This window comes from Phyllobacterium sp. 22229 (assembly GCF_052056495.1).
Lineage (GTDB): Bacteria > Pseudomonadota > Alphaproteobacteria > Rhizobiales > Rhizobiaceae > Phyllobacterium > Phyllobacterium myrsinacearum.
This window is the reverse complement of sequence record NZ_JBQEPA010000020.1, coordinates 1-110784: the sequence shown is the minus strand read 5'-3', so window position 1 is coordinate 110784 and position 110784 is coordinate 1. Positions and strand designations below refer to the sequence as shown.

General features: G+C 59.0%; 106 protein-coding genes, 1 other RNA gene and 1 riboswitch. Of the genes, 60 read left to right on the top strand and 47 right to left on the bottom strand.

Translation table 11 applies throughout. The annotated features are described in order from the left end of the window. Window positions 1-46 precede the first annotated feature (46 nt). A complete protein-coding gene (locus tag ACTJJ7_RS21920; RefSeq protein WP_105737798.1) occupies window positions 47-1342 on the top strand; it encodes an MFS transporter in 1296 nt (431 codons plus the stop codon). 5 nt (window positions 1343-1347) lie between these two features. Here ACTJJ7_RS21920 and ACTJJ7_RS21915 read toward each other — a convergent pair whose 3' ends face one another. Further along, window positions 1348-2376: a 2-dehydropantoate 2-reductase gene (locus ACTJJ7_RS21915; protein WP_440968807.1), complete on the bottom strand. Its 1029-nt coding sequence runs from the start codon at window positions 2374-2376 to the stop codon at window positions 1348-1350. Window positions 2377-2477: 101 nt separating this feature from the next. On the opposite strand from ACTJJ7_RS21915, the gene dapE reads away from it, so the two are divergent. Both dapE and ACTJJ7_RS21905 read left to right on the top strand, forming a co-directional pair. After that, a complete protein-coding gene (gene dapE, locus ACTJJ7_RS21910; protein WP_440968806.1) occupies window positions 2478-3665 on the top strand; it encodes a succinyl-diaminopimelate desuccinylase in 1188 nt (395 codons plus the stop codon). A 6-nt stretch (window positions 3666-3671) separates the two neighbouring features. Then, window positions 3672-4283, top strand: a complete 612-nt coding sequence (locus ACTJJ7_RS21905; protein WP_440968805.1) for a hypothetical protein — start codon at window positions 3672-3674, stop codon at window positions 4281-4283. Here the strand turns inward: ACTJJ7_RS21905 and truA are convergent. From truA to def, 4 genes are read right to left on the bottom strand one after another with little or no spacing between them, the layout of a single operon-like run. Then, the gene (gene truA, locus ACTJJ7_RS21900) at window positions 4235-5020 is read right to left on the bottom strand and encodes a tRNA pseudouridine(38-40) synthase TruA (protein ID WP_130268559.1); all 786 of its coding nucleotides are present in this window, start codon (window positions 5018-5020) and stop codon (window positions 4235-4237) included. The two genes, ACTJJ7_RS21905 and truA, sit on opposite strands and share 49 nt — an antisense overlap. Next, window positions 5020-5517 carry a GNAT family N-acetyltransferase gene (locus ACTJJ7_RS21895; RefSeq protein WP_440968804.1) on the bottom strand — a complete coding sequence of 166 codons (498 nt, stop codon included), beginning with the start codon at window positions 5515-5517 and terminating at the stop codon, window positions 5020-5022. The genes truA and ACTJJ7_RS21895 overlap by 1 nt, the downstream gene beginning before the upstream one ends. After that, window positions 5514-6443 (bottom strand): methionyl-tRNA formyltransferase, encoded by a 930-nt coding sequence (fmt, locus tag ACTJJ7_RS21890; RefSeq protein ID WP_440968812.1) that lies wholly within the window; start codon window positions 6441-6443, stop codon window positions 5514-5516. Before fmt ends, ACTJJ7_RS21895 begins: the two co-directional genes overlap by 4 nt. 9 nt (window positions 6444-6452) lie before the next feature. Further along, complete coding sequence (gene def, locus ACTJJ7_RS21885) at window positions 6453-6983, bottom strand: peptide deformylase (protein WP_105737786.1); 531 nt, start codon at window positions 6981-6983, stop codon at window positions 6453-6455. Between the two features lie 134 nt (window positions 6984-7117). On the opposite strand from def, the gene ACTJJ7_RS21880 reads away from it, so the two are divergent. From ACTJJ7_RS21880 to ACTJJ7_RS21775, 22 genes are all read left to right on the top strand, one after another. Further along, a complete protein-coding gene (locus tag ACTJJ7_RS21880) occupies window positions 7118-8353 on the top strand; it encodes a DNA recombination protein RmuC (protein ID WP_440968803.1) in 1236 nt (411 codons plus the stop codon). Between the two features lie 153 nt (window positions 8354-8506). Then, on the top strand, window positions 8507-10522 hold the full coding sequence (locus ACTJJ7_RS21875) for a hydantoinase/oxoprolinase N-terminal domain-containing protein (RefSeq protein ID WP_440968802.1): 2016 nt from the start codon (window positions 8507-8509) through the stop codon (window positions 10520-10522). Window positions 10523-10629: 107 nt separating this feature from the next. Then, window positions 10630-12810 (top strand): malate synthase G, encoded by a 2181-nt coding sequence (locus tag ACTJJ7_RS21870; RefSeq protein ID WP_440968801.1) that lies wholly within the window; start codon window positions 10630-10632, stop codon window positions 12808-12810. Between the two features lie 6 nt (window positions 12811-12816). Next, window positions 12817-13332, top strand: coding sequence for a DUF3859 domain-containing protein (locus ACTJJ7_RS21865; protein WP_440968800.1), 516 nt, complete (start codon window positions 12817-12819; stop codon window positions 13330-13332). Between the two features lie 102 nt (window positions 13333-13434). Then, entirely contained in the window at window positions 13435-13854 is a 420-nt protein-coding gene (locus ACTJJ7_RS21860) for a GNAT family N-acetyltransferase (RefSeq protein ID WP_130268566.1), read from the top strand. A 142-nt stretch (window positions 13855-13996) separates the two neighbouring features. Beyond that, on the top strand, window positions 13997-16039 hold the full coding sequence (locus ACTJJ7_RS21855; RefSeq protein WP_440968799.1) for a GAF domain-containing protein: 2043 nt from the start codon (window positions 13997-13999) through the stop codon (window positions 16037-16039). Between the two features lie 115 nt (window positions 16040-16154). Then, entirely contained in the window at window positions 16155-16355 is a 201-nt protein-coding gene (locus tag ACTJJ7_RS21850) for a type II toxin-antitoxin system VapB family antitoxin (protein WP_130268568.1), read from the top strand. Continuing rightward, window positions 16352-16720, top strand: a complete 369-nt coding sequence (locus ACTJJ7_RS21845; RefSeq protein WP_440968798.1) for a type II toxin-antitoxin system VapC family toxin — start codon at window positions 16352-16354, stop codon at window positions 16718-16720. Before ACTJJ7_RS21850 ends, ACTJJ7_RS21845 begins: the two co-directional genes overlap by 4 nt. A gap of 147 nt (window positions 16721-16867) precedes the next feature. Then, the gene (gene tsaB, locus ACTJJ7_RS21840) at window positions 16868-17557 is read left to right on the top strand and encodes a tRNA (adenosine(37)-N6)-threonylcarbamoyltransferase complex dimerization subunit type 1 TsaB (RefSeq protein ID WP_105737772.1); all 690 of its coding nucleotides are present in this window, start codon (window positions 16868-16870) and stop codon (window positions 17555-17557) included. Then, window positions 17554-18057 carry a GNAT family N-acetyltransferase gene (locus ACTJJ7_RS21835; protein ID WP_105737770.1) on the top strand — a complete coding sequence of 168 codons (504 nt, stop codon included), beginning with the start codon at window positions 17554-17556 and terminating at the stop codon, window positions 18055-18057. Before tsaB ends, ACTJJ7_RS21835 begins: the two co-directional genes overlap by 4 nt. Before the next feature lies 1 nt (window position 18058). Next, window positions 18059-18928 (top strand): lysophospholipid acyltransferase family protein, encoded by an 870-nt coding sequence (locus ACTJJ7_RS21830; RefSeq protein ID WP_440968797.1) that lies wholly within the window; start codon window positions 18059-18061, stop codon window positions 18926-18928. A 9-nt stretch (window positions 18929-18937) separates the two neighbouring features. After that, complete coding sequence (gene miaB / locus ACTJJ7_RS21825; protein WP_440968796.1) at window positions 18938-20377, top strand: tRNA (N6-isopentenyl adenosine(37)-C2)-methylthiotransferase MiaB; 1440 nt, start codon at window positions 18938-18940, stop codon at window positions 20375-20377. Between the two features lie 31 nt (window positions 20378-20408). After that, a complete protein-coding gene (locus ACTJJ7_RS21820; RefSeq protein ID WP_245421245.1) occupies window positions 20409-21428 on the top strand; it encodes a PhoH family protein in 1020 nt (339 codons plus the stop codon). Window positions 21429-21472: 44 nt separating this feature from the next. Then, on the top strand, window positions 21473-21970 hold the full coding sequence (gene ybeY, locus ACTJJ7_RS21815; protein ID WP_130268574.1) for an rRNA maturation RNase YbeY: 498 nt from the start codon (window positions 21473-21475) through the stop codon (window positions 21968-21970). 5 nt (window positions 21971-21975) lie between these two features. Next, a complete protein-coding gene (locus ACTJJ7_RS21810) occupies window positions 21976-23064 on the top strand; it encodes a hemolysin family protein (RefSeq protein WP_440968795.1) in 1089 nt (362 codons plus the stop codon). Window positions 23065-23121: 57 nt separating this feature from the next. After that, the gene (gene lnt, locus ACTJJ7_RS21805) at window positions 23122-24711 is read left to right on the top strand and encodes an apolipoprotein N-acyltransferase (RefSeq protein ID WP_440968794.1); all 1590 of its coding nucleotides are present in this window, start codon (window positions 23122-23124) and stop codon (window positions 24709-24711) included. A 100-nt stretch (window positions 24712-24811) separates the two neighbouring features. Continuing rightward, window positions 24812-25231 (top strand): helix-turn-helix domain-containing protein, encoded by a 420-nt coding sequence (locus tag ACTJJ7_RS21800; RefSeq protein WP_110003306.1) that lies wholly within the window; start codon window positions 24812-24814, stop codon window positions 25229-25231. 164 nt (window positions 25232-25395) lie between these two features. Next, window positions 25396-26661, top strand: coding sequence for a methionine adenosyltransferase (gene metK / locus ACTJJ7_RS21795; RefSeq protein WP_199537979.1), 1266 nt, complete (start codon window positions 25396-25398; stop codon window positions 26659-26661). A 22-nt stretch (window positions 26662-26683) separates the two neighbouring features. Next, a complete protein-coding gene (trmB, locus tag ACTJJ7_RS21790) occupies window positions 26684-27391 on the top strand; it encodes a tRNA (guanine(46)-N(7))-methyltransferase TrmB (protein ID WP_130269424.1) in 708 nt (235 codons plus the stop codon). A gap of 236 nt (window positions 27392-27627) precedes the next feature. Further along, window positions 27628-28578, top strand: coding sequence for a Bug family tripartite tricarboxylate transporter substrate binding protein (locus ACTJJ7_RS21785; protein ID WP_105736722.1), 951 nt, complete (start codon window positions 27628-27630; stop codon window positions 28576-28578). Next, window positions 28575-29057 carry a tripartite tricarboxylate transporter TctB family protein gene (locus ACTJJ7_RS21780; RefSeq protein ID WP_105736720.1) on the top strand — a complete coding sequence of 161 codons (483 nt, stop codon included), beginning with the start codon at window positions 28575-28577 and terminating at the stop codon, window positions 29055-29057. Before ACTJJ7_RS21785 ends, ACTJJ7_RS21780 begins: the two co-directional genes overlap by 4 nt. Before the next feature lie 14 nt (window positions 29058-29071). Then, window positions 29072-30589: a tripartite tricarboxylate transporter permease gene (locus ACTJJ7_RS21775; protein ID WP_440968793.1), complete on the top strand. Its 1518-nt coding sequence runs from the start codon at window positions 29072-29074 to the stop codon at window positions 30587-30589. Between the two features lie 28 nt (window positions 30590-30617). Here the strand turns inward: ACTJJ7_RS21775 and ACTJJ7_RS21770 are convergent, their stop codons facing one another. Next, window positions 30618-30782 carry a hypothetical protein gene (locus ACTJJ7_RS21770; RefSeq protein WP_165401755.1) on the bottom strand — a complete coding sequence of 55 codons (165 nt, stop codon included), beginning with the start codon at window positions 30780-30782 and terminating at the stop codon, window positions 30618-30620. Window positions 30783-31194: 412 nt separating this feature from the next. Here ACTJJ7_RS21770 and rimP point away from each other — a divergent pair, with 412 nt between their 5' ends. The 6 genes from rimP (at window position 31195) to truB (ending at window position 38503) form a co-directional block, all read left to right on the top strand. Next, a complete protein-coding gene (gene rimP / locus ACTJJ7_RS21765; RefSeq protein WP_105736714.1) occupies window positions 31195-31857 on the top strand; it encodes a ribosome maturation factor RimP in 663 nt (220 codons plus the stop codon). A 63-nt stretch (window positions 31858-31920) separates the two neighbouring features. Then, a complete protein-coding gene (nusA, locus tag ACTJJ7_RS21760) occupies window positions 31921-33522 on the top strand; it encodes a transcription termination factor NusA (RefSeq protein WP_105736712.1) in 1602 nt (533 codons plus the stop codon). A gap of 31 nt (window positions 33523-33553) precedes the next feature. Further along, entirely contained in the window at window positions 33554-34195 is a 642-nt protein-coding gene (locus tag ACTJJ7_RS21755; RefSeq protein WP_105736710.1) for an RNA-binding protein, read from the top strand. Further along, window positions 34192-36963 (top strand): translation initiation factor IF-2, encoded by a 2772-nt coding sequence (gene infB, locus ACTJJ7_RS21750; protein ID WP_440968792.1) that lies wholly within the window; start codon window positions 34192-34194, stop codon window positions 36961-36963. Before ACTJJ7_RS21755 ends, infB begins: the two co-directional genes overlap by 4 nt. Before the next feature lie 94 nt (window positions 36964-37057). Further along, a complete protein-coding gene (rbfA, locus tag ACTJJ7_RS21745) occupies window positions 37058-37528 on the top strand; it encodes a 30S ribosome-binding factor RbfA (RefSeq protein ID WP_105736706.1) in 471 nt (156 codons plus the stop codon). Further along, window positions 37529-38503 carry a tRNA pseudouridine(55) synthase TruB gene (truB, locus tag ACTJJ7_RS21740; RefSeq protein ID WP_440968791.1) on the top strand — a complete coding sequence of 325 codons (975 nt, stop codon included), beginning with the start codon at window positions 37529-37531 and terminating at the stop codon, window positions 38501-38503. Here the strand turns inward: truB and ACTJJ7_RS21735 are convergent. Both ACTJJ7_RS21735 and ACTJJ7_RS21730 read right to left on the bottom strand, forming a co-directional pair. Then, a complete protein-coding gene (locus ACTJJ7_RS21735; protein WP_440968790.1) occupies window positions 38500-38847 on the bottom strand; it encodes a gamma-glutamylcyclotransferase family protein in 348 nt (115 codons plus the stop codon). The two genes, truB and ACTJJ7_RS21735, sit on opposite strands and share 4 nt — an antisense overlap. A gap of 38 nt (window positions 38848-38885) precedes the next feature. Next, window positions 38886-39653 (bottom strand): class I SAM-dependent methyltransferase, encoded by a 768-nt coding sequence (locus ACTJJ7_RS21730; RefSeq protein WP_440968789.1) that lies wholly within the window; start codon window positions 39651-39653, stop codon window positions 38886-38888. A 306-nt stretch (window positions 39654-39959) separates the two neighbouring features. On the opposite strand from ACTJJ7_RS21730, the gene rpsO reads away from it, so the two are divergent. From rpsO to ACTJJ7_RS21715, 3 genes are all read left to right on the top strand, one after another. Next, window positions 39960-40229 (top strand): 30S ribosomal protein S15, encoded by a 270-nt coding sequence (gene rpsO / locus ACTJJ7_RS21725; RefSeq protein WP_105736700.1) that lies wholly within the window; start codon window positions 39960-39962, stop codon window positions 40227-40229. A gap of 215 nt (window positions 40230-40444) precedes the next feature. After that, entirely contained in the window at window positions 40445-42589 is a 2145-nt protein-coding gene (gene pnp / locus ACTJJ7_RS21720) for a polyribonucleotide nucleotidyltransferase (RefSeq protein WP_440968788.1), read from the top strand. Between the two features lie 132 nt (window positions 42590-42721). Further along, on the top strand, window positions 42722-43741 hold the full coding sequence (locus ACTJJ7_RS21715; protein ID WP_440968787.1) for a class I SAM-dependent methyltransferase: 1020 nt from the start codon (window positions 42722-42724) through the stop codon (window positions 43739-43741). On the opposite strand, the gene ACTJJ7_RS21710 is transcribed toward ACTJJ7_RS21715, so the two are convergent. The 4 genes from ACTJJ7_RS21710 to fabA all read right to left on the bottom strand — a co-directional run bounded on the left by ACTJJ7_RS21710 (window position 43742) and on the right by fabA (window position 46813). After that, complete coding sequence (locus ACTJJ7_RS21710) at window positions 43742-44095, bottom strand: NIPSNAP family protein (protein ID WP_105736695.1); 354 nt, start codon at window positions 44093-44095, stop codon at window positions 43742-43744. A 108-nt stretch (window positions 44096-44203) separates the two neighbouring features. Then, a complete protein-coding gene (fabI, locus tag ACTJJ7_RS21705) occupies window positions 44204-45019 on the bottom strand; it encodes an enoyl-ACP reductase FabI (protein ID WP_105736693.1) in 816 nt (271 codons plus the stop codon). Window positions 45020-45030: 11 nt separating this feature from the next. Beyond that, a complete protein-coding gene (gene fabB, locus ACTJJ7_RS21700) occupies window positions 45031-46260 on the bottom strand; it encodes a beta-ketoacyl-ACP synthase I (RefSeq protein ID WP_105736691.1) in 1230 nt (409 codons plus the stop codon). Between the two features lie 37 nt (window positions 46261-46297). Then, a complete protein-coding gene (gene fabA, locus ACTJJ7_RS21695) occupies window positions 46298-46813 on the bottom strand; it encodes a 3-hydroxyacyl-[acyl-carrier-protein] dehydratase FabA (protein WP_105736690.1) in 516 nt (171 codons plus the stop codon). 223 nt (window positions 46814-47036) lie between these two features. Between fabA and irrA the strand changes: the two genes are divergently transcribed. Beyond that, a complete protein-coding gene (irrA, locus tag ACTJJ7_RS21690) occupies window positions 47037-47468 on the top strand; it encodes an iron response transcriptional regulator IrrA (protein ID WP_105736688.1) in 432 nt (143 codons plus the stop codon). A gap of 75 nt (window positions 47469-47543) precedes the next feature. Here irrA and ACTJJ7_RS21685 read toward each other — a convergent pair whose 3' ends face one another. Then, window positions 47544-48101, bottom strand: a complete 558-nt coding sequence (locus ACTJJ7_RS21685) for an SH3 domain-containing protein (RefSeq protein WP_425350503.1) — start codon at window positions 48099-48101, stop codon at window positions 47544-47546. A gap of 185 nt (window positions 48102-48286) precedes the next feature. Here ACTJJ7_RS21685 and ACTJJ7_RS21680 point away from each other — a divergent pair, with 185 nt between their 5' ends. Then, complete coding sequence (locus tag ACTJJ7_RS21680) at window positions 48287-49288, top strand: 2-hydroxyacid dehydrogenase (RefSeq protein ID WP_105736798.1); 1002 nt, start codon at window positions 48287-48289, stop codon at window positions 49286-49288. Between the two features lie 26 nt (window positions 49289-49314). Here the strand turns inward: ACTJJ7_RS21680 and ACTJJ7_RS21675 are convergent, their stop codons facing one another. From ACTJJ7_RS21675 to ACTJJ7_RS21605, 15 genes are all read right to left on the bottom strand, one after another. After that, window positions 49315-49728 carry an aconitase X swivel domain-containing protein gene (locus ACTJJ7_RS21675; RefSeq protein ID WP_440968786.1) on the bottom strand — a complete coding sequence of 138 codons (414 nt, stop codon included), beginning with the start codon at window positions 49726-49728 and terminating at the stop codon, window positions 49315-49317. Further along, window positions 49725-50981, bottom strand: coding sequence for an aconitase X (locus ACTJJ7_RS21670; protein WP_440968785.1), 1257 nt, complete (start codon window positions 50979-50981; stop codon window positions 49725-49727). Before ACTJJ7_RS21670 ends, ACTJJ7_RS21675 begins: the two co-directional genes overlap by 4 nt. Window positions 50982-51002: 21 nt before the next feature. Continuing rightward, a complete protein-coding gene (locus ACTJJ7_RS21665) occupies window positions 51003-51785 on the bottom strand; it encodes a molybdopterin-synthase adenylyltransferase MoeB (RefSeq protein ID WP_130268586.1) in 783 nt (260 codons plus the stop codon). A gap of 49 nt (window positions 51786-51834) precedes the next feature. Further along, window positions 51835-52149, bottom strand: a complete 315-nt coding sequence (sugE, locus tag ACTJJ7_RS21660) for a quaternary ammonium compound efflux SMR transporter SugE (protein WP_105736796.1) — start codon at window positions 52147-52149, stop codon at window positions 51835-51837. A 280-nt stretch (window positions 52150-52429) separates the two neighbouring features. Next, a complete protein-coding gene (locus ACTJJ7_RS21655) occupies window positions 52430-53134 on the bottom strand; it encodes a glutathione S-transferase N-terminal domain-containing protein (protein WP_440968784.1) in 705 nt (234 codons plus the stop codon). A 140-nt stretch (window positions 53135-53274) separates the two neighbouring features. Continuing rightward, window positions 53275-54438: a DNA replication/repair protein RecF gene (gene recF / locus ACTJJ7_RS21650; RefSeq protein WP_105736794.1), complete on the bottom strand. Its 1164-nt coding sequence runs from the start codon at window positions 54436-54438 to the stop codon at window positions 53275-53277. Window positions 54439-54458: 20 nt separating this feature from the next. Then, complete coding sequence (dnaN, locus tag ACTJJ7_RS21645; protein WP_130268588.1) at window positions 54459-55577, bottom strand: DNA polymerase III subunit beta; 1119 nt, start codon at window positions 55575-55577, stop codon at window positions 54459-54461. A gap of 185 nt (window positions 55578-55762) precedes the next feature. After that, entirely contained in the window at window positions 55763-57313 is a 1551-nt protein-coding gene (dnaA, locus tag ACTJJ7_RS21640) for a chromosomal replication initiator protein DnaA (protein WP_440968811.1), read from the bottom strand. 865 nt (window positions 57314-58178) lie between these two features. After that, entirely contained in the window at window positions 58179-58445 is a 267-nt protein-coding gene (gene rpsT, locus ACTJJ7_RS21635) for a 30S ribosomal protein S20 (RefSeq protein ID WP_105736677.1), read from the bottom strand. 156 nt (window positions 58446-58601) lie between these two features. Further along, window positions 58602-59375 carry an enoyl-CoA hydratase gene (locus tag ACTJJ7_RS21630; protein ID WP_440968783.1) on the bottom strand — a complete coding sequence of 258 codons (774 nt, stop codon included), beginning with the start codon at window positions 59373-59375 and terminating at the stop codon, window positions 58602-58604. A gap of 13 nt (window positions 59376-59388) precedes the next feature. Next, window positions 59389-60282, bottom strand: coding sequence for a bifunctional DNA-formamidopyrimidine glycosylase/DNA-(apurinic or apyrimidinic site) lyase (mutM, locus tag ACTJJ7_RS21625; RefSeq protein ID WP_440968782.1), 894 nt, complete (start codon window positions 60280-60282; stop codon window positions 59389-59391). Beyond that, window positions 60275-61510, bottom strand: a complete 1236-nt coding sequence (locus tag ACTJJ7_RS21620; RefSeq protein WP_440968781.1) for a phosphopentomutase — start codon at window positions 61508-61510, stop codon at window positions 60275-60277. The genes mutM and ACTJJ7_RS21620 overlap by 8 nt, the downstream gene beginning before the upstream one ends. Window positions 61511-61609: 99 nt before the next feature. Beyond that, a complete protein-coding gene (locus ACTJJ7_RS21615; RefSeq protein ID WP_158531259.1) occupies window positions 61610-62197 on the bottom strand; it encodes a TadE/TadG family type IV pilus assembly protein in 588 nt (195 codons plus the stop codon). An 80-nt stretch (window positions 62198-62277) separates the two neighbouring features. Further along, the gene (locus ACTJJ7_RS21610) at window positions 62278-62877 is read right to left on the bottom strand and encodes a TadE/TadG family type IV pilus assembly protein (protein ID WP_440968780.1); all 600 of its coding nucleotides are present in this window, start codon (window positions 62875-62877) and stop codon (window positions 62278-62280) included. A 139-nt stretch (window positions 62878-63016) separates the two neighbouring features. Continuing rightward, entirely contained in the window at window positions 63017-63409 is a 393-nt protein-coding gene (locus tag ACTJJ7_RS21605; protein WP_105736665.1) for a pilus assembly protein N-terminal domain-containing protein, read from the bottom strand. Window positions 63410-63728: 319 nt separating this feature from the next. On the opposite strand from ACTJJ7_RS21605, the gene ACTJJ7_RS21600 reads away from it, so the two are divergent. From ACTJJ7_RS21600 to ACTJJ7_RS21560, 9 genes are all read left to right on the top strand, one after another. Next, window positions 63729-63938 (top strand): Flp family type IVb pilin, encoded by a 210-nt coding sequence (locus tag ACTJJ7_RS21600; RefSeq protein WP_245421200.1) that lies wholly within the window; start codon window positions 63729-63731, stop codon window positions 63936-63938. 61 nt (window positions 63939-63999) lie between these two features. Beyond that, window positions 64000-64524, top strand: a complete 525-nt coding sequence (locus tag ACTJJ7_RS21595) for an A24 family peptidase (protein ID WP_440968779.1) — start codon at window positions 64000-64002, stop codon at window positions 64522-64524. 189 nt (window positions 64525-64713) lie between these two features. Next, entirely contained in the window at window positions 64714-65514 is an 801-nt protein-coding gene (gene cpaB, locus ACTJJ7_RS21590; RefSeq protein WP_105736659.1) for a Flp pilus assembly protein CpaB, read from the top strand. A 25-nt stretch (window positions 65515-65539) separates the two neighbouring features. Continuing rightward, window positions 65540-67075 (top strand): type II and III secretion system protein family protein, encoded by a 1536-nt coding sequence (locus ACTJJ7_RS21585; RefSeq protein ID WP_105736790.1) that lies wholly within the window; start codon window positions 65540-65542, stop codon window positions 67073-67075. Further along, the gene (locus tag ACTJJ7_RS21580; protein ID WP_245421199.1) at window positions 67072-67770 is read left to right on the top strand and encodes a CpaD family pilus assembly protein; all 699 of its coding nucleotides are present in this window, start codon (window positions 67072-67074) and stop codon (window positions 67768-67770) included. Before ACTJJ7_RS21585 ends, ACTJJ7_RS21580 begins: the two co-directional genes overlap by 4 nt. 40 nt (window positions 67771-67810) lie before the next feature. Further along, complete coding sequence (locus tag ACTJJ7_RS21575; RefSeq protein WP_440968778.1) at window positions 67811-69094, top strand: AAA family ATPase; 1284 nt, start codon at window positions 67811-67813, stop codon at window positions 69092-69094. A gap of 18 nt (window positions 69095-69112) precedes the next feature. Continuing rightward, on the top strand, window positions 69113-70588 hold the full coding sequence (locus ACTJJ7_RS21570) for a CpaF family protein (RefSeq protein WP_440968777.1): 1476 nt from the start codon (window positions 69113-69115) through the stop codon (window positions 70586-70588). Between the two features lie 27 nt (window positions 70589-70615). Beyond that, the gene (locus tag ACTJJ7_RS21565) at window positions 70616-71629 is read left to right on the top strand and encodes a type II secretion system F family protein (protein WP_440968776.1); all 1014 of its coding nucleotides are present in this window, start codon (window positions 70616-70618) and stop codon (window positions 71627-71629) included. Window positions 71630-71643: 14 nt separating this feature from the next. Beyond that, entirely contained in the window at window positions 71644-72672 is a 1029-nt protein-coding gene (locus ACTJJ7_RS21560) for a type II secretion system F family protein (RefSeq protein WP_245421198.1), read from the top strand. Window positions 72673-72735: 63 nt separating this feature from the next. Here the strand turns inward: ACTJJ7_RS21560 and ACTJJ7_RS21555 are convergent, their stop codons facing one another. Next, on the bottom strand, window positions 72736-73563 hold the full coding sequence (locus ACTJJ7_RS21555) for a tetratricopeptide repeat protein (RefSeq protein WP_440968775.1): 828 nt from the start codon (window positions 73561-73563) through the stop codon (window positions 72736-72738). Window positions 73564-73709: 146 nt separating this feature from the next. Here ACTJJ7_RS21555 and ACTJJ7_RS21550 point away from each other — a divergent pair, with 146 nt between their 5' ends. The 3 genes from ACTJJ7_RS21550 to ACTJJ7_RS21540 all read left to right on the top strand — a co-directional run bounded on the left by ACTJJ7_RS21550 (window position 73710) and on the right by ACTJJ7_RS21540 (window position 76402). Further along, window positions 73710-75083 (top strand): leucyl aminopeptidase family protein, encoded by a 1374-nt coding sequence (locus tag ACTJJ7_RS21550; RefSeq protein ID WP_440968774.1) that lies wholly within the window; start codon window positions 73710-73712, stop codon window positions 75081-75083. A 114-nt stretch (window positions 75084-75197) separates the two neighbouring features. Then, window positions 75198-75548 carry a MarR family transcriptional regulator gene (locus ACTJJ7_RS21545; RefSeq protein WP_105736645.1) on the top strand — a complete coding sequence of 117 codons (351 nt, stop codon included), beginning with the start codon at window positions 75198-75200 and terminating at the stop codon, window positions 75546-75548. After that, window positions 75536-76402, top strand: a complete 867-nt coding sequence (locus ACTJJ7_RS21540; protein ID WP_440968810.1) for a C40 family peptidase — start codon at window positions 75536-75538, stop codon at window positions 76400-76402. The genes ACTJJ7_RS21545 and ACTJJ7_RS21540 overlap by 13 nt, the downstream gene beginning before the upstream one ends. 60 nt (window positions 76403-76462) lie before the next feature. Here ACTJJ7_RS21540 and ACTJJ7_RS21535 read toward each other — a convergent pair whose 3' ends face one another. The 8 genes from ACTJJ7_RS21535 to ACTJJ7_RS21500 all read right to left on the bottom strand — a co-directional run bounded on the left by ACTJJ7_RS21535 (window position 76463) and on the right by ACTJJ7_RS21500 (window position 86648). Further along, a complete protein-coding gene (locus ACTJJ7_RS21535; RefSeq protein WP_440968773.1) occupies window positions 76463-76954 on the bottom strand; it encodes a 6,7-dimethyl-8-ribityllumazine synthase in 492 nt (163 codons plus the stop codon). An 81-nt stretch (window positions 76955-77035) separates the two neighbouring features. After that, window positions 77036-77198: riboswitch (FMN riboswitch) on the bottom strand. A 48-nt stretch (window positions 77199-77246) separates the two neighbouring features. Further along, window positions 77247-78203, bottom strand: a complete 957-nt coding sequence (locus ACTJJ7_RS21530; protein ID WP_440968772.1) for a 2-hydroxyacid dehydrogenase — start codon at window positions 78201-78203, stop codon at window positions 77247-77249. After that, entirely contained in the window at window positions 78200-79831 is a 1632-nt protein-coding gene (locus tag ACTJJ7_RS21525) for an ABC transporter ATP-binding protein (protein ID WP_440968771.1), read from the bottom strand. The genes ACTJJ7_RS21530 and ACTJJ7_RS21525 overlap by 4 nt, the downstream gene beginning before the upstream one ends. Then, on the bottom strand, window positions 79828-80973 hold the full coding sequence (locus ACTJJ7_RS21520) for an ABC transporter permease (protein ID WP_440968770.1): 1146 nt from the start codon (window positions 80971-80973) through the stop codon (window positions 79828-79830). Before ACTJJ7_RS21520 ends, ACTJJ7_RS21525 begins: the two co-directional genes overlap by 4 nt. Continuing rightward, window positions 80973-82076 (bottom strand): microcin C ABC transporter permease YejB, encoded by a 1104-nt coding sequence (locus ACTJJ7_RS21515; protein WP_440968769.1) that lies wholly within the window; start codon window positions 82074-82076, stop codon window positions 80973-80975. The genes ACTJJ7_RS21520 and ACTJJ7_RS21515 overlap by 1 nt, the downstream gene beginning before the upstream one ends. Before the next feature lie 27 nt (window positions 82077-82103). Continuing rightward, window positions 82104-83981 (bottom strand): extracellular solute-binding protein, encoded by a 1878-nt coding sequence (locus ACTJJ7_RS21510; RefSeq protein ID WP_440968768.1) that lies wholly within the window; start codon window positions 83979-83981, stop codon window positions 82104-82106. Beyond that, window positions 83978-85819 carry an extracellular solute-binding protein gene (locus ACTJJ7_RS21505; RefSeq protein ID WP_440968809.1) on the bottom strand — a complete coding sequence of 614 codons (1842 nt, stop codon included), beginning with the start codon at window positions 85817-85819 and terminating at the stop codon, window positions 83978-83980. The genes ACTJJ7_RS21510 and ACTJJ7_RS21505 overlap by 4 nt, the downstream gene beginning before the upstream one ends. Window positions 85820-86009: 190 nt before the next feature. Then, window positions 86010-86648 (bottom strand): c-type cytochrome, encoded by a 639-nt coding sequence (locus ACTJJ7_RS21500; protein ID WP_440968767.1) that lies wholly within the window; start codon window positions 86646-86648, stop codon window positions 86010-86012. A 165-nt stretch (window positions 86649-86813) separates the two neighbouring features. Here ACTJJ7_RS21500 and ACTJJ7_RS21495 point away from each other — a divergent pair, with 165 nt between their 5' ends. Both ACTJJ7_RS21495 and ACTJJ7_RS21490 read left to right on the top strand, forming a co-directional pair. Continuing rightward, window positions 86814-87566 carry a 3-deoxy-manno-octulosonate cytidylyltransferase gene (locus ACTJJ7_RS21495; RefSeq protein WP_440968766.1) on the top strand — a complete coding sequence of 251 codons (753 nt, stop codon included), beginning with the start codon at window positions 86814-86816 and terminating at the stop codon, window positions 87564-87566. A 2-nt stretch (window positions 87567-87568) separates the two neighbouring features. After that, entirely contained in the window at window positions 87569-88432 is an 864-nt protein-coding gene (locus ACTJJ7_RS21490; RefSeq protein WP_199537980.1) for a prephenate dehydratase, read from the top strand. A 3-nt stretch (window positions 88433-88435) separates the two neighbouring features. Here ACTJJ7_RS21490 and nudC read toward each other — a convergent pair whose 3' ends face one another. Next, complete coding sequence (gene nudC / locus ACTJJ7_RS21485; RefSeq protein WP_440968765.1) at window positions 88436-89380, bottom strand: NAD(+) diphosphatase; 945 nt, start codon at window positions 89378-89380, stop codon at window positions 88436-88438. 49 nt (window positions 89381-89429) lie between these two features. Continuing rightward, window positions 89430-89834 carry an HIT domain-containing protein gene (locus tag ACTJJ7_RS21480; RefSeq protein WP_130269428.1) on the bottom strand — a complete coding sequence of 135 codons (405 nt, stop codon included), beginning with the start codon at window positions 89832-89834 and terminating at the stop codon, window positions 89430-89432. Window positions 89835-89903: 69 nt separating this feature from the next. Between ACTJJ7_RS21480 and ffs the strand changes: the two genes are divergently transcribed. From ffs to ACTJJ7_RS21455, 5 genes are all read left to right on the top strand, one after another. Beyond that, an RNA gene (gene ffs, locus ACTJJ7_RS21475) (signal recognition particle sRNA small type) lies at window positions 89904-90000 on the top strand. Window positions 90001-90143: 143 nt separating this feature from the next. Beyond that, the gene (locus tag ACTJJ7_RS21470; RefSeq protein ID WP_105736620.1) at window positions 90144-92006 is read left to right on the top strand and encodes a DNA polymerase III subunit gamma/tau; all 1863 of its coding nucleotides are present in this window, start codon (window positions 90144-90146) and stop codon (window positions 92004-92006) included. Between the two features lie 18 nt (window positions 92007-92024). Then, on the top strand, window positions 92025-92348 hold the full coding sequence (locus ACTJJ7_RS21465; RefSeq protein WP_091878585.1) for a YbaB/EbfC family nucleoid-associated protein: 324 nt from the start codon (window positions 92025-92027) through the stop codon (window positions 92346-92348). Between the two features lie 439 nt (window positions 92349-92787). Next, complete coding sequence (recR, locus tag ACTJJ7_RS21460; RefSeq protein WP_105736618.1) at window positions 92788-93393, top strand: recombination mediator RecR; 606 nt, start codon at window positions 92788-92790, stop codon at window positions 93391-93393. 26 nt (window positions 93394-93419) lie between these two features. Continuing rightward, the gene (locus ACTJJ7_RS21455) at window positions 93420-94655 is read left to right on the top strand and encodes a lytic murein transglycosylase (RefSeq protein WP_440968764.1); all 1236 of its coding nucleotides are present in this window, start codon (window positions 93420-93422) and stop codon (window positions 94653-94655) included. Here the strand turns inward: ACTJJ7_RS21455 and ACTJJ7_RS21450 are convergent. Beyond that, the gene (locus ACTJJ7_RS21450; RefSeq protein WP_440968763.1) at window positions 94639-95550 is read right to left on the bottom strand and encodes a LysR family transcriptional regulator; all 912 of its coding nucleotides are present in this window, start codon (window positions 95548-95550) and stop codon (window positions 94639-94641) included. The two genes, ACTJJ7_RS21455 and ACTJJ7_RS21450, sit on opposite strands and share 17 nt — an antisense overlap. Window positions 95551-95674: 124 nt before the next feature. Here ACTJJ7_RS21450 and ilvD point away from each other — a divergent pair, with 124 nt between their 5' ends. From ilvD to ACTJJ7_RS21430, 4 genes are all read left to right on the top strand, one after another. Further along, window positions 95675-97348 carry a dihydroxy-acid dehydratase gene (ilvD, locus tag ACTJJ7_RS21445; protein ID WP_440968762.1) on the top strand — a complete coding sequence of 558 codons (1674 nt, stop codon included), beginning with the start codon at window positions 95675-95677 and terminating at the stop codon, window positions 97346-97348. Window positions 97349-97465: 117 nt separating this feature from the next. Continuing rightward, window positions 97466-98464, top strand: coding sequence for a glutathione S-transferase family protein (locus ACTJJ7_RS21440; protein ID WP_440968761.1), 999 nt, complete (start codon window positions 97466-97468; stop codon window positions 98462-98464). A 166-nt stretch (window positions 98465-98630) separates the two neighbouring features. After that, the gene (locus ACTJJ7_RS21435; RefSeq protein ID WP_440968760.1) at window positions 98631-99788 is read left to right on the top strand and encodes a CaiB/BaiF CoA transferase family protein; all 1158 of its coding nucleotides are present in this window, start codon (window positions 98631-98633) and stop codon (window positions 99786-99788) included. Between the two features lie 20 nt (window positions 99789-99808). Next, window positions 99809-100921 (top strand): extracellular solute-binding protein, encoded by a 1113-nt coding sequence (locus ACTJJ7_RS21430; protein ID WP_440968808.1) that lies wholly within the window; start codon window positions 99809-99811, stop codon window positions 100919-100921. Window positions 100922-100923: 2 nt separating this feature from the next. Here ACTJJ7_RS21430 and ACTJJ7_RS21425 read toward each other — a convergent pair whose 3' ends face one another. The 3 genes from ACTJJ7_RS21425 to ACTJJ7_RS21415 form a co-directional block, all read right to left on the bottom strand. Continuing rightward, window positions 100924-101112, bottom strand: a complete 189-nt coding sequence (locus ACTJJ7_RS21425; RefSeq protein WP_105736604.1) for a hypothetical protein — start codon at window positions 101110-101112, stop codon at window positions 100924-100926. Window positions 101113-101202: 90 nt separating this feature from the next. Further along, window positions 101203-101469 carry a hypothetical protein gene (locus ACTJJ7_RS21420; protein WP_440968759.1) on the bottom strand — a complete coding sequence of 89 codons (267 nt, stop codon included), beginning with the start codon at window positions 101467-101469 and terminating at the stop codon, window positions 101203-101205. A 210-nt stretch (window positions 101470-101679) separates the two neighbouring features. Further along, the gene (locus tag ACTJJ7_RS21415) at window positions 101680-102606 is read right to left on the bottom strand and encodes a transglutaminase-like domain-containing protein (RefSeq protein ID WP_440968758.1); all 927 of its coding nucleotides are present in this window, start codon (window positions 102604-102606) and stop codon (window positions 101680-101682) included. A 276-nt stretch (window positions 102607-102882) separates the two neighbouring features. Here ACTJJ7_RS21415 and ACTJJ7_RS21410 point away from each other — a divergent pair, with 276 nt between their 5' ends. Next, the gene (locus tag ACTJJ7_RS21410; RefSeq protein ID WP_130268615.1) at window positions 102883-103065 is read left to right on the top strand and encodes a hypothetical protein; all 183 of its coding nucleotides are present in this window, start codon (window positions 102883-102885) and stop codon (window positions 103063-103065) included. Window positions 103066-103082: 17 nt separating this feature from the next. On the opposite strand, the gene ACTJJ7_RS21405 is transcribed toward ACTJJ7_RS21410, so the two are convergent. From ACTJJ7_RS21405 to ACTJJ7_RS21390, 4 genes are all read right to left on the bottom strand, one after another. Further along, window positions 103083-103232 (bottom strand): hypothetical protein, encoded by a 150-nt coding sequence (locus ACTJJ7_RS21405; protein WP_158531260.1) that lies wholly within the window; start codon window positions 103230-103232, stop codon window positions 103083-103085. 96 nt (window positions 103233-103328) lie between these two features. Further along, window positions 103329-106472 (bottom strand): efflux RND transporter permease subunit, encoded by a 3144-nt coding sequence (locus tag ACTJJ7_RS21400; protein WP_440968757.1) that lies wholly within the window; start codon window positions 106470-106472, stop codon window positions 103329-103331. Continuing rightward, a complete protein-coding gene (locus tag ACTJJ7_RS21395) occupies window positions 106469-109579 on the bottom strand; it encodes an efflux RND transporter permease subunit (RefSeq protein WP_440968756.1) in 3111 nt (1036 codons plus the stop codon). The genes ACTJJ7_RS21400 and ACTJJ7_RS21395 overlap by 4 nt, the downstream gene beginning before the upstream one ends. Next, a partial coding sequence (locus ACTJJ7_RS21390; protein ID WP_440968755.1) for an efflux RND transporter periplasmic adaptor subunit occupies window positions 109576-110784 on the bottom strand: 1209 nt, incomplete at its 5' end. The genes ACTJJ7_RS21390 and ACTJJ7_RS21395, both read right to left, overlap by 4 nt.

Genomic DNA, 110784 nt, shown 5'->3' with positions numbered 1-110784 from the left:
CAGAAGCTGGTACCCAAGCCGATTCCATTTCCGCTGAGGTACCAGTATGACTGTGCAGGCTTCCCCTCTGACCAGCGATTATGACGCCAAGCGGCGCCACGCCATTGCCGCCGCCACGATCGGCAATGGCCTCGAATGGTTTGATTTTACCGTCTACGGTTTCTTCACGCCGATCATCGCACGCTTGTTCTTTCCCGCGATCAACGACCTGACCTCGATCCTGCTCACAGTCGGCACCTATGGTGTCGGCTTTTTCATGCGTCCGGTCGGGGCTGTGGTTCTCGGTGTCTACGCTGACCGGAAGGGGCGCAAGGCGGCGCTGACGCTGACAATCCTGATGATGGCGTTCGGCACGGCACTTCTCGGCTTTGCGCCGACCTATGCCCAGGCCGGGATCATCGGACCGCTCGTCATCGTTCTGGCGCGGCTGATCCAGGGCTTTTCTGCCGGCGGAGAGATTGGCGGCGCAACAGCCTTTCTCATCGAATACGCGCCGCCGGAAAAACGCGGGTTTTATGCCAGCTGGCAACAGACGAGCCAGGCGCTGGCCGTCGTCCTCGGCGGCATCTGCGGCACCATCGTCACCCATGCGCTTGACCCGGCAGCCATCGACAGCTGGGGCTGGCGCGTGCCTTTCCTCCTGGGCCTGCTCATCGGACCGGTCGGGTTCTATATCCGCGCCCGTGTCGACGAGACGCCGGTCTTTACCGACAGCCACACGCAGAAGAGCGAGTCGCCATTGCGTGACGCCCTCAGGGATCATCCGCGCGGCATTGCCTCCGGCTTTGGCGTCACTATTCTCTGGACGGTATGCACCTATGTGCTGCTGTTCTACATGACGACCTACGCGGTCAAGCAGCTCAACATTCCGCTCGCCGATGCATTCGTTGCCACAACCATTGGCGGATTGGTGCTGATGCTGGGCTGCCCCGTCGCCGGGGCCTTGTCGGACCGGGTGGGGCGCAAGCGGCTGCTGCTGGCAGCAGCCATTGCCATCGGTGTGCTGATCTATCCGCTGTTTGCCTGGGTCAACGCCTCGCCCGATCTGATGACTCTTGCCATTGTCCAGGGCATTCTCGGGCTGCTTCTCGCCGCATTCACCGGACCGGCACCAGCACTGCTGGCCGAGCAGTTTCCTGCAGGCTTGCGCTCCACCGGGCTGTCGCTGGCCTATAATTTCGCCGTGACCATTTTCGGCGGCTTTGCCGCCGTCATCGTCACGCTGCTGATCGAGGCAACGGGTACGAAACTGGCTCCGAGTTTTTACGTGATGGCGGCAGCACTGGTGAGTGCGCTGACACTTCTGACCATGCAGGACAAGACGGGAAAACCGATCGACTGAGCGGATTAGGCGACGAATTTCTGCCGGATCTCGGCCACCGCATGGCAGCGGACCGGTTGTCCCTCGGCTTGTTTGACGCATGCGATGACCTTTTGCGCCAGGGGCGTGGAAATGCCCTTTTCCCTTGCCAGTTTGACAATGACACCCTGGAGATAATCGATCTCGGTGGTCCTGCCGCGCGAAAAATCCTCCCACATGGATGAGCGCGCGCGCGGATCGATGGCCAGCATCCTGCGGGCAACACGCCGGAACAGAAAATCGGGCAGTCGCAGAATCCATGGCAGTATCGCTGGTGAGACGCCCTGGACCGGCGCTGCAACGATGCCATGGGCTTTCATGACCTTGAGGCCTTCGCCCATCTGATCGGCAAGCAGAACGCGCCAGTCGCGGTCGGCAAGCTGTGTGGCAAGCGGCAGGTTTGACAGGGCGTTGAGCGCATTGTTGAGGTTCATCATCAGCTTGCCCCAGAGAATGCCTTGCATATTGTCGTGCGGGCTGACCGGAAGGTCTGGTGTCGACAGGGCTGCGGCCAGGCCCTCGGCGTTGTTTTCAACAAGGATCGTGCCCTGTGTGGTGCGGCGTACACTCAGCGGCAGCGCGCCTGCATCTGATTGGACGACGTTGAAAGGCACCATTCCGGCAACCACGGTCATGCTCTCCGGAAGGTTTTCTCGGAGAACACCGGCATTGCCGATACCGTTCTGCAGACTGACGACGATACAGTCAGCGGGTGCATGGCTGGCAATCACCTCCGCCATCTCTTGCGTCGCACCGCTCTTGACAGCCACGAGAATGATCCGCGCCTTGTTGAAGGCTGCGGCGGGGTCCTGCGTGAGGGAAAGCCGGTCCGGCGATAGAAGCCGCTCCGTGCCGTCGAGATTGATAATTTTCAGGCCGGCGCGCCGGATTTCGTCCGCCACGCGGGGCCGGGCCAGGAACGTGACGGCCTTTCCGGCGGCGGCAAGCTGGCCGCCGACATAGCAGCCGATGGAGCCGGCGCCTGCGACAACAATACGGCCATTGTTTTCAGTCATCGGCGAGCCCCGGTTTGACGCAATCGTCAGCCATTAAAACAGATGCACGCATTGCGATCCAGTGCGTGACAGGATGCTGCTTTTGGATTATCGCTTTGCACATGACATCCTCGACAGATCCCGTAAACAACCTCGCCCAACTCATTGCTTGTCCATCGGTTACACCGGCGGAGGGCGGTGCTCTCACCACGCTCGAAGCCATGCTGGCGCCGCTGGGCTTTTCCGTTGAGCGCCCCACCTTCAGCGAAGACGGGACGCCTGATGTTGAAAATCTCTACGCCAGACGTTCGGGCAATGGGCCGCATCTGATGTTTGCCGGTCATACCGACGTTGTTCCCGTCGGCGACGCGGCGGCCTGGACCTACCCGCCATTTTCGGCGGCGATCCACAAGGGCGAGATGTATGGCCGCGGTGCGGTTGACATGAAGGGCGGCATTGCCTGTTTTGCCGCCGCCGTTGCCCGCCACATCGCGAAGAATGGCGCTTTGAAGGGCTCGATTTCCTTCCTGATCACCGGCGATGAGGAAGGCCCGTCGATCAACGGTACCGGCAAGCTGCTGGAATGGGCCAAGGCCAGGGGTGAAACCTGGGATGCAGCCATCGTCGGCGAACCAACCAATCCCGACAAGCTGGGCGACATGATCAAGATCGGCCGGCGCGGTTCGCTCTCGGGAACGGTCACCGTTCATGGCGTTCAGGGGCACGCGGCCTATCCGCATCTGGCCGACAGCCCGGTTCGCGGACTGGTGACGTTGGTGGACAGCCTGCTTTATCCGGCTTTCGACAAGGGGACGAAGAACTTTCAGGCGACCAATCTGGAAGTCACGACGATCGATGTTGGAAATCCTGCTGTTAATGTCATCCCGGCCAAGGCAACCGCGACATTCAATATCCGTTTCAACGACACATGGACCGATGAGACGCTGATGGCGGAAATCCATAACCGTCTCGACAAGGCATCCGGGCGGCGCAAACTGCGGCCAGGCCGGAAAACGCCTGTTAATTACGAGCTTGTCTGGCGCGACCGGCCGAGCCATGTCTTTCTCACCCATGATGAAAAGCTTATCGGCACGCTGACCGCTTCGGTTGAGGCCGTGACCGGCAAGCGGCCGCAGCTGTCCACCTCGGGTGGTACATCCGATGCGCGCTTTATCAAGGATTACTGCCCGGTGGTCGAGTTCGGGCTCGTCGGGCAGACCATGCACATGGTGGATGAGCGTGTGGCGGTCGCCGACCTGGAAACGTTGACACAAATTTACGAGCGGTTCATTGCCGACTTTTTTGCCTGAGCGACCATGCTGAATTTTGAAGACATCCAGCGTTATTTCTGGGGCTCATGGCGGATCATGAACGGCCATGCCGACGGTCTGGAATTCTTCGATCTGTCCGAAGACGGCTTCTGGCAATCATTCCATGCGATCACGGTATCGCTGCCGCCTTTGATATTGAGCTGGATTGTTTTTGCCAATGATGTGGTGGCCTTCCGGCCTGAAACGGGAACCCGGCTTTCCCTGATCGGCCGGATCGCCTTTGTCGATTTGACCGCATGGGTCCTGCCATTGGCGGTGCTGCTTTTCGTGGCCCCGCGCATTGGCCTGCGCAGCCGCTTCAGTGTCTATGTGATCACCAGCAACTGGGGCTCCGCATTGGTGAACTGGCTGGTTGTGCCTGCCACGCTGATTCATATTTTCATGCCGACGCGGCCGCAGTTCTCGCTGGGTGTCGACCTCGTGCTCAACGCCGCCGCGCTCGTTTTGACCTATCGATTGACGCATGTGGCGTTGAAGAAAACCTATGCCTATACGACGGCCTTCTTCGCCATTCTGGTTACCGGATATATTATTCTGGTGGTCGTTCTTCAGAGCGTGCTGGGAATTGCCATGCCGGAGCCGATCACACTCGGGTAATCCACACCGACGAGGTAGAGGCCATAGGGCGGCGCGACAGGACCGCAGGCCTTGCGGTCCCGGGCGGCAAGCGCATCGCTGACATCGTCGGCCGTCCAGCGGCCGCAACCCACTTCGTTCAACGTTCCCGCAAATGACCTGATCTGGTTGTGCAGGAACGAGCGCGCGGATGCCCTGATCTCGATGATTTCCCCGTTGCGTATAACGCTGAGGTGATCGAGCGATTTGACCGGGCTTTTTGCCTGGCACTGGGTGGCGCGAAAGGTGGTGAAATCGTGGGTTCCGACCAGCCGTTGTGCCGCCTCGTGCATTGCCTGTGCATCAAGCGGTTTCTTCACCCACCATGCGCGGAATGCTTCCAGTGGCGCGGGTGGACGGCGATTGATGATGCGGTAGAGATAATGCCGGCCCGTGGCGGAAAAACGCGCATCGAAATTCTCGCTCATCCGCTCGACATTGATGATCCCAACGGTTTCTCCGGCCACGACCAGATGGGCGTTGAGCGCCTCGCGCACCTTGGCGCTGCTCCAGTCCTTGGTCAGATCCACATGGGCAATCTGGGCAATCGCATGCACGCCCGAATCGGTGCGGCCCGCGGCGCCAAGGGAGATGGTTTCGCCGCAGAACTTGAAGATGGCCTGCTCGATGGCTGCCTGAACGGTATGGCCGTTTTCCTGCCGCTGCCAGCCCGCATAGGGGGTGCCGTCATATTCGATGGTGAGCTTGTAGCGCGGCATCAAAGGCCCTCGAACGCTCTGGAGTAGACAAGCGTTCCCGACAGAGGTGCATCGCTGAAAGCCAGCGCCTGCAGATACGCGCCCTGATATTGGCTGGTAAAACCCGATGCCCGCGCATGGGTGTAGCCGAAGCGGCCGTAATAGCCGGGGTCGCCGAGGACAACGGAAAGGGTTTCGCCCATGAGCGCCAGCTGTTCGTGTGCAGCCTTGATCAGTGCGGACCCGATGCCTTTGCCCTGATGGGCGGAGGCGACACTGAGCGGTGCCAGCGCAACCGCGTCAAAGCTGGTTCCATTCTCAACGCGCAGCCTTGAAAACAGGATATGGCCCGCCAGCGCGCCATCGAACTCCGCAACCAGTTCGAGAACGACATCGCCATTGCCGCTGAGTTGCGCGACCAGCTTTGCTTCATCCGGCCCGTCAAAGGCCTCTTCGAGGATAGCTGAGATCAACGCGCGGTCCGCGGGCTGTACGCGACGAATGGCGATGCTGCTCATGGCAGCTTGGCCCCTTGCGCAATCTTGGCGCCACGCTGGAATTCCTGCCCATCCATGGCCTTGCCACCCGCCCGCTGTAGCGCGCGCAGACGCACCGCGCCTTCTCCGCAGGCAATGCGCAGATCGTCGTCGAGCACGGTGCCCGGCACGCCGGCACCGGTTGCAAGCAGCGAGCGCAGCAACTTGACGCGTTCGAGGCCGTCACCGATTTCCATCTCGCACCAGGCGCCGGGAAACGGTGCCAGACCGCGAATGCGGTTATGGATGTCAATGGCTGGCAGGGTCCAGTCAATGCGGGTTTCAACCTTGGTGATCTTCGACGCGTAGGTGACGCCGTCTTCCGGTTGCGGGGTCAGGGTGAGGCTGTCCCGTTCCAGCGCAGCCATGGCGCGCACCATCAGGTCTGCCCCGATCATGCTGAGCTGGTCGTGCAACTCGCCCGCTGTCGTGTCGGGTGTGATCTTGACCTTTTCGGCCATGGCGACCGGGCCCGTATCCAGCCCTTCATCCATTTTCATGATCATCATGCCGGTTTCGCTGTCACCCGCCATGATGGCCCGCTGGATCGGCGCGGCGCCGCGCCAGCGCGGAAGAAGCGAGGCATGGCCGTTGTAGCAGCCAAGGCGCGTGCCTTCGAGAATGGCGGTCGGCAGGATCAGGCCATAGGCCACGACGATGGCAACATCCGCATTGAGGTCACGGAACGCCTGCTGTTCCTCGGGATTGCGCAGGCTTTTGGGCGTGCGCACTTCAATGCCGAATTCCTCGGCATTGCGATGAACGGGGGAGGGAGTTAGCTCCAGTCCGCGCCGCCCGGCAGGACGCGGCGGCTGGCTGTAGACAGCGACGATCTCATGGCCCTGGCCAATGAGCGCGTTGAGAACCGGTACGGAGAATTCCGGGGTTCCCATGAAGACGATGCGCAGGCTCATGGCTTACACCGCCAGCCGACTCGGAACGCGATCCTTGGCAAGCTTCTTGAACTTCTTCATCACCATTTCACGCTTGAGGCGCGAGATGTAGTCGATGAACAGAACGCCGTTGAGGTGGTCAATCTCATGTTGAAGGCAGGTCGCCAGCAAGCCGTCAGCCTCGATCTCGTGCTTCTTGCCTTCGATGTCAAAATAGGCAACGCGCACTTTTGCCGGGCGTTCCACTTCCGCATAGTAATCCGGAATGGACAGGCAGCCCTCTTCATAGACATTGCGCTCGGTGCTGGAAGACAAAATCTCGGGGTTGATGAAAACCTGCGGTGCCTTCGGTTCGTCTTCTTTGGCAAGGTCGATCACCAGCATGCGCAGCGGTTCCGCCACCTGAATGGCGGCCAGGCCGATGCCCGGCGCGTCATACATGGTGTCGAGCATATCGTTGGAGAATTTGCGCAAATCAGCGTCAAAGCGCTCCACGGGTTTGGAAACCTGGCGCAACAGCGGATCGGGAAGAATGACAAGCGGTTTGATAGACATGTGCATCACCTAATATCTCGGCTTTCAACCGTCAATCCGACACAAACGGCATTTGTGCCGGCATGACCATCATTTGTAAAAATGTTCTTGTTTTGATCTCACATTTGCCATCCGAATCGGTTAGTCTGCTTGCCATGGAAACATCACATTCACTCGACCAGCCATTGTTTCAGCTTGGTGCCAGTTCAATATCGGTCGGCACCGCGCTGATGACCGCGGCTGTCATCGTTGCCCTTGCCATCGTCCTGTGCGGGATTGCGCTCTGGCGTTCGGCGCGGATACGGCTGATCGCGGAAGTACAGGCGGAAGACCGTGCGCGCGATGCGGAAGTGCGGATGGCTGAGATCCTGAAGAGCCAGTCCGAGATGCAGGGCCGCATGCAGACCATGGCCGAACTTTTCGGCTCCCGCCAGGCTGAACTCAACCAGTCGATCCGCGAGCGCCTTGACGGAATGACCAGCCGCATCGGCCAGACTATGACCGAACAGACGCAGTCGACTCATGAAAATCTGGCCAAATTGCAGGAGCGGCTGGCGGTCATCGATACCGCACAGAACAATATCCAGTCGCTGGCCGGACAGGTTGTCCAGCTGCAGGCGATCCTCGCCAACAAGCAGACGCGCGGCGCTTTCGGCCAGGCGCGCATGGAAACCATCATTGCCGATGGCCTGCCGCAGGGGGCCTATGAGTTTCAGGCCACGCTCTCCAATGGAAGCCGGCCGGATTGCATCGTTCGCATGCCGAATGGCGCTCCCAATCTGGTCATCGACGCCAAATTTCCGCTGGAAGCGTGGAATGCCATCCGCGAGTCCGAAACGCCGGACACGAAGAAGCTGGCGCTTGCCCAGTTCCGCCGGGATATCGAAATCCATATTCGCGATGTGTCGGAAAAATACCTGATCAATGGCGAAACCCAGGATACGGCGTTTCTCTTTGTGCCGTCGGAATCCATCTTTGCCGAGATTCACGAGAATTTCGAAGGCATTGTGCAGAAGGCCCATCGTTCGCGCATCGTCATCGTTTCGCCATCGCTGCTGATGCTGTCCATTCAGGTCATTCAGGCGGTGCTCAAGGATGTGCGCATGCGCGAGCAGGCGCATCTCATCCAGGGCGAGGTGATCCGCCTGATGGAAGATGTCGGGCGTCTGGATGACCGGGTCCGGCGGCTGCAGACGCATTTCGGTCAGGCCAGCAAGGATATTGACGATATTCTCGTCTCGTCCGGCAAGGTGACAAAGCGCGGCCAGAAGATCGAGGCGCTCGAATTTGTCGATCCGGCGGCCGGCGAACCTGCAAAGGGACCGGATGCCAGCCGTTCGGCAGCATCGGCAACGGGCCAACTGCGCCTGCGCGTGGTGGACGAGGATTAACGGTCATCCCAGCCGTGACGTAACGGGCCGTCACGTAACAAGATTCGAATAGTTCCGGCACTGTTGTGCCGTTGCGGCGGCAAATGTCAGAATCAGACCACTGGTCGTCTGCGCCGTCATGGGATAACCCTGCCACAAACGGCGCAGGGCATCATGGCTGATTCACAGATAGAGAACGCGATTTTCCTCGGTATTGATACGGGCGGCACCTATACGGATGCGGTTCTCTGGTCGGAGGCGCGCGGCGTCATCGCCAAGGCCAAGGCTCTGACCACGCGCCACGATCTGAGTGTCGGCATCTCCGGGGCGGTCGAACGCATTGTCGAAGAGGCTCGCATTGATCCGGGCCATATCCGCCTTGTCTCCATGTCGACCACACTGGCCACCAATGCCCTTGTCGAAGGGCAGGGCGGGCGGATCGCCCTTGTCATGGTCGGGTTCTCGCCAGCCGATCTGGAGAAGGCGGACCTTGGGTCTGCCCTTGGCTCCGATCCCGTTGTCTTCCTGCCGGGTGGCCACGATGTCTATGGCCGTCCGCAGCCCTTCGATGTCTCGGCGCTGCAGGAGGCCTTGCCGCGCCTCAAGGATGAGGTGACGGGCTTTGCCGTCTGCGCCTATTTTGCCGTACGCAACCCCGAACATGAGATTGCCGTTCGCGATCTTGTAAGGGCGCAGACGGGTCTGCCTGTCACATGCAGTCACGAGCTTTCGGCCAAGCTGAACGGTCCGCGCCGTGCCCTGACGACCGTCCTCAACGCCCGGCTCATCGCGATGATTGACCGTCTCGTGGCGGCGACGGAGGGATTTCTCGACCGGCGCGGCATTCATGCGCCGCTCATGGTGGTGCGCGGCGATGGCGCGCTGGTCTCGGCGGCATTTGCGCGGCACCGCCCGATTGAAACGATTCTGTCGGGACCGGCTGCCAGCCTTGTCGGCGCACGCCATATGACGGGCCTCGACAATGCCATCGTGTCCGACATTGGCGGAACAACCACGGACGTTGCTGTTCTCGACAATGGCCGTCCCCGACTCGATCCCAACGGCGCCACCGTCGGCGGTTTCCGCACCATGGTCGAGGCGGTGGCCATGCGCACATTCGGACTGGGGGGCGATTCCGAAGTGTCGCTGGACGACAATGCCATGGCACCGCGCATCATGCTTGGACCAAGGCGCCTGGTACCGCTCTCCCTGCTTGCAGCCAATCACGGCGCAACGGTCATCGATCATCTGGCGCGGCAGGTGAAGACGGCCAATCCTGGACGTCTGGACGGGCGTTTCGTGCTGCGGACCGGCGTGCCCGAACAAATGGCTTCGGGATTGAGCAAGGGCGAAGCCGAGCTTTACGTGCGGATCACCGGTGAACCGCAGCCGCTCGACCGGCTTTTGAATTCCGTTTCCCAGACCGCGACGATCAACCGGCTGGTGGCGCGCGGGCTCGTTCATCTCTCGGGTTTCACGCCGTCCGATGCCTGCCATGTCCTCCACCTGCAGAACAATTGGAACGGCGAGGCGGCGCGCTACGGCGCCATTCTCTATGCCCGGCGCAAGGATGGGGCGGGCCGCCCTTTGTGTGATACGCCGGAAGAGATTTCGCGCCGCACCTATGACGCACTCATCCGCCGCTCGTCGGAAGTGGTGCTGGAAACCGTCTTTGCCGAGGATGGATTGGATGGTCCTGACATGGTGGCCAGCCCACTGACCCAAAGGGCGCTTTCCGGCGAAGGCGGCATTGCCGGCATCAAACTTGATATCGACCGGCCGCTGATCGGCCTGGGTGCTTCCGCTCCCGTCTATTATCCCGCTGTCGGAACCATGCTGGGCGCCCCGAGCATTGTTCCCGTCGACACCGATGTCGCCAATGCGCTGGGAGCTGTCGTCGGACAGGTGCGCGTGTCGGTCGAGGCCTACATCAGCCAGCCCGTTGAAGGGATTTTCCGCGTGGCGGCGGGAGAGGCTGTGAAGGATTTTCAGGAGGAAGAACTGGCGATTGCCTTTGCCGAGGAAACACTGCAGGAGCAGGTTCGCAGTTTTGCGCTGGAAGCCGGTACCGATGAAGCACAGGTAACGATTGCCCGAAACATCAGCGCGGCAACGGTTGAGGATCAGCGAAAATTTATCGAAGCGGTGCTGGTTGCAACCGCCACGGGCAGGCCCCGCATCGCCCACTGATTGATTATTTCCATTATGGCATAAATCATGTTCATTTAGGATGAATTGACGGGGAATGCTTTGGTGTGTTCAAGGATACGCTAACAGAAAATCTGAAGGAGTATGGTATGAGCGAGCGGGTCGAGATCAATGGTCTGAAGGTGGCGAAAGAGCTCTACGACTTCGTGGCACATGAAGCGGTCACCGGAACGCCGGTCAATGCCGATGCCTTCTTCCAGGGACTGGCCGCCATCGTCGATGACCTGTCGCCGAAGAACCGGGCCCTGCTCGCCAAGCGCGATGCATTTCAGGAAAAGCTTGACGCGTTCTATCGCGAAAAGCGCGAGACGGGATACACACCGGAGCAATATGAAGCGTTCCTGCGCGAAATCGGCTATCTGCTGCCCGAGGGCGGAACATTCTCGGTTTCTACCGACAATGTCGATCCGGAAATCGCGGTAACGGCTGGACCGCAGCTGGTTGTGCCTGTCATGAACGCCCGCTACGCGCTCAACGCGGCCAATGCGCGCTGGGGTTCGCTTTACGATGCGCTCTACGGCACCGATGCCATTCCGGAAACCGGTGGCGCGGAAAAAGGCAAGGCATTCAATCCGCTGCGCGGCGCCAAGGTTATCGCCTGGGCCAAGGCCTTTCTCGACGACAGTGCGCCGCTCGATGGTGCACGCTGGGCCGATGTGACCGGTCTTTCCATCGATCACGGCGCCCTTGTGCTCAGGACTGCCAATGGGGTTGCCCCGTCGCTGAAGGATCCGGCGCAGTTCGTCGGCTATAAGGGCGATGCGTCCAGTCCATCCTCCGTTCTCCTGGTGAAGAACGGCATGCATGTGGAGATCGTCATCAATGCCGGTCATCCCATCGGGAAAACCGATCCTGCCAATATTGCCGATGTGGTGCTGGAATCGGCACTCACGACCATTCAGGACTGCGAGGATTCCGTTGCTGCCGTCGATGCGCAAGACAAGGTTGTCGTCTATCGCAACTGGCTCGGCCTGATGAACGGCGACTTGCAGGATACATTTGAAAAGGGCGGCAAATCAGTCACGCGCAAGCTCAATCCCGACCGCGACTATACAGGGAAAGACGGCAAGCCGCTGACACTGCCCGGCCGTTCGCTCATGCTGGTGCGCAATGTCGGTCACCTCATGACCAATCCGGCTATCCTCGACAAGGATGGCAATGAGGTGCCGGAAGGCATCATGGATGCGGCAATCACCGGTCTGATTGCCCTGCACGACGTCGGCCCCAAGGGCCGCCGCATGAATTCGCGTGCCGGTTCGATGTATGTCGTCAAGCCGAAAATGCACGGCCCGGAAGAAGTCGCCTTTGCCTCGGAGCTGTTCGGACGCGTTGAAGCGCTGCTCGGCATGCAGCCCAACACGATGAAGATGGGCATTATGGACGAGGAGCGCCGCACGACGGTCAACCTCAAGGAAGCCATCCGCGCGGCAAAGGAACGGGTTGTTTTCATCAATACCGGCTTCCTCGACCGCACCGGCGACGAGATCCACACCTCCATGGAGGCGGGTCCGATGATCCGCAAGGGTGACATGAAGCAGGCATCCTGGATCGGCGCCTATGAAAACTGGAATGTCGATGTCGGGCTTGAATGCGGCCTTTCCGGCCATGCGCAGATCGGCAAGGGCATGTGGGCCATGCCGGACCTCATGGCAGCCATGCTCGAACAGAAGATTGCCCATCCGAAGGCCGGTGCCAACACTGCATGGGTGCCGTCGCCGACGGCCGCCACGCTGCATGCCACCCACTATCACAAGGTTGATGTGGCCGAGGTACAGGCAAAGCTGAAGACGCGCGGCCGCGCCAAACTCGGCGATATCCTGTCGGTGCCGGTCGCTTCGCGGCCGAACTGGACACCGGACGATATTCAGCGCGAACTCGATAACAATACCCAGGGCATTCTGGGTTATGTCGTGCGCTGGGTGGATCAGGGCGTCGGCTGCTCCAAGGTGCCTGACATCAACAATGTCGGCCTGATGGAAGACCGCGCCACCTTACGCATTTCCGCCCAGCACATCGCCAACTGGCTGCATCATGGCGTCGCCGGCGAGGCGCAGGTTCTGGAAACGCTGAAGCGCATGGCCGGTGTCGTCGACAAGCAGAATGAAGGCGATCCGCACTACCAGCCGATGGCTGCGGATTTCGATGCCTCGGTGGCGTTTCAGGCGGCTTGCGATCTGGTGTTCAAGGGGCGGGCGCAGCCGAACGGCTATACCGAGCCGGTCCTGCACCGCCGCAGGCTGGAACTGAAAGCCAAGCGCGCGGCTGCCTAGCAGCCAATGCGCGCTCTTCGCCTCCTGGCTCTGGTGCTGCCGGCATTGCTGGCGGGGCCGGGGCCTGCGAGGACGCAGGGTGCAGAACCCGCCATTGAAATCCTCAGCTGGGGGCTGACGCGGGCGAAGGATGTCGGCACTGAAGCGGCACCGGATACGCCGACCGGCTATAACCGGCTTGTTGACGGGCCGGTGGACGTTGTCAGGGCCGACAAAATCATCGCCTGCCTCGGGACCAGTTTCGGCGTGATGTATGCCGCTTTCAACATCCCCGATTTTCAGGTCGTGCCGGTCATGATCATTGTCCGGCATCCGGTGATTCACACGCCCGATGGCCGCAGCATGCAGCGCAGCAGCTGGCCCGACGGCGCCATCCGGCAGCAGCGCTATGCGGGATGGGTGTTCGAGAAAAGCTACGAACTGGTTTCCGGTGTCTGGACCTTTTCACTGCAAGACACGCACGGGCGCGAATTTGCAGCCAAGAGTTTCGATGTGACCGCCGGAAGCTGCCCCATATCCTGACGGATGCCCGATGCTTTTCCGATCAGGAGCATTGCCATCATCTTGTTATCCCAGCCGGATAGTCCTAACCATCCTTGCCCGGATGCAATCGGAGGTCTGACCATGTTGACGATAACCCGCGAAGCGGAACCTGATGAGGCAACGCAGCTGGCCATCGAGGCGGGACTTGAGGGTTTCAATACATCGAAGGCCGGACCGGAAAATGCCGAGGACTTCTGGATTATTGCGCGCGATGCGGACGGCAAGGTACAGGGCGGCGTCAAGGGATGGTCATCCTTCTCCTGGCTGTTCGTCGACTGGCTCTGGGTGTCCGCCGATGGGCGAAAGGGCGGGACGGGCTCGCGCTTGCTCGGCGAAGCGGAAGAGGTTGGCCGGGCGCGCGGATGTGTTGGTGTCTATCTTGAAACATTTACCTTTCAGGCGCCGGAGTTTTACCGGAAACACGGTTATGTGGAATTCGGCAGACTGGAAGGCATGCCACCGGGCCATGACTGCATCTGGTTGAAGAAGGCGTTGGACTAGCGCGGCCGCAAGCGCATGTCTCCCTGCAGACACGCGGATCGTAGGAATTCGCAAATAGCAATTGTCACGGTGCAGAATTAGACTATTTGATAATCACGAAAACTCCTGTGTCTCTCACATAATTTGGCGATTGGGTTTATCCATGAGCGATTTGCCCCATTCAGTTCTGCAGGACGCTCATCGGCTAGCTGCCCTTGCCGAATATGATGTCCTCGATACACCGCCGGAGCCGGCGTTCGATAACATTGTTTCTCTTGCCAAACAGATTTGCGAGACGCCGGTTGCTTTGATCAGCCTGGTTGCTGGCGACCGGCAATGGTTCAAGGCGCGGTCCGGGTTTGAGACCTGCGAAACACCCCTCGAGCAATCGGTTTGCGCACATGCGCTGCCAACGGGTTCCGTGCTGATCATTCCGGATCTCACGCTGGACGAGCGAACCCGAAACAACACGCTGGTGACGGGAGAACCCCATATCCGGTTCTACGCCGGAGCAGTTCTCAATACACCGAGCGGTGAGGCGATCGGAACCCTATGCGTGATCGACAGCGTGCCGCGCCCCGGCGGACTGACCGACGCACAAACCGAGGCCCTTCAGGACCTTGCCGAGCAGGTCATCACCATTCTCGAGTTGCGCCGCGTGCTGGAAGACCGCAACGATGTTGTTCTGCAGCAGCGGCGGTCGATTCGCTCCAGCCTGAAACGGGCTCTGTCGAGCGAGGCGGCGCGCAACAAGCAGTACAGGGTCGATGGATGGCTCGGTCCCGCGCAGCAGGCGGGCGGCATCGGGGCATTCGAACTTGATCTCAAAACCAACATTGCCCGTGTCACCCCCGAAATGTGCCGGCTGTACGGGCTGGCGGAAAGCGAGCAGTATTCCGCTCCCACGTTCGAGGCGCTGACCTATGAGGACGACAGGCATCTGGTCTCCGATCAATCGTCGCGCCTTGATGGGAACGTCATGCTTGACATCGAATACCGGATCCGCCGTGTCGATGACGGGTCGTTACGCTGGCTGAGCCGCCGTGGCGAGCTCGTCCATGACGACGCCGGCCAGCCCGCGTTTTTTCGCGGCACGGTCCAGGATGTCACCAAGCGCAAGCAGGCAGAAATCCGCCAGGCTGCCCTTCTCGAACTCGGCGACAGCATTCGCGACGCCCATACAACCGATGAAGCTGCGGAAATTGCCTCGAGGATTTTAGGTGAGAATCTGGGCGCTGGACGTGCGGGTTTTGCCATCATCGATCTGACGGCGGATCTTTTCAATGTCGAGCGTGATTGGAGCGGGGCCGCGCTGAAGTCCATGGCGGGCCGCCACTCCCTGGTCAATTTCAAGGCAACGATCAAGAACTCGCAGATCGGCATTCCAATTGCCGTCTCCGACATACCGGGTACGGACTGGCTGACACAGGACTATGACGGCTATGCCGCCCTTCAGGCCCGGTCGTTCATCAATGTTCCGCTGATGCATGCCGGTGAACTCGTGGGGCTGATGTTCGTTCACGATGAAAATCCAAGGGATTGGCAGACCGACGAGATTCAGTTTGTCGTCAGCATTGCCGACCGGACCTATGCGGCGATTGCCAAGCTGCAGGCTGAACATGAGCAGGGCATTCTCAATCAGGAATTGAGTCATCGCCTGAAAAACACGCTGACCATGGTCCAGGCCATTGCCACGCAGACATTGCGCGATGCGCCGCAGGATGCGGTCGAGGCATTCAAGCAGCGCCTGATGGCACTCAGCTCAGCGCACAATGTGCTGTTGCATCAGAACTGGTCGGCGGCGCGTATCCGCTCGGTGCTGGAGAGCGTTCTGGCATTGCATGGTGAAACATCGCAATTCATCCTGCGCGGTCCCAATCTCAATCTGGGACCAAAGGCCGTTCTGTCCCTGTCATTGTTGCTGCATGAGCTTGCCACGAACGCTTTGAAATATGGCTCGCTGTCCAACAGGCAGGGCACTGTGGAGATCAGTTGGGAAATTCAACGTGCCCAATCACAGATGGAGTTTGCGCTGACATGGCGCGAGAGCGGCGGTCCGGCGACAACCGCCCCTGACAAGAAAGGGTTTGGCTCACGCCTGATCCGTTTCGGTCTGTCGGGCACCGGGGATGCCGATATCCAATATGAGAAAGAAGGGCTTGTCGCGCGGTTCAGGGCGCCGCTGGCGCTGATCATGGATAATTGATCAGGACCTTCGGCCGTGCCTTGCCGGACGGCCGGCGGCGCGCAGGTGAACTTTAGTATGCATTGTTTGCCGCATTATTCGATGCTAAAATCGTGCCTGAACCAGGAAGCCGGACATGCGTACCACACTTGCTCTTGACGACGACCTTATTGCCAAAGCACAGGATTTCACGGGATTGCATGAAAAGTCTGCTCTCATTCGCGAAGCCCTCAAGGCTTTGATCGAACGTGAGAGCGCACGCCGGTTGGCGCTTCTTGGGGGAAGTGAACCCGGTTTGAGCACAATACCCCGCCGCCGCATCGGATCGGATGCGTGATCCTTGCCGATACGTCGATATGGATTGATCATTTGCGTGTTGGCGATGCCGAATTAAAACTGCGTCTCAACACCAATCAGATCATGGTTCATCCGTTTATTGTCGGAGAAATCGCTTTAGGCGTCCTACGGCAACGTGACCTCATCCTGGCTGCCCTTCGCGATCTGCCGCAGGTGAAAGTAGCCAATGAAGAGGAGGTTCTGCATTTTATCGATGCCGAAGCGCTGTTCGGTCTTGGTATCGGCTATGTCGACGCGCACCTGCTGGCGGCAATACGGCTAACACCGGGCACGCGCGTGTGGAGCAGAGACAAGAGGCTGGCTGCCGCTGCCGCTCGCTTGCAACTCGGCGTTGACTTTCCGTGATGGAGACGGGGCACTGGATTCGGCCTTCCCGATCAAGGCGATAATCGGCATTCGGGTCGAAAAGCCTTCTGCAATTTTGACCAGATTAATGAATGCCACCCCGAACACTACTTGTTTGCTGGCTGATTCTTGTTTACGCGATTGGCCATGAAACTGCTTGCGCTTGATACGGCCTCCACTCGTTGCTCCGTTGCTGTTCTCGATGTCGAAACCGGGACTGTGCTGGCGGCAACAAGCGAAGATATTGGCAAGGGACATGCTGAACGTTTAATGGCCTTCATTGAGCAGACATTGAAACACGCAGCGGTATCGATCAGTGCCATCGGCAAGATTGCGGTCAGCATCGGCCCCGGATCGTTTACGGGCGTGCGCGTCGGCGTTTCCACGGCGCGCGGCTTTGGACTTGCCTTGCAATGCCCGGTCGCGGGTGTCAGCACACTTGAAGCATTGGCTTTTGATGCACGGCGTGCATTTCCGGGGCGTCCCGTCCTGGCGATTATCGATGCGCGGCGCGATGAGATCTATGCGCAGTTCTTTGCGCCGGATGGGTCCGCGGATTCGGCGCCCGGTGTGACAACCCTGCCGGAGGTGTTCTCTGCCTTGTCGGAACGGCCGGGCGATCTGGTCCTGTCCGGTTCGGGTGCGGCGCTCGTCAATGACGGCATGGAACACAAGCTTGATGTGGCCGTGACCACGTCGACGGGAACGATCGAAGCCTTTGCCCGCCTGGGCGCTCTGCGCGCGGTTGATGGCGAAGCGCCAAAACCCCTCTATCTGCGCGGGCTCGATGTCAAGCCGCAGCAGGGTTTTGTCCTGCGAAGGAAGGTCTCGGAATGATGGGCTTTCCCCTCGGTAATCTGCGCAACCGTCCCTTTGTCGTCGAACCGTTGGTGAACGCGGATTCGATCCACCTGGCAAAGCTGCATGCCCTGACATTCAGCCAGCCGTGGAGCGATGAGGAATTCCTGGCGCTGATGATGCAAGGCAATGTTTTCGGCTTCATCGCGCGGGAAGAGGGCAAGCGGTCCGCTCCCCCCGGCGGCTTCGTGCTGGCGAGGCTGGTTGTCGATGAAGCAGAAATCCTGACCATTGCGGTCGCGCCATCTGAACAACGCCGTGGTCTTGGCCACGCCCTGATGGACGCGACTTTACGTCATCTGCACAATGCCCGGGCGGAAATGCTGTTCCTCGAGGTGGATGAGACAAATATGCCGGCCCTGACACTCTACCGCCGTCTTGGCTTCAAGCAGGTGGGCAAACGTCCCGGTTATTATGAAACTGCGGGCGGACGCTCAGCGGCCCTGACCATGCGCCGTGATCTGAAGCGGGCGCGCTGACATGATGTCCTGGGTTCGGTTCACCGTCACGGCAACGGCTTTTGCGCTGGTCACCCTGATCTCGGTGCCATTGCAATATTTTTTCCTCAAGGCCGGCTGGGGTTTGCGCAAGAGATTTCCGATTTTCTATCACCGCATCGTTGCCAGGTTGCTTGGCCTGCGTATCCACATGCATGGGGACATGGCAACGCAGCGCCCGTTGCTGCTGGCGGCCAATCACGCATCGTGGACCGATATTGTGGTGCTGGGCGCCCTCAAGGAATTGTCGTTCATCGCCAAGATCGAAGTTGCCAGCTGGCCGCTGTTCGGCATGCTCTCCAAATTGCAGCGCTCCGTCTTCGTGGAGCGGGAAAAGCGCGGCAAGACCCATGATCAGGCGAGCGAGATTGCAACCCGTCTGGCCGCCGGTGACGTCATGGTGCTGTTTGCCGAGGGGACGACCTCCGATGGCAATCGTGTCCTGCCCTTCAAGACGTCATTGTTTGGTGCCGCCCAGGTGGCCATTCGCGAAACCAGCGTGGAAACAGTGACGGTGCAACCCGTTGCCATCGCCTATACGCGCGTACACGGCATGCCGATGGGCCGCTTCCATCGCCCGATCATTTCGTGGCCGGGCGACGTGCCGCTGGGGCCCAGTCTGATCGGGCTTTTGAAGGATGGCGCCATCGATGTCGATGTCTGGTTTGGCGAGCCGATGACGATCGACAGCAAGACAAACCGCAAGACCCTGGCCCGGCTGATGGAGAAGCGGGTAAGGGAGATGATGCTGTCGTCGCTTCTCGGGCGGGATCTTGTCGCGCCGGCAGATGAAACGCCGGAGTCAGCCGCTCCCGTCGACTCAGCTATTCTCAAAGAGCGCAAAAAGCTTTAGAAGCCTCGCATGGACGATATCAGCACCCCGCATAAACCGGACGAGACATCCGGAACCCGACCCATTTCGCCAGCACTTGCGAACACGCGCAAGGTCTATGTGAAGACCTATGGCTGTCAGATGAATGTCTATGACAGCCAGCGTATGACCGACAGTCTGGCGGCGGAAGGCTATAGCCCCACCGATACGGCCGATGATGCCGATCTGGTGCTGATCAATACCTGCCATATCCGCGAGAAGGCCTCGGAAAAGCTCTATTCCGCGCTTGGCCGCCTGCGCAAGATGAAGGATGCCCGCGCGCGAGAAGGCCGTGAACTCACGGTCGGCGTCGCCGGTTGCGTGGCGCAGGCGGAAGGTGACGAGATCACCCGCCGTGCGCCGGTGGTAGACTTGGTGGTTGGTCCGCAGACCTATCATCGTCTGCCGCAGGCGCTTGCCCGCGTCCGGCGGGGCGAGCGGGTCGTGGAAACCGAATATGCCATTGAAGACAAGTTCGAGCATTTGCCCGTTCCGCAAAAGGAGCAGACGAGAAGCCGCGGTGTGACCGCATTTCTCACCGTTCAGGAAGGGTGCGACAAGTTCTGCACGTTCTGCGTGGTGCCCTATACCCGTGGCTCGGAAGTCTCGCGGCCGGTCGCGCAGATCCTGAAGGAAGCCGAAAAGCTGGCGGATGCCGGTGTGCGCGAACTGACCCTGCTTGGCCAGAACGTCAATGCCTGGCATGGCGAAGGCGCCGACGGGCGCGAGTGGGGATTGGGCGAATTGCTGTACCGGCTGGCGGAGATACCCGGCATTGTGCGCCTGCGCTACGTGACCAGCCATCCGCGCGATATGGATGACACGCTGATCCATGCCCACCGCGACCTGCCGATGCTCATGCCCTATCTGCACCTGCCGGTTCAATCGGGGTCGGACCGCATCCTCAAGGCCATGAACCGCAAACATACGGCTGTGGATTATGTGCGGCTCATTGACCGGATTCGCGAGGCACGCTCGGACATTGCCCTTTCCGGTGATTTCATTGTCGGCTTTCCCGGTGAGACAGACGAAGATTTCGAGGCGACGCTGCAGATCGTGCGCGATGTCACCTATGCCGCGGCCTATTCGTTCAAATACTCGCCGCGTCCCGGTACGCCAGGCGCTGATATGGAGGACCATGTCCCCGAAGCCGTGAAGGACGAAAGGTTGCAGCGCCTGCAGGCATTGCTGTCGGAACAGCAATATGCGTTCCAGCGCAGCCTGACCGGCAAGACCATGGACGTGCTGATCGAAAAGGCCGGGCGGGAACCCGGACAGATGGTCGGCCGATCTCCTTGGTTACAACCTGTAATTATCGATGTACATGGCGGGGAAATCGGCGACATAATCAGGGTACGAATCATCGGCACGGGAACCAACAGCCTGATTGGGGTTCGTGAGATGGAAACGACGAGCGACGGGACTATATAAGCACTGAACACCTTTTGGTAAGGAGAGCCGATTGACCGCCACCGAAAAGCTGAAACCCGCTCCGTCAGGGGCCTCGGATCTGGCGCATATCGTACTGACATTCGACAACAACCGGCTGGCAAGCGCATTGTTCGGCCAGTTCGACGAGAACCTCGCCCGCATCGAGCAGAAATTGGGTGTCGATGTCCGCTCCAAGGGAAACCAGCTTGCGATCCGCGGCGAACCGGGCGCGACCGAACAGGCCCGCAGGGCTCTCGATCAGCTCTATGAGCAGTTGCAGAAGGGCCACGACATCTCGGCGTCCGATGTGGATGGTGCGTTGCGCATGGCAATTGCCGCCGACGATCAATTGACGCTTCCCACCATGGAAAACAAGAGCAAGATGGCTGCTGCCCAGATATCGACCCGCAAGAAGACGATTTTTGCCCGCACACCCACGCAGGACGCCTATATGCGGGCGCTCGACCGCTCGGAAATGGTGTTCGGCGTCGGCCCCGCCGGTACCGGCAAGACCTATCTGGCCGTTGCCCATGCCGCCATGCTTCTGGAGCGCGGCCTGGTGGACCGGATCATTCTGTCGCGCCCGGCCGTGGAGGCCGGCGAGCGCCTGGGATTCCTGCCCGGCGACATGAAGGAAAAAGTCGATCCTTACCTGCGGCCGCTATATGACGCGCTGTATGACATGATGCCTGCCGACAAGGTGGAGCGGGCCATCGCGGCCGGTGTGATCGAAATCGCGCCGCTGGCTTTCATGCGCGGGCGCACGCTCGCCCATTCGGCGATCATTCTCGATGAAGCGCAGAACACGACATCGATGCAGATGAAAATGTTCCTGACGCGTCTGGGTGAAAATGCCCGCATGATCATCACCGGCGATCCAAGCCAGATCGACCTGCCCAGCGGGCAGAAGTCCGGATTGGTCGAAGCCTTGAAGATTCTCGACGGCGTCAGCGGTATCGTCACGGTTCGCTTTACCGATGTCGATGTTGTCAGGCACCCGCTGGTTGCGGCCATTGTCCGTGCCTACGACAAGGAAGGCGCCAAGCCCTGACGTATCTTTGATCATCAAAGATATCCAACATGTGATGGTACATTTTGATCGATATCGATATTCTCGTTGAAACCGGCGGCTGGCCCGACGAGGCTGCATTACGGGCGCTTGCCGAAAAGGCTATTGCTGCAGCATGGCAGATATTGGATGGCGGGGAACAACCGGAGAGTGAACTAAGCCTCGTCTTCACCGGCGACGCGGCGATCCGGGAACTGAACAATGACTGGCGCGACAAGGACAAGCCAACCAATGTCCTGTCCTTTCCGGCCTTTCCGGTCAAGCCCGGCCAGAAACCCGGCCCCATGCTCGGCGACATCGTCATCGCGCGGGAAACGGTCGAGCGCGAGGCGGCGGACGAACAGAAATCTTTCGACCATCATTTGACGCATCTGATCGTGCACGGCTTTCTGCATCTGCTGGGCCATGATCATATTATCGAGAGCGAGGCGGAAGAGATGGAAGATCTGGAGCGTAAAATTCTCGCGCATCTTGCCATTCCCGACCCATATGCGCTATCGGTCACTGACGATCAATCCGATTGAGGACCATGTCTGACACGTCGCACCAGAACGATCCTGCCGCGCCCGCCAAGGGCATAACCGGGCAGGAGAGTGACGCCGAGGGGCAAAGTAGCACCAGAGCGCCCGCAACCGAAAAGCGCTCGCTTCTCACTGCAATTTTTCCATTTCTGCGCGCTCGCCCGGGCACATCCTTGCGAGAGGATATCGATGCGGCGCTGGCAGGTACGGATAATGGCGATACGGCGTTTTCGCCGGAAGAACGCGCCATGCTTCACAACATCCTGCGCCTGCGCGAATTGCGCGTGGAGGACGTGATGATCCCCCGCGCCGATATCGAGGCGGTTGATATCACCACGACACTTGGCGATCTGCTCGAGGTTTTCGAAAAATCCGGGCATTCGCGCATGCCGGTTTTCGCCGAAACCCTGGATGATCCCCGCGGCATGGTGCATATCCGCGACGTGGTCAATTACATCACCAAGATTTCCAGGGTGAAGACCCAGCGCCGAACTTCGGCGAAGGCACCCAAGGCACCGGCGGCTGCCAAGTTTGATCTGGGCAATGTTGAGCTGACCAAGACCATTGCGGAACTCAGCCTCATGCGGCCGATCCTTTTCGTGCCGCCGTCGATGCTTGCCAATGATCTGATGGGCCGCATGCAGGCACAACGCATTCAGATCGCGCTGGTTATCGACGAGTATGGCGGGACCGACGGCCTGGTATCGCTGGAAGATATCGTCGAAATGGTCGTCGGCAATATTGAAGATGAGCACGACGACGACGAAGTGATGATCATGGAAGAGCCGGAAGGCGTCTTCATTGCCGATGCGCGCGCCGATCTTGAAGAGGTTGCCGGAAAGATCGGGCCCGGCTTTGTCGTTGGCGAACATGGCGAAGATGTCGATACGGTCGGCGGCCTCATTTTTTCGATTCTCGGGCGTATCCCCGTGCGCGGCGAGATGGTCCAGGCGGTTCCGGGCTACGAGTTCCATGTGCTGGAAGCCGATCCCCGCCGTATCCGCAAGGTCCGCATCGTGCCGCTGCGCCATGCCGAGCGCCGCCCGCGTTCTCCGCGTCCGGGTGCGGCGGATGAACCCGCTGAAATGGACGAATGATTGGCGCAAGTCTCACCCGCTAATATTGACGAAAAATCACCAAGGGTGGGGCATGGCATGATCCAGCGTCTGGCCGGAAAAATCATCCTGCTGTGGGGATGGAAGCGTGTTGCGCTGGCATTTCTCATGGGCGCGCTGGCCAGTTTCGCGCTGCCGCCCTATGATTTTTTTGCCGTTTGCTTCATCTCCTTTCCGGTTCTTGTCTGGCTGATCGACGGTGCCGTCGACAATGCGGGCGCCGGGCCTTTGCGCCGGCTTTGGCCGGCTGCCATGATTGGCTGGTGGTTTGGTTTCGGCTATTTCGTCTTCGGCCTCTGGTGGCTGGGGAATGCGCTGCTGGTGGATGCTGCCGATTTTGCCTGGGCCATCCCGCTTGCCGTGCTCGGGCTACCGGCCTTTCTCGCCATTTTCTATGCCTTTGCCACAGCGCTGGCGCGGCTGTTCTGGAGCGAGGGGCTGGGCCGCATTCTGTCGCTGGCCTTTGCCTTCGGCATCACGGAGTGGCTGCGATCCTTTGTGCTGACCGGCTTTCCCTGGAATGCGATCGGTTACGCGGCAATGCCGGTGCCCGTTCTCATGCAGTCATCGGTCTTTGTCGGTCTCCTGGGCATGAATGCGCTGGCTGTTCTGGTGTTTTCCATACCCGCATTGCTTGCGGGCCGCCGGGATATCAGAACAGGCCTGGTTGTCGCGTTGATCCTGATATGCGCCCATGCGGGGTACGGGGTTTACAGGTTGCAGACAGCAAGCCTCGTCACGAAGGGCCCCAATGTGCGCATCGTACAGCCGTCAATTGCGCAGGACCTGAAGTTCGATGTCGAAGCGCGCCGCGATATTCTGGATAAGTATCTGGCCATGAGCGGCAGGCCTGCCCGATCCGGCGCTCCCGAACCTGAAGTGATTGTCTGGCCGGAAACTGCCGTGCCCTATATCCTGACAAAAACCCCCGACGCGCTGCAGGCGATTGCCGGGATGCTGAAAGAGGGACAGGTGCTGCTGGCCGGGGCCGTGCGGATGGAAGAGCCGGGAGGCAATCAGCCGCCGCTGTACTACAACACGATCTACAGCATCAATGACACCGGTGAGATTACGGGCGCCGCGGACAAGGTGCACCTGGTTCCGTTCGGGGAATATCTGCCGCTCGAAGGCATCCTGCGCAGCCTGGGGATGAGCGAGGTTGTAGAAATGCCCGGCGGCTTTACCGCAGGCTCCTCCAAGCAGTCGCTCAAGGTGAAAGACAATCTCACCGCTTTGCCGCTCATCTGCTATGAAGCGATTTTCCCGGCTGAAATGGGGTATCAGGGCGCGGCGGCCGATGCGATCATCAACGTTACCAATGATGCGTGGTACGGCGATACGCCCGGCCCGTACCAGCACTTCCGCCAGGCGCAATTGCGTGCGGTCGAGCAGGGCATGCCGCTTGTCCGGGCCGCCAACAATGGACTATCAGCGGTTGTCGATCCCTATGGTCGAATCATTGATGCCCTGGCGCTGAATGCAGTGGGTGTGGTCGATGCGGCGCTTCCCGGTAAGGTTCAACTACCATTAAGTGAAGGCTTACGCAGATTTCAATTTCTGATTGTAATCGGTCTGCTTTTTGCCGCCGTACTGGCGTATTTTTATCGGGACAGAAGGCGTCTCGGTTGACTTTTTCACCTTTGCCCTGTCGAATACCGTTATATTTGGTCTGTTGATACATTGATGATAAAATTAGTTTTCAGCCCCATTTCATACGAATGAGATTTTCATGCCCGATAATAAAAAGCGACCGAACCCAGTTGACGTCCACGTGGGCGCCCGAATCCGTCTGCGCCGGAATATGGTTGGCCTCAGTCAGGAACGACTAGGCGATAGCCTGGGAATTACATTTCAGCAAATTCAAAAATACGAGAAGGGTGTCAACCGGGTCGGTGCCAGCCGTCTGCAAGCGATTGGTAACGTTCTCAATGTTCCCGTCACGTTTTTCTTTGACGATATGCCTGATCAACCGGAGAAGGTGCCGGGGTTTGAGGAAGAAAGCGACAACACCTATGTTGTGGGTTTTCTCAACAGCTCCGAGGGAATTCAGCTTGCACGCGCCTTCGCCAAAATCGGCGATCCGAAGATCCGCCGCAAGATTCTCGATCTGGTCAGGACATTGAGCCACGAGGAAGATCCCGAAGGCTGAATTCTGCCGGACTGCCGGTCTTTCCGCTCAAACAGCAGAAAAATTCTCCCAATGCTGTTTGTTTGAAAACGAAAGCAATTGACTGAATCCTTGGACCTTGGCAAACACTACGCAGGCTCATTTCCCGTGGAATGAGTGCACGTTTGTTTCAAGAGGGGTTTCCCGTGACACGCAGTTCCTATCTTTTTACCAGTGAGTCTGTATCGGAAGGTCATCCAGATAAGGTTTGCGACCGCATTTCCGATGAAATCGTCGACATGATTTATAAGGAAGCAAAGAAAACGGGCGTTGACCCGTGGACGGTGCGTATTGCTTGCGAAACCTTGGCAACGACCAACCGGGTCGTTATTGCCGGTGAGGTGCGTGTCCCCGACACGCTGCTCAAGAAAGACAAGAACGGCGCCGTGGTTCACGACGCCAAGGGTCATCCGGTCATCAATCCCTCACGCTTCCGCGCTGCCGCACGCCGCGCGATCCGCGATATTGGGTATGAGCAGGACGGGTTCAGCTGGAAGACAGCGAAAATCGATGTGCTGTTGCATCCGCAATCAGCCGACATCGCACAGGGCGTCGACAATGCGTCTGACCGTCAGGGCGAAGAAGGCGCGGGCGACCAGGGCATCATGTTCGGTTATGCCTGCCGCGAAACACCGGACCTGATGCCGGCTCCGATCTATTATTCGCACAAGATCCTTGAACTTCTCGCGGCTGCCCGCCACAAGGGCGAAGGCGAGGCCGGACGGCTTGGCCCGGATGCCAAGAGCCAGGTGACGGTTCGTTACGTCGATGGTGTTGCGGCGGAAGCAACCCAGATCGTTCTTTCCACACAGCATCTGGATGCCAGCTGGGATTCCAAGAAGGTTCGCAAGGTCGTTGAACCCTACATCCGTGAAGCGCTGGGCGATCTCAAGATTGCCGACAATTGTGTCTGGTACATCAACCCGACCGGCAAGTTTGTTATCGGCGGACCGGATGGTGACGCAGGCCTGACAGGCCGCAAGATCATCGTGGACACCTATGGTGGCGCGGCTCCCCATGGCGGCGGTGCGTTCTCCGGCAAGGACACCACCAAGGTTGACCGCTCGGCTGCCTATGCGGCGCGCTACCTCGCCAAGAATGTTGTTGCGGCCGGCTTTGCCGATCGTTGCACGATCCAGCTGTCCTATGCCATCGGCGTAGCCCAGCCATTGTCTGTCTATGTTGACCTGCACGGGACAGGCAAGGTGAATGAAGATGCCGTGGAAGCTGCCCTGCGCAAGGTCATGGACCTTTCGCCGACGGGTATCCGCAAGCATCTTGACCTGAACAAGCCAATCTACGCCAAGACCTCCGCCTATGGCCATTTTGGCCGCAAGCCCGGTCGTGACGGCTCGTTCTCCTGGGAAAAGACCGATTTGGCCAAGCAGTTGAAGAGTGCGCTGGCTGCGTAAGCGGCCAGTGTGATTGATGATGATGACAGATACAGAAGAGCCCAGGCGCGAGCGTTCAACGGAAGCTTTTTTCGGCAGACGCAATGGCAAGACGCTGCGGCCCCTGCAACGCTCAATCCGTGACGAGTTGCTGCCGCTGCTGAAACTGGATCTGTCGGAACCTGCACCCAGCGACCTTCGCAGTCTTTTTACTGCGGAGGTCGACAAGGTCCGGCTGGAAATCGGCTTTGGCGGCGGCGAACATCTGCTGCATGAAGCTGCCCGGTTTCCCAAATCCGGTTTTATCGGCGTCGAGCCCTTCGTCAACAGCATGGCAAAGCTCGTCGTCGACCTGCATGAAAATCCCCTGAAGAACATCCGCCTGTATGACGATGACGCAACGCAGGTCCTGGACTGGCTGCCGGACGCATCGCTTGATGGTATCGATCTGTTTTATCCGGACCCTTGGCCGAAAAAGAAACATTGGAAGCGCCGTTTCGTCAGCCAGAAGAACCTGGACCGTTTTGCCCGTGTGCTGAAGCCGGGCAGCCCGTTCCGTTTTGCATCGGATATCGATACTTACGTCAACTGGACATTGCAGCATTGCCGCGCTCATGGCGCGTTCGCCTGGCAGGCTGAAACATCCGCCGACTGGCATACGCCCTATGAGGCCTGGCCCGGCACCCGCTATGAGCAGAAAGCGCATCGCGAAGGGCGTGTCGGCGCTTACCTGACTTTTTCACGCTGCTGATGCGCCAATCCGGCTGATATTGGCTGGTCTTCCCCGATACGTGACAGCTTCCAGACAGTTTTCTCCTGTCAATCTGAGCATGAGGAGACCGCTGGGAGGCTGTCCTATAGTTTATGGGTATACGTTGAATTGCGCGCTTGGCGTCAATTCATGGCTTTGACTGTTGCCGCCTCCCGGCTTCTTCAAAGATCCAGCAAAAACAGACGGCGGAATGCTGTCACGGGAGGATTTCTACAATGCGTAAAATGTTGCTTGCTTTCGCTGCTGCCGGCGCGATGATTGTGTCGGGTTCGGCCTTTGCTGCCGATTACAAGATCATGGCACCTGCCGCTCCCGGCGGCGGCTGGGATCAGACCGCCCGCACCATCCAGTCCGTGCTGCAGGATGAGAAGATTTCCGGAAGCGTTCAGGTGGTCAATGTTCCCGGCGCTGGCGGCACCATTGGTCTTGCCCAGTTTGCCAATTCGGCGAAAGGCGATCCGGCGCAGCTGATCGTCGGCGGTTACGTCATGGTCGGCGCCATCCTGACCAACGCGTCGCCGGTCAATCTTAGCCAGGTTACCCCCATTGCCCGCCTGACCGGTGAGTTCGAAGCGCTGGTTGTCCCCGCCTCGTCGCCGATCAAGAGCATGGCCGATCTCGTGGAAAAGCTGAAGTCCGATCCGGGTTCCGTATCCTGGGGCGGTGGCTCGGCTGGCGGGACGGATCACATCACCGCCGGCCTGATTGCCAAGGCGGCGGGGGTTGATCCGACCAAGGTCAATTACATCGCTTTCTCCGGCGGTGGCGAAGCGCTGGCTGCCATTCTCGGCAATCAGGTGACGGTCGGGATTTCCGGTTACGGTGAATTCGAATCGCAGATCAAGGCTGGCACGCTGCGTATCATCGGTATTTCCAGCGATGCGAAGGTCGAAGGCGTTGATGCGCCGACATTCAAGGAAGGCGGCGTTGACGTAGCGATCCAGAACTGGCGCATGGTTGCTGCGGCTCCCGGCATTTCCAAGGAGCAGGAAGCTGCCATCAGCGCCGATGTCGAGAAGATGGTGAAGTCGAAGGCGTGGCAGGATCAGCTTGCCACCAAGGGTTGGGCCGATACCTATCTTGCCGGTGATGCGTTCAAGACGCAGCTGGCGAAGGATACCGAAGCAACATCGGCAATCCTGAAAGATATCGGCCTGGTAAAATGACAAACACCGTGTCTACATCCGCAACGCGCCGCCCTGACAGGGCGGCGCTTGTCATAGCCGTCGTTCTCGCTCTGGTTGCAGCTGTTATCGTCTACAGCACTGCGACTGCCCACGGTGGAAGCACCACGCGCATCGGCCCCGGCGCGTTTCCCTACGCCATATCCGGCTGTCTTTTCGTGTTGTCCGTCTGGACCGGCATTGAAGCCTGGCGCGGGGATTTCCCCGAGCGCGAAGCGCAGGAATTTGGCCCTGTCATCTGGATTGTCGGCGGGCTTGCCGCACAGATGCTGCTCCTGAACACGGTCGGCTTTTCCATCGCAACCGGCATATTGTTTGCAGCGACAGCCCGCGGTTTTGGCAAAAGGCCGCTGTGGATGACCATTCCAATCGGGATCGTCCTGTCTTTCGTCGTCTGGATCATTTTCGCCAAGGGGCTGCAACTGTCGCTTCCTGCCGGGCCGCTTGAGCACCTCATTTAAAAGGCATCACAGCCATGGATACATTTACACTCCTCGCCCACGGCTTTCTGGTCGCGTTGGAGCCGATGAACCTGTTTTATGCGCTCGTCGGCGTCACGCTCGGTACCGCTGTCGGCGTTCTGCCCGGCATCGGGCCGGCGCTGACGGTGGCGCTGCTTTTGCCGGTCACCTACAAGCTTGACCCGGCGGGTTCACTCATCGTGTTTGCCGGTATTTACTATGGCGGCATGTATGGGGGCTCGACCACGTCGATCCTTTTGAACACGCCGGGGGAAAGCGCTTCCATCGTCACGGCGCTGGAAGGCAACAAGATGGCCCGGGCCGGGCGCGGAGGGCCCGCGTTGGCAACGGCCGCCATCGGTTCCTTTGTTGCCGGTCTGATTGCAACGCTTGGGCTCGCGCTGATTGCGCCGACAATCGTCAAATTTGCGCTGTCGTTCGGCCCGGCCGAGTATTTTGCCCTGATGATCCTGGCATTCATGACAGTATCTGCCGCCTTCGGCGATTCAACCCTGCGCGGGCTGACGGCGCTCTTTCTCGGCCTTGCCCTCGGATTGGTTGGCATCGACCTGCAGACGGGGCAGGCGCGGCTGGCGTTCGGTATTCCCGACCTGCTGGATGGCGTGGAGGTCACCACTCTTGCCGTTGCCCTGTTTGCAATCGGCGAGACTCTCAGTGTCGCGGCTGCCCGTTACGGCGGGGATGAAAAGATCGAGCCGGTCAAGGGATCGGTGTGGATGAACAGGGAAGACTGGTCGCGGTCATGGAAACCATGGCTGCGCGGCACAATCATCGGTTTTCCCATCGGCGCCATGCCGGCGGGCGGCGCCGAGATCGGCACATTCCTGTCCTATTCGGTGGAGAAGCAGCTGGCGAAGAAACCGGAGGAATTCGGCCATGGCGCCATTGAAGGTGTTGCAGGTCCGGAAGCTGCCAACAATGCGTCGGCCGCCGGAACGCTGGTTCCGCTTCTGACGCTTGGGCTGCCGACCACGGCAACCGCAGCCATCATGCTGGCCGGTTTCCAGCAATTCGGGTTGCAGCCCGGACCGTTGCTGTTTGCCACGAACCCGCAGATTGTGTGGGGGCTCATAGCCAGCCTTCTCGTTGCCAATTTCATGCTGCTGGTGCTGAACCTGCCGATGATCGGGCTCTGGGTGCGCTTGCTGTCCATTCCGAGGCACTGGCTCTATGCCGGGATTCTCGTGTTCGCCACGCTTGGCACCATCGGCGCCAACCCGTCGACATTCGAGCTTGGCATGCTGCTGGCATTCGGTGTCATGGGGTATATTCTGCGCCGGTTCGGTTATCCGATTGCGCCGGTTGTGGTCGGCCTGATCCTTGGGCCGATGGCCGAGCAGCAATTGCGCCGTGCGCTGGCTATCAGCCAGGGCGACGTTACCGTGCTGGTCGGGTCGCCCATTGCGATCATTCTGCTTGTTTTGGCGGTCTGTGCCGTGGTCGTGCCACTGATCTTGCGGGCACGGGGCAAAGGCAAGGTGCTGTCGCAGCTTGCCGCAAACGAAGACTGATCAGCGATCGGCCCAGTCCACCGGGATATTAATTCCGGTGGATCGTGCTGAACTGAACAGGGTCAATGCCGAGATTGCGCAGATCCGACGGGACCGGCTGATGACCGAGGCGTGTTGCAGAAGCAACAGCAACGGCACTGCCGAATACGTTGAGAAAGCGGCTGATCTTGTAAGGCATATGTCTCTTGGTCATGGCTCATTCCTTTCGCAGTTATGTTGCGATGCAGCATAGATAGGCGAGTTAACTCGAAAGGGTTAGGTCCTGCAGCGCACGGCAGCCATGCGAAAATGCATTGCGGCAGCATGAATTCGGCATTTTCGGCCCTTATAAAAGCCTGAATCCATTTGTCTGGATGATTTTTGGCCAGCAGGGCACATTGCGGTTTGAACGGCCGGCCCTTGCCAGGCGGGAAGCGGTATGTGCGGCTGCATGCGGCGCTAAAATCGCAGAACGGCTGCAGACGCGCAGAAATTCGTCACAGAGCTTGAAACTCTCCCCTCATTTCGATATATAGAAGTCATATTCTTGGTCGATAGAACAGGGGTGGGTCCACACAGGTCCCGCTCTTTTTTGTTTCTTGGGGCCGAAACAGGGAAAATTCTGCGTGACAGACGGCACCAAAACAGAACACCAGGCGGTTGAAACAACCGCGCATGAAGAGCGCATTATCACCGAGACGGGCGTCGATGCCCGTATTGCCGGTATTATCGAGCCAGTGCTGGAATCCATTGGTTTCCGCCTTGTGCGTGTTCGGCTTTCCGGACTGAACGGCCTGACCTTGCAGATCATGACCGAACGCTTCGATGGCACCATGACCGTCGAGGATTGCGAACTGGTCAGCCGGACGATGTCGCCTGTTCTCGATGTGGAAGACCCCATCGACCGTCACTATCATCTGGAAGTATCATCGCCGGGTATCGATCGCCCGCTGGTGCGCAAGTCGGATTTCAACACGTGGTCCGGTCATATCGTCAAAGTGGATACCTCTGCCGTTTTGAACGGACGCAAGAAATTTCGCGGCCGCATCGCTGCCGTTACCGATGACAGTGTCACGATAGAAAGCGATCAGGCGAGTTATGGTGATGAGCCTGTGATTGAGGTGCCATTCGAGTTGATCTCGGATGCACGGCTCATTTTGACGGACGATCTTATTCGCGATGCTTTGCGCCGCGACAAGGACTTACGCGAAGGACGGATTCCCGAGGAGGGCGCTGCATCGCCTGACGACACCGAATCCGCTGAGCGGGAACAGACAAAACAGGACTGATCTTCATACGCCGCGGGAGAAGCGGTGCGATGAACCCTCAAGGGGAATTTCAAGGAGAAAGACATGGCAGTCAGTGCAAACAGGCTAGAACTTCTGCAGATCGCCGATGCGGTGGCCCGCGAGAAGTCGATTGACCGCGAGATCGTGATTGCGGCAATGGCCGATGCCATTCAGAAAGCCGCGCGTTCGCGTTACGGTCAGGAAACCAATATCCGCGCCGATATCAATGCCAAGACAGGCGAGATCAAGCTGCAGCGCCTGCTGGAAGTCGTCGAAGATGTCGAAGACCCGGTGACGCAGATCAGCATGGATGCCGCGCGCGACCGCAATCCCGATGCGCAGCCCGGCGATTTCCTTGCCGATCAGCTGCCGCCGATGGATTTCGGCCGTATTGCCGCCCAGTCCGCCAAGCAGGTTATCGTGCAGAAGGTGCGTGAAGCCGAGCGTGACCGCCAGTATGACGAATACAAGGACCGTGTCGGTGAAATCATCAACGGCAGCGTCAAGCGCGTTGAATACGGCAATGTGATCGTTGATCTCGGCCGTGGCGAGGCGATTGTCCGTCGTGACGAACTGATCCCGCGCGAGACATTCCGCTACGGTGACCGCGTTCGGGCCTATGTCTATGACGTGCGCCGTGAACAGCGCGGCCCGCAGATTTTCCTGAGCCGCACCCATCCGCAGTTCATGGCGAAGCTGTTCACCATGGAAGTGCCTGAGATTTACGACGGCATCATTGAAATCAAGTCGGTTGCCCGTGATCCGGGTTCCCGCGCCAAGATTGCCGTGATTTCGCGTGATTCCTCGATCGATCCTGTCGGTGCCTGCGTTGGTATGCGCGGTTCACGCGTTCAGGCGGTTGTCGGCGAACTCCAGGGTGAAAAGATCGACATTATTCCGTGGTCGCCGGAACCGGCGTCCTTCATCGTCAATGCGCTGCAGCCGGCGGAAGTCGCCAAGGTTGTGCTTGATGAAGATGCGGAACGTATTGAAGTTGTGGTTCCGGATGACCAGCTATCCCTGGCAATCGGCCGCCGCGGCCAGAATGTGCGCCTCGCGTCGCAGCTGACGGGCTGGGATATCGATATCCTCACCGAACAGGAAGAATCCGAGCGCCGTCAGAAGGAATTCGTCGAACGCTCCAACCTGTTCATGGAAGCGCTTGATGTCGACGAGATGGTCGGTCAGGTTCTTGCATCGGAAGGTTTTGCCAGCGTCGAGGAAATCGCCTATGTGGATGGCGATGAAATTTCCTCCATCGATGGTTTCGATGAGGAGACGGCGAGCGAAATCCAGCAGCGCGCCCAGGAATATCTCGGCCGCATCGAAGCTGAACGCGATGCCCGCCGCAAGGAACTGGGTGTTTCGGATGAGCTGCGCGATCTGCCTGGCATGACGAATGCCATTCTGGTTGCCGTTGGCGAAGACGGTGTCAAGACGGTTGAAGATTTCGCCGGTTATGCGGTGGATGAACTGACCGGCTGGCGTGAGCGCAAGGATGGTGAGACAATCAACCATTCCGGCATTCTCTCGGCCTTCGAAGTCAGCCGTACCGATGCGGAGCAGATGGTTCTGACCGCGCGTCTCAAGGCCGGCTGGATCACCGAAGACGATCTGGTTGCCGTTGAAACGGATGAAGTGCCGGACGAAGAGGTCGCTGGCTGAGAGCGAGAGACCTTTGTACGTGGAACCGGAAATGAATGACAGGACATGCATTGTCACGCGCGAAGGCGGTTCTGTCGATGACATGATCCGGTTCGTCGCAAGCCCGGACGGGGCGGTTGTCGCTGATTTGAAGCGCAATCTTCCCGGGCGGGGGTGTTGGGTGAAGGCCCAGCGGCGTTATATTGATGAAGCGGTCAAGCGAAAGCTCTTTCCGCGTGCATTGAAAACCAATGTGACTGTCCCGGATGATTTCGGGTTGGTTGTCGATCAGATGCTGGTAAAATTCGCGCTTGGCAGTTTTGGGTTGGCGCGCAAGGCCGGTGTTGTGGTAACAGGGGCCGCAAAAGTGGACTCAGCTATCCGCAACGGCACCGCAGCGCTGGTTCTTCATGCCCGTGAAGCCGCCGAAGATGGCGTCCGCAAGCTTGACCAGGCCCGCCGTTCGGTAGTTTATGCCGGCGGACCGGAAATTCCCGCCCTTTCATTGTTCGAAAGCAGTGAAATGGATTTGGCATTAGGCGGGGTAAATGTGATACATGCTGCCGTACTCAAGGGGAAGGCAGCTGCCGGGTTCGTCGAGCGAGCTTGGCTGCTACAGCATTTTCGCGATGGCCGTACGGATCTGGCCGACGCTAAAGCGGCATCTGCCGCGAAGGAAACGGAAACGGAATGAGCGATACAAAATCGACAGACGACAAGACGCTTGGCGTCAATAAAAAGACCCTGACCCTGAAGCGGCCTGGCGTTGAACAGAGTACTGTGCGTCAGAATTTCAGTCATGGCCGCACGAAGTCTGTTGTCGTTGAAACCAAGAAGCGCAAGTTTAGCCTTCCGGATCAGAAGCCGGAGGTAACGCCTCCTGCTGCGCCTGCACCGGCAACACCGGCGCCAGCATCTGCGGCACCTGCTCCTTCTGCACCGGTTGTGCGCCCGGCGGCTCCCCAGCCGGCCCCTGCACCCGTACAGGCGGCAACACCAAGTGCTGCGCCTGCGCCAGCGCCGCGTCCGGCGGCTCCTGCGCAAGGTGCATCGGCTGGTTCTGCGTCCGCGAGCGCGCGTCCCGCTGCTCCGGCGCATTCGCAGCGGCCTGCCCAGCAGCCTTACCGTTCATCGCGTCCGAACGACCGTTCGGGCATGGTGCTGAACACATTGTCGTCAGCCGAGCTTGAAGCCCGCCGCAAGGCACTTGAGGGTTCAAAAGTTCGTGATGCGGAAGATCGTGCGCGTGCGGCTGTCGAAGCTGCGCGCCGTGCAGAGGAAGATGCTTTGCGTGCCAAGGAGCGCGAAGAATCCGCCCGCCGCCAGGCCGAAGAAGAAGAGCGCCTGCGCAAGGAAGCTGAAGCCAAGCAGCGTTCGGAAGAAGAAGCCCGCAAGCGCCAGCCTGAAACCGCGAAAGCGGCCGAAGAAACCACTGCGCCGAAGGGTCCGGTGCGCAAGGCTGCCGCTGACGAAGAAGAAGAACGTCGTGGTCCTGCAGGTGCCCGCCGTGGCAGCAGCGCTGCTCCGGTCAAGCCGGAAGTGCGCACGCCCAAGGTCGTCAAAGGGGAAGATGAGCGCCGTCGCGGCAAGCTCACCCTGGGCACGGCATTGAACGATGAAGGCCGCAGCCGTTCGCTGTCCGCGATGCGCCGCCGCCAGGAAAAGTTCAAGCGCGGCATGCAGCAGGATACCCGCGAGAAAATCGCACGCGAAGTCATCCTGCCGGAGACCATCACCATTCAGGAACTTGCACAGCGTATGGCCGAGCGTTCGGTCGACGTCATCAAGTTCCTGATGAAGGAAGGCCAGATGATGAAGCCCGGCGATCTGATCGACGCCGATACGGCTCAGCTGATTGCCGAAGAATTCGGTCATACGGTTCGCCGCGTTGCGGAATCCGACGTTGAAGAAGGTATCTTCAACGTGCAGGACGACGAAGGCGCGTTCGAATCCCGTCCGCCTGTTGTCACGATCATGGGTCACGTCGATCACGGCAAGACATCGCTGCTCGACGCCATCCGCAAGGCCAACGTTGTGTCCGGTGAAGCCGGTGGCATCACCCAGCATATTGGCGCCTACCAGGTCGAGCAGAATGGTCACAAGATCACCTTCATCGATACGCCGGGTCACGCCGCCTTTACGGCGATGCGCGCCCGCGGTGCACAGGCAACGGATATCGCTATCCTTGTCGTTGCCGCCGATGACAGCGTGATGCCGCAGACCATTGAATCGATCAACCATGCCAAGGCAGCGGGTGTTCCGATCATCGTGGCGATCAACAAGATCGACAAGCCATCTGCCGATCCGCAAAAGGTCCGCAATGGCCTGTTGCAGCACGAAGTCTTCGTGGAATCGATGGGCGGTGAAACGCTCGACGTGGAAGTGTCGGCGAAAACCGGCGCCGGTCTCGACAAGCTGCTCGAAACCATTCTGCTCCAGGCGGAAATTCTCGACCTGAAGGCCGATCCTTCGCGGACGGCCGAAGGCGTGGTTATCGAAGCCAAGCTCGACCGGGGCCGCGGTTCGGTTGCAACCGTTCTCGTCCAGAAGGGCACATTGCGTCCGGGTGACATCATCGTTGCCGGCAGCGAATGGGGCCGTGTCCGCGCCCTCGTCAATGATCGCGGCGAAACGGTCAAGGAAGTCGGTCCGGCAACGCCGGTCGAGGTTCTGGGTCTCCAGGGCCCGCCACAGGCTGGCGATCGCTTTGCCGTGGTGGAAAACGAAGCCAAGGCCCGCGAGATTTCCGAGTACCGCACGCGTCTTGCCCGTGAAAAGGCAGTGGCCCGTCAGGCTGGATCGCGCGGCTCGCTCGAACAGATGATGAGCCAGCTGCAGGTCACCGGCCTGAAGGAATTCCCGCTGCTCATCAAGGGCGACGTGCAGGGTTCCATCGAAGCCATTGCCGGCGCGCTGGACAAGCTTGGAACCGACGAAGTCCGGGCACGCATCATCCATTCGGGTGCTGGCGGCATCACCGAGAGCGATATTGCTCTTGCCGAAGCCTCCAATGCTGCGATCATCGGCTTCAACGTGCGTGCCAACAAGCAGGCGCGTGACCTGGCCGAGCGTGAAGGCATCGAGATCCGCTACTACAACATCATCTACGATCTGGTGGATGACGTGAAGGCAGCCATGTCCGGCCTGCTGTCGCCGGAACGCCGCGAAACCTTCCTCGGCAATGCGGAGATCCTCGAAGTCTTCAACATTACCAAGGTCGGCAAGGTTGCAGGTTGCCGCGTCACGGAAGGCAAGGTCGAACGTGGTGCGGGCGTGCGCCTCATCCGCGACAACGTTGTCATTCACGAAGGCAAGCTCAAGACGCTCAAGCGCTTCAAGGACGAAGTGTCCGAAGTGCCTGCGGGTCAGGAATGCGGTATGGCGTTCGAGAACTATGACGATATTCGCGCAGGCGATACGATCGAAGCGTTCCGCGTCGAACACATTACCCGCACACTTTGATGCCAAGCCCTTGCGAGGGCAGCATTTAGATCATCGATAACAGGATCGCCGGACCCAAAACCGGCGATCTCCTGTATCTTGGGATACGATAAATATGTCTCGTTTTGCCTCATCGTCCGGCCCTTCACAACGCCAGTTGCGCGTCAGTGAGCAGGTGCGTCACGCCGTTTCTCAGGTGCTTCAGCGCGGTGACGTGCGTGATGACACGCTGGAGAACGCCGTTGTCGCCATTTCTGAAGTGCGCATGTCGCCGGACCTCAAGATTGCCACCTGCTTTGTTTCGCCCATCGGCGCGAAAGACAGCGATGCGGTGATTGCGGCCCTGAACCAGCATGCAAAATTCATCCGCGGCCGGGCAGCAGCCTATCTGAAGCAGATGAAATACATGCCGGAATTCCGGTTCCGCATCGACTCGAGCTTTGACAACTACGCCAAGATCGATGCGCTGCTGCGCAAGCCAGAGGTGACCCGCGATCTCGATGATCATCACGATCATGATGATCATGACGATCCCAACCCCGGCGATGTGCCGGGCCATGGCCCCGACGGCAACGGAAACAATTGAATGTCGAGACAGCGCAAGAAAAAAGGCCGGCCCGTATCCGGCTGGCTGATCTTTGACAAGCCGAAGGGCATGGGCTCGACCGAAGCCGTCTCCAAGATCAAGTGGCTGTTCAAGGCCGAAAAAGCCGGACATGCCGGCACGCTTGATCCGCTCGCATCCGGCATGCTGCCGATCGCGCTGGGCGAAGCGACGAAGACCGTGCCCTATGTCATGGACGGCACCAAGATCTACCGCTTCACCGTCACCTGGGGGGCTGAACGCACCACCGACGACATGGAAGGCGAGATCACCGTCACATCGGAGCAACGCCCGGACGAGGCATCGATCAAGGCCATTCTTGCCAGATATACCGGTGTGATTCAGCAGATTCCGCCAAAATTCTCCGCCATCAAGATTGCCGGCGAGCGCGCCTATGATCTGGCGCGCGGCGGCGAAGAGGTTGATATTCCTGCACGGGAAGTCGAGATCGACCGTCTCGAACTGATTGGGCAGCCTGACGCATCCACCGCGATTTTCGAAGTCGAATGCGGCAAGGGCACCTATGTCCGCTCACTCGCCCGGGACATGGGGCGGGATCTCGGCTGCTACGGTCACATCTCCGATCTGCGCCGCATTGAAGTTGCGCCCTTTGACGAACAGGATTTCGTCACGCTGGAGGAATTGGAAGCGGCCCACCCACCGGCCCCTGCCGAGGGTGAGGAAGGCGAGGACCGCTCCTACGAAGCCATCGAGGCGCGTTTCTCGGTGATGGATGCATTCCTGATCGATACCGGCGCCGCGCTGGAAAGCCTGCCGCAGGTCGCCCTCTCCGACGATCAGGCGCACCGCATCCGCATGGGCAACCCGGTCATCCTGCGTGGCCGCGACGCGCCGGTTGAGGCTGACGAAGCCTGCGTGACGAGCAAGGGCAAACTTCTCGCCATCGGCTTCATCGAACAGGGTCAGTTCAAGCCCAAGCGCGTTTTCACCGCTTAAGCTTTCACGTAAACCCAGGCATCGATTCCCGATTTCAACCGCACTTCGATGCGTTTGTAATCGGACACTTCGTAGGCGTCCGCTGCGGCGAGTTCACTCGCCGTGATCTTGAAGACGGTTCCCGCGACCTCGTCGCCGGAATCGCCGCTTGGCACGACGATGGGATGGAAATTGCTGCCGCTGGCACGGATGACATCGGGATCGGTGATTTCGATCACCGATTTCCTGAAACCTGGCATCGCATCCGGCGTGCCTTGCAAAAGGCGGCCGAAGGAAGACAGCTGGACACCCTCCTGCTGCAGGGTTCCATAGGAAAACAGATGGATCGCCGGTGTGTCATTCATGCTGAGCTCCTCTGGCGCTTCGTCCTTGGTGGCAAATATCATTCCTTGATGCAACTGTAGGCCGCCGTGTCGTAGGGCAGGGTGACCTCCGCTCTGCCGGCGAGCGTCGGTTCGTTTGCGATAAGGGCGCGAACAGCGGCGGCAACCTGTTCCTGTTTTTCCGGCGGCAGGGCGGCGATGAAGCTGGTCGACAGCACGCGGTTGACGATGACATCTTCCGGCGCACCGGTATGGTTGTTGGAAAAATGATGCTCTCTCAGTGCGCTGAAGCCATTGAACGGAAACGGTTTTTTCCAATCGCCGGTATGGTGCCGCGGCGTGTCGCCTTCATAGGGTGCAAAGATATCCGCCAGTTTTGCCACCCAGGGAATGCGTGCATCCCGCGTGTTCCACACCAGCCCGAGGCTGCCGCCCGGCTTGAGGACACGGTGAATTTCCGTGAGTGCGGCCCCGGTGGCAAACCAGTGGAATGCCTGCGCACAGACGACCGCGTCCACGGACGCGTCGGGAAGAGGGATCGATTCCGCGGTGCCTGATTTGGCCGAAATCTCGGGATATTCACCGGTGAGTTTTTGCAGCATTTCGGCAACGGGTTCAACGGCGATGACCGCAGCGCCCGTTGTCATGAGCCGGCGCGTAAACTTGCCGGTTCCGGCGCCAAGATCGACAACGGTCTTACCGGGTTCCAGATCCAGTTCATCGCGCAACCATGCATCGAGTGCCGGCGGGTAGTCCGGACGGCCAAGGACATAATTGTCGGCCTTCGCGGCAAAGCCCGCGGCAGCGGCGTGATGAATGGTGTTCATGATTTCACTCCGGATCATTGGCCCCAAACCAGTATGGAAAGGCGGATTGGCGGAATAGAGGCGGGCAGGGGCATGCCACGCTCGTGCCGCAGTTCATTTCTAAGGTAAGATGGCAAAATGAATATGACCGCTTTGCCCCGGGTTCGACAACTGAAAAGCGAGCGAATCATTTGCGGCTGGTAATTTGTCACATTTTCGACTATACGGCCCGCAGCGATAGGCTTTCCCTAACGCTTTAACCGGCCCCCGCTGGACGACATCCCGGCCGTGGGCATCCCGTTTTCCCTTCAAAAGAAAGGACATACGATGTCGATTACCGCTGAACGCAAGCAGGCACTGATCTCTGAATACGCAACGAAGCCAGGCGACACCGGTTCCCCGGAAGTCCAGGTTGCTGTTCTGACAGAGCGCATTGTCAACCTGACCGAGCACTTCAAGGACCACAAGAAGGATAACCATTCCCGCCGTGGTCTTCTCAAGCTCGTCTCGACGCGCCGCAGTCTCCTTGACTACCTCAAGGGTGTAGACGAGGGCCGCTACCAGACGCTGATCGAAAAGCTCGGCCTGCGCCGCTAACGGATTGGACCGGCGGGTGCGCTCAGTCGCCCCGCCGGTCTCTGTTTATCCCGACAGGGATGAACGCTACCATGAGGCAGGTCATGGGGCAGGATTGCAGGCAGCTCGGCCATACGAGTTGCACGTTGTCTTGCCCGTGATTGGTCTGAAACGAAACGGGCGAAACATGCTGCTATCCAAAGGGATGCGCGTATTTCCCCACTGAAGGACAAGATATGTTTAATCAACACAAAGTTGAAATCGAATGGGGCGGCCGTCCGCTCATTCTGGAAACGGGCAAGATTGCCCGCCAGGCCGATGGCGCAGTTCTCGCCACCTACGGCGAAACCGTGGTTCTCGCCACCGTTGTTTCCGCCAAGGAACCAAAGCCAGGTCAGGATTTCTTTCCGCTGACCGTAAACTACCAGGAAAAGACCTACGCAGCCGGCAAGATCCCAGGTGGCTACTTCAAGCGTGAAGGCCGTCCGAGCGAAAACGAAACACTGGTTTCGCGCCTGATCGACCGTCCGATCCGCCCGCTCTTTGCCGATGGCTACAAGAACGACACACAGGTTGTTCTGACAGTTATCCAGCACGACCTCGAAAACAACCCGGACATCGTTTCGCTCATCGGTGCTTCCGCAGCGCTGACGCTCTCCGGTGTTCCGTTCATGGGTCCGATCGGCGGCGCACGCGTCGGCTATATCGGCGGCGAATACAAGCTGAACCCGACCATCGATGAAATGGTTGAGTCGAGCCTCGACCTCGTTGTTGCCGGTACCGGCGAAGCCGTTCTGATGGTTGAATCGGAAGCCAAGGAATTGGCTGAAGACGTCATGCTCGGCGCCGTGATGTTTGGTCACAAGAGCTTCCAGCCGGTTATCGACGCGATCATCAAGCTCGCTGAAGTTGCTGCAAAAGAGCCGCGCGACTTCCAGGCAGAAGATCTTTCTGCTGTTGAAGCTGCGGTTCTCAAGGTTTGCGAAGCCGATCTGCGCGCTGCCTACAAGATCACCGACAAGCAGCAGCGTTATGCCGCTGTTGATGCGGCCAAGGCAAAGGTCAAGGCACACTTCTTCCCGGAAGGTGTTGAAGAGCCGGAATTCTCCGCCGAACAGATCGCGACGGTGTTCAAGTCGGTTCAGGCGAAGATCGTTCGCTGGAACATCCTCGACACGGGCGGCCGTATCGATGGCCGCGACCTCTCGACGGTTCGTCCGATCGTATCGGAAGTCGGCCTTCTGCCGCGCACCCACGGTTCGGCTCTGTTCACCCGCGGTGAAACACAGGCCATCGTTGTTGCAACGCTCGGCACCGGCGAAGACGAACAGTACGTCGACTCGCTGACCGGCATGTACAAAGAAACCTTCATGCTTCACTACAATTTCCCGCCCTATTCGGTCGGTGAAACAGGCCGTATGGGTTCGCCCGGCCGTCGTGAAATCGGTCATGGCAAGCTCGCCTGGCGCGCCATCCATCCGGTTCTGCCTGCCAAGGAACAGTTCCCCTACACGCTGCGTACGGTTTCGGAAATCACCGAATCCAACGGCTCGTCCTCAATGGCGACCGTTTGCGGCACATCGCTTGCGCTGATGGATGCCGGTGTTCCGCTGCTCCGTCCGGTTGCAGGTATCGCCATGGGTCTGATCAAGGAAGATGAGCGCTTTGCTGTTCTGTCCGACATCCTCGGCGATGAAGATCATCTCGGCGACATGGATTTCAAGGTTGCCGGTACTGAAAGCGGTATCACTGCCCTGCAGATGGACATCAAGATCGACGGTATCACCGAAGAGATCATGAAGGTTGCTCTGGGTCAGGCCAAGGACGGCCGTCTGCACATCCTCGGCGAAATGGCCAAGGCCATCACCGAAGGCCGTTCGGAACTCGGCGAATTTGCGCCGCGTATCGAAGTCATGAACATCCCGACCGACAAGATCCGTGACGTTATCGGTTCTGGCGGCAAGGTCATTCGTGAAATCGTCGAAAAGACCGGTGCGAAGATCAACATCGAAGATGATGGCACGGTCAAGATCGCGTCCTCCTCTGCCAAGGAAATCGAAGCCGCCCGCAAGTGGATTCATTCGATCGTTGCCGAGCCTGAAGTTGGTGAAATCTACGAAGGCACGGTCGTCAAGACCGCCGACTTCGGCGCATTCGTCAATTTCTTCGGCCCGCGCGATGGTCTGGTCCATATTTCCCAGCTCGCTTCCGAGCGCGTTGCCAAGACCTCCGATGTGGTCAAGGAAGGCCAGAAGGTCTGGGTCAAGCTCATGGGCTTTGACGAGCGCGGCAAGGTTCGCCTGTCGATGAAGGTTGTCGACCAGGAAACCGGCAAGGAAATCGTTCAGGAAAAGAAGCAGGCTGAAGAAGACGCTGAATAAGCCTCCTGCTTTGACGTGATGAAAGCGCGCCCCCGTGGCGCGCTTTTTTCTTGGCGGGGTTCGATTGGCATGGAAGCTTGCCATTCCAGTCGGTCCCGTTTCAGACAGACCTATTGATGGATGGACATTGCCATGGCCAACGGCGCACTCAAGACGCTCTTTCTGCCCTTTGAAGACGGGATATTGCCGGTTCCAGACGCGGGCAGCGCATGGCTGTTCCTCGGCGCCGAGGTGGAGCGCGATATAGATCCCGCATGGAAAGGTGTGCTGACAGCGCTCCAGCCGTTCCGGCCGGATTACAACGCCTTGCAAAAAGCAGGTTTCCAGGCTGTTTCCCGGCTTGAGGGCGGGGAAAGCTTCAAGGGCGCGCTGATCCTTCTTGGCAAGCATCGTGGGCGCAATGAGGCATGGTTGGCGCAGGCCTTGCGTCACGTCGAAGCCGGCGGGCAGATTGTAGTGGGCGGGGACAAGAAACTGGGTATCGACAGTTTCCGCAAGACGGTCGAACGATTTGCGCCGATTACCGACCGCTTGTCCAAGCACCATGCGGTGGCTTTCTGGTTTACCAGGCCCGAGGCTGTCGATGAAGCGCAAGCAGAAGCGCTTGTGGCCGAACCGACGCTGGTCGACGCGCGCTTTACCACTGCCCCCGGCATGTTTTCGCACACGGCCATCGACAAGGGATCGGCGCTGCTGGTGAAGCATTTTTCCGGCCGCATCAGCGGCCATGTCGCCGATTTCGGGGCCGGTTGGGGTTATCTTGCCAGCGAAGTGCTGAAACATCCCGACAAGCTCAAATCACTGGCGCTCTATGAGGCGGATTTTGAAGCACTCGAAGCGGCAAAGCTGAACCTTGCCGGTGCAACCGAACTGCCATTGTCATTTCACTGGCACGATGTGAATGGCGAAGCCATCGCCGAGATCTACGATACCATCGTCATGAATCCGCCGTTCCATGCGGGGCGCAGTGCCGACCCGACCATGGGGCAGGGGTTCATTGCCGCCGCCGCCAAGCGCCTGAAGCCGGGCGGCAGGCTGCTGCTGGTCGCCAACCGCCAGATGCCCTATGAGGCGGGCCTGAAAGCACTGTTCCGCTCCGTCCTGCCGATCGAGGATACTGCCGGTTACAAGATCATCGAAGCGAAAAAATAGTCAGTTCAACCGCCGCCGCCGGATACCGCACAACCGGGTTTCTTCGATGGCCGCCTCGCTCATCCATGCCATGGATTTGAGGCTGACCACGATCCGCTGCAAAATGGCGGGACGTGGACCCCTGCGCCAGATATCGCTGGTATAAAGCGCTTCCTGCGAAGCGTTGAGGTGATCGAGATTGTCATAGGCGCGCACGAGGAAATAGGCATCGGGGTGATGTTCCGATTGGCCGAAGTCGACCACGTCCATATCGATGGACTGGTGTATGGGCAGGCTTTCCTCGCACACCAGTCTGTGGAACTCGGCTCCTGTTCCCGGGCTCAGGCTGTAGATAAGCGTTTCAACGAGGCGCATGGTGGGTCTCCTGACATTCCTGACGAAAAAGGGAGGCCCACTTTCAACAAAAATCCCGCAAAACCAAGCCTGGTCTCACGGGACTGCTGTCAATTCCGGCAGGAGGATTTATTCCTTGCCGTCGTCGGATTTCTTCAGTTCTTCAAGCGTTGGCATCGATACGATGTTGTAGCCGGAATCCACATAATGGATTTCGCCGGTCACACCGCTCGACAGATCCGAGAGAAGATAGAGCGCCGAGCGGCCGACATCTTCAATATCAACGGTGCGGCGCAGCGGCGCATTGCGCTTCTGATAGGAGAACATGGCGCGCGCATCGCCAATGCCGGCGCCAGCCAGCGTGCGGACCGGACCCGCCGAGATCGCGTTGACGCGGATGCTTTCCGGGCCGTAATCGGCGGCGAGATAGCGCACCATGGCTTCAAGGGCAGCCTTGGCCACGCCCATGACGTTGTAGTTCGGCATGACGCGGGTCGAGCCGCCATAGGTCAGCGTCAGGATGGAGCCGCCGTCCTTCATCAATTTTGATGCGCGCTGCGCCACTTCCGTGAAGGAATAGGCTGATATCACCATGGTGCGGCTGAAATTGTCGCGCGTGGTCACATCGGCATAGCGGCCCTTGAGCTGCGACTTGTCTGAAAAGCCAATGGCATGCACGACGAAATCAATCGTGCCCCATTCTTTTTCGAGGGTCTCGAACACCGCATCGACCGTTGTGATATCCTCGACATCACAGGGAAGCAGCAGCTTGGAGCCGAGCTGTTCCGCGAGCGGCGCAACGCGCTTGCCGAAGGCATCGCCCTGATAGGTGAAGGCGAGTTCAGCGCCGTTGTCGGCCAGTTCCTTGGCAATACCCCAGGCAATGGAATGGCTGTTCGCGACCCCCATAATGAGACCGCGTTTGCCTTTCATCAGTTCACCCATATTCTTCCCTCTCAACCCTGGAAACGCTGGAACACCAGCGTTGCATTGGTGCCACCAAATCCGAAGGAATTGGTCAGCACCGTATCCAGTTTGGCATTGTCGATCCGCTTGCGCACAATAGGCATGTCCTCGAATGCCGGATCGAGTTCTTCAATATTGGCGCTTTCGGCGATGAAATTGTGGTTCATCATCAAAAGCGAATAGATTGATTCGTGCACGCCGGTGGCACCCTGTGAGTGCCCGGTCAGTGACTTTGTCGCCGAGATTGGCGGGCAGCCGGCCTCAGCCGTGCCGAACACCTCGCGAATGGCCTCGATCTCCTTGAGATCGCCGACCGGTGTCGAGGTGGCGTGCGGGTTGATGTAATCCACTTTGCCCTTCACGTTCTCGATTGCCATCCGCATGCAGCGGGCGGCACCTTCACCGCTTGGCGCAACCATGTCGGCACCGTCCGATGTCACGCCGTAACCGACGATTTCACCGTAAATCTTGGCGCCGCGTGCCTTGGCATGTTCCAGCTCTTCCAGAACCAGCACGCCGGCACCGCCGGAGATGACGAAACCGTCGCGGTTCTTGTCATAGGCGCGCGATGCAACCGAAGGCCGGTCATTGAACTTGGAGGACATGGCGCCCATGCCGTCGAAAAGCACGGACAGCGTCCAGTCGAGATCTTCGCAGCCGCCGGCAAACATCATGTCCTGCTTGCCGTACTGGATCATCTCGAAGGCATTGCCGACGCAGTGATTGGAGGTCGCGCAGGCCGATGAAATGGAATAGTTGACGCCCTTGATCTTGAACCAGGTGGCAAGCGTTGCTGATGCGGTCGAAGACATGGCTTTCGGCACGGCAAACGGGCCGACCTTCTTGGATGAGCCCGATTCGCGGGTTTTGTCGGCAGCTTCGACAATTGTGCGGGTGGATGAGCCGCCGGAACCCATGATGATGCCGGTGCGCTCGTTGGAAATCTGGCTTTCATCGAGACCGGCATCGGCGATGGCCTGGTCCATGGCCACGTGATTCCATGCGGTTCCCCCGCCATGGAAGCGCATGGCGCGCCGGTCGACCAGCGTTGCCGGATCAAGCGTGGGAGCGCCGTGCACCTGACTGCGGAAACCGTATTTTGCATAGTCTTCGGCGAAGACGATGCCCGATTTCGCTGCACGCAGGGATTCCAGCACCTCCTGCACATTATTACCGATAGAGGATACGATACCCATCCCCGTCACAACCACTCGCCGCATTGCGATCTCCTTGAAGGTGCTGCGCTGACCGATAGGGTCAGGCAGCGCTTTCCTTGAATAGGCCAACCCGCAGGTCGGTTGCCTTATAGATAGTTTCGCCGTCGGCTTTTAGCCAGCCGTCCGCAATGCCCAGCACCAGACGACCGCGCATGACGCGCTTGAAGTCGATGCCATATTCGACGATCTTGGTCTTCGGGGTAACCATGCCGGTGAACTTGACCTCGCCGGTCGACAGGGCGCGGCCCTTGCCGGGCTCGCCGAGCCAGCCCAGATAAAAGCCGGTCAGCTGCCACATGGCATCAAGGCCAAGGCAGCCCGGCATGACGGGATCGCCAATGAAGTGACATGGGAAGAACCACAGGTCCGGCTTGATGTCGAATTCGGCGCGGATATAGCCCTTGCCGTTTTCGCCGCCGGTCTCGGAAATCTCTGTAATGCGATCAAACATCAGCATGGGTGGCGCGGGCAACTGGGCATTGCCCTGACCGAACATCTCTCCGCGGGCGCAAGCAAGGAGCTCTTCATACCCGTAGCTTGATTTCTGTTCTGGCATTCTGTCTCCCATCAATTGCTTCAATGCTGGCGCTTTTGCGCGGGCGGACCCTATCACAGAGTGTTTCTCGCTGAAAACGGTCTGTTGGCTTATCCCTAACGGAATGGCTGAATTGCGGCCTATTGATCGATTTCGCAAGACGGCATATATCAATGATGTAACACGATAGACAACAGTCTATGGTGAGACTTTTGATATCATTTAACGGAGTGGCAGACGGGCCATGCATATTTCTTATGAGATTGATGCCGACGTACCCTTGCAAGAGCGCCTGCGCTTCGCGGGTTTGCGTCCCACCCGTCAGCGTGTAGCGCTTGCCAGTCTGATCTTTGCCAAGGGCGATCGTCATCTTTCGGCGGAAGAACTGCATGAAGAAGCGCTTGGCGCCAATGTGCCTGTCTCGCTTGCAACGGTCTACAATACCCTGCACCAGTTCACCCAGGCAGGCATGCTGCGTATCCTTGCGGTTGAAGGCGCGAAAACCTATTTCGACACGAATGTTTCCGACCATCATCACTTTTTCGTCGAAGGCGAGAACCAGGTGATCGACATTCCGGATGGCTCGGCCATGGTCGGCCATCTTCCGCCGGTGCCGGAAGGCATGGAAATCGTCAACGTGGACATCATCATCCGCCTGCGCAAAAAACGCGGCTGATCCAATCGCATATCAATGATGACGGATTGTGCAGTCTGACGGGCATGTGAGGCTAGCCCGCCCGGATTCTATGGATCAATCAAACTTCTCGCCGGGATAGGCACCCCAGATATCCGATTGGCGCATCCAGCCGCTGGCGCCGCTGAATATCAGCCGGCACCAATCGCCATTGCACATCTTGAGGGTTGCAAGGACGCCGGGCTGCACCTGCGCCACGATGCCTGCCTTGTCGTCGGCACTGCGATAGACATTCAGCATGACATTGTCCTTGTCGCGCTGCCACGGGGCGGTCATCGCGGTGCGCTTGCCGGAGAGAAGCGACTGATAGACCCAGCCTTCGGTTCCCTCGGAATCGCGGATGCGCCGCCAGTTGTCATATTCCTGGACGATTTCGACCGGCAGGCCCGATTTCAGAAACAGCCATGTCACGGCGTAATCGCGCCCCGGTCCGACGCGCAAATTGACGCGGCCGGGTTTCAGGCTGACAAAACGCGGCAACGGCAGGCCGCTGGGGCCAACCTGTTGGGCGGCATGAGCCGTGGCAATGCCGGGAATCGCCGCGGGAACGGCCAGAGAAAGGGCCGACGCAATACCGGCGGTCAGTGCGAAAGAACGAATAAATGAGATGCCCAACAAAATCAGTCCTTCATCGTTCTGAGCTCTTTTCCGGCAATTATGCGGTTGAACAAGGAACGATCCCTATTTTTCTTTGTCTTTGATGCGCCGCCTTGATAGACAAGTATCGGAGCTCAAGAGCGATTGCAGTTTGCAATGACTTGGTTAAAGAGGTCTCAATATCACCGGAAAAAGGGAGGGGAATATTGGTTAACAAAAAGCCTCTGGTCGTCATCACCCGAAAACTGCCCGATTCCGTTGAGACGCGCATGCGTGAACTCTTCGAAGCACGGTTGAATGTCGATGACCGGCGGCTGTCCAAGGCGGAACTGATCGAAGCCGTCCAGCATGCCAATGTTCTGGTACCCACGGTCACCGACCGTATCGATGAAGAGATCATCAATGCAGCCGGTCCCAACCTCAAGCTTATCGCCAATTTCGGCAACGGTGTCGATAACATCGACGTTCCAGCCGCTGCCAAACGCGGCATCACCGTCACCAATACCCCCAATGTCCTGAGCGAAGATACGGCCGACATGACCATGGCCCTGATGCTGGCCGTGCCGCGGCGATTGGTGGAAGGCGCATCCATTCTTCTCGATGACGGCAAATGGGAGGGCTGGGGCCCGACCTGGATGCTGGGGCGGCGCATCTGGGGCAAGCGCCTCGGCATTGTCGGCATGGGCCGTATCGGTACCGCCGTTGCCCGCCGCGCCAAGGCTTTTGGCCTGTCGATCCATTATCACAACCGCAAGCCGGTCAGCCCCAGGACGGAAGCCGAGCTGGAAGCAACCTATTGGGATAGTCTCGATCAGATGCTGGCCCGCATGGACATCATCTCGGTCAACTGCCCGTCCACTCCCGCCACGTTCCATTTGCTCTCGGCGCGGCGGCTGGCGCTGATGCAGCCTTCCGCCTTCATCGTCAATACGGCGCGCGGCCAGATCATCGATGAGCAGGCGCTGATCGCGCAGCTGGAAACCGGAAAACTCTCCGGCGCGGCGCTTGATGTCTTCGAACATGAGCCGGCGGTCAATTCAAAGCTGCGCAAGCTGGCCAAGGCGGGCAAGGTCGTCATCCTGCCGCATATGGGGTCGGCGACGCTGGAAGGCCGCATCGACATGGGCGAAAAGGTCATCATCAACATCCGCACCTTCATTGACGGGCATCGCCCGCCGGACCGGGTTTTGCCCAACCTCGTTTAGGCTGGTGTCGCCGCCGGCGACGCGAATTATTGAACGCTGACCATTCCAGTGCCGTCAATCGCCAGCCGTTGGTCAACCAGCCGGGGAAATTCCTTGCGGTCAAGTTTGACAGCCATGGGCGTTGCATGGCCCATCTCTTGCGCAACAATCAAGCCCAGGAGGAGAATGGCGTCGGGTTCGTGCAGGATGAGGGCAGCGGGTGCAAGACCTGCAGAAACGAGTTCCAGAAGCACAGCCGCCGCCGATGACGACCCGATGGTTCCCGGCAGGCACAGAACCTTTCCGCTGATGGTGACACCGTGCTGCGGATGGCGCACATCGGCAATCCGTCCCGTCCTGGGATTAACGCCGCCCCAGAAACTGATGGGGGCTGTCAAAACCAAGGCGTCCGCCAGAGCTGGCTGACCCTCCACAAGGATTTCAGCTTGCAACCGGCTCATTCGGCGGCTCCAAACACCGGATGCCCGGTAACGGCACTTTCCACGCATTCGGCCATGGAACCGTAAATAACGCCATAACCCGTATTCCCCGGCGCATAATGGGCAAACTTTCCCGAATTGGTCATCAGCACGGCATTGTCGATATCGGGCAGGATGGGCGTGACGACGACACAGGTATCGGCGACGATAATGACGCCGCTCTGTTCCAGTATCAGGCGCTTGCCGCTGCTTTCGAGCGCGGCGAGGGCATGGCGGCCTGTGCAGGCATAGAGCGGAACATGGAGACGACGTCCGGCGATCAGCCGCTCCAGGCGATCAAACTCGGCGCTGGAAAGATGCGGGCTGCCGATAGCCACGGCATGGATGGATTCGGCACCGGCCGCTGTCGACAGCCTGCGGCGCGAATCCGTGATCATGTCGGAGGTGACCTTGATCACCGTTTCCGGCGCCTGATGCTGCAGGGCCGCGGCGAGGTCCGGCGCTTCGGGCGTAACGCCCGCCACGTGGAAAAGCCCGACAGCACCGGCAGAAGCCGCCGCTGCACCAAAAGCTTTCAGCGCATCTTCTCCGGGATGACGCTTGATACCGGCGACAACACCCACGGCATCCCCCATTTCCCGCCCGTAAAGACTGCCAAGGATCGGCCAGGCGGTCTCGGATGCCAGGAACTCCGCGTCCAGCGCCGATACGTCGAAGACGATTTTGGCCCGGCGGTTTTCCGGGCGATGAAATCCGTAGTACGGGGCGCAGCCCGCAATCGCGCAGGCGATATCGAGAAAGTCGCCATAGCGGTTGGTCCGTGCACCGAAGACGGAATTGCAGAAGACCACCGCATTGGATTCGCCCCAGGCGACGTCGCTGCCATAGGCGGGGCGGTGTCCGGCCTGATAGGGCGCGCATGTCCATGTCGGTTCGCAGCCGAGCGTCCGGTAGGCATCCATCATCCGCCGGGCCATGCCGCGCTCATGCGGCTCCAGCCGGTTCTTCGAACAGCCGGTCAGGTCAAGTGAGCCGACATTGAGCGTGGCTCTCACGGCAACCCTTGCCCCGCCTTCAACCAGCTTCTCCGCAAACAGCGTGCCGGAATCCCCGTGATAGAGTGCGCCGTCGATATGGGCTGACGCGATGGGAATGAGCGATGGCGCGCCCATCAGGCGGGCTGTCGCCGCGACAATGCGCAGAGCCATCGCCGCACCCTCGCCGCGTGCACCATTGGCGATCGCCCTTTGCTCCGCAGTCAGCTCAAGCGGCATGATGAAAGGCCTTGTCTGCGCTCACGCTGCGGCTCCGGCAGTGTTTGCCTTGTATTTGATCGTCTCGAAGCGCGAGCTCAATGCATCGTAAAGCAGCAGCCTGCCGATCAGCGGCTCGCCGATGCCGGTGATCAGCTTGATGACCTCTGTCGCCTGCAGGCTGCCGATAACACCCGGGAGAACGCCCAGAACACCGGCTTCCGCACAGGCTGGAACCAGACCCGGCGGTGGCGCGGAAGGAAAGAGATCCCGATAGGACGGGTTTTGCTCGCCCTTGCCGTTCCGTTCATAGGGTTTGAGTGTCGTCAAAGAACCGTCGAACCGTCCGAGCGCTGCGGAAACCAGCGGGCGTTTTCCCGCAGCGCAGGTATCGGCGAGCAGATAGCGTGTGTCGAAATTGTCCGAACCGTCAACGACGATATGGTAACGGCTGACGAGATCGGCGGCATTATCGGGCGCGATGCGCGTTTCGTGGGCTTCAACCGTGACATGCGGATTGATCGCGGCAATGGCGCGGACGGCGCTTTCGACCTTGGGCGAACCAACGAGGTCGGTGTCGTGAATGACCTGCCGCTGCAGGTTGGACAGAGAAACCCGGTCATCATCGACAATGCCAAGCGTACCGACGCCTGCCGCTGCCAGATATTGCAGCACCGGCGCGCCCAGCCCGCCTGCGCCCACGACGAGTACGCGGGCGCGCTTGAGCTTCTGCTGACCGGGGCCGCCGATCTCCGCCAGGATGATATGGCGGGCATAGCGTTCGAGCTCGGCGGGGGTAAAAGCGGGTTTTTCAGGGTCGGTCATGGCTCTACATTAGAACAAGATGGAACCCGAATGCAGCATCCGATTTGTCTCAGGCAAGAAATTTCAACCCGGCAATACCGGAGACGATCAGGCCGATGCAAACGAGACGGATAACCGTTGCCGGCTCTCCGAAAAGATACATGCCGAGCAGGGCGGTACCGACGGTGCCAATGCCGGTCCAGACCGCATAGGCGCTGCCCACCGGCAGTTCACGCAGGGCAAGGCCCAGCACGAGAACGCTGATGACCATGCTGGCACCGGTCAGTACCGACGGCGTCAGCCGGGTAAAGCCATCGGTATATTTGAGCCCGATGGCCCAGCCGATTTCAAAGAGTCCTGCAACGACGAGATAAATCCAGGCCATGACGACCATCCTTTTCCATGCGCGGGCCGTCCCGGCTTGTGTTCAGACGCAGCCTCTTGCGGCGGCGTGGAGGTCGTCCTCCAGAGCCCTATCTAGGCTGGCGGAAATGCCGGGGCAAGTTTTCGGCCGCTGAGTAATTTTGGTGTTTAACATCAAGCGGAATGAAGGAGGATCACCTCCAGGAGCACCAGAGATATCGCCGCGCAAACGGGTGCAGGCAAACGCCGCCAAACCGGCGGCGTTCAGAGTTTAGCCACGGGGAATCGAAAGAACCGGGGCTTTATGGGCGCTGGGGTATATCGAGACCGCGCTGCACCGCCGGGCGTGCAAGCCCGCGTTCGAGCCATGCCGGGACGTTCTTCAGGCTGGCATAGTCGACCAGATCACCTGCCCCATAGAAACCGATCAGGTTGCGCACCCAGCCAAGCGTGGCGATATCGGCGATCGTATACTCGTCATCCATGATCCATTGACGGCCTGCAAGATGGCTCTCGAGCACGCCGAGCAGACGTTTCGATTCGTTGACATACCGCTCAAGCGGCCGTTTGTCCTCATACTCGCGGCCGGCAAACTTATGGAAGAAGCCGACCTGACCGAACATCGGGCCAATGGCAGCCATCTGGAAGAACACCCACTGGATGGTCTCGTAGCGCCGTGCCGGATCGGTTGGCAGGAATTTGCCGCTTTTCTCGGCGAGATAGAGCAGGATCGCGCCGGATTCAAACAGCGGCAGCGGCTTGCCGCCCGGACCATCCGGATCGATCATCGCGGGAATCTTGCCATTGGGGTTCAATGACAGGAATTCCGGCGTCCAGCTTTCGTTCTTGCCGATATCAACGAGATGGGTCTCGTATGGCAGCCCGATCTCCTCCAGCATGATGGATACCTTCACGCCATTGGGCGTCGGCAACGAATAGAGCTGAAGACGGTCGGGGTGCTGTGCCGGCCAACGTTTGGTAATGGGAAAGGCAGAAAGATCAGACATAGGGGTTCCTTTGTTGGATCAAGGCACCGGGCGACAACAGCCCTGTGTCCATGGAGGCCTTATTTCATGGGAGTGTTGCAGAAAGAATTCGATTCTCCGGCATGCTAACACGGCCGCAGGCGGGCTCGCCATCACCCGCTTTACCGGGCGTGCACTTCTCCGTGCGACACATCAAAAAACTGCGCGCGGCCGGCTAGGCTGGAAAACAGCGAGCGGTCTGTACCCGTCATGAAGGCCTGCCCGCCAAGGTCTTCGATGATGTCAAAAAGTGCGGCGCGGCGGCCTTCATCAAGATGCGCGGCGATTTCATCGAGGAGCAGGATGGGTGCCATACCAGCCAATTCTCCCGTGAGGCGCGCATGGGAGAGAATGAGGCCGATAAGCAGTGCCTTCTGCTCGCCAGTCGAGCAGAGTTCGGCAGGCATGGCCTTGGGCCGGTGGCGTACCAGAAGGTCGGAGCGGTGGGGACCGTCCAATGTGCGTCCCGCGGCCCTGTCACGGCTGCGCCCATCATGCAGTGCCCGGCGAAAGGCCTCCTCAACGTCAGTTGCCGATTCGATGCCGATGCGCGCTTCCAACGCGCCGTCGAGCATGCAGTCGGCCTTGGGGAAGGGGCTATCGTCCGGCAGCCGCTCGATCATGCCGTTGATCAGGCGCATGAGTTCGGCCCTTGCGGCGGCGATTGCGATGCCGAGCTCTGCCATGGGGGTTTCAATGGCATCGAGCCAGGCGCCGTTGCTGCGCTCTTCTGTCAGCAGGCGGTTGCGGCTGCGCATGGCCTTCTCATAGTCAAGCACACGGCGGCCATGCGCGGGATCGATGGCCAGCACCATCCGGTCGAGAAAACGGCGCCGGTCCCCGGCTGCGCCGGTAAAGAGGCCGTCCATCGAAGGCACCAGCCAGAGGATACGGGAATATTCCAGAAGATCGTCGGCACTGGATGCGGTGACACCGTTGATGCGCACCCGCCGCGCGGTATCGCCCGGTGCATTGCCGGCAAGTCCGGTACCGACATCCACGGAGCCTTCCCCGGTTTCGATGGCGGCATGGATGGCAAAGCCGTCGGGCGCGTCATTGCGGGTGACATCCGTATAGGTGGCGCGGCGCAAACCGCGGCCGGGAGAAAGAAACGAGACGGCTTCGAGCAGATTGGTCTTGCCCGATCCGTTCTCACCGGTCAGCACCACATGCGACGGGCCGAGCCGCAGTGACAGGTTTTCATAATTGCGGAACTGTGCAAGCTTCAACCGGCTGATCGAAACGCGGGCCGGTTTGCCCGCGTCCGTTCTGGGATCATCGGTCACAGCGGGATTGTCCGTTTGCGTCAAACCCGCATCGGCATGAGCACGTAGAGCGCATTCGCATCGCCCGTATCCCGTACCAGTGTCGGCGAGCCGGCGTCGGCCAGCATGAAGATGGCTTCGGAGCCGGAAAGCTGAGCCGTTATATCGAGAAGATATTTGGCATTGAAGCCGATCTCGATCGGATCAGAATCATAATCAGCCGCGAGTTCATCCGTGGCGCTGCCCGAATCGGGATTGTTGACCGTCAATGTCAGCTGACCATCGGCAATCGTCAGTTTGACGGCACGGCCGCGCTCGCTCGAAATCGTCGAGACGCGGTCAACGGCAGAGGCGAAACTCTGGCGGTCGATGGTCAGTTTCTTGTCATTGCCGGATGGAATGACGCGCTGGTAGTCCGGGAAAGTGCCGTCAATCAGCTTGGAGGTCAGAACCACCGAGCCGATGGTGAAGCGGATCTTTGTGTCGGACAATTCGATGGTCACGGCAATATCGGGATCGTCGACAAGCTTCTGCAGCTCGGCAACGGTCTTGCGCGGGATGATGATGCCAGGCATGCCTTCGGCACCGGCAGGTGCTTCCAGCTCAGCACGGGCCAGACGATGCCCGTCCGTGGCCACAGCACGCAGCTTCAGCGAGCCCTCGCTCTCGATGGCATGGAAATAAATGCCGTTGAGGTAATAGCGGGTTTCTTCCGTGGAGATGGCGAATTGCGTCCGTTCGATCAGGCTCTTCAATGCCGTGGATGTCATACGGAACGTGTGCGTGAACGACCCGGCGGTCAATTCGGGGAAATCCGATTGCGGCAGGCATTGCAGGCGGAAATTCGACCGGCCCGAGGTCACGGTCATGGAATTGCCGTCGGCATTGGTTGCCAGCATCACTTCCGCCCCGTCAGGAAGTTTGCGGACGATATCATAGAGCAGATGCGCCGGGACGGTGGTTGCACCGGACTGCTCGATTTGCGCGGCAGTGGCTTCGGTGACTTCAAGGTCAAGGTCCGTGGCCTTGAGGGCAAGGCTTGCGCCCTCGGCTTGCAGAAGAACGTTCGAAAGAATCGGAATGGTGTTGCGCCGTTCGACCACGCGATGGACATGGTTGAGCGACTTCAGAAGATTGGAACGTTCAAGAGTTACACGCATGATAAACCGGTCTCACTGTCTTTTTCGACCCAAAGCCCCTGAGGGCCTGCGGCGCTTTTCTGGCGAGAGGGCGAAGTTCCCCCAAGGTCAAGCAAATTGGCAGAAAGTCACCCTAAAAAGCAAGCCTGCGGCTGGTTGCAACGCACCATACCGCAGGCTTTCTGTTGATAAGTGGCGAAGTGCCCTTATTGGGCCTGATCGTTGATCAGGCGCTTCAGGAGCTCGAGTTCCTGCGACAGTTTCTGGTCCTTGCCGACAATATCTTCGATCTTGCGCACCGCATGCAGAACGGTTGTGTGGTCACGTCCGCCGAAGCGCCGGCCAATTTCCGGCAGCGAGCGGGGTGTGAGCATTTTGGCAAGATACATGGCGATCTGGCGCGGCTTGACGATGGTGCGCGTGCGGCGGTTGGACAGAAGATCCTGCTTGGAGACGTTGTAATGGCGCGCAACGATGCGCTGGATTTCTTCGATGCGGATGCGCTTGGCTTCCCCGCCGCGCATCAGATGGCTGAGCAGTTCATCGACCCGGTCGACCGACAGGTTCGGCTCGAACGTCTGGCGGAACAGCAACTGGTTGAAAGCGCCTTCCAGCTCACGGCCGCTTCCGGTGACGGATTGGGCGACGTGATCGAGAATCTCCGGCGAAATATCCAGCGACTGGTCTTCCTGCTGGGCGGCAACCAGGCGGCGCTTGAGAATCTCCAGGCGCATCGCATAGTCCGGTGAAATCATTTCAAGGGCAACGCCGCCCTGCAGGCGCGAACGCACGCGCGCATCCAGCGATTCCAGCTCTGACGGCGGACGGTCTGCGGCCACAACCACCTGCTTGGCGCTGTCGAGCAGCGTGTTGATCAGATGGCAGAATTCGTGCTGGATCGATTTGCCCTGCAGGAACTGCATATCATCGATGATCAGGAGATCGATATCGCGCAGCTGTTCCTTGAATGAAAGCGCGTTGTTGTCGCGAATGGCCGTTGCAAAGCGCCACATGAAATATTCGGCGGTCAGGTAAACGACGCGGGCGCGCTCCGAGCGTTTCAGGGCGTCGGCGGCGATGGCCTGCAGGAGATGCGTCTTGCCGAGGCCGACAGAGGCGTGAATGAACAGCGGATTGAAGCGAACGGCACTGGCACCCGCATCGGCAATGGTGCGCGCGGCGGCGAGCGCCACCCGGTTCGGCGTGCCGTCAACAAAGGTCTCGAAGGTGTAGCGCGGGTCCAGCGGCGAGCCGAACACGGAGTTCTGTCCGGGGCGATCAGTGGCACGGTCGGCAAAATGCGCCGGTGCCTTCTTGTCCTGGGACGTATTGCCGACGGGAAAAACCGGCTTGTCGCGCGAAATCGCCCGCTGGTCGACCCGCAGGGCAGGCTCTGCCTCAAGCGAGGGGCGGCTGGCGCGGCTGGCGCTGCGGAAGACAATCTCCACCTTCAGAACCTGCTCGTCCTCTTCACGCCACAGCGTGTTGATCATGTCCGAGTAGTGGTTGTTGATCCAGGAACGAAGAAATGCGGTCGGCACGGAAAGGCGAACAATACTCTTGGAGGTTTCATCCAGTTTCAAACGGCCGAACCAGCTGGAGTAAACTTCATTTCCGAGTTTGGCCTTGAGTTTGGTCTTGACCCTCTCGAAAATCGTCTCGCCCTGGCTGCCGGCCGATACCATACTTTTCCCTTCGTCCATATGGAGCGGGACCATGGCTGCATTCGTGCCGTTTTCCATTATTCCGCTGGTCATTGTCATTGCCTCATCCTGATATTTATCTGTTCGAGCTTGATAGTGCTCGTGTTCGCATGCGTGCCGGTCCATGACCGGCTTCAGTCTTCAAGAGCCGGTCACCCCTATGGCCGGCCTTCAATCTCCTGGAGCTAATTGTTGGATAAGGTTAGGGACGCATAATACAGGTCTGAACAATCTCGCACCGAAATTCTAAAAACCGCCACGTCCATATCCCTTTCAACTTTGGCGCAAAAAGACTCACGCCCGGCTGATGCCAGCGCCGCCAACTTGCTTCTTTTCTGAAACGATCCAGGTTCGTACAACCCGGATACCCGACAAAAACTTACTCGTTACGCAAACAAAAAATCTGCGTCCGAACCCACTAATTTGATAAGCCTGTTAAATGGGTTTTTGCCCACCCCTTCGATGTCTGGACCTTACAAAAACCTTTGCGGGGAGGGCAAGGGCAGGCGCGCCGCTTTTTTAGTGAATTAAAGGTTAACGCTTTTGCGTTTTTTTTAACTACCTCCGGTTGGACGGGGAAAAAGCCTTCGGATTCAAAGCCTTTTTTGGAATGCCGATTTTGCTGCACTGCGGAGTCACGCGATCAAAAAAAAATATTAAATTATCGCTTGACATAGGCTGGGGTGACAGATTCTTCCGGCTGGGGTCTGGCGATTATGGCTACCTGCCGTAAGTTATTGAAATTAAATGAGAAATGATGGTTGTCGCTTTTTGTATGAAACTATTTATGACCGGCATATGTCAGGGTTTTGATATGCCACAATCTTTTTCATCGGAAACGAATTTGTGCCCAAAAAAATGGCAAATAAAAAACCCGGCTAAGGACCAGCCGGGTTTAAAATAGACTATTTTTGTCTGATTAGGCAGACATGCCCTTAAGGCGCTGTGCGAGACGGGAAACCTTCCGGGATGCCGTATTCTTGTGCACGACACCCTTTGTGGCAGCGCGCATCATTTCCGGTTCAACAGCCTTGAAGGCTACGGAAGCGGCTGCCTGATCCCCGCTTGCCACCGCATCTTCGAACTTGCGAAGGAAGGTGCGCACGCGCGAGCGGCGGGATTTGTTTACTTCGGTGCGGGCTTCGATCTTACGCGCCGCTTTCTTGGCCGAAGGAGTGTTGGCCATGATGCCTCTCTTTTCTGTCAGCTACTCGGCAGCTTCAACGCGGCCGTCACAAAATAATAGGGTGGCCGAGGGGCCACCAAACGTTGTCGGGCTTATAGATGACGTTTCCGATTGCGTCAACGTGGAATCGTCGCCTTGCCGGTGGATATTTCAGCCTCAGCGATTCTTGAAATTCGGCGGGCGTTTTTCGGCAAAGGCCGTCATCCCCTCCTTCTGGTCTTCCAGCGCGAACATCGAATGGAAGACGCGCCGTTCAAATCTCAACCCTTCTGACAGGGTGGTTTCATAGGCCCTGTTGACGGTTTCCTTGGTCATCATGGCGACAGGCAGCGAGAAGGAGGCAATCTTCCCGGCAGCCTTCAACGCTTCCGCTACAAGCTCGCCCGCAGGGACGACGCGCGCGACAAGGCCGCAACGCTCCGCTTCTGCCGCATCCATCATGCGCCCGGTCAGGCACAGGTCCATCGCCTTGGATTTGCCGACGGAGCGTGTGAGCCGCTGTGAGCCGCCCATGCCTGGCATGACACCCAGCGTAATCTCCGGCTGGCCGAATTTGGCGGTATCCGCCGCAATGATGAAATCGCACATCATGGCGAGTTCGCAGCCACCGCCCAGCGCATAACCGGCGACGGCCGCAATCAGCGGCTTGCGCAGGCGCGTGACCCGCTCCCACTCGCTGAAATAATCGCCGAGATAGGCGTCGGCGAAATCCAGCGTCTGCATCTCCTTGATGTCGGCGCCGGCGGCAAAGGCTTTCTCCGAGCCGGTAATGACGATGGCGCCGATGCCGTTGTCCTTGTCAAACGCCTCAAGAGCAGTGCTCAGCTCGGCAAGCAGGGCAGAGTTGAGAGCATTGAGCGCCTGCGGGCGGTGAAGCTGGATGAACCCAACTTTCTCACGCGTTTCCACAATGATGTTTTCGTAGGCCATCCGGATATTCCTCCTAATGCTGGCAGATCGGGCAGAAAAACGTCGAGCGCCCGCTTTGGACGATGCGGGCTATCGTGCCATCACAGGCAGGACGCGGGCAAGGCTCACCTTCACGGTCGTAGACAGAAAATGAATGCTGGAAATAGCCGAGTTCCCCATCGGCCTGCCGGTAGTCCTTCAGGCTGGAGCCGCCTGCCGCGATGGCGTCTGCTATGACGGAGCGAATGGACGTCGCAAGCCGGTCCGCCATGGGCGTGGGGTCGCCGTTCTCTTCAGCGATCGTGCCGGCCGCCCGCAGGGGCGATAGTCCGGCCCGCCAGAGCGCTTCGCAGACATAGATGTTGCCAAGACCGGCAATCAGCTTCTGGTCCAGCAATGCCGCTTTCAGCGGCGCGTTCCTGGCGGCGAAGAGCGTGGCCAGCAGCGTGCCGTCCAACCGGTTGCCCGTCGGTTCGATGCCAAGATCCCGTATCAGTTTGTGGGTATTGAGCCCGCCCGGTTCGGCAAACAGCATGAAGCCGAAACGGCGCGGATCATTATAGATGATCCGGCTTCTGATCCGGTCCACCGATTCCACATGGATCACCACATGGTCATGGGTCGTGTTGCGTGACCGGTCATGGTGGAAGACCCCGGGCACCGTGTCCGCGTTGTCCTGTTCAATGCGGTAGGAACCGGACATGCCCAGATGGCTGATCAGGCCCAGCCCGTCATCCATATGCATGATGAGGTATTTGGCGCGGCGCTCCAGTGATGCGATCGTGCGACCGGTCAGCCGTTCGGCAAACCGGTCCGGAAAGGGAAAGCGCAGATCCGCGCGGCGCTGTTCGACCCGCGCAATGGTTGCGCCCTCCATGAAAGGCTGCAATCCGCGGCGGACGGTTTCGACTTCGGGAAGCTCAGGCATGGGATGCCGTGCCCCGCAGGAAACTTTTCCCGTGCAGGCCAGGCGCAATGCCGAGATGGGCTGCGACTGTCTCACCGATATCGGCAAAGGTGGTCCGGATACCGAGCGACCCATGCGGCAGGTCGGGTCCGAAGCAGAGTACCGGAACGCGTTCACGCGTGTGGTCGGTTCCCTTGAAGGTCGGGTCGCAGCCATGATCGGCTGTCAGGATCAGAAGATCGCCCGTCCGCAATTTCGCCATGGCTTCCGGCAGCCTCCGGTCGAAAGCCTCGAGCGCGGCGGCATAGCCGGGCACATCCCTGCGATGCCCGTAGAGCATGTCGAAATCCACGAAGTTGGTGAAGACCAGATCGCCGTCCTGCGCATCGTCCATGGCAATCAGTGTTTCATCGAACAAGGCCATATTGCCGTTAGCCTTACGCACCTGAGACACGCCTTTGTGCGCGTAGATATCACCAATCTTGCCAATTGCGATCACAGTCCGGCCCGCGTCCGTAAGCCTGTCAAGCAAGGTCGCTTCGGGTGGCGGTACAGAATAGTCGCGCCGGTTGCCGGTGCGCTCGAAGGTCTGCCGGGTTTCCCCGACAAACGGGCGGGCAATGACCCGGCCGATGTTCAGGGGGTCGACCAGTTCACGGACAAGCGTGCACAGAGCATAGAGGCGGTCCAATCCGAAATGCTGTTCGTGCGCGGCGATCTGGATGACGGAGTCGGTGGACGTGTAGAAGATCGGCTTGCCGCTGCGAATATGCTCTTCGCCATATTCCTCGATGACCTCGGTGCCCGAGGCATGCTTATTGCCCAGAATACCCGGAAGGCTGGCGCGCCGTACCGCGTCGGCAATCAATGTCTCCGGAAATGTCGGGATCGTCCTGGGGAAATAGCCCCAATTGAAGGTGACCGGCACACCGGCAATTTCCCAGTGCCCGGACGGCGTGTCCTTGCCATTCGAAACTTCCTCGGCAGCGCCCCACAACCCGATGGGAGCGGCGACTGACGGCGGGATTTTGACGCCGGAGGCAAGATTGGCCGCGTGCACAAGACCCAGCGACGTCAAATGCGGGAGAGTAAGCGGACCGGAACGCAGGCCGTCCTTGTCACCGCGCCCGTCGGCACAGGCGTCGATGATGTGACCGAACGTCGTCGCACCTGCATCGCCGAAAGCGGCAGCATCCGGCGCGCCGCCTATGCCAAAAGAATCGAGCACAAAAAGAAAAGCGCGGGACATGCCTCACTCCATCAGAACCAGAATCCACAGATAGGTGAAACTGACGCTGATGACAAACATCATGTGCGCGGGGCGGCTGTTAAGGCTGGCACCGATGTTTCAGCAGTTGGTGCAAGCCACCGCATCTCCCTGGCGGATCCGGCCATAGATCATCTTACCCATGGCGATACCCGGACCGCTGGTGCCTATTGAAGTTTTCACGGTGTCTTTCATTGTCCAGGCAATGAGCGGGATATAGGCGATGCTGGTTTCAACGCGAACAAAGTTTGACGTGGGAATCTTCAGGTTGGGATCGATGGTGATGGCGCTGCCCTTGGTATAGGGCGTTGAGATGGCCTGACCCTGTTTGCGCTGCGACCAGGCAACCGTGGCGTTACCGTTCGCGTCGACAGTGATGGACGCAATGGTGATGGTCGGCAGGTCGCGGCGATAGGGCAAGAGGATGGAGGTTCCGATTTCCATGATATCGGCGATCTTTTCCTTGGTGATGGATTGTTGCTGCGTGACCAGATCGCCCACCATCGCTCCGGCCCGCGCCAGCTTCTTGTTCACGTCGAAACCGTTGGTGATTTCAATGCTCCCCAGAAGAAGCATGATCATCACCGGCGCGATCAACGCAAATTCCAGCGCGGCAATACCCCGGCGGTCCTTGCCGAACGCAACCAGGTTACGCGTGGAAGCAGCCATTTTTTCACGTATTTTTTTGAATGCCGGCATGGCGGAAGCCTTCGCGGAAGAAAACAGATGATCGGTTGCTTGGCGGCGCATCAGAGGTAAGGCTCATTTTGCCAGGTGACGGTGGAGAACAGCAGGGTTTTGCCCTGACTCTGTATGCTTGCGATACGCGTTTTCATCAAATCGGTCAGAATGGGCCAGCGGTAGAAAATCCGCAGCTGATTGATCGTGCCAGCACCGCCCGGATTGACTTTCAAGGCGCTGACATCGACGTCATTGTCCGATTTGAGCGGGATTGTCGTGGGTACGGTTTTGAACGTCGCATAGGTCTGCAGATCAACCTCCAGATCAGGGCAGGGCGTGGCGGCCATGAACAATTGGGGGCAAATCCGCGCTTTCAGTTTTGTGGCGTCGCTGACATCCGTTGTCTTCAATTGCCCGGTGCGCAGCTGGCGCGAAATATCGTCAACGGCGTTGGACATGACCTGTTCGGCGGTGAAGCTGAGGGTGACTTCGACAACGGCAAAGATCAGGAGAAAGAAGGGAAGGGCGATCATAGCAAATTCAATGGCGACGCTGCCGCGATTGTGTTTGCAGAACCGCGCGAGCAGCGAGCCTTTTCCGGCGGGACGCCTGCTTTCCGGCAAATCGGAATTTCCGCGTGGTTCATCCCTGACTGCTGCCTTCATCATCACTGGACCTTCTCCGTCTCCCCGCAACGGACACAGCTCTATCAGGCAGATATTAGAATCTCGTGTGAAGGAAAGTGCAAATTGTGATGCCTGAATTCACGCTTTCTCAACCGTGATGCAAGCGGTCACGACAAGCCGGTCAGTTCCCGCCGATTTCCGTGTCGGATTTCTTTTCCGCATTCGTCTTCTGGGATATCTCGCAGAAGGGAGAGCAGGAGAGTGTTTGCACATAGGCGCGCCGGTAAACGCGCACGGTATTGGCAACACTGCGGCTGACCAGAACCTGATCGTCAACGATCGCCCCGCCTTCAGCGTCCATGATCACGATATTGGTCATGCCAAATCCCTTTCCCGTCAGCACGACGGTTCGGGAATCCTTGACAACGGCATCCGCTATTTCAGGATCGCCGACCACGACCGTATCGGCGGGACGGGCAAGTTTCAGCACGGTTGCCTGGTTCATGACCACGTGAATGCCCGTATCGGCCTGCGCCCTCCCGGACAGGACGGCCGCGAGCATGAGTGCGATCATTGTTGCATGCCGACCGAAACGTCGTTGGCCGTTGTATCGAACCATGGGAGTGCCCTTCGCAAATCGTTGGATGAACGATGCCGATGATTGGTGAAAGAAGGCTTAACCCCGTGAACTTATCGTTAAGTATAATTGCCTCGTGGGCACCATCCGTGGCGGCGGAGCGGACGGGCATGGCGAAACGCGGGATTTTACGGTTCGCCTTCATCTTTTCCTAACGGTCTTTCTTAAGCTGAAAGCAATGCGCAGCGGATATTGTCGAGGACATCACGTTACGAAGTCAGCCACTGTCCAGGACAGCAGGCATGCGGGGGAGATCATGATGTTCAATGCAAGGCGCCTCGCTCCGTCAGATGGCAATGTATTCACGGATTTTCCCCGGAACCGGTCGGGTGCGACAGCCATAGAATATGCGTTGATTGCCGGCATCATTTCCCTTGGCATCGTCGCCGGCGCGGGTGCGCTCGGGACCGCAGTACAGACAACCTATGATGGCGTTGCGACAACCGTAGGCAATGCGAGCAAATGAGTGTCTTGGGTGGTGTTGATATGTGGAACGCTTCCGCCACCCGGTTTGATGGAACGGCGCGATGATTGAAGCTGCGATATTGATCGTTTTCCCCTTCGCCATGGCTTTTGCGGGGATATCGGATCTTTTGTCGATGACGATCCAAAATCGTGTATCGCTTATACTCCTTGCCGCCTTTGCCGTTCTGGCGCCCATGACCGGAATGCCCTGGGATATTTATGGACTGCATTTTGCCGCCGGAGCCGTGGTGCTTGCCGTCACGTTCCTGCTGTTTGCAATGGGAACGATGGGCGGCGGCGATGCCAAGCTCATGACCGCCACGGCGGTCTGGATGGGCTGGAATGTGGAATTGGCCGGCTATCTGCTTTTCATGTCGCTGCTCGGTGGCGCGCTTACCCTGGCCATCCTCAAATATCGCAGCTCGCATTTCGCTATCGCATATGCCGGCCGCTTCAACTTCATGCACCGGCTGGCACAGAAGAACGAAGGTGTTCCCTACGGTGTTGCCCTTGGCGCTGCCGGCCTCATCATGTTTCCGTCCTCACCCCTGTGCGTCTGGGTGATAGAACGGTTGGCCCATGCCTGACGGCGGGCCTTCCCCGTTCACCGATCGATTTACCGTGAAAACAGTGCAGCTTCCCTGCAGGCGGCACAACCGAATGCCGGCGAGCGTCGTTTTTTGTCCTTTTAAGTAAACTGTTAACCATAATTACACGATTGCCAAGTCAAGGTGCAACCCTGGGTAAATTAGACAAAAGTCTATTGGGGTTCATCGATGCAAAAGGCACGCGTTGTTATTCTCATCGTGGCGATTTCGGCCGCCGGTGCGGCTGGCTATATCGCGACGAATATGAAGCCCGATGTGCCGGTCGTCGTGCAAACGGTTCCGCTACCTCAGATTGAATTACAGGACGTGCTGGTTGCCACGGACGGGCTTGGTGTCGGCGCCGAAATGCGAAACCAGATGCGCTGGCAACCCTGGCCGGTATCTGCCCTGGCCGATGGCTACATCAAGCGCGCGGACCGGCCCAATGCCGAGGAAGAATTGCGCGGCTCCACCGTGCGGTTGCAGATATTTCCGGGAGAACCCATTCGGGAAGCCAAGCTGATCGGCAAGGGCCAGAGTTTCATGTCCGCGCAGTTGCCATCCGGGATGCGCGCCGTGGCCACGCAGATTGCTGCGGATACGTCGGCGGGTGGCTTCATCCTGCCCAATGATTATGTCGATGTGATCATGATCCGGCAGATCGAAGGCGAACAGAAGCAGTTCGCCACCGAGACCATTTTGAGCAATGTCCGGGTTCTCGCCATCGACCAGACTATCCAGGAAGACGAAACAGGCCAGAAGAACAAGGTCGGATCCACGGCAACGCTCGAGCTGACGCCACAGCAGGCGGAGATACTGGCAGTGGCCCAGCAGATGGCCAGCCGCATGACATTGGTGCTGCGCTCCCTGCAGGATGCACAGGAGCCGACGGGGCCGGGTGCGGAATATCTCGTCAATTCACCCGGCCGGGCCGGGAACGTCAAGCTGATCAAATCCGGGACTGTCACTGAAATATTGGGGCGCAAATAAAATGGGTTTCGGAGCAATGTTCACAATGGGGCAACCTGGCCATCGCGCACACCGGTATTGGAAAGCCGGACTTGTCGCTGTTGGCTGCAGCATTGCTTCCTTGCCGATTCAGACAGCGGCCGTGGCGCAAAGCAACATCGTCAAGTTGAACCAGGGGCAGGGCGCGACAAAGCGGATCAATCTTGCGCTCAACAAATCCCTGGTGGTCGATCTTCCGGCGGATGCTTACGATATCCTTGTCGCCAATCCGACCGTGGCCGATGCAGTGACCCGGACGGCGCGCCGCATCTATCTCTTCGGCAAACAGGTCGGCCAGACCAATGTTTTCGTCTTTGGGCCGAACGGCGAACAGCTGGCCAGTTTCGATCTGGTGATCGAACGCGATGTCGCCGGCCTTGAGGGCAGCCTGAAAAAATATATCCCGGATTCCGATATCAAGGTCGAACTGTTGAACGACAATGTGATCCTGACCGGAACGGTGCAGACGCCGCTTGACGCCAAGCGGGCCACGGATCTTGCGACCCTCCTGGTCACCGGCGGTGAAGCGACCACGGGCCAGTATCAGCAGAATGCGGCTGGCGGCGGCAACGGCAATACCAGCGTTGTCATTGGTGACCCGAATGAGGCGCGGCAGAAGAGCAAGATCGTCAATCTGATCCAGATCGCCGGCGAAGATCAGGTGACGCTGAAGGTCACGGTTGCGGAAGTCAGCCGTTCCGTGATGAAACAGCTCGGCGTCAACATGGTTGGATCCACGAAATCCGACGGCATCCTGTTCGGCTCGGAAAATTTGGCCTCCCTTGTCGGGAAGGGCCTGAGCAGTTCCGGTGCAAGCATTCCCATTTCGATCGGCAGTGCCACGATCGACTCCTATATCAATGCCATGGAACTGGCTGGCGTGATGAAAACGCTGGCGGAACCGACGCTGACGGCGATCTCGGGGGAAAAAGCCACGTTCCGTGTCGGCGGCGAATACAACATGATCAATGGCTCGGATGTCGATGACAAGGGAAAAGTCACCTACAACATCGGCAAGATCGACTACGGCATTGGCCTTGAATTTGTTCCCGTGGTTCTATCGCCGGGACGGATCAGTCTCAAGGTGCGTACATCTGTTTCCGAACCGACACTGGAAGGATCGGCATCCCTGAGCGTTGGGCAACGAAAACCTTCGACCAACGTCATATCCATCCGCAAGCGCCTGGCGGACACGACTGTGGAGCTTCCCTCCGGCGGATCCATGATGATTGCCGGCTTGATGCGGGATGATGCGCGGCAGGCTATCTCAGGCCTTCCCGGTCTGTCCAAAATACCGGTCCTCGGCACGCTGTTCCGCAGCCGCGAATTCGTGCGCAACGAGACGGAACTCGTCATCATCATCACACCCTATCTGGTACGGCCGGTTGCCCGGACCGCCCTTGCCCGGCCTGATGATAATCTCAATCTTGCCAGCGATGCGGCCGGCATGTTCCTCGGTAAAGTCAACCGGGTTTATGGAACGAAAGCGGCCACCCCGCCGGCCGGCCGGTATGAGGGCGTTGTCGGATACATCTACAAATGAGCAAGGACCCCGCCATGTCAGCCCTCAGGAAATCCAAGCCGGTGAAACCGGTGCTTGCCCTTCTCGCTGTCGCTCTGCTTGCGGGATGTGCAGACCGCAGCACAACCGTCGGGAGCATCCCCGACGACTATCGGACCAACCATCCCATTGTCATCTCTGAAAAAGAGCAGGTTGCCGACATCCCGGTGGGTCATGCCGACAACAGGTTGTCGATCACCCAGCGCAGCATCGTGCAGAATGTTCTGACCAATTATCATGCCAACGGTTCGGGCGTTATTCACATACTGCTGCCGTCGGGCACGCCAAACGAGCACGCTGCGGGCCGCCTGCGCGAGGACATTGTTGCCGTGTTGCGCCGGAGCGGGGTCAAGCCGTTCAATATCTCCAGTGAGCGGTATCGGGCTGCCTCGGATGAATCGGCGCCTATCCGTTTGTCCTACTCGGCCATGACGGCCTCGACCGGGCCGTGCGGCCAGTGGCCCAAGGATCTGCTCGATACGGCGGAGAACAAGCACTATGCCAATTTTGGTTGCGCCAGCCAGAACAATCTGGCGGCGCAGATAGCCAACCCCGCGGATCTCCTCGGGCCAAGGGCGACAACGACGATCGATGCGGAGCGTCGCGGCAAAGTGATCGATGCCTACAGAAATGCCACGCCTCCCACCCCGATCATCAGGCAGGAAGTCCAGTACTAATTGCTGAAAGAGACCTTTCGACAAAACACGGAATTCTACGATGAGCCAGTTGGCCTTTGAAACAGACAATCAATTCGGGGATGGCGAGGGCCGGCCGACTGGTGCTGGCCTGCACGCTTTCCGGCCAATTCCCCGAATTTCAATACAGGCATTTTGCGAGAGCGATGCTGTTGCACAGCAGATATCGCATGCAAGCGAAGACCGCCGCATGGCGAAGACGCATGCACAGCTTCACATGGGTGGAATAGCGACAGCAGTTGAACTCTTTCAGACGGTGCCGACACCCAATCTGATTGTTCTGGAATCATCGGCTGCCCCGCGCGACATGCTGGAACAGCTCACCGCCCTGTCCGAAGTTTGCGATCCAAGCACCAAAGTGGTGGTCATCGGGCATTACAATGACGTTTGGCTTTACCGCGAACTGATGCGCAATGGCATTTCGGAATATATGGTCGCACCGGTCAATCTGGCCGATATCATTGGCGTGATCGGCGGTCTTTTTGTCGACCCCGACGCAAAGCCGCTGGGAAGCTCCATTGCGTTTATCGGCGCAAAGGGCGGCGTCGGCGCTTCGACGATGGCGCACAACATCGCATGGTGCATCTCTTCGCTTTTCAAGAACGAGGTGGTCATTGCCGATATGGATCTGCCCTATGGCACTGCCAACATCAATTTCGACCAGGATCCGCCGCAAGGCATAGCGGAAGCAGTATTTTCACCCGAACGCATCGATGACGTTTACCTGGACCGGCTGCTGGCGCAATGCGCTGAAAACCTGTCACTGCTGGCAGCGCCATCAACCCTGGACCGCGTGTTCGATTTCCGCGAGGACTCCTTTGCCCATCTGATCGACGTGGCTCAAAGGTCCGTGCCGCATGTCATTCTGGATATTCCCCACACCTGGAACGGCTGGACCCGCACAACCCTGGCGCGTGCAGATGAGATCGTGATCGTCGCATCGCCGGAATTGGCGAATCTGCGCAACACTAAAAACCTGCTGGACACCTTGAAACAGCTGCGCCCGAACGATGGACCGCCGCGTCTCATTCTCAATCAGGTCGGAATTCCCAAACGGCCGGAGATCGCGCCTGCCGATTTCTGCAGTCCGCTGGGGATCATGCCGATCGGCGTCATTCCTTTCGAGCCTGCATTGTTCGGGAACGCGGCAAACAACGGACGGATGCTCGCCGAGACCGACTCCGCCAATGCGATTGTCCAGAACATCAATGAGATTGCCCACATCCTGACGGGACGGCTGGAGCTGAAGGCCAAGCGGAAGCCGGTGCTTTCCGCGGTTTTGTCCAAGCTGAAGCGCAAGAAATGACGATGAAGGAATAGAGCCATGTTCGGCAAACGCGGCAGTACGGGCGAAGGGCGCCCGGTCCAGGAGTTCCGGGCGCTTGCGCTTGAGACAGCGTTGCCCGTGGGTCATGCTCCGCTTGCTGCGGAAACGGCAAAGCCGCGGGATATAGCCGAGGTAAAGCGTCTGGCGGTCGTCGACCAGGCGCCCAAGCCGGTCGCACCGCAGCGTGAAAAGAACGAGAGCTACTACGACACAAAATCGCAGGTTTTTACGGCCCTGATCGACACGATCGATCTCTCTCAGCTGTCCAAACTTGATCCGGATGTGGCGCGCGAGGAAATTCGCGATATCGTCAACGATATCATTGCCATCAAGAATTTTGCCATGTCGATTGCCGAGCAGGAGGAATTGCTCGACGATATCTGCAATGATGTGCTCGGCTATGGTCCGCTGGAGCCTTTGCTCGCCCGTGACGATATCGCCGACATCATGGTCAACGGTGCGCGCAAAACCTATATTGAAGTGCTTGGCAAGGTCCAGGAATCGGGCGTCCGCTTCCGCGACAACCAGCAGCTTCTGAACATCTGCCAGCGCATTGTCAGCCAGGTTGGCCGCCGCGTCGATGAATCCAGTCCCATATGCGATGCGCGCCTTCCCGATGGCTCGCGTGTAAATGTCATCGCGCCGCCTCTTGCGCTCGATGGGCCGGTGCTCACCATCCGCAAGTTCAAGAAAGACAAATTGACCCTTGATCAGCTTGTCCGCCTTGGGGCGATTTCGCCGCCGGGTGCCGAGCTGCTTCAGATCATCGGACGCGTGCGCTGCAACATCGTCATCTCCGGCGGCACCGGTTCGGGCAAGACCACGCTCCTGAACTGCCTGACGAATTATATCGACCGGGATGAGCGCATCATCACCTGCGAGGATTCGGCCGAACTTCAGCTGCAGCAGCCGCATGTGGTGCGCCTTGAAACCCGTCCTGCCAATCTGGAGGGTGAGGGTGAGATCACCATGCGTGACCTGGTCAAGAACTGCCTGCGCATGCGTCCCGAGCGGATCATCGTCGGCGAAGTCCGCGGACCGGAGGTGTTTGATCTTCTGTCGGCCATGAACACCGGTCATGACGGGTCGATGGGCACCATCCACGCCAACAGCCCGCGCGAATGTCTCAGCCGCATGGAATCCATGATCGCCATGGGCGGGTTTGCGCTGCCGCAGCGAACGGTGCGGGAGATCATCGTTGGTTCTGTCGATGTGATCATTCAGGCCGCCCGTTTGCGCGACGGCACGCGCCGCATCACGCATGTGACCGAAATTGTTGGCATGGAAGGGGATGTCATCATCACCCAGGACCTCATGCTTTACGACATCGACGGCGAAGATGCGAATGGCCGGCTGATTGGAAAACATGTCTCAACCGGCATAAGCCGGCCGAAATTCTGGGATCGCGCCCGCTATTACAATGAGGAACACAGATTGGCCAAAGCCATCGATGCGATGGAATTGCAATCATGATCCATATGGCACGGCGGGAGAGCAATCATGTTCGGGCTTGATCTTGAACAACTCGCCTTCGTGCTGTTGGCAACGATTGCCGTTGCCGCGCTTGCCTACTTCTTTGTTTTTGACAGCATCGAACAGCAGAAAAAGTCGGATGACCGGTTGAAATCGGTCAAGCTGGCCACGACGGACGGTTTGACCAAGTCAACCGCCAGGGACAAGCAGGCTGAAGCGACAAGACGCCGCAAATCGGTCCAGGATACGCTGAACGATATCGATCAGCGACAGAAACTGCGCGACAAGAACATCAAGTCACCGCCGCTGAAAATGCTGTTGCAGCAGGCAGGCATGAAAGTGACCGTGAAGCGCTTCTACATTTATTCCGGTGTTGTTGGCCTGGTTCTGGTGTTGCTGCGCACCTTCTTCGGTGCACCGCTTTATCTGGCTCCGGGCTTTTTCCTGATTGGTGCGCTGGGGCTGCCGCGCGCCTTCGTCTATTTCCGGCGCCGGCGGCGGGTGGCGGCATTCCTCCACGAATTTCCCAATTCCATCGATGTCATTGTGCGCGCCATCCGATCCGGTCTGCCGCTCAATGACGGTATCCGGCTGATCGCGCAGGAAGCGCAGGAACCGGTTCGTACCGAGTTTCGCCGGATCGTTGACATGCAGCAGGTTGGGGTGAGCATTCCGGAGGCGGCCATGCGGATGTCGGAATACATGCCCTGTCCGGAAGCAAGCTTCTTTGGCATCGTCATTCAGATTCAATCGCAAGCAGGCGGCAATTTGTCGGAAGCCCTTGGCAATCTTTCCCGCGTGCTGCGCGACCGGAAAAAGATGAAAGCGAAGGTTCAGGCCCTGTCGATGGAAGCCAAGGCCTCCGCCTATATCATCGGCGCCTTGCCGTTCGTCGTTGCGGGCCTCGTCTACCTGTCCAGCCCGCAATACATCATGGTTCTGTTCACAACCGATATGGGCAAGATGATCATGGTGTGTTCCGGCATATGGATGTCCATTGGCATCGCCGTGATGCGCAAAATGATCAACTTCAAGTTCTGAGCGGAGTAAGCGCGGTGTTCTCTTCCCTTCTCAAAGCCGTGCAGGACAATCCGGATACAGTCCGGACGGTCCTTGTCGCAATCTCAGCGTTTGCAACGGTGGTAACGGTTTTCCTGCCGAAGCTTCGTACCTCCGTGCTGAAGACGCGGATGAAATCCGTGGCGCTGGAGCGTGATCAGCTGCGTGCCAAGGACCGGACCCGCCTCGCCACGGAAAGCATCAGCCGTCACAAGGCTGCGTCGCAGGGTAGTCTGCGCATGGTGCAGAGGCAGGGTGTTCGCCAGTTCGTGGAAAAGCTGGATCTGCAGCGGGCGCTGGCCGATGAGAAAACACTGGCCTCTCTGCGCACCGCCGGATTTCGCGGGCAGAATGCCTTGAATTTGTTTCTGGCGGCACGCTTCGGTCTGCCGTTCCTGACGCTCAGCCTGACCGCCTTCTGGGTGTTCGGCATGAATGGTCTGATACAATACCCGACAATGGTCCGAATACTCGTCTGTCTCATCGGCGGCTATGTGGGCTTCTACGCGCCCAATCTCTATGTGAGCAACGCAGGCAGCAAGCGCAAACATTCGATCCAGATGGCGTGGCCGGACTCACTTGATCTCATGCTGATCTGCGTTGAATCCGGAATGTCCATCGAAGCTGCCTTCAAGAAGGTCTCCGAGGAGATCGGGGTCCAGTCGACGGCTTTGGCGGAAGAGTTCGTCCTGACGAATGCGGAATTGTCCTTTCTGCCCGAGCGGCGGCAAGCCTATGAAAATCTAGCCACGCGAACCGGACTTGAATCGGTGAAGGCCGTGGTCCAGGCACTGACGCAGTCGGAGCGCTATGGTACGTCCATTGGCGGCGCATTGCGTGTCTTGTCCGATGAAAGCCGTGAAGCCCGGTTGAACGCGGCGGAAAAAAAGGCCGCGGCCCTGCCGCCCAAATTGACGGTTCCTATGATCTTGTTTCTCTTGCCCGTGCTTTTTGCCGTCATTCTGGGCCCGGCTGTGATTCAGGTCTCGGCGCAGGGCGGGCTATTCGGGACAGCCCTCAAATAGGATCCAGACCCGCACATAGTTCCAGAAAATGGCTGCCAGATCAGAGCGGCCTTTTTCGTTTTATCAGCTGTTGGGCTTCTTCTTGTCCTTCAGCATCGTCCAGGAGTTTTGCTGGGCGAGCATGGAGCGCAGATATTTGACGTTGGCTTCCGCCTGTTGCGGCGCGAGCTCCTGTTTGGCAATCGTTTCGGCTTCCGAAAACCGTCCCTGAAGTCCCACCACGAGCGCCAGGTTCTGCCGGACCCGGCTGTCGGCTCCCTGCGCGCTGGCTGCCCTGCGCATGTAGGTTTCGGCCGTATTCAGTTCGCCCGACAGCACATAGGACATCCCGAGATTGGAAAGAAGCGATGCTTCGTTCGGGTTGAGATCCATAGCTTGCTTGTAGATGTCACGGGCCTCGCCGGTTTTGCCCAGCTGATCGAGAATCGCGGCTTCGGCGGAAAGCAGCTTCCAGTCCGGATATTCGGGCGTCTGGGCACGGCGAATTGCGCCAAGCGCCGCTTCGAACTCACCGCTGCTCGCCAAGGCCTTGCCATAGGCGGCCAGAACCTCACGGTCCTTCGGATAGGCGATGGCAAGGCTGCGCATGACTGCCAGCGCCTGATCATTCCGCCCCATCATGCGCAATACTCCGGCAAAATTCATTGCGGTGGTTTTGTCCTTCGGATTGCTCTGGTACCGGGCGCCGAGGTTGGTGGAGGCCTGCGCCAGCTGCTGCGCATTCATCTGGTCAAAATTGCCGGTGGGAACCGCTGTCGAAGCGGCGGGCGCAATGGAGCCGGTGGTTGTCTTATCGGTGGTGGCGCAGCCGGAAATGCCGCTTGCAACGGCAACCATGGCCACGGAAAAAATGAGCCGGCGGTTACGTTGAATAATCCCTGCGCTTGTCATAATTTGCCCCGTCCGATCCCGCCGCACATCATTGGTGCGTTAACCAATCCCATGTGAAAGAAATATTCTGTTAACCCTAACGGACCGTTAATGACGCCGCCTTCGCTGGCGCAAAAGCAGAAAATTGACCCGAGGAGCAAACGACCATGCCAGCCGAAATCACCAAGCAGAAATCATCGGACAGCAAGCCTGTCTGGTTTGTACCGAAGGGCGGGCTGGAGGCGCTTGGACTCGATCCGGCAGCGCTTGCCTGGGCTGAGGCAAACGGGTTCGAGGGGCAGGCCGGCCGATTGCTCATAATTCCCAGCGAAAAGGGCGGGATCGCTGGCGCATTGCTCGGGATCGGCAAGGACGACAATCCCCTTGCGACAGGCAAACTGGCGCAGGCTTTGCCGAAAGGCGCCTGGCATCTGGCAGGCCCCGTCAGTGCCCCCGATCTGGCTGCTCTCGGTTTCCTGCTCGGCGGCTACAAGTTTACCCGCTATACGAAGAAGGACGACGCAAACGTCACGCTGACGTTGCCGGAAGGTGCTGACAAAGCCGACGTGAAGCGCCAGGCGAGGGCGGTTACGCTTGCGCGCGACCTCATCAATACACCTACCAACGATATGGGCCCCGAGGCGTTGGAAGCGGCCGTGCGCGCGCTGGGCGATGAGCACAAGGCGGCTGTGTCGGTGATCAAGGGCGATGCGCTGCTCAAGAAGAATTTTCCGATGATCCATGCCGTCGGCCGCGCTGGAAGCGAGGAGCCGAGGCTGATCGATCTGCAATGGGGCAAGAACGATGCTCCCAAGGTAACCCTGGTGGGCAAGGGCGTCTGCTTCGATACGGGCGGCCTTGATATCAAGCCTGCCAGCAGCATGCTTCTGATGAAGAAGGACATGGGCGGTGCCGCCAACGTGCTGGCACTTGCGGGCATCATCATGGACGCAAAACTGCCGGTCCGTTTGCGCGTCCTCATACCTGCGGTGGAGAATTCCATCTCGGCCAATGCTTTCCGTCCGAGCGATATTCTGACCAGCCGCAAGGGAATTACGGTCGAGATTGGCAACACTGACGCGGAAGGCCGCCTTGTCCTCGCCGATGCGCTGGCATTGGCCGATGAGGAAGAGCCGGAAATCCTGATTGACATGGCAACGCTGACGGGCGCAGCGCGTGTTGCGCTTGGCCCGGATGTGCCGCCCTTTTACTCGACGGATGACAGCTTCGCGGCTGATGTGGCCAAGGCGTCCGAAGCCGTGGCCGATCCGGTCTGGCGCATGCCGTTGTGGCAGCCCTACGAAGCAAGGCTTTCATCCCGCGTGGCCGACATCAACAATGTGACGACCGACGGCTTTGCCGGGTCGGTCACAGCGGCACTGTTCCTGAAGCGCTTTGTCGAGAAGACCAGGGTCTGGGGGCATTTCGATATCTATGGCTGGAACCCGGTGGAGAAGCCGCATTCTCCCGTTGGCGGGGAAGCGCAGGCCATCAGGGCACTCTATCACGTATTGAAGATGCGCTTCCCGGCCGGGAAGTAACGGGGATTCGTCAATCTGTGTCCGGCCGGAAGTTGCAGACCGGTTATGACCGCTTGCACTTCAGGCTGCGAGGAATAAAATGATACGGAACCGAAATGATCTCGGAAGCCGTTCATGCAGATTGAGTTGAAGCCGTTTCAGGCGCTGACATTGTGGAAGGAAATTGCGGTCTCCGAAGTGCGGGATGACGCGCATGACCTGACGATGCGGCAATTGGCCGTGCTGCTGACGGTTTATCTGGAGCCGCCGCCCCACACAATCCGTGGTATGGCTGCCAAGCTGAAGGTGACCAAGCCAGTGATCACCCGCGCGCTGGATACAATGGGTGGTTATGGTTTGGTCGACCGGCACCGTGACGAAAAAGACAAGCGCAATGTTCTCGTCAAAAGAACGGTAAAAGGTGCGCTCTATGTTGAAAAGCTCGGCGATCTCGTCATCGCCAAGGCAAGAGGATTACCCCTGTGACATTGGATAAACGGTTGAATGCATTCCGCCCCGATCTGGCGGACGAAAGCCTGCGCGGACAGGTGGAAGCGGAGCACTTCGTGCAAGGCAAGCCCATGCGCATTGCCGATCCGGTCGTTGATGTTCGTGGCGCAGCACGCGGCGATGCTGGCGTAACCACACAGTTCCTGTTCGGGGATGACGTCCTCGTGTTCGAAGACAGCAATGGCTGGTGCTGGGTCCAGAACGAACGGGATGGATATGTCGGCTATGTCGTCGATACGGCGCTGGACAAGCGTTATGATGAGCCCACGCATATCGTCATCGCGCCGCGCACATTTGTCTATCCCGGATCTGATCTGAAGTTTCCCCCGACCAATGCACTGTCCATGGGATCGCTCGTCACGATAAAGGGTGGCGAGGAACGCCGTGGAACGCTCTACGGCATCCTGCCAAGCGGCGAGGCCATCATTGCCAAGCATCTCGTTCCTATTGATGAAGTCACCGATGATCACGTGGCGGTTGCCGAGACCCTGATGCACACGCCCTATCTGTGGGGTGGTGTGTCCGGTTTCGGAATTGATTGCTCCGGTCTCGTCCAGTTGTCCCTGCTGATGACCGGTCAGTCCGTCTTGCGCGACTCCGACATGCAGGCTGATACAATCGGTGATGCGATCGAGCCGGACGCACATTACAACAATCTGAAACGCGGTGATTTTGTCTTCTGGAAGGGGCATGCCGCGATGATGGCCAGCTACTCCATGCTGCTGCATGCAAGCGGTCACACGATGAGCGTGACGCTTGAGCCTCTGCACGATGCCATCGAGCGTATTGCCTATCTCTACGGCAAGCCGACAGCGGTGCGGCGGCTCTAGTCGGATAGCCCCTCTGTTGGTTGAAACAGAGGGGCTATCATTTTCTTTACCTGTTCAGGTTCAGGCGGCCGATAGTTCAGCCACTTGCTGGAATGTGCGGATGATCTGCAGGCAGGCGCGCGCCGCCTCCTGTCCCTTGATCAGGAAGTGTTTGGTGAAGAAGTCGATGTGTTGGGCGGTTTCCTGGAAATGATGCGGCGTCAGCACGGCTGACAGCATGGGAACGCCGGTCTCCATCTGGGCGGTAAGAAGCGCATTCACCACCGTACCGGCGACGAAATCGTGCCGGTAGATCCCGCCATCGACGACGAGACCGGTGGCGACAATCGCGTCGTACTGGCCGGTCTCGGCGAGTTTCTTGGCCAGCAGCGGAATGTCGAACGATCCCGGCACGTCATAGACGTCAAACCGTCCGGCAGTGACACCCTGGCTTTTGAGTTCGCCCTCAAAGCCGATACGGCACTGATCGACGATTTCCGCATGCCATCGCGCCTGAATGAAGGCGATGCGCGGGGCGAAATGTGAGGTATTGTTATTCTGGAACTGATCCATGTCGGTCTCCTCAAGAGTTGACGTGAATCAGGGCACAACCAAAAACGGTCAGGGACTGCCGGAAAGGCAGCCCTTGCTTTCAGTTGTTCTCTTTCATCCGGACTATACCGTCGGCTTCGGAATTGCACCGAAATCTGCTGACCTTTCCGGCAAACCGGAAAGCGCTCGCGGGCTCGCACCTGACATCTTTCGATACCCAGTGATTACCGCCGGTGGGGAATTGCACCCCGCCCTGAGAACACTTGCGCGGGCAATCTATCCGAAGGTTTCCGGCCGTCAAAGCCAAATTTTTCTAATACTGGGCTTTCCGGTCGACAATATTTTTAAGCGGCTCGCCGCGCTCGAAGGATTCGATCTGGGCGACGATCTCCGGAACCAGCGCAGACGGGCTGGAGCTTGCGGCCGCATGCGGTGTGATGATGACCTGCGGATGCGTCCATAGCGGGCTGTCCTTCGGCAGGGGTTCCCTGTTGAACACATCAAGCGTGACAGCCGACAGCATGCCGCGTTCCAGCGCGGCCAGGATATCCGCCTCGTTCTGCAGCCCGCCGCGCCCGGCATTGATGAGAATCGGTGCGCCGAGCGGCCCGTCGGCCTTCATCTGGGCAAAAAGGCTCATCGACAGGATGCCCTTGGTCTCCGGTGTCAGCGGCAGCAAGGAAACGATGATATCCGCATCCTTCAGGAAGTCCTTCAACCCATCATTGCCGTGATGGCTGGTCACGCCTTCGACGTTCTGGGGACGGCGGCTCCAGCCGCTGACCTTGAAACCCAGCATGCGCAGCTTCAAGGCCGCGTCACGGCCGAGCACGCCCATGCCGAGTATACCGACATTCACCTCATGGGCTGCCGGCTGGCGCCGGTCCTCATGCCAGACCTTGCCGGCCTGCTGCTGCCGGTAGCGCAGGCCGAGGCGATGGTGGTCCAGCACCTGCCAGACCACATATTCCGTCATGCGCATCGTCAGATCAGGGGATACGATGCGCACGATGGGCACATCGGGAATCCGGTCATCATGGAAGACGTGGTCCACACCGGCGCCCAATGAGAAAATGACTTCGAGGTTCGGCAGGTCCGCGAGGGAACCGGGGCGCTGTTTCCAGACCAGCGCGTAGCGAACCTTTTCCTTGTCCGTATCGGTGTTCAGGACAAGTTTGCGCTGCGGGGCGTTCTTGGCAAACTCCGATAGCCAGACCTCCGGGTCCCATCCCGTTACAGCCAGAAAAATCGTGTCGCTTGTCCCGGTCATTCGCTTACTGCTCCCTGTTCCGCCGTTTCTATCCTGAAGGCAGCTGCCATCAGTGCTTTTGTATAATCGCTCTTCGGATTGGCGAAGATTTCCTCCGACGGGCCATATTCAACCGCTTTGCCATTGCGCATGACAAGCACGTCATTGGCCAGCGCTTTCACCACCTTGAGATCGTGGCTGATGAAAAGATAGGCCAGATTGTGCTTTTGCTGCAATCCGCGCAAGAGGTCGACCACCTGCGCCTGCACGCTCATGTCGAGCGCCGACGTCGGCTCGTCCAGCATGACGAAGCGCGGGTTGAGCACCATGGCTCGGGCAATGGCGATGCGTTGGCGCTGACCACCGGAAAATTCATGCGGATAGCGGAAGCGGTTCTCCGGGTCGAGATTGACCTCCTTGAGTGCAGCAACGACACGTGCATCGCGCTCATCAGCCGACAGTTTCGGCTCATGTACGGCAAGGCCCTCGGCCACGATATCGGCAATTGACATGCGTGGCGACAGCGACCCGAACGGGTCCTGAAACACGATCTGCAGCTCGCGCCGCAGCGGCCGCATTTGCTTGAAAGAAAACTGGTTGATGTCCTTTTCGCCGAAACGGATGACCCCTTGAGATGAAATCATGCGCGACAGCGCAAGCCCGAGCGTGGTTTTGCCCGAGCCGGATTCGCCGACAACCCCAAGCGTCTGTCCGGCACGGATGGTCACATCGATACCATCGACCGCCTTCACATGATCGACGGTGCGCCGCAGGAAACCCTGCTTGATCGGGAACCAGACCTTCACCTGCTCACCGCGCATGACGGGCGCGGCGGACAGATCAGCGGAGGGGGGATTGCCCTTGGGTTCGGCGGCAAGCAGATGCCGCGTATACTCATGCTGCGGATTGTCGAAGATCTGCCTGGTGGGACCGGTCTCGACGATTTTGCCCTTGGTCATGACGCAGACGCGATCGGCAATCTTGCGGACGATGCCAAGGTCATGCGTGATGAACAGCATGGACATGCCCTGTGCCTTCTTGAGGTCGGCAAGCAGTTGCAGGATCTGCGCCTGCACCGTTACGTCAAGCGCCGTGGTCGGCTCATCGGCGATCAGCAGCTTCGGCTTGTTGGCGAGCGCCATGGCAATCATCACACGCTGACGCTGACCGCCGGAGAGCTGGTGCGGATAGGCATCGAGGCGCTTTTCCGGCTCGCGGATGCCCACTTCATGCAGAAGCGCCAGTGTGCGTTGCCTCGCTGGTTTGTCAGCCATGCCCTGGTGCAGCTTGAGGACTTCGACAATCTGCTTCTCGATCGTATGCAGCGGATTGAGCGAAGTCATCGGCTCCTGGAAGATCATGGTGATGTCGTTGCCGCGCACACGCCGCAGATCATTCTCGTTGCTGTCCAGAAGATCCTGCCCGTTGAACAGGATCTGGCCGGAGGGGTGCGAGGCCGGTGGGTAGGGCAGAAGCTTCAGGATCGATAGGGCCGAGACCGACTTCCCGGAGCCGGATTCACCGACAAGCGCGACGGTTTCTCCCTGGGCGATGTCGAACGAGACATGATCGACGGCAATCGACTGCCGCCCGTTCTGGGTGAAGGCAACCGAAAGGTCGCGGACGGAAAGAAGGGGGGACGCACTCATTTGAAAGCCTTGCGCGGATCGAACGCGTCACGGGTCGCTTCGCCGACAAAGATCAGAAGCGACAGCATCAGCGAGATGACGATGAAACCGGTCAGGCCGAGCCATGGCGCCTGCAGGTTGTTCTTGCCTTGCGCCAGAAGCTCGCCAAGCGAGGCGGAGCCCGGCGGCAGGCCGAAACCCAGGAAATCGAGCGAGGTGAGCGTCGTGATCGATCCGTTGAGGATGAAGGGCAGGAAGGTGAGCGTCGTCACCATGGCGTTGGGCAGGAGATGGCGGAACATGATTGTCCGGTCACGCACGCCGAGCGCCCGCGCGGCATTCACATACTCGAAATTGCGGGCCCGCAGGAATTCGGCGCGGACGATGCCGACAAAATGCACCCATGAGAACAGCAGCATGATGGAGAGCAGGATCCAGAAGCCGGGCGGCAGGATCGAAGCCATGATCAGGAGGAGGTAGAGGGTTGGCACCGAAGACCAGATTTCGATGAAGCGTTGCGCCAGAAGATCGAGCCAGCCGCCGAAATAGCCTTGCATGGCGCCGGCCGTCACCCCGATCACCGCTGACGCCGCGGTCAGGATCAGTCCGAACAGCACGGAAATGCGGAAACCATAGAGCGCCCGGGCAAACACGTCACGCGCCTGATCATCCGTGCCCAGAATGTTCATGTTGCCGAACGTGCAGTTGGCGTCGTTCACACCCTGCGGATAGCGGGCACAACGCTCCTCCGGCGTATAGAGCCAGAATGGTTTTGACGGCGCCGTATCGGGAAGCTCGTTGTTGACGGTGCGGTAGGAATAGCGGATCGGCGGCCAGATGGCCCAGCCATTGGCATTGATCTCGTCCTGAATCACCGGATCGCGATAATCGGTCACCGCATAAAAGCCGTTGAACTTCTCTTCCGGATAATCGACGAGAACGGGAAAGAGAATCTCGCCCTTGTAGGAAACAAGGATCGGCCGGTCATTGGCAATGAATTCGCCGAACAGCGAAGCAATGAACAGGAACAGGAACAGCCACAGGGCCCACCAGCCGCGGCGGTTGGCCTTGAAGTTCTGCCAGCGGCGGGCATTGAGCGGTGACAACCGCGGACGGCGAACAGCAACGGGGGCGGGCTGCGTGCCAATGCTTGTATCGGTCATCAGACATCCCTCCGCTCGAAATCAATGCGCGGGTCGATCCATGTGTAGAGGAGATCGGACAGGAGGCTGACGATGACGCCGACAAGGGCGAAAATATAGACCGTGGCAATCACCACCGGATAATCGCGGTTGATGATCGATTCATAGCCAAGCAATCCAAGCCCATCGAGCGAGAAAATCGCCTCGATCAGCAACTGGCCGGTGAAGAAAATTGAAATGAAGGCGCTGGGAAAACCGGCAATGACGATTAGCATGGCGTTGCGGAAGACGTGCCCATAGAGAATTTTGCGCTCGGTCAGACCCTTTGCCCGCGCCGTGGTGACATATTGCTTGCGGATTTCATCGAGGAACGAATTCTTGGTCAGAAGGGTTGTCGTGGCGAAGGCCGACAGCAGCATGGCTGTCAACGGCAGGGCAATGTGCCAGGCATAGTCGACGATCTTGCCGAAGAACGAGAGCTCGGCGAAATTGTTGGACGTCAAGCCGCGCAGCGGGAACCAGTCGAAGAATGAGCCGCCGGCAAAAAATACGATCAGCATGATGCCGAAGAGAAATCCCGGTATCGCATAGCCAACCACGACAACGGCACTGGTCCACACGTCGAAGGCAGAACCGTCCTTGATGGCTTTGCGAATGCCGAGCGGGATGGAGATGGCATAGGATATCAGTGTCATCCATAGGCCAAGCGATATCGAAACCGGCAGTTTCTCCTTGATGAGCTGCACCGCGCTGATGTCGCGGAAATAGCTGTTGCCGAAATCAAACCGCAGATAGTTCCACACCAGGATACGGAAACGCTCGAGCGGCGGCTTGTCCAGCCCGAACTGCTTTTCGAGGCTGGCTATGAACGCGGGGTCAAGACCCTGGGCGCCGCGATATTTCGAATTGGCCGTGCCGAGGCCAAGCGATTCGTTGCCGTGGCCAAAATCAGCGCCGCCACCGCCGATGCGGTCAAGCGCGTTGCCGCCCTGTCCAGTGAGCTGGCCGATAATGCGCTGGACCGGGCCGCCGGGAACGAACTGTACAATGACGAAGCAGACAAGCAGAACTCCGAACAGGGTCGGTATCATCAGGAGCAAACGCCGTAGAATATAGGCTCCCATTAAGACGGTGCTCCCGGGGATGTCGTTTTAAATCTTGCCAATTGCCTTCGCCTTTGTTTCGTCAAGCCACCAGAGCGTTTCAACCGGAAAGCCGTAATCGGGTTTGGGCTCCTTGAAGCCGAACATGTCCCAATAGGCGATGAGGTGATTCGCACTGTACCAATTTGGAATCCAGTCGCGCCTTATACGCAAGAGTCGATCCAGAACACGCATAATCGTGACCAGTTCAGCGCGTGACCTCACGTCGCCGACTTTCTGGATCAGCGCATCGATCACCGGATCCGCAATACCAGCGAAATTGGTGGACCCGGGCAAAGCAGCCGATTTGGAGCCGAACATGGCCTGCAGGCTTTCCTGCGTCGGTGTGGAACCAAGCGAATAGGCCGCTCCCATCATATCGAAATCGAAGGCCTGTAGCCTGACTTGATACTGGGCCGGATCGACCAGGCGCAAAGTGGCATTGATGCCGATGGCGTTCAGATTGTTGATGAAAGGTGTCGCTGAACGGGTGAAGACTTCCGCCTGGATCAGCATTTCCACGTTGAGGGGTTTGCCGCTGCGATCGGCGAATTTGCCATTCTGGCGCGTATACCCCGCTGCAGTGATCAGTTCGACCGCGCGGCGCAGGTTGTTTCTGTCGCGCCCCGAACCGTCCGATGCGGGTTGCAGAACCGCATCACCGAAAATCTCCGGCGGCAGCCTGTCGCGCAGCGGTTCGATAATGGCCAGTTCTTCGGCGGAAGGTTTGCCTTCGGCGCGGAAGTCGGATTTCTCAAACAGCGACTGCGAGCGTTTGTAGACATCGTAGAACAGGTTCTTGCTGGTCCACTCGAAATCAAAACACAGGGCAATGGCTTCGCGCACCCGCGGGTCGCGGAATTGTTCCCGGCGCTGGTTCAGCGCCCAGGCCTGCATCATCGGCCGCTTTTCGCTGGAGAACTCGCGTTTGACGACGCGCTTCTGCTGTATGGCCGGGAAATTGTACTCCGTGGCCCATGTCTTGGCCACGGATTCGGAGCGCCAGTAAATATCGCCCTTCTTGAAGGATTCGAAATCGGGTTGCCGGTCGCGAAAGAACTCGATGCGGATGCGGTCGAAATGGTTGGAGCCGCGCTGCACGGGCAAATCCTTCGCCCAGTAATCGGCAACACGTTCGTATTCGATTGTTTGGCCGGGGAGGATGATACCCGCGCGATAAGCGCCGGAACCGAGTGGCGCCTCCAGCGTCGATGCATCGAAATCCCGCGTGGCATACCACGCCTTGGAAAAGATCGGTATTCCCGCCGCTATGTCGAGAATGGCCCGGTCGGAATGATTGCCGGAAAAGGTCAGGCGCACCGTGTGGTCATCCACAGCGGCAATTTCCTTGAGTTCCGCCATCATCACCACGAGATCGGGATGCCCCTTTGCCTTGAGCGTCTCGTAACTGAACACGGCGTCATGGGCGGTGAGAGGGGAGCCGTCATGAAAACGCGCTTGCGGGCGCATTTTGAATGTGAATGTCCGTTTGTCCGGGGAAACCGTAACGCTTTCGGCAACCAGGCCATAGATCGAATCGGGCTCGTCCAGCGCCGATGTCATCAGGGAATCGAAACACAGTTCCACACGCGGCGGCGCATCGCCGCGCGCGCTGAAACCGTTCAGCGTGTTGAACGTTTGAGGCGATTGGTTGAGTATCCATATGGACGGCGAGAAGCAGAACGTTCCGCCTTTCGGTGCATCGGGATTGGTGTAATCGAAATGCGTGAAATCCTTGGGATATTTGAGGTCGCCAAAGGCGGAAAGGCCATGCAGCGGCACATCCGTTTTCACCTCCGCCAATGCCAGATGCGGAGCAAGGGCGGACAAAGCCGCCGCGCCGGAGTATTTCAGCAGACTACGGCGGTTCAGATGAACTTTGATCATTGAGCCCGCGCCTTCAGGGCCTGTTCCTTGGCAGGATCGATCCACCAGGAGAACGGATCGATGCCAATATAATCCGGTTGCTTCTCAGGCATCCCAAACTTGTTCCAATAGGCAACCTTGACCTTGTCATCGTACCACTGCGGAACAACATAGTAGTTCCACAGCAGAACCCGGTCGAGCGCATGGGTTGCTGCCACAAGCTCCTCGCGATCCTTGGCAAAGATCACCCTGTCGATCAGCGTGTCTATGGCCGGATTTTTGATACCCATATAATTGCGTCCGCCAGGCATATCGGCGGTACTGGATCCCCAGAAATCGCGCTGCTCGTTCCCCGGCGACAGAGTTTGTCCGATTCCGGCGATCGCCATTACGTCATAATCATAATCATTGACCCTGGCCGCATATTGGGCTGCATCGACAGCACGTATCTGCGCATCTATGCCAAGTTTGCGCAGATTGGTCATGAAGGGTCCGATCGTCCGTTCGTCGCCCGGATCATCCGCCAGAAATTCGATGGTTAGGGGTTGGCCAGTCGCTGTATTGATGAGCTTTCCATTTTTCTGATCATAACCAGCTTCCCGCAATAGCGAGGCGGCCTTGCGTAGATTGTCGCGTTGTGCCTGCGGCGTGTCAGAAACCGGGTTCTTGAACGCCTCATTGAAAACCCCTTCCGGTACCTTACCTTTGACCGCCTGAAGTATCTCCAGTTCTTTGCCTGTCGGGAGGCCGCTTGATGCCAGTTCCGTGCCGGAGAAATAGCTGTCTATGCGCTTGTATTGACCGAAAAATACATTTTTGCTCATGGATTCAAAATCAAAGGCAAAATTCAAGGCTTCGCGTACCTTAATATCCTTGAACTTGTCGCGACGCGTATTCAGGAGAAATCCTTGCATGCGGCCAGACGAGCGCTGAGGATACACGGCCTTGATGACATCCCCTCTGGTGAATGCCGGGAAGTCGTAGCCGCGCATCCAGCGGCCAATACTCGGCTCGCCGCGGTAATCCTGGAATCCGCCCTTCTTGAAGGCTTCCCACATTGCGTTTGCGTCGCGGAAATATTCATAGCGAATACGATCGAAATTGTTGCGCCCGACATTGGTGGGAAGATCCTTGCCCCAGTAATCGGGCACCCGGCTCCATACGATGGTTTTGCCGAAGTCGACGCTTTCGATTTTATAAGCCGCTGAGCCCAGAGGGATTTCCGTCGTGGGCTTTGTGATGTCACGTGGCTTGCCGGATTGATCGGTGCTTTCCCACCAGTGTTTTGGCAACACGGGAAACTCGCCGACGATGCCGGGCAATTCACGGTTGCCGCCGCTCGCAAACGTGAAGGTAACCTCTCGGTCCCCGGTCTTCTCGGCCTTTGTCACGTCATGATAATACTTGTTGTAAATCGGGCTCTGCGCCTTCAGAGTGTCGAACGACCAGATGACGTCATCGACGGTGATGGGCAGCCCATCATGCCATTTTGCAGCCGGGTTGAGACGGAATTTCACCCAGGAAAAATCATCGGGGTAAGCAACCGCTTCTGCGAGAAGTCCGTAATTTGTTGCTGGTTCGTCAAGCGCACGGCTGAGAAGTGTATCGTAGAGGTATCCACCCAGGATAGTTCCGCCGGGAAGCCCTGCTGCCGATGTTCCCTGAACAACAAAGGGATTGAGACTGTCAAATGAACCCTGAGCGATTTGATTCAGCGTTCCGCCTTTCGGCGCATCGGGATTTACAAAATCAAAATGCTTGAAGTCCGGCCCGTATTTCGGCTTGCCCAGAGCGCTGACCGCCGTCCGCCACTCTGTTTCCGCAGCCCGTGCGTTCGATAGGGGGATCGCGGCTGTCATGGCAAGGAGGGCGAGGCTGGTCAGGAACGGGCGGAAGTGCAAATCAGGTCTCCACGGTTTCTCTTTTTTGGGCAGTCTAAGAGAAAATGCGGCGGAGAACAGGCCTTCGGCAAAAAAACACGCAGTCTTGATGCAGATACGAAAAAGCCGGGCACTGGGCCCGGCCTTTTCTGGGAATGGGCAACCGAGCTTACTTGGTCGGTGCGGGCGCTGCACCATCGGCAGGCTTAGCCGCATCCGCGGGCTTGTCGCCGGCGGCAGGGGCTGCGTCAGCAGCGGGAAGCGGCTTGGGGCTGTCGGAAAGCGTGCGCAGATAAGCGATCAGGTCCGCGCGCTCATTGTCCTTCTTGTCACCGGCAAAGCCCATGGCCGTGCCTTTGATATAGCCCTTCGGCGATGTCAGGAAGTGATTGAGGTGATCGAACGTCCAGAGTTCCTTGCCGCCCTTGGAGAAATCCTTGATGGCGCCGGAATAGCTGAAGCCTTCATGTGTGGCGATAGGACGGTCGACGATGTCCCACAGGTTCGGGCCGACCTTGTTGGCGCCGCCCTTTTCGCCGGTGTGGCAGGCCTGGCAGCGCTTGAAGATAGCTTCGCCGCGTGTTGCATCCGCCGATGCGAGCAGGGTCGCGATCGGTACGGCCGCAGCCGCTGCGGCTGGCGCGCCAGCTTCACCTTCCCCGCCGGCTTCGGCAGCCTGGATGATAAAGCCGGGTTTTTCGGGCGCACGGGAATCAAATACGAAATCCGAATGGATGCCCGCTGTCATGACAACGAAAACTGTTGCCAGGAACGCCATGGCATATTTGTTGAATGCGCTCGAATCCATTGTCGATCATTGCTCCTCTTGCGGAGGTTCTCATTATCTGGTCAATGCAGACCGCTGCATTACTTGACGAGAGTCCCCTCGTGATCGCGCGGAAACTAGGTCTTTTGCTCAAGACTTGCAACACATATAAGGGCAGTTCTGCCTGAGACTTTTTGACACCGTAGGGTGCTTGTGACGATGAAAATATTGACCCTGATTCCCGCCCGCATGGCCTCCACGCGCCTTCCCGGCAAGCCATTGGCCGATATTGCCGGCAAGCCGATGATCGTGCATGTGGCTGAACGGGCCCTGGCGGCCGGTCTCGGCCGTGCCGTTGTTGCCACGGATAGCGCCGAAGTGAAGGCGGCAGTCGAGTTGCACGGACTTGAAGCCGTCATGACGCGCAGTGACCATGAATCGGGTTCGGACCGCATCTATGAAGCCTTGCTGGCGCTCGATCCGGAAGGCACTGTCGATGCCATCGTCAATGTCCAGGGCGACCTGCCGACCATTGATCCGGAATTGGTCAAACGCGCGCTTCTGCCGCTGCGCGAAGGCCCGGCCGATATCGCTACATTGTGTGTCGAGATCACCAGGGAAGATGAAAAGACCAATCCGAACGTGGTCAAGATCGTCGGCTCGGGCATCGGCACCGGGAAAATGCGCGCGCTCTACTTTACGCGTGCGACGGCTCCTTATGGCAATGGCCCGCTCTACCACCACATCGGTCTATATGCCTATCGCCGCGCCGCGCTGGAGCGATTCGTCAGACTTGGCCCGTCGCCGCTCGAACAGCGCGAACGGCTGGAACAGCTGCGCGCACTAGAAGCCGGCATGCGCATCGATGTCGAGATCGTTGATTCGGTGCCGCTGGGTGTTGATACCCGCGAAGATCTTGAGCGGGCACGTGACATTCTTACTTCAATAAAGGGCAATTGATTATGGCCAAGACCAACCGCATCTCCTTTCAAGGCGAACCGGGTGCCAATTCCGACACCGCATGCCGGAACATGTTTCCGCACATGGAGCCGTTGCCATGCCCGACCTTTGAGGATGCGTTCAACGCGGTTGAAAGCGGGGCGGCTGATCTTGCGATGATCCCGATCGAGAACACGATCGCCGGACGCGTGGCGGATATCCACCACCTCTTGCCGGAATCGCGCCTGCACATTGTCGGCGAATATTTTCTGCCGATCCATTTCCAGCTGATGGTTCTTCCGGGCACCAAGCGCAGCGAGATCGTCACGGTTCACAGCCATATCCATGCACTGGGCCAATGCCGCAAATATATCCGCAAGAATGGCTGGAAGCCGGTCATTGCCGGGGATACGGCGGGTGCCGCGCGGCTCGTCTCCGATGTCAAGGACAGGACGATGGCGGCGCTGGCGCCGCGGCTCGCCTCCAGTCTCTATGGTCTCGATATCTTGGAAGAGGATGTCGAGGATACGGAAAACAACGTCACGCGCTTCGTCGTTCTGAACAAGACGAAAAAGTGGGCGCCGCGCACATCCGACGAACTCATGATGACGACCTTCGTTTTTCGCGTGCGCAACGTTCCGGCGGCGCTCTACAAGGCGATGGGCGGCTTTGCCACCAATGGCGTCAACATGACCAAGCTGGAAAGCTATCAGATTGACGGCAAGTTCACCGCCACGCAGTTTTACGCCGATATTGAAGGGCATCCGGACGACAAGAACGTTGCCCATGCCCTGGAAGAACTGGAATTCTTCTCCAAGGAGGTGCGGATTCTCGGGGTCTATCCCGCCGATACGACATTCCGCAGCAGCCAGGGCGATGGTGAGTAGACTTCAAGTTTCACTTTCCACCCAGCTGCGGATCAGATGGGCAGCGATGGCGCCGGGTGGCGGCGTCATCAATCCTTCCGGATGCGTCCGGTCGAGCATCAGGGCCACTTCATCGCGTGTGAACCAGCGGCCCGCCTCCAGCTCCGCCTTGTCGAGGGTGTAATCGTCGGACAAAGCCTCCGCATGGCAGCCGATCATCAGCGAATAGGGGAAGGGCCAGGGCTGCGATGCATGATAGACCACCCGGCCGATAGGCAGGTTGGTTTCTTCCAGCGTCTCGCGCCGCACGGCATTTTCGATGGTTTCCCCCGGTTCAATGAACCCGGCAAGGCAGGAATACATACCCGGACCGAAATGGGGGCCACGTGCCAAAAGACATTTGTCGCCGCGCACCACCATCATGATGGCAACCGGATCTGTGCGCGGAAAATGCTGGGCGTCGCAATGCGGGCAAGTGCGCCGGTACCCGCCATCCCGCATCACCGTTTCCGTTCCGCAGCGTCCGCAGAAACGGTGATTCTCATGCCATGTCAGCAGTGAAACGGCTTGCGCCATAGCGCCCAGCTGATCTTCGGGTATGAGGCCTTGCGTGTAGACTGGACGGTATTCAATGGCCTTGATTGCCTCGGGAAGCGCTGTCAGGTCAATGCCGCTCACAGCGGCGAGAACCGGCATATCCTCCTGCATTCCCAGATAGATTGTCCTGTTTGGATTGGGCAGCAGTGCTGCGGCGTCTTCAAGGGCGAAGAAAGCGTTGCCCATGCCGTTTCCCTGCGACACCAATATCTGGCCTTGCCCGATCAGCAGCATGCGCGCCCTTGCATCCGCAAGCGCGACCGTTACCACATCATCGCTGCGGTTTTCGGCGTGGCGGTTTATCCTGTTGCCGGCGAAGCCGACGAAACGGCTCGCTTCCGCTTCCGGAACATCGTAAAGGCGAAATGACATAAGTGGGCTCCAGAAGGCGGGTCCGGAATGGGACTGGTGGTGATGCTGATTAGATAGCGTTGAGAATGGCGCTCGCAAAGTCCCGTGCATCTTTTTCGCCGTAGGGTTCGCGCGTGCCATAGCCCCAGACGGGACCGGGCCATGCCGGATCTCCGGTGTTGCGGGCGATGATATGCAAGTGCAGCTGCCGGACGATATTGCCGAGAGCTCCGGTGTTGATCTTTTCGCAATTGACGACAGCCTTGAGCGCCTGTGCGGCAATGCCCGATTCAAAGACAAGCATTGTCTGATCGAGGGGGGTAAGGTCGTGGATCTCGCTGATATCAGCCCTTTGCGGCACGAGAATGAGCCAAGGCCACCGCCGGTCATTCATCAGGCGCAGATCGCAAAGGCCCAGCCTTGCAATGGGAATCGTATCGGCTGCAAGTTTGCTATCGAGTATGAACGTCATGATTTGCAACAATTAGCAGTTTTTTTGTCGTCCCGCTTGCTTTTTGCGCAAAGATTGCCGATATGAGCCTCGGGAGGTTGGTGGTGGACGAGCCACTCGCCAACCGGGTCAGGTCCGGAAGGAAGCAGCCCCAACGAGCCAGGCACGGGTCGCCGTGCCAGCCTCCCACCTTTATCCTCTTTAAAGCCGTGATCCGGCATTGACGCTGCGGTGTGCAGCGGTACAAACTTGCCCGGTGGAACGAATTCGACATTCGCCCCCCGTTTGACATCACGCGGAACATGCGACTGTCAGAATCGGACCACTGGCGCCATGAAGAGCAATGCAGGAGCGGAATCAATCGGGATGGACACCAAAACGGCAGATAGCGCCTATCGCGTGCTCGCCCGCAAATATCGCCCGCAGAATTTCGACGATCTGGTCGGTCAGGAGCCGATGGTCCGGACCCTGACCAATGCGTTCGAGACTGGCCGCATCGCGCAGGCTTGGATGCTGACTGGTGTCCGGGGGGTGGGCAAAACCACCACGGCGCGCATTCTGGCCCGTGCCCTCAATTACAAGACAGCGGAAATCGACAGGCCGACGATCGACCTGTCTGTTCCCGGTGAACATTGCCAGGCGATCATGGAAGGCCGCCATGTCGATGTCATCGAGATGGATGCCGCCTCGCATACGGGTATCGATGATATCCGTGAAATCATTGAGCAGGTTCGTTATCGCCCGGTTTCGGCCCGGTATAAAGTCTATATCATCGACGAAGTGCACATGCTGTCCAATCAGGCTTTCAACGGCCTGTTGAAAACATTGGAAGAGCCGCCGCCGCACGTCAAATTCATCTTCGCCACCACCGAAATCCGCAAAGTTCCGATCACGGTGCTGTCGCGCTGCCAGCGTTTTGACCTGCGCCGCATCGATGCAAACATGCTGACGGCGTTGCTGAAGAAAATTGCCGACAAGGAGAGCATTACGGTTGATGCCGCATCCCTGGCGATGATCGCCCGCGCGGGCGAAGGCTCGGCGCGCGATTCCCTGTCGATCTTTGATCAGGCAATCGCCCACGGTGCGGGCAATGTCGATGCCGAGACGGTGCGCTCCATGCTGGGGCTGGCGGATCGTGCCCGGATCATCGATCTTTTCGAGATGCTGATGCGCGGTGACGTGGCTTCCGCTTTGCGTGAGTTTCGCGCGCAGTATGATGTCGGGGCAGATCCCAGTGTTGTTCTGTCCGATCTTGCCGACTTCAACCATCTGGTGACGCGTATTCGCTTCACCCCGGATGTCGCGGACGACATTTCCCTGTCCGAGGATGAACGCCTGCGCGGACGGGATTATGCCGAAAAGCTTTCCATTCGAATTCTCTCCCGGACATGGCAGATGCTGCTGAAAGGCATTGCCGAGGTGGATGCGTCCAATCGCCCGGTTCAGGCCGCGGAAATGCTGTTGATCCGGCTGGCGCATGCAGCCGATTTGCCGACGCTGGATGAAGCGCTGAAATTGCTGGAAAACGGGGCGTCTTCGACAGGGCAAGCGCCGCGGAGCGATGGTCCACGCTCCGGCAATGGCGGCGGCGAGAGCATGAGCCGCGGTACTCCGGCGGATGCTGTGGCGCCCGTGCGCAGTTCCGTAACCTCCGGCGGTGGTGCCACCATGCGGCTGGTTGAGCAATCAGTACAGCCGGCACATGTTGTTCCGGTCCAGCCGGCTGCCGAGGAGCAGACGCCGGCTGTTCCCGTTACCAGCATCGCCGATATCGTGGCGCTCGCCGACAAGCAGCGCAACATGCAGTTCAAGATACTGGTCAAGAACTGCGTACGGCTCGTCAGCATCAAGCCGGGGCGGCTTGAGATCAATCTGACCGACGACGCGCCAAAAACGCTTTTGACAGACCTGTCGCAGAAGCTCAGTGAATGGACCGGCGCGCGCTGGATGGTATCCCTATCGCGGGAACAGGGCGGCCGGACCATCAATGAAACCGAAACGGCCCGGCGCGATTCCATGCTCAGCGACGCACGCGCCGATCCGGATGTCGCGGCGATCCTGTCGCGGTTCCCCGGTGCCAAGATTATCAATGTACGAATCGCAACACCTGCCGGGCAGGGAAATGGCGATCCGGATGGCATGGACGGGATCGGCTCCGGCGATGATACGCTGGCCCCCGTCGAAGAAGACGATTGATCAAAAGGAGTTTTTCCCATGCGTGACATTATGGGCATGATGAAACAGGCCAAGGAAATGCAGGGCAAGATGGCCGCCATGCAGGAAGAAATCGCGGCGCTGGAGGCCGAGGGCCACTCCGGTGGCGGTCTCGTCACGGTCAAGCTGTCCGGCAAGGGGGCACTGACATCGCTCAAGATTGATCCATCGCTCTTCAAGGAAGACGATGTGGAGATTCTTGAAGACCTGATCATCGCCGCCCATAACGAGGCAAAGGCCAAAGTTGAGGCCATCATGGCGGAAAAAACCCAGGCGCTGACAGCGGGCCTGCCGATACCGCCAGGTTTCAAGCTGCCTTTTTGAGAGCGGGTCTACAACTGCAAGCTTCTTGGAAAAGATGCGAGCGTGACTTATACTGCTCTTGGAGTGGGCGGCGAGCTTTCGCTCGCCACCCCTCCTCATTCGTGAAAATTGACCCGGACGGTCCATGACCAGCTCGTCCGGGTTTTCTTCACTATGAGGGTGATGCTAAACGGAAAAATCCGCATAGTTCACCTCCAAGTTCAAAGGCAAGGCTGTTGCCGCAGTCGGGTAGCCTATTCTCCCGATGCACCGGCTGGTACGGTGCTTCTGCTTCGCCTTCGAACTTTTGTGCTGTCCGGCGCTTGAGGCGATGATTGCTTCGTTTGTCGTCGGCAACAACGAATGCAGGGTTGTAAATTACGGTCCTCTTTTCCGCTTGAGTTGAGTTGCCGGTGCGTCTCCGATTCCCTATGGGCAAAATTTGCTTTAAACCGGCGGTATGTCGAAACGAATCGCCGGTCCCGAAATTGAACGCCTGATCCAGCTTCTGGCCAAAGTGCCGGGGCTCGGGCCGCGTTCTGCCCGCCGTGCGGCGCTGCATCTCATCAAGAAAAAAGAAGGGCTGTTGATCCCGCTGGGTTCCGCCATGCAGGACGCAGCCGACAAGGTGCGTATCTGTTCCACATGCGGCAATGTCGATACGTCTGATCCGTGCATGATCTGCACCGATCCGCGCCGCGAGCGGGCGACGCTGATTGTGGTCGAGGATGTTTCCGACCTTTGGGCACTCGAGCGGGCCGGGTCAATGAATGTCCGCTACCATGTGCTGGGCGGACGGTTGTCGCCGCTCGATGGTGTCGGCCCTGATGATCTCAACATCGGCAGTCTTGTCAGCCGCGTGGCGGAGGGTGAGATCAAGGAGGTCATTCTCGCCGTCAACGCGACGGTCGAGGGGCAGACGACCGCACACTACATCACCGACCAGCTCGCGGATTTCGACGTGCGTATCACGCGGCTGGCGCATGGCGTTCCCGTTGGCGGGGAACTTGACTATCTGGACGAGGGCACGCTGGCTGCTGCCCTGCGCGCGCGGACCTCTATATAGGGAGAAGGCTTTTGATCAGACGCTCGATGCGACTTGCCCTTACGGCGTTGATTGCAACCTTTCTCCATGTAACATCGGGGCTGGCCGCGTCAAAACCGGAAGTTGAAGCGCAGTTCCGGGCATGGCTTGCCAATGATCTTTGGCCCGAAGCCAAGGCTCAGGGTATTTCCAAGGCGGTTTTTGAGCAGGCTTTTTCCGGCGTCACCCTCAATTTCGATCTGCCCGATCTGGTGATGCCGGGTGAAAAACCACAGACACCCAAAGAGCAACGGCAATCGGAGTTCGGTTCACCCGGCAAATACTTCAATGACAAGACCGTCAACGCGGTGACATCGGGCGGCGCAGCGCGGGTTGGCCAATATGCCAAAATCCTCAAAGCGGTTGAAAGCAAATATGGCGTTCCGGGACCGATCGTTCTTGCCATATGGGGGCGCGAAAGTGGTTATGGCAGCGTCAAAATCCCCTACAACGCCTTTACCGTGCTCGGCACGAAAGCCTTTCTGGCAACGCGCAAGGACATGTTCCGCAAGGAGCTTTTAGCCGCGCTCCAGATCGTGGAGAAAGGCTATATCGACGTTGCAAGCATGAAAAGCTCGTGGGCTGGGGCACTCGGCCAACCGCAATTCATGCCGACATCCTATCTTGAGCACGCGGTGGATTTTGACGGCGACGGCAAGCGGGATATCTGGAATTCCGTTCCTGATACACTCGGTTCCATCGGTCATTATCTCGCGCAGTATGGGTGGCAGCGCGGCCGCGACTGGGGCTATGAAGTCAGCGTTCCGCAGAATGTCAGCTGCTCCCTGGAAGGCCCGGATCAGGGCAAGCCGTTCGCCGCATGGGCCAAGCTTGGTATTGCCCGCGTCAACGGCAAGCCGTTTCCGGCCAGTGAAACCAATCGCGAGGGCTTTCTGCTGATGCCGGCCGGGCGCCATGGTCCGGCTTTTGTGGTCACCAAGAATTTCTATGTGATCAAGGAATACAATATGAGCGATCTCTACGCGCTGTTCATCGGGCATGTGGGAGACCGCATTGGCAATGGTGCGAAGGGTTTTTCCGCCGGCTGGGGCGATGTCGGCGGCCTCTATCGCTCGGACATTGCCGGGTTGCAGAAGGTGCTGGAAAAGAAGGGTTATGACGCTGGGGGAGCCGACGGCTTTCCGGGCTTCAAGACGCGGCGTTCCATCGGTGATTGGCAAATGAAACAGGGCCTGCCTGCCACCTGCTTCCCCGACAAAGATCTCGTCAAGGCGATACGCTGAATGCCGAGGCAATATCAATCAGGTGTCTGAGCGCCGGTAACGGGTCATCGCGGCGCCAGACAAGCCCGGTCTCGATCCGTGGCGGCGTGCGTGACAGTTTCAGGTAACGCACTCCGGTCCGGCCAAGATTCTGCAGCGATTCCGGCACGAGTGCGATTCCCATCCCCGCGGAGACCAGGCTGATGATTGTTTGCATCTGGATGGCTTCCTGCCCGATGCATGGGACTGCACCATTGCCGGCATAATAGCCGGTGATCAGGTCGTGAAAGGCCGGTGCACTGCGGCGGGGAAAGATAATCAAAGGCTCCGATAGCGCGCCTTTGATGTCGAGCACTCCGCTGGACAGATCAAACCTGCCTGATGCCGCCCATTCCTCCGGCACGGCAGCGACAAGTTCCTCCTGAAGTAATGACAGATAGGCGAGAGACGCGTGCAGGCTGGCGCGTGACGGCGGAATGATCAAGCCGGCGTGAATGTTCCCATTCAGAAGTGCTTCGATCTGCACGTCGCTGGTTGCCTCCTGCAGGGCGATCTGCACATCGGGATAGCCCGTCTTGTAACGGCCGAGCAGTGCCGGCAGCAGGCTGTAATCGGCTGTGCTGACGAAAGCGAGTTTCAAGCTGCCCATGGTGCCCCGCGCCAGTTGCCGGGCAATGCCGGGAAGCGCGCCTGCGTCGTCCAGAACCTTGCGTACATGGTCCAGCCATTGGATGCCCGCAGGTGTCAGTGCGACGCTGCGCTTGGTGCGCGTGAACAATTCGACGCCAATTTCCTCTTCAAGCGCGAGTATGGTCTGGCTGAGGGGCGGTTGAGTCATGTTGAGCCGCGCCGCAGCTCTCCCGAAATGCAGTTCTTCAGCAACAGTGATAAAGTAGCGCAGCTGGCGCAGATCCATATCGTATCTCTAATATGAAATACGACCTAATCAAGCATGAATTATATATTTCACACATGTTTGGAAACGCTCTAAACAGAAGGCAATCCGGTCTTGAACCCAATGTCTTAGTGGAGAAACAGCCATGGCGGTCAATGAACGCTCAAAACACATCACGCAGGGAATAGCGCGCTCGCCCAACCGGGCCATGTATTATGCGCTGGGCTATGAGAAGGCGGATTTCGACAAGCCGATGATTGGCATTGCCAATGGCCATTCCACCATCACACCTTGCAATGCCGGCTTGCAGCCGCTCGCCGACGCGGCGGTTGCGGCGGTCAAGGCAGCGGGCGGCAATCCGCAAATTTTTGGCACGCCGACCATCTCCGATGGAATGGCGATGGGCACGGAGGGCATGAAATACTCGCTCATCTCGCGCGAGGTAATCGCCGATTGCATTGAGACATGCGTCAATGGTCAATGGATGGACGGCGTTCTGGTGCTGGGCGGCTGCGACAAGAACATGCCCGGCGGCATGATGGCCATTGCCCGGACCAATGTTCCGGCAATCTATGTCTATGGCGGCACGATCAAACCGGGCAAGTGGAAAGGAAAGGATCTTTCCATCGTCTCGTCGTTCGAAGCCGTGGGGTCTTTCATGGCTGGCAAGATGAGCCAGGAAGATTTTGAAGGCATCGAGCGGCATGCCTGCCCCTCCACCGGTTCCTGTGGCGGCATGTATACCGCCAACACCATGAGTTCCTCGTTCGAGGCGTTGGGCATGTCGTTGATGTCCTCGTCGACCATGGCCAATCCGGATGCCGAAAAGGCGGACAGCACGGCCGAATCCGCCCGCGTCCTCGTTGAGGCCGTACGCCGGGGTATCCGCCCGCGGGACATCATCACCCGCAATTCCATCGAAAATGCCGTTTCGCTGATCATGGCCACGGGCGGGTCGACCAATGGCGTTCTGCATTTTCTGGCCATCGCCCATGCGGCGGAAGTCGAATGGACGCTGGATGATTTCGAGCGCGTGCGCCGCAGGGTTCCGGTGATCTGCAACCTTCGGCCATCCGGCCAGTACATGGCCGTGGATCTGCATCAGGTCGGCGGCATCCCGCAGGTCCTGAAAATTCTGCTCAATGCCGGTTTGCTGCACGGTGACTGCCTGACGATCACCGGCCGGACCATTGCCGAGGAGCTGACTCACATTCCCGATGCTCCGCCTGCCAATCAGAATATCATCAGGCCGATCGACAAGGCTCTCTACAAGGAGGGACATCTGGCTATCCTCAGGGGCAATCTGGCGACGGGTGGCGCTGTCGCCAAGATCACCGGTCTTAAAAATCCCGTTATCCAGGGCCCCGCACGGGTGTTCGATGACGAGCAGTCTGCGATGGATGCCATCCTCTCGGATAAGATCAGGCCGGGCGATGTGGTGGTCCTGCGTTACCTCGGCCCCAAGGGTGGTCCCGGCATGCCGGAGATGCTGGCGCCGACATCGGCAATCATCGGACGCGGTCTGGGTGAAAGCGTCGGGCTCATCACCGACGGACGGTTCTCGGGCGGAACATGGGGCATGGTTGTCGGCCATGTCACGCCGGAAGCCTTCGAGGGCGGCGCAATTGCCCTCGTCAGGGAGGGCGATACGATTACCATCGATGCCCACAAGCAGCTGCTGCAGCTTGAAGTCAGCGATGCCGAACTGGAAGAGCGCCGCAAGGCATGGCGGCAACCAGCTCCTCGCTATACACGCGGTGTGCTGGCCAAATTTGCCAAGCTGGCGAAATCCGCCAGTGAAGGAGCCGTCACGGGTTAGAGGATGGCTCTTGCCATTGTCGCGATGGCAAAAACAGTCTGTCAAAGCATGGGTGGTATGAATGCCACCCATGAAATGCGATCCTGACGCGCAGTCGAATAGTCAGGAAATCAGCACATGCCAGCCTTGGTGAATGGACAATGGATCAAGGGCGAAGTTGCCGCCAGTGAAATGAAAAACGGGGCGTTCCACCGCGAACCGACCCGGTTTCGCAACTGGATTACGGCAGATGGCGTGCTCGACAAGGAGGGGACGCCGACCTTCAAGGCAGAGGCCGGTCGCTACCAGCTCTTTGTTTCCTATCTCTGTCCCTGGGCTTCGCGGACGCTGATCTTTCGTCATCTCAAGGGGCTGGAAAATATCATCAGCATTGCGGTTGCCGAGCCCGCGCTCGGTGAGAACGGCTGGACATTCACCAATCTCGTTGATGCCGGGCAAAAAGCGCCGCCGGTCCATTACCTGCATCAGCTCTACACCGCCAGCCTTGCGACCTATACGGGCAAGGTTTCGGTACCGGTGCTGTGGGACCGCCAGGAGGGACAGATCGTCAACAACGAGTCCGCCGATATCATCCGCATTCTGAACAGTGCCTTTGATGGGCTGACCGGTGACAGAAGAGACTTTTATCCCGAAAGCCTGCGGCCAGAGATCGAGCGGTGGAACGGCCTCATCTATGACAATATCAACAACGGCGTCTACCGCGCCGGTTTTGCAAAATCACAGGCAAGCTATGACGAAGCCGTGCGCGATGTCTTTGCGGCGCTTGACCGCGTGGAAATGCATCTGGCCGATCATCGTTATCTGGCGGGGCACTACCTGACCGAGGCCGACTGGCGGCTGTTTGTCACGCTCGTCCGGTTTGATGCCGCCTATAACGGCGTTTTCAAATGCAACATCCGGCGGCTCGAGGACTATCATCATCTCTCGCACTATCTGCGTGAACTCTATCAGTTTGAAAACGTGCGCGAGACAGTGAAAATCGATCATATCAAGGCGGGGTATTATTCCATCGCTTCGGTCAATCCGACGGGTATTGTGCCTGCTGGTCCATTGATTGACTTCGACCGGCCGCATGATCGCGAGCGCCTGACGGGCAAGGGTATTGCCATGCGTTAGCCCGTCGAAAGACAGAACTCAAAACAACAAAGCCCGATGGCCGGATGGAAATGTCCGGCCATCGGGCTTTTTGCATTGCAGCACAATTTTCCTTGTTTTCCGGCTTGTCAGGAATACCCATATGTGAAAATAATATTTACAAAAGAAGATGGTGGAGGAGTGGGCCATGGACAATACTGATCTGCCGCTTGCCGGCCTGCTCGTCGTTGATATGAGCCAATTCCTGTCAGGCCCCTATGCCTCGCTGCGCCTGATGGACCTCGGCGCGCGTGTCATCAAGATCGAGCGCCCCGACGGCGGCGACCTTTCGCGCCGGCTTTATCTGAGTGATACCGAAATCGGCGGCGACTCAACGATTTTTCATGCGATCAACCGTGCCAAGGAAAGTCTCGCGATCGATCTGAAAAGTGCGAGCGACCTTGCGTCCCTGCGAACATTGCTCGGCAAGGCCGATGTTCTGATCCAGAATTTCCGCCCCGGTGTCATCAAGCGACTGGGACTGGACTACGACGCGGTGAAGGCCATCAATCCGCGGCTGGTCTATGCCAGCATCAGCGGCTACGGCGAGGAGGGCCCCTGGGTGGGCCGTCCCGGGCAGGATCTGCTGGCGCAATCGCGCTCGGGCCTGATGTGGCTGAACGGCGATGAAAGCCAGGGGCCTGTACCATTCGGGCTTGCGGTTGCGGACATGCTGGCGGGTGCCGCTACGGTTCAGGGCGTTCTCGCCGCTCTGGTCAGGCGCGGGATCAGCGGAACCGGCAGCCATATCGAAACGAGCTTGCTCGAATCGCTGATCGATTTCCAGTTCGAAGTGCTGACCACGCATCTGAATGACGGCCGCCGGCTGCCCAAGCGCTCCGATTTCCGCAGCGCCCATGCCTATCTCTCCGCGCCCTACGGTGTCTATCCGACCAAGGATAATTTTCTGGCGCTCGCCATGACGCCGCTGCCGAAGCTCGCCGATCTTCTCGGCCTGGATGAACTGGCACCCTATCGCGACACCCCTGCCAGCTGGTTCACCGCCCGGGATGAGATCAAGCGCATCATCGCCCAAAAGCTCGCCACCCAGCCGACGGAACACTGGCTCTCGATCCTCGAACCCGCCGATATCTGGTGCGCGAAAGTCCTGAACTGGGAAGAGCTGATGGCCAGCGAGGGTTTCAAGGTTCTCGATATGCTGCAAAGGGTGGAGCGGGCAGACAATGTTTCCATCCTCACGACGCGCTCTCCCATCCGGGTCAATGGCAAACGGGCAAAGTCGGACCGCGCCGCGCCGCGCATCGGTGAACACAGCGAGGCGATTCGCAAGGAGTTCGGCCTGTGAGCAGCATTACGTTGAAAGGCATGACGTGGAGCCACCCGCGCGGCTATGACCCCATGGTCGCCTGTTCGACGCTCTGGCGGGAGAAGACCGGCGTCACCGTTGAATGGGCCAAGCGCTCGCTGCAGGATTTCGAATCCTTTCCCGTGGAGGAACTGGCCCGAACCTATGATCTGATCGTCATCGATCATCCGCATGTCGGGCAGATTACCGCGGAGAACTGCCTCGCCCCGCTGGATGTTGCCGGCCGGGAGGCCGAGCGCCTCGCGCTGCTTGAGGGCAGCGTCGGGCAATCCTATCCGAGCTACCACTGGCAGGGACAGCAATGGGCGTTTCCGGTCGATACGGCAACGCAGGTTTGCGCCTGGCGCCCCGATCTCTTGGAGCAGTCGCCTGGCACCTGGGATGAAATGCTGGTTCTCGCCCGCGCAGGCAGGGTTCTTCTTCCGCTCCGGCCGCCGCATTCGCTCATGACCTTTTACACCTTAAGCGGAAACATGGGGACGCCCTGCGCCACGGCACCCGGAGACCTGATCGAACGGCAGCATGGTATTCGCGTTGTGGAAATGATGCGCGAGATCAGCGCTCTCGTTGATCCCGCCTGCTTCGAGATGGATCCGATTGCCGTGCTGGAACGGATGGCTGCAGCCGGGTCGGCGACTGCCTGCGCTCCGCTGATTTACGGCTACGTCAACTATGCCATTCCCGGGTTCCGGCCGCACTGTGTGGCCTTTGCCGATATGCCGGCGGCGGGCGGCAGCGGGCCGGCGGGCTCAGCGCTTGGCGGTACGGGTATTGCTGTTTCCGCTTTTTCCGAACACGGGCAAGCGGCTGTCGATTTTGCCTACTGGATTGCCAGCGGCGATGTTCAGCGCGGTCCCTATGCGCGAACGGGCGGACAACCTGGACATGCGGATGCGTGGGAAGACGCTGCGGTCAATGCAGCAGCGTCAAACTTCTACGCGGCAACGCGCCGGACATTGGAAGCCGCGTGGGTGCGCCCGCGCCACAATGGTTACATGGCGTTTCAGCAATCGGCGTCAGATCGCCTCAACGCGGGTTTGCGCGGTCACCATAGAGCGGAAACCATTATCGATGATCTCAACGATCAGTTCCGCCGGAGTTTCGGCGCGTAGCGTCAGCCCCTGCCGGCGCGCATCTGTCCGGAGCGGCCATAGTCGCTCGGGCAGATACCAATGCCGCGCTGGCATTCGGGAGGATTTTTTCCCGTAATTTCGGTTTCCCGCGGCGTCCACGTCGCATAAGTCGAGCCGCAGGCAGACAAAGCCAAGCCACTTAGGAGTGTCGCGATGGTGATGAATTTCATTCTATGACCTCGACCCAAACAACGAAGGTCACATCTGCCGCAAATGGGCCAGAATGTCAAAGCGGCACGGAGGACACCGGAGGGATTGCCTCAAGCGTACCGCTTTTCAGGCCGGGCATCCGCTCCGCTGACGTCCGGATGGGCATTGACTGCGGTGATCACCGCAAGAGCGGCGAGCGAGTTGACGCTGCGATTGCCGCGGTTGAATGCGGTCATCACGGTCTTGGCGATGATCCTGGCTTCTTCATCGCTGCTTGATTGCACAAGAAGGGTGGTGGCGGCCCCGTTGTAGGCCGCCTGCATCAGGTCCCAGTCGTCCTGTGAATAGGCTGGCTCTGGAGGATTTGTGAAAGGCATGGGGAATGGTCCTTTCCTGAATCGAATGAAATCCCGCTTGGGAAAAAGGCTAGCCCTTCAAATGCGGCATGGCAATTCGAAACGATTTGTTGCGCCTGTGGAAGAGCTTACCGCAGTGCAAACAGACAGGCAGCGGGTCCGAATATGGCAAATGCCGTCATGGGTATTGAGCCGGCTTCCACGGCCTGCGGGACGCTGGTCCGAAACCCGCTACATCGTGTTTTCAGCGTCTGTTCTGGCTTGGATATGGCGCGAAAGCCGGGACCACCTCTGGCTGAACCAGGGTGTGACAAGTGAAACCTTTTCAAAGTGTTGGCTGGAGAAAGACGGCTTGGTCTCCTCGAATGTCCAGACCTTGAAGTTCGTCAGCTGGTGCGGCCCGAATGTATAGATGAGAGGAATATCAGCCGCGTCCCGTCCACGGGCGACAACGATGCGGCCAATGCGGCGCTTGTTATGGCGTGCGTCGAATGTGTGCCATTTGCCGCCGAGGTATACCTCGAACCAGGCATTGAAATCCATGGGTGCGGGATCGGCGGGGACACCGATGTCGCCCATATATCCATTGACGTAACGGGCGGGGATGTTCATGCAGCGGCAGAAGGCAACAGCCAGATGCGCAAAGTCGCGGCAGACGCCAACCCGCTCTTCATGTGCCTGCGCGGCGGTTCGTGTAGCGCGGGCAAAGCCATAGCTGAATGTCAGGCGCTGATTTACGTAATCACAGATGGCCTGAACGCGTGTCCATCCCGGCTGCACCTGGCCGAAAAGGCTCCATGCCAGATTGCTGAGCTCGTCCGTTTCGCAGTAGCGGCTTGCTGACAGAAAAGCGAGGCACTCGGTCGGCAGCTTGTCGACGGTCAACTCCCGGGCGTCGCCGTCAATGGGATCCGGCAAGCCATCATCCCGCAGCACGGCGTCGTAATTCAACGAGAGATTTCCGGCAGGAGCCAGAAGCCGCAGGCAATTGTTGCCGAACAGATCGCGAAAATTCTCCAGCTTCACATCGGGTGTAACGATAGGGCCGCGCTCGCAAACAAGATCGGAAAGCCGGTCCGTCTCCAGATTCAGGTAGGTCGTCATGGGCGTTGGTTCGTTGCATTGAATAGCAATTTCATATCCGACACGGATCAGCATGGCGCATCCTTTTGGGGTTTTGAGGAGAACGCGACAATGACGGTTTGGGTTCCTGTCCGGCGAAAGAAAATATCGCGCGAGGATATCCCCGCGGGGTCCTTCAGCTTTTGTTGACCATAGGCCGGTAAAATCTGAAACGAATGCGCGCGAAGCCCGTTATGCCTGGAGAATGCCATCGTGAAAACCGGTGGATACCCGCAGGGCAGGCCGATTTGAGAATTGGTACGCGTCAGAAGGTGAATGCCGATCTTGCTCCAGAAATGGTTGGGAAGGGCTATGGCAGTAAAACACGGAATATCGCATCGACCTGTTGCCGCTGTTGTCCGCACGCAGATCGCGCGGCAGGAGTTCCGCAATGCGGTGCAGTCCTCCCATCCGTCTCAGGCCGACCGGGAACTCCCTGCCCAGTTCACAGAGTTGCTCAAACGCCTTGAAAAGGCCGAGAAACGCAAACGATAGCCTCCATATGACGGATGTTAGTTCCGGCTGACATCCTGCATGACCTTGCCCTGGGAGGCGAGATGCGGGTAACGGCCGTATTTTGCCGTATAGTTGACGAAGCTGCCAAAGGACAAGGCAAACGCCAGGAAGATGAAAAAGACGATGCCAAGACGCTGTACAAGCATGACGGATACCCCTGTGGAACTGGTGCAACACTATGCGGGGTAACCTGAACAGGCGCGGAACCTGTCGTTCATGCAGTGTTTCATTTTGTTAAAATTCTATGAAATTTTTGCCTGCACCGGGGGTGTCCCGGCTTCGCCTGCGATGCCGGCTGGAACCGCTGGGGCTGATTTTTTCACCGACCAGCGGTGATGCAGCCGTGCCAGCATCAGGTAGATAACCGGTGTCGTGTATAGTGTCAGAACCTGCGAAACGATAAGGCCGCCGACGATGGTGATGCCGAGGGGGCGGCGCAATTCCGTGCCAGGACCGGTAGCAATGATCAGCGGTATGGCGCCCATGATGGCGGCGAGCGTTGTCATCAGGATCGGCCGGAAGCGTTTGAGACACGCCTGATAAATGGCGTCCTCGGCCGATAGGCCGGAAACCCGTTCGCCGTGCAGCGCGAAATCCACCATCATGATGCCGTTCTTCTTGACGATGCCGATCAGAAGGATGATGCCGATGAAGGCGATCAGCGTCAGGTCCGTGCCCGTGACCACCAGTGCCAGCAGGGCGCCAAGCCCCGCAGACGGCAAGGTAGAGATGATGGTCAGCGGGTGGGCGAGGCTTTCATAGAGAATGCCCAGCACGATATAGACCGTCAGTAGCGCGGCCAGGATCAAGAGGGGCTGGCTGCCCGTGGACTGGGTGAGCGATGCCGCATCGCCGGCAAATTCCGCATGCAGCGAATCCGGAAGATGCATCTCCAGTACAGCCGACTGCACCGCGTTGTTGGCCTCTTCCAGGGAGGTCCCCAGAGCCAGATTGTAGGAAATGGTGACGGATGGAAACTGGCCCTGATGGTTGACGACGAGCGGCGCCAGTGTGCGCTCGATCTTGGCCACGCTGCTGAGCGGCACCTGAATTCCACCGGTTCCGGTGACATGCAGATTGGCGATCTGCGCGGGATCGCGCGCATAATCATTGTTTGCTTCGATCACCACCCGGTACTGGTTGCGCGCGGAATAGATGGTGGAAATCTGCCGTTGTGAAAAAGCGTTGTTGAGCGCGCTGTCTATATCGCCGATTGCAACCCCCATCCGGGCTGCGGCAACGCGGTCGATGGTGACGTTGGCCTGCAAGCCGTTCGGCTGGCGGTCGGTCGCAACGTCGGTCAGCCCCGGTTCCTGCTTCAGGCGGTCGAGTATCTTCGGCGCCCAGGTGACAAGCTCGTTGTAGTCGGCATCCCATAGGGTGAACTGATATTGCGACTGGGTGGAGCGGCCGCCGGCACGGATGTCGCCCGGCGAGAACAGGAACGTCGAAAGGCCGGCGACGGACGCAAGCGATTTGCGCATGCGGTCGATCACGACAGCGGTCGGGTCGCGCTGTTTCTCCGGCTTCAGTGAAATCAGCAACTGTCCGCGATTGACGCCGGAGGAAAAACCGCCGCCGCCCACCGAGGAGCCAACGCCGGCGACGGCAGGGTCCTGGCCCGCGATCTCCGCGGCCTGCCGTTGCAACAGCACCATAGCCGGATAGGAGATGTCGGTGGAGGCCTGGGTGCCGCCCATGATGAAACCGGTATCGTCCTGCGGGAAGAAGCCTTTTGGAACCTTGACGTAGAGAAAGACCGTGATGGCCACGCATGCAAAAATCACGAGAACAGCCAGGACCCGGTGATAGAGAACACTCTTCAGTGTGCGGCCGTAGAAGCCGATGACCGCGTCCAGCGTGCCTTCGACAATACGGCCGAAAACGCCCGGGCGCGCGTCGGTGTCATGGGGTTTCAGCCTGTGCCCGCAGATCATGGGCGTGACGGTCAGCGATACCACGGTTGAAACCGCAATGGTGAATGCAAGCGTCAGCGAGAACGTCTGGAAGAAACGGCCGACAATGCCGCCCATGAAGAACAGGGGAATGAAGGCGGCAAGCAATGACAGGCTGATGGAGACAACGGTGAACCCGATCTGCCGCGCGCCCTCCAGTGCCGCGCGCATCGGCTTCATGCCTGCTTCCAGATTGGCATAGATGTTTTCAATCATCACGATGGCATCGTCGACAACGAACCCGACGGATACGGCCAGCGCCATCAGGGAAAGATTGTCGATGGACAGGCCCCAGGCCCACATGGCGGCAAACGTGCCGGCCAGCGACAAGGGCACGGTCACACCTGCCGCAAAGGTCGGTGTGGCGCGCCGCAGGAAAACCATGACGACAGCCATCACCAGGCAGATGGTGGCCAGCAGGGTCCACTGCATGTCGTTCACGCTGGCATGGATGGTCGTGGTGCGATCCGAGAGGACGGCGATGTCGATGCCGGGGGGGATCAGCCGTTTCAGATCGGGCAGCAGTGTCTTTACCGCATCGACGGTGGTGATGACATTGGCGTTGGCCTGTTTTGTGATGTTGAGAAGCACCGACGGCTTGCCGTTATACCAGGCATCCGAACGGCTGTTTCTGACCCCCTGGTCGACAGTGGCGATATCGGAAAGGCGCACGGCGGTTCCGTCACCGCTGCGGATAATAATACGGCCGTATTCCCCCGGTGTTTTCAATTGTGCATTGGTGCCGATCGAGAAGGCAAAATCGGTGCCGTCGATTGAGCCGACCGGCTCGGCCACATTGGCATTGGTGATCGCCGTGCGCACATTGTCGAGTGACATGCCCATGGCGGCGAGCCGGTCGGGATCGAGGCGGATACGCACGGCGGGCTGATCAGCGCCGCTGGCCGTCACTTCGCCGACGCCGTCGACTTGCGAAATGCGCTGGACGATAACCGTGTCCGCCGCATCGTAGATGGCGCTGGGCGCGATCGTATCCGACGTCAGCGCCAGAATGAGCACGGGAGCGGCGGCCGGGTTGACCTTGCGGAAACTGGGCAGCGTCGGCAGGTCGGACGGCAAGTCGGTTGCCGCCGCATTGAGCGCGGCCTGCACATCCTGTGCCGCACCATCAACATCGCGCGACAGGTCGAACTGGACTGTAATGTTGGTCGATCCGAGCGAGCTGACCGAGGTCAGTTCGGTGACGCCGGCGATGGAGCCAAGGCGCCGTTCCAGCGGGGCGGCGACGCTGGCGGCCATTGTCGCAGGATCGGCGCCGGGACGGCTGGCCGACACGCGGATGGTGGGCAGGTCGACCGAAGGCAGGCTGGCGACCGGCAGAAAGCCATAGGCGACAATCCCGAGGATCAGCAGGCCCAGCGCCAGAAGCGTGGTTCCAACAGGTCTGCGGATGAACGGGTCGGAAATGTTCATAGGGCGCCGTCCGTTTCGGGGGCAGGCGTGCCGGTCGGCCGTCCGATGATGCGGCTGCGCAGCCGTTCGAAACCGAGATAGATGACGGGCGTTGTATACAACGTCAGAAGCTGGCTGAGGACGAGGCCGCCAATGATGCTGATGCCAAGCGGGATTCGCAACTCCGATCCTGTGCCCTGGGCCAGTGCCAGCGGCAGGGCACCAAAGAGCGCCGCGAGCGTCGTCATCATGATCGGGCGGAAACGCAGGATCGAGGCTTTGACAATCGCCGTGCGCGGGTCCAGTCCTTCGGTTCGCTCGGCTTCCAGGGCAAAGTCGATCATCATGATCGCGTTCTTCTTGACGATACCCATCAGAAGCACGATGCCGATGAGCGCGATGATGGACAGATCCTGGCCAAACAGCATCAGTGCAACCAATGCCCCGACACCCGCCGAAGGCAGTGTCGACAGGATGGTAATCGGATGGATGGCGCTCTCGTAGAGCACGCCAAGCACGATGTAGATCGTGACAATGGCCGCAAGGATCAGCCATGGCTCACCCGCCAGAGAACTGGCAAACTCAGCGGCATCGCCGGAATATTGCCCGCGGATGGAATCGGGCAGGGCGATTGCCTTTTGCGCCGATTGGATCGCGGTGACGGCATGGCTGAGCGATGCGCCCGGAGCAAGGTCGAAACTGACCGTGACAGCAGGAAACTGCTCGTCATGGCCGATGACGAGGGGCGCCGTTGTGAACGAGGCGGTGGCAAATGCACTGAGCTGCACCTGTGTACCGCCCGCACCGCTGACGTAAAGCTTGTCCAGCGATTTTGGGTCTGCCTGATATTGCGGCGAGGCCTCGAGGATGATGCGGTATTGGTTGGCCTGTCCGTAAATGGTGCCGATCTGGCGCTGACCAAAGGCGTCATTGAGAGTGTCGCTGACCGCCTGCATCGACACGCCAAGCCGGGAGGCCGTTTCACGGTCGACATTGACGAAGATGCGCCCGCCGCCCATTTCGACTTCCGAAGCGACATTGATCAGGGACGGATCGCGCTGCAGTTCCGTTGCAAGCCGCTGCGCCCAGTTGACGACGGTCGCCGTATCCGTGCCGGTCAATGTGTACTGATAGGGCGCACGGCTGGTCCGGGTGCTGATGCGGATGTCCTGCACGCTCTGGAATGTGACCTGCACACCGGGAATGCCGGTGGTTTCGCCGCGCAGACGGTCGATGATCTGGGCCGCTGAATCAGACCGCTGATCCTGCGGTTTCAGCACGAGGCTGAGCGTGCCGGTGTTGGGCGTGAGATTGGTCGTGCTGGTTCCGACCACGGAAACAACACCCGCGACGTCGGGGTCGTGTTGCAGCCTGTCGGTGACGATTGCCTGGGTCCGCTTGATCGCCTCGAACGAGGTCGTCGGCTCGGTTTCGATGATGGCCGTTATCAGCCCCGTATCCTGCGAGGGCAGGAAGCCTTTGGGAATAATGACGTAAAGCGCAACGGTTGCCGCCAGGGTTATGGCCGTCAGCAGCAGCATGAGTTTGCTGCGGTCCAGCGCCCAGAGAAGGCTGCTGCGATAGCCCGCTATGATCCGGTCCATCCCGCGGTCGATGCCATGCAGAATGCCGCGGCGTTCGCCTTCACCCCTGCCGTGCAGAATGCGGGCGCACATCATCGGTGTCAGTGTCAGCGAAACCACCGCCGACACGACAACGGCGATCGTCAGCGTCAATGCAAATTCGCGGAACATGCGCCCGACAATGCCGGTCATGAACAGCAGGGGAATGAAGACGGCGATCAGCGAAACGGTCAGCGATATGATGGTGAAGCCGATCTCGCCCGCGCCCTTGAGCGCTGCGTCGAGGGGACCTTCGCCGTCCTCTATGTGACGCACGATATTCTCGATCATGACGATCGCGTCATCGACCACGAAACCGGTGCCGATGGTAAGGGCCATCAGGGAAAGATTATCCAGGCTGAATCCTGCAAACCACATCACGCCGAATGTCGCCACAAGCGACAGCGGCAGCGCAACACCCGCGATAATGGTGGCCCGGACGGTCCGCAGAAAGATGAAGACGACAAGAATGACCAGCGCGACGCTGATGGCAAGGGTCAGCTGCACGTCGTGGATCGAGGCGCGGATCGTATTGGTCCGGTCGTTGACCACATCCAGGGTGACACCCGCGGGCAGGGCCTGTTTGAGCCGTGGAATCTGTTGCAGCACGCGCGAGACCGTATCGATGACGTTGGCGCCCGGCTGGCGCATCACATCGATGACAACGGCAGGCTGCCCCTGATACCAGGCACCGACGCGGGCGTTCTCCAGCCCCTCGACGACCGTTGCCACGTCCTTGAGCAGGACGGGGGAGCCGTTCTTGTAGGTGACGATGATGGCGTTGTAGGTCTGCGGATCGACGATCTGGTCATTGGCAGAAATGGTATAGGACTGATGGGTGCCATCGAGCGCGCCTTTGGCACCGGCAACGCTGGCATTGGTGATCGCCGTCCGGATATCTTCGAGCGATATGCCATAGGAGGCAAGCCGCGGCAGGTCCGCCTGTATCCGCACCGCCGGCCGCACGCCGCCCTGGATATTCACATTGCCGACGCCGGTCACTTCGCTCAGGCGCTGCGCCATCATCGTGTCGGCAAAATCGCTGAGGTTGCGGATCGAATAGCTCGTCGAGCGCAAGGCGAGGGTGATGATCGGTGTATCAGCGGGATTCACCTTCGCATAGGTCGGCGGGTAGGGCAGGGTTCGCGGCAGCATGGAGCCGGCGGCGTTGATCGCGGCCTGCACGTCCTGCGCCGCTCCGTCGATATCCCGGTCGAGATCGAACTGGAGGGTGACCTGGCTGATGCCGAATGCGCTTGAGGATACCATCGATGAAAGCGAAGGAATCTGTCCCAGCTGCCGTTCAAGCGGAGCGGTGACGAGCGAAGCCATGGTGTCGGGATTGGCACCCGGCAGCTGTGTCGTCACCTGGATCGTCGGAAAGTCCACCTGCGGCAAGGGGGCAACCGGTAGCGCGAGATAGCCGAGGATGCCACCGAGCAGGACGGCAATCCCCAGCAGCGAGGTGGCTATCGGACGGTGGATGAAGGGGGTGGAAACACTCATTTCGCGGTTCCGTTGTCAGCCTCTTCGCCGTTTGCGCCAGCATTCTTCTGGTTGCGCCGTTTGTGTTGCCGTTCGCCGCTCTTGGGTGCACCCGCCGGTTGTTTGTCATCGGCCGCCGGTGTGCTGTCCGGTGCAGGCGCAGCCCCCTGATCTGCGGTGCTGGTCACCTGCACCTTGGCGCCATCCTGCAGCCGGGCAAAACCGGTGGTGACGACGCGGTCACCGGCTGCAACGCCATCGGCAATGACCGCCTGCACATCGTCCTGCTGCCCGACGGTAACTGGGCGCATGGCAACCGTATCGTCCGGCTGGAGCAGATAGACAAAGGTTCCCGACGGCCCGCGCTGCACCGCTGCAGTGGGGACGACAATCGCCCCGCCGAGTGTCTGGACAAGCAGGCGCGCATTGACGAATGCACCGGGCCAGAGAACCAGTTTGTCATTGGGGAAATTGGCCTTCAGTTTCACCGTTCCCGTGGCCGGATCGACCTGATTGTCGATGACGGCCAGCATGCCGTTGTCGATGACGGTTTTGCCATCACCGGAAATGGCTTGCACGGCCAATGTGCTGGCCGAACTTGCCCGGTTGATCTTGCTCAGTTGCTGCTGCGGAATCGCAAATTGCACCGATATCGGCTTGATCTGCGAAAGCGTGACGATTCCCGTTGCATCGGAGGTGCTGACAATATTGCCGATATCGACATTACGGATACCGGTGCGCCCGTCGATGGGAGCCCGGATGACCGTATAGTCCAGCGTTGCCTGCGCGCTCTCGATGGCAGCTTCGTCGGATTTGATCTGCGCTTCGTACTGCGCCACCAGGGCGCGCTGCGTGTCCGCCTGCTGCTGGGTACCGGCATTGGTCTGGGCAAGCTTCGTATAGCGTTCGAGATCCAGCTTGGCGTTGGTAAGGAGTGCCTGATCCTGTGCCTTTTTTGCCGTCGCCTGGTCGAACTGTGCCTTGTAGATCGCATCATCGATGCGGGCGAGCACATCGCCCGCCTTTACATCCTGGCCTTCCTGGAATTCGATGGCCGCCAGCTTGCCGCTGACCTGCGAGCGGACCACCACGGAGTTGAGAGGCCGCACCGATCCGACGCCATCGATATAGACGGGGACATCGGCGGATTTGGCTTGTGTCACCAGGACGGGCGTGGGGCCGAGGCTCTGTCCGCCGCCGCGCCGCGACCCGCCGCGGCGGCCATT

Excerpts from the sequence above, each read along its gene's own strand:
- ACTJJ7_RS21920 (WP_105737798.1), top strand. The coding sequence starts at position 47 with ATGACTGTGCAGGCTTCCCCTCTGACCAGCGATTATGACGCCAAGCGG.
- ACTJJ7_RS21915 (WP_440968807.1), bottom strand. The coding sequence starts at position 2,376 with ATGACTGAAAACAATGGCCGTATTGTTGTCGCAGGCGCCGGCTCCATC.
- dapE (WP_440968806.1), top strand. The coding sequence starts at position 2,478 with ATGACATCCTCGACAGATCCCGTAAACAACCTCGCCCAACTCATTGCT.
- ACTJJ7_RS21905 (WP_440968805.1), top strand. The coding sequence starts at position 3,672 with ATGCTGAATTTTGAAGACATCCAGCGTTATTTCTGGGGCTCATGGCGG.
- truA (WP_130268559.1), bottom strand. The coding sequence starts at position 5,020 with ATGCCGCGCTACAAGCTCACCATCGAATATGACGGCACCCCCTATGCG.
- ACTJJ7_RS21895 (WP_440968804.1), bottom strand. The coding sequence starts at position 5,517 with ATGAGCAGCATCGCCATTCGTCGCGTACAGCCCGCGGACCGCGCGTTG.
- def (WP_105737786.1), bottom strand. The coding sequence starts at position 6,983 with ATGTCTATCAAACCGCTTGTCATTCTTCCCGATCCGCTGTTGCGCCAG.
- ACTJJ7_RS21880 (WP_440968803.1), top strand. The coding sequence starts at position 7,118 with ATGGAAACATCACATTCACTCGACCAGCCATTGTTTCAGCTTGGTGCC.
- ACTJJ7_RS21875 (WP_440968802.1), top strand. The coding sequence starts at position 8,507 with ATGGCTGATTCACAGATAGAGAACGCGATTTTCCTCGGTATTGATACG.
- ACTJJ7_RS21870 (WP_440968801.1), top strand. The coding sequence starts at position 10,630 with ATGAGCGAGCGGGTCGAGATCAATGGTCTGAAGGTGGCGAAAGAGCTC.
- ACTJJ7_RS21865 (WP_440968800.1), top strand. The coding sequence starts at position 12,817 with ATGCGCGCTCTTCGCCTCCTGGCTCTGGTGCTGCCGGCATTGCTGGCG.
- ACTJJ7_RS21860 (WP_130268566.1), top strand. The coding sequence starts at position 13,435 with ATGTTGACGATAACCCGCGAAGCGGAACCTGATGAGGCAACGCAGCTG.
- ACTJJ7_RS21855 (WP_440968799.1), top strand. The coding sequence starts at position 13,997 with ATGAGCGATTTGCCCCATTCAGTTCTGCAGGACGCTCATCGGCTAGCT.
- ACTJJ7_RS21850 (WP_130268568.1), top strand. The coding sequence starts at position 16,155 with ATGCGTACCACACTTGCTCTTGACGACGACCTTATTGCCAAAGCACAG.
- tsaB (WP_105737772.1), top strand. The coding sequence starts at position 16,868 with ATGAAACTGCTTGCGCTTGATACGGCCTCCACTCGTTGCTCCGTTGCT.
- ACTJJ7_RS21835 (WP_105737770.1), top strand. The coding sequence starts at position 17,554 with ATGATGGGCTTTCCCCTCGGTAATCTGCGCAACCGTCCCTTTGTCGTC.
- ACTJJ7_RS21830 (WP_440968797.1), top strand. The coding sequence starts at position 18,059 with ATGATGTCCTGGGTTCGGTTCACCGTCACGGCAACGGCTTTTGCGCTG.
- miaB (WP_440968796.1), top strand. The coding sequence starts at position 18,938 with ATGGACGATATCAGCACCCCGCATAAACCGGACGAGACATCCGGAACC.
- ACTJJ7_RS21810 (WP_440968795.1), top strand. The coding sequence starts at position 21,976 with ATGTCTGACACGTCGCACCAGAACGATCCTGCCGCGCCCGCCAAGGGC.
- lnt (WP_440968794.1), top strand. The coding sequence starts at position 23,122 with ATGATCCAGCGTCTGGCCGGAAAAATCATCCTGCTGTGGGGATGGAAG.
- ACTJJ7_RS21800 (WP_110003306.1), top strand. The coding sequence starts at position 24,812 with ATGCCCGATAATAAAAAGCGACCGAACCCAGTTGACGTCCACGTGGGC.
- trmB (WP_130269424.1), top strand. The coding sequence starts at position 26,684 with ATGACAGATACAGAAGAGCCCAGGCGCGAGCGTTCAACGGAAGCTTTT.
- ACTJJ7_RS21785 (WP_105736722.1), top strand. The coding sequence starts at position 27,628 with ATGCGTAAAATGTTGCTTGCTTTCGCTGCTGCCGGCGCGATGATTGTG.
- ACTJJ7_RS21780 (WP_105736720.1), top strand. The coding sequence starts at position 28,575 with ATGACAAACACCGTGTCTACATCCGCAACGCGCCGCCCTGACAGGGCG.
- ACTJJ7_RS21775 (WP_440968793.1), top strand. The coding sequence starts at position 29,072 with ATGGATACATTTACACTCCTCGCCCACGGCTTTCTGGTCGCGTTGGAG.
- ACTJJ7_RS21770 (WP_165401755.1), bottom strand. The coding sequence starts at position 30,782 with ATGACCAAGAGACATATGCCTTACAAGATCAGCCGCTTTCTCAACGTA.
- nusA (WP_105736712.1), top strand. The coding sequence starts at position 31,921 with ATGGCAGTCAGTGCAAACAGGCTAGAACTTCTGCAGATCGCCGATGCG.
- ACTJJ7_RS21755 (WP_105736710.1), top strand. The coding sequence starts at position 33,554 with ATGAATGACAGGACATGCATTGTCACGCGCGAAGGCGGTTCTGTCGAT.
- infB (WP_440968792.1), top strand. The coding sequence starts at position 34,192 with ATGAGCGATACAAAATCGACAGACGACAAGACGCTTGGCGTCAATAAA.
- rbfA (WP_105736706.1), top strand. The coding sequence starts at position 37,058 with ATGTCTCGTTTTGCCTCATCGTCCGGCCCTTCACAACGCCAGTTGCGC.
- truB (WP_440968791.1), top strand. The coding sequence starts at position 37,529 with ATGTCGAGACAGCGCAAGAAAAAAGGCCGGCCCGTATCCGGCTGGCTG.
- ACTJJ7_RS21735 (WP_440968790.1), bottom strand. The coding sequence starts at position 38,847 with ATGAATGACACACCGGCGATCCATCTGTTTTCCTATGGAACCCTGCAG.
- ACTJJ7_RS21730 (WP_440968789.1), bottom strand. The coding sequence starts at position 39,653 with ATGAACACCATTCATCACGCCGCTGCCGCGGGCTTTGCCGCGAAGGCC.
- rpsO (WP_105736700.1), top strand. The coding sequence starts at position 39,960 with ATGTCGATTACCGCTGAACGCAAGCAGGCACTGATCTCTGAATACGCA.
- pnp (WP_440968788.1), top strand. The coding sequence starts at position 40,445 with ATGTTTAATCAACACAAAGTTGAAATCGAATGGGGCGGCCGTCCGCTC.
- ACTJJ7_RS21715 (WP_440968787.1), top strand. The coding sequence starts at position 42,722 with ATGGCCAACGGCGCACTCAAGACGCTCTTTCTGCCCTTTGAAGACGGG.
- ACTJJ7_RS21710 (WP_105736695.1), bottom strand. The coding sequence starts at position 44,095 with ATGCGCCTCGTTGAAACGCTTATCTACAGCCTGAGCCCGGGAACAGGA.
- fabI (WP_105736693.1), bottom strand. The coding sequence starts at position 45,019 with ATGGGTGAACTGATGAAAGGCAAACGCGGTCTCATTATGGGGGTCGCG.
- fabB (WP_105736691.1), bottom strand. The coding sequence starts at position 46,260 with ATGCGGCGAGTGGTTGTGACGGGGATGGGTATCGTATCCTCTATCGGT.
- fabA (WP_105736690.1), bottom strand. The coding sequence starts at position 46,813 with ATGCCAGAACAGAAATCAAGCTACGGGTATGAAGAGCTCCTTGCTTGC.
- irrA (WP_105736688.1), top strand. The coding sequence starts at position 47,037 with ATGCATATTTCTTATGAGATTGATGCCGACGTACCCTTGCAAGAGCGC.
- ACTJJ7_RS21675 (WP_440968786.1), bottom strand. The coding sequence starts at position 49,728 with ATGAGCCGGTTGCAAGCTGAAATCCTTGTGGAGGGTCAGCCAGCTCTG.
- ACTJJ7_RS21670 (WP_440968785.1), bottom strand. The coding sequence starts at position 50,981 with ATGCCGCTTGAGCTGACTGCGGAGCAAAGGGCGATCGCCAATGGTGCA.
- ACTJJ7_RS21665 (WP_130268586.1), bottom strand. The coding sequence starts at position 51,785 with ATGACCGACCCTGAAAAACCCGCTTTTACCCCCGCCGAGCTCGAACGC.
- sugE (WP_105736796.1), bottom strand. The coding sequence starts at position 52,149 with ATGGCCTGGATTTATCTCGTCGTTGCAGGACTCTTTGAAATCGGCTGG.
- ACTJJ7_RS21655 (WP_440968784.1), bottom strand. The coding sequence starts at position 53,134 with ATGTCTGATCTTTCTGCCTTTCCCATTACCAAACGTTGGCCGGCACAG.
- dnaN (WP_130268588.1), bottom strand. The coding sequence starts at position 55,577 with ATGCGTGTAACTCTTGAACGTTCCAATCTTCTGAAGTCGCTCAACCAT.
- dnaA (WP_440968811.1), bottom strand. The coding sequence starts at position 57,313 with ATGACCAGCGGAATAATGGAAAACGGCACGAATGCAGCCATGGTCCCG.
- rpsT (WP_105736677.1), bottom strand. The coding sequence starts at position 58,445 with ATGGCCAACACTCCTTCGGCCAAGAAAGCGGCGCGTAAGATCGAAGCC.
- ACTJJ7_RS21630 (WP_440968783.1), bottom strand. The coding sequence starts at position 59,375 with ATGGCCTACGAAAACATCATTGTGGAAACGCGTGAGAAAGTTGGGTTC.
- mutM (WP_440968782.1), bottom strand. The coding sequence starts at position 60,282 with ATGCCTGAGCTTCCCGAAGTCGAAACCGTCCGCCGCGGATTGCAGCCT.
- ACTJJ7_RS21620 (WP_440968781.1), bottom strand. The coding sequence starts at position 61,510 with ATGTCCCGCGCTTTTCTTTTTGTGCTCGATTCTTTTGGCATAGGCGGC.
- ACTJJ7_RS21615 (WP_158531259.1), bottom strand. The coding sequence starts at position 62,197 with ATGGCTGCTTCCACGCGTAACCTGGTTGCGTTCGGCAAGGACCGCCGG.
- ACTJJ7_RS21610 (WP_440968780.1), bottom strand. The coding sequence starts at position 62,877 with ATGATGAAGGCAGCAGTCAGGGATGAACCACGCGGAAATTCCGATTTG.
- ACTJJ7_RS21605 (WP_105736665.1), bottom strand. The coding sequence starts at position 63,409 with ATGATCGCACTCATGCTCGCGGCCGTCCTGTCCGGGAGGGCGCAGGCC.
- ACTJJ7_RS21600 (WP_245421200.1), top strand. The coding sequence starts at position 63,729 with ATGATGTTCAATGCAAGGCGCCTCGCTCCGTCAGATGGCAATGTATTC.
- ACTJJ7_RS21595 (WP_440968779.1), top strand. The coding sequence starts at position 64,000 with ATGATTGAAGCTGCGATATTGATCGTTTTCCCCTTCGCCATGGCTTTT.
- cpaB (WP_105736659.1), top strand. The coding sequence starts at position 64,714 with ATGCAAAAGGCACGCGTTGTTATTCTCATCGTGGCGATTTCGGCCGCC.
- ACTJJ7_RS21585 (WP_105736790.1), top strand. The coding sequence starts at position 65,540 with ATGGGGCAACCTGGCCATCGCGCACACCGGTATTGGAAAGCCGGACTT.
- ACTJJ7_RS21580 (WP_245421199.1), top strand. The coding sequence starts at position 67,072 with ATGAGCAAGGACCCCGCCATGTCAGCCCTCAGGAAATCCAAGCCGGTG.
- ACTJJ7_RS21575 (WP_440968778.1), top strand. The coding sequence starts at position 67,811 with ATGAGCCAGTTGGCCTTTGAAACAGACAATCAATTCGGGGATGGCGAG.
- ACTJJ7_RS21570 (WP_440968777.1), top strand. The coding sequence starts at position 69,113 with ATGTTCGGCAAACGCGGCAGTACGGGCGAAGGGCGCCCGGTCCAGGAG.
- ACTJJ7_RS21565 (WP_440968776.1), top strand. The coding sequence starts at position 70,616 with ATGTTCGGGCTTGATCTTGAACAACTCGCCTTCGTGCTGTTGGCAACG.
- ACTJJ7_RS21555 (WP_440968775.1), bottom strand. The coding sequence starts at position 73,563 with ATGACAAGCGCAGGGATTATTCAACGTAACCGCCGGCTCATTTTTTCC.
- ACTJJ7_RS21550 (WP_440968774.1), top strand. The coding sequence starts at position 73,710 with ATGCCAGCCGAAATCACCAAGCAGAAATCATCGGACAGCAAGCCTGTC.
- ACTJJ7_RS21545 (WP_105736645.1), top strand. The coding sequence starts at position 75,198 with ATGCAGATTGAGTTGAAGCCGTTTCAGGCGCTGACATTGTGGAAGGAA.
- ACTJJ7_RS21535 (WP_440968773.1), bottom strand. The coding sequence starts at position 76,954 with ATGGATCAGTTCCAGAATAACAATACCTCACATTTCGCCCCGCGCATC.
- ACTJJ7_RS21530 (WP_440968772.1), bottom strand. The coding sequence starts at position 78,203 with ATGACCGGGACAAGCGACACGATTTTTCTGGCTGTAACGGGATGGGAC.
- ACTJJ7_RS21525 (WP_440968771.1), bottom strand. The coding sequence starts at position 79,831 with ATGAGTGCGTCCCCCCTTCTTTCCGTCCGCGACCTTTCGGTTGCCTTC.
- ACTJJ7_RS21520 (WP_440968770.1), bottom strand. The coding sequence starts at position 80,973 with ATGACCGATACAAGCATTGGCACGCAGCCCGCCCCCGTTGCTGTTCGC.
- ACTJJ7_RS21515 (WP_440968769.1), bottom strand. The coding sequence starts at position 82,076 with ATGGGAGCCTATATTCTACGGCGTTTGCTCCTGATGATACCGACCCTG.
- ACTJJ7_RS21510 (WP_440968768.1), bottom strand. The coding sequence starts at position 83,981 with ATGATCAAAGTTCATCTGAACCGCCGTAGTCTGCTGAAATACTCCGGC.
- ACTJJ7_RS21505 (WP_440968809.1), bottom strand. The coding sequence starts at position 85,819 with ATGACAGCCGCGATCCCCCTATCGAACGCACGGGCTGCGGAAACAGAG.
- ACTJJ7_RS21500 (WP_440968767.1), bottom strand. The coding sequence starts at position 86,648 with ATGGATTCGAGCGCATTCAACAAATATGCCATGGCGTTCCTGGCAACA.
- ACTJJ7_RS21490 (WP_199537980.1), top strand. The coding sequence starts at position 87,569 with ATGGCCAAGACCAACCGCATCTCCTTTCAAGGCGAACCGGGTGCCAAT.
- nudC (WP_440968765.1), bottom strand. The coding sequence starts at position 89,380 with ATGTCATTTCGCCTTTACGATGTTCCGGAAGCGGAAGCGAGCCGTTTC.
- ACTJJ7_RS21470 (WP_105736620.1), top strand. The coding sequence starts at position 90,144 with ATGAAGAGCAATGCAGGAGCGGAATCAATCGGGATGGACACCAAAACG.
- ACTJJ7_RS21465 (WP_091878585.1), top strand. The coding sequence starts at position 92,025 with ATGCGTGACATTATGGGCATGATGAAACAGGCCAAGGAAATGCAGGGC.
- recR (WP_105736618.1), top strand. The coding sequence starts at position 92,788 with ATGTCGAAACGAATCGCCGGTCCCGAAATTGAACGCCTGATCCAGCTT.
- ACTJJ7_RS21455 (WP_440968764.1), top strand. The coding sequence starts at position 93,420 with ATGCGACTTGCCCTTACGGCGTTGATTGCAACCTTTCTCCATGTAACA.
- ACTJJ7_RS21450 (WP_440968763.1), bottom strand. The coding sequence starts at position 95,550 with ATGGATCTGCGCCAGCTGCGCTACTTTATCACTGTTGCTGAAGAACTG.
- ilvD (WP_440968762.1), top strand. The coding sequence starts at position 95,675 with ATGGCGGTCAATGAACGCTCAAAACACATCACGCAGGGAATAGCGCGC.
- ACTJJ7_RS21440 (WP_440968761.1), top strand. The coding sequence starts at position 97,466 with ATGCCAGCCTTGGTGAATGGACAATGGATCAAGGGCGAAGTTGCCGCC.
- ACTJJ7_RS21435 (WP_440968760.1), top strand. The coding sequence starts at position 98,631 with ATGGACAATACTGATCTGCCGCTTGCCGGCCTGCTCGTCGTTGATATG.
- ACTJJ7_RS21430 (WP_440968808.1), top strand. The coding sequence starts at position 99,809 with ATGACGTGGAGCCACCCGCGCGGCTATGACCCCATGGTCGCCTGTTCG.
- ACTJJ7_RS21425 (WP_105736604.1), bottom strand. The coding sequence starts at position 101,112 with ATGAAATTCATCACCATCGCGACACTCCTAAGTGGCTTGGCTTTGTCT.
- ACTJJ7_RS21420 (WP_440968759.1), bottom strand. The coding sequence starts at position 101,469 with ATGCCTTTCACAAATCCTCCAGAGCCAGCCTATTCACAGGACGACTGG.
- ACTJJ7_RS21415 (WP_440968758.1), bottom strand. The coding sequence starts at position 102,606 with ATGCTGATCCGTGTCGGATATGAAATTGCTATTCAATGCAACGAACCA.
- ACTJJ7_RS21410 (WP_130268615.1), top strand. The coding sequence starts at position 102,883 with ATGGCAGTAAAACACGGAATATCGCATCGACCTGTTGCCGCTGTTGTC.
- ACTJJ7_RS21405 (WP_158531260.1), bottom strand. The coding sequence starts at position 103,232 with ATGCTTGTACAGCGTCTTGGCATCGTCTTTTTCATCTTCCTGGCGTTT.
- ACTJJ7_RS21400 (WP_440968757.1), bottom strand. The coding sequence starts at position 106,472 with ATGAACATTTCCGACCCGTTCATCCGCAGACCTGTTGGAACCACGCTT.
- ACTJJ7_RS21395 (WP_440968756.1), bottom strand. The coding sequence starts at position 109,579 with ATGAGTGTTTCCACCCCCTTCATCCACCGTCCGATAGCCACCTCGCTG.